The organism is Aerococcus sp. BD502, from assembly GCF_057919555.1.
This window is the reverse complement of the sequence record NZ_CP147972.1, coordinates 1-115,343: the sequence shown is the minus strand read 5'-3', so window position 1 is coordinate 115,343 and position 115,343 is coordinate 1. Positions and strand designations below refer to the sequence as shown.

Annotated in this window: 121 protein-coding genes, 3 tRNA genes and 4 pseudogenes (1 of these 128 running past the window's edge); 87 read left to right on the top strand and 41 right to left on the bottom strand. The window is 41.2% G+C overall.

Annotated features, from left to right (window positions below):
• The 5 genes from rplS to WF803_RS00620 all read left to right on the top strand — a co-directional run.
• Positions 1-220 carry the 3' portion of a 50S ribosomal protein L19 gene (gene rplS, locus WF803_RS00640; protein WP_489611213.1) on the top strand. It extends 125 nt beyond the left edge of the window, so only the last 220 of its 345 coding nucleotides appear in the window; the start codon falls outside the window, past its left edge; it ends in the stop codon at positions 218-220.
• Between the two features lie 95 nt (positions 221-315).
• Positions 316-672: a metal-sulfur cluster assembly factor gene (locus tag WF803_RS00635; RefSeq protein ID WP_489611929.1), complete on the top strand. Its 357-nt coding sequence runs from the start codon at positions 316-318 to the stop codon at positions 670-672.
• 100 nt (positions 673-772) lie between these two features.
• A complete protein-coding gene (locus WF803_RS00630; protein WP_489611212.1) occupies positions 773-2,161 on the top strand; it encodes a Y-family DNA polymerase in 1,389 nt (462 codons plus the stop codon).
• On the top strand, positions 2,124-2,513 hold the full coding sequence (locus WF803_RS00625; protein WP_489611211.1) for a hypothetical protein: 390 nt from the start codon (positions 2,124-2,126) through the stop codon (positions 2,511-2,513). Before WF803_RS00630 ends, WF803_RS00625 begins: the two co-directional genes overlap by 38 nt.
• Before the next feature lie 97 nt (positions 2,514-2,610).
• Positions 2,611-5,229, top strand: coding sequence for an ATP-dependent Clp protease ATP-binding subunit (locus tag WF803_RS00620; protein ID WP_489611210.1), 2,619 nt, complete (start codon positions 2,611-2,613; stop codon positions 5,227-5,229).
• A 40-nt stretch (positions 5,230-5,269) separates the two neighbouring features.
• Here the strand turns inward: WF803_RS00620 and WF803_RS00615 are convergent, their stop codons facing one another.
• Entirely contained in the window at positions 5,270-5,974 is a 705-nt protein-coding gene (locus WF803_RS00615) for a glucosamine-6-phosphate deaminase (RefSeq protein ID WP_489611209.1), read from the bottom strand.
• Between the two features lie 381 nt (positions 5,975-6,355).
• Here WF803_RS00615 and ptsP point away from each other — a divergent pair, with 381 nt between their 5' ends.
• The 9 genes from ptsP (at position 6,356) to WF803_RS00570 (ending at position 15,394) form a co-directional block, all read left to right on the top strand.
• The gene (ptsP, locus tag WF803_RS00610; protein WP_489611208.1) at positions 6,356-8,098 is read left to right on the top strand and encodes a phosphoenolpyruvate--protein phosphotransferase; all 1,743 of its coding nucleotides are present in this window, start codon (positions 6,356-6,358) and stop codon (positions 8,096-8,098) included.
• A gap of 101 nt (positions 8,099-8,199) precedes the next feature.
• Positions 8,200-9,339: a tRNA guanosine(34) transglycosylase Tgt gene (gene tgt / locus WF803_RS00605; RefSeq protein WP_489611207.1), complete on the top strand. Its 1,140-nt coding sequence runs from the start codon at positions 8,200-8,202 to the stop codon at positions 9,337-9,339.
• A gap of 29 nt (positions 9,340-9,368) precedes the next feature.
• Positions 9,369-9,776 carry a preprotein translocase subunit YajC gene (yajC, locus tag WF803_RS00600; RefSeq protein ID WP_489611206.1) on the top strand — a complete coding sequence of 136 codons (408 nt, stop codon included), beginning with the start codon at positions 9,369-9,371 and terminating at the stop codon, positions 9,774-9,776.
• A gap of 5 nt (positions 9,777-9,781) precedes the next feature.
• Positions 9,782-10,084 carry a post-transcriptional regulator gene (locus tag WF803_RS00595; protein ID WP_489611205.1) on the top strand — a complete coding sequence of 101 codons (303 nt, stop codon included), beginning with the start codon at positions 9,782-9,784 and terminating at the stop codon, positions 10,082-10,084.
• A 103-nt stretch (positions 10,085-10,187) separates the two neighbouring features.
• Positions 10,188-10,607 (top strand): metal-dependent transcriptional regulator, encoded by a 420-nt coding sequence (locus tag WF803_RS00590; RefSeq protein WP_489611204.1) that lies wholly within the window; start codon positions 10,188-10,190, stop codon positions 10,605-10,607.
• A gap of 1 nt (position 10,608) precedes the next feature.
• Entirely contained in the window at positions 10,609-11,730 is a 1,122-nt protein-coding gene (gene dinB / locus WF803_RS00585; protein ID WP_489611203.1) for a DNA polymerase IV, read from the top strand.
• A 13-nt stretch (positions 11,731-11,743) separates the two neighbouring features.
• Positions 11,744-13,090, top strand: coding sequence for a DRTGG domain-containing protein (locus WF803_RS00580; RefSeq protein ID WP_489611202.1), 1,347 nt, complete (start codon positions 11,744-11,746; stop codon positions 13,088-13,090).
• Positions 13,091-13,092: 2 nt separating this feature from the next.
• Positions 13,093-14,055: a DHH family phosphoesterase gene (locus WF803_RS00575; protein ID WP_489611201.1), complete on the top strand. Its 963-nt coding sequence runs from the start codon at positions 13,093-13,095 to the stop codon at positions 14,053-14,055.
• Position 14,056: 1 nt separating this feature from the next.
• Positions 14,057-15,394: a DEAD/DEAH box helicase gene (locus WF803_RS00570; protein WP_489611200.1), complete on the top strand. Its 1,338-nt coding sequence runs from the start codon at positions 14,057-14,059 to the stop codon at positions 15,392-15,394.
• A gap of 15 nt (positions 15,395-15,409) precedes the next feature.
• Here the strand turns inward: WF803_RS00570 and WF803_RS00565 are convergent, their stop codons facing one another.
• Entirely contained in the window at positions 15,410-16,306 is an 897-nt protein-coding gene (locus WF803_RS00565) for a DUF1189 family protein (RefSeq protein WP_489611199.1), read from the bottom strand.
• Between the two features lie 147 nt (positions 16,307-16,453).
• Here WF803_RS00565 and WF803_RS00560 point away from each other — a divergent pair, with 147 nt between their 5' ends.
• Complete coding sequence (locus WF803_RS00560; RefSeq protein WP_489611198.1) at positions 16,454-17,059, top strand: superoxide dismutase; 606 nt, start codon at positions 16,454-16,456, stop codon at positions 17,057-17,059.
• 59 nt (positions 17,060-17,118) lie between these two features.
• Here WF803_RS00560 and WF803_RS00555 read toward each other — a convergent pair whose 3' ends face one another.
• From WF803_RS00555 to comGA, 16 genes are all read right to left on the bottom strand, one after another.
• Complete coding sequence (locus WF803_RS00555) at positions 17,119-17,763, bottom strand: V-type ATP synthase subunit D (protein WP_489611197.1); 645 nt, start codon at positions 17,761-17,763, stop codon at positions 17,119-17,121.
• Positions 17,753-19,171 carry a V-type ATP synthase subunit B gene (locus WF803_RS00550; protein ID WP_489611196.1) on the bottom strand — a complete coding sequence of 473 codons (1,419 nt, stop codon included), beginning with the start codon at positions 19,169-19,171 and terminating at the stop codon, positions 17,753-17,755. Before WF803_RS00550 ends, WF803_RS00555 begins: the two co-directional genes overlap by 11 nt.
• A 14-nt stretch (positions 19,172-19,185) precedes the next feature.
• Positions 19,186-20,946 carry a V-type ATP synthase subunit A gene (locus WF803_RS00545; RefSeq protein WP_489611195.1) on the bottom strand — a complete coding sequence of 587 codons (1,761 nt, stop codon included), beginning with the start codon at positions 20,944-20,946 and terminating at the stop codon, positions 19,186-19,188.
• Positions 20,936-21,526 (bottom strand): V-type ATP synthase subunit E, encoded by a 591-nt coding sequence (locus WF803_RS00540; RefSeq protein ID WP_489611194.1) that lies wholly within the window; start codon positions 21,524-21,526, stop codon positions 20,936-20,938. Before WF803_RS00540 ends, WF803_RS00545 begins: the two co-directional genes overlap by 11 nt.
• 16 nt (positions 21,527-21,542) lie before the next feature.
• Positions 21,543-21,851 (bottom strand): V-type ATP synthase subunit F, encoded by a 309-nt coding sequence (locus tag WF803_RS00535; protein ID WP_489611193.1) that lies wholly within the window; start codon positions 21,849-21,851, stop codon positions 21,543-21,545.
• A gap of 33 nt (positions 21,852-21,884) precedes the next feature.
• Positions 21,885-22,328 carry an ATP synthase subunit C gene (locus WF803_RS00530; protein WP_489611192.1) on the bottom strand — a complete coding sequence of 148 codons (444 nt, stop codon included), beginning with the start codon at positions 22,326-22,328 and terminating at the stop codon, positions 21,885-21,887.
• A gap of 11 nt (positions 22,329-22,339) precedes the next feature.
• The gene (locus tag WF803_RS00525) at positions 22,340-24,301 is read right to left on the bottom strand and encodes a V-type ATP synthase subunit I (RefSeq protein ID WP_489611191.1); all 1,962 of its coding nucleotides are present in this window, start codon (positions 24,299-24,301) and stop codon (positions 22,340-22,342) included.
• Positions 24,302-24,323: 22 nt separating this feature from the next.
• Positions 24,324-25,328: a V0D/AC39 family V-type ATPase subunit gene (locus tag WF803_RS00520; protein ID WP_489611190.1), complete on the bottom strand. Its 1,005-nt coding sequence runs from the start codon at positions 25,326-25,328 to the stop codon at positions 24,324-24,326.
• The gene (locus WF803_RS00515) at positions 25,328-25,651 is read right to left on the bottom strand and encodes a hypothetical protein (protein WP_489611189.1); all 324 of its coding nucleotides are present in this window, start codon (positions 25,649-25,651) and stop codon (positions 25,328-25,330) included. Before WF803_RS00515 ends, WF803_RS00520 begins: the two co-directional genes overlap by 1 nt.
• Positions 25,652-25,831: 180 nt before the next feature.
• Positions 25,832-26,656, bottom strand: a complete 825-nt coding sequence (locus tag WF803_RS00510) for a hypothetical protein (protein WP_489611188.1) — start codon at positions 26,654-26,656, stop codon at positions 25,832-25,834.
• Positions 26,649-27,071, bottom strand: a complete 423-nt coding sequence (locus WF803_RS00505) for a ComGF family competence protein (RefSeq protein ID WP_489611187.1) — start codon at positions 27,069-27,071, stop codon at positions 26,649-26,651. The genes WF803_RS00510 and WF803_RS00505 overlap by 8 nt, the downstream gene beginning before the upstream one ends.
• A 10-nt stretch (positions 27,072-27,081) precedes the next feature.
• On the bottom strand, positions 27,082-27,387 hold the full coding sequence (locus WF803_RS00500; RefSeq protein WP_489611186.1) for a hypothetical protein: 306 nt from the start codon (positions 27,385-27,387) through the stop codon (positions 27,082-27,084).
• Positions 27,374-27,820, bottom strand: coding sequence for a prepilin-type N-terminal cleavage/methylation domain-containing protein (locus WF803_RS00495; protein ID WP_489611185.1), 447 nt, complete (start codon positions 27,818-27,820; stop codon positions 27,374-27,376). Before WF803_RS00495 ends, WF803_RS00500 begins: the two co-directional genes overlap by 14 nt.
• 21 nt (positions 27,821-27,841) lie before the next feature.
• Positions 27,842-28,147, bottom strand: coding sequence for a competence type IV pilus major pilin ComGC (gene comGC, locus WF803_RS00490; protein WP_489611184.1), 306 nt, complete (start codon positions 28,145-28,147; stop codon positions 27,842-27,844).
• Positions 28,144-29,220, bottom strand: a complete 1,077-nt coding sequence (gene comGB / locus WF803_RS00485; RefSeq protein ID WP_489611183.1) for a competence type IV pilus assembly protein ComGB — start codon at positions 29,218-29,220, stop codon at positions 28,144-28,146. The genes comGC and comGB overlap by 4 nt, the downstream gene beginning before the upstream one ends.
• The gene (comGA, locus tag WF803_RS00480; RefSeq protein ID WP_489611182.1) at positions 29,171-30,160 is read right to left on the bottom strand and encodes a competence type IV pilus ATPase ComGA; all 990 of its coding nucleotides are present in this window, start codon (positions 30,158-30,160) and stop codon (positions 29,171-29,173) included. The genes comGB and comGA overlap by 50 nt, the downstream gene beginning before the upstream one ends.
• 146 nt (positions 30,161-30,306) lie before the next feature.
• Here comGA and WF803_RS00475 point away from each other — a divergent pair, with 146 nt between their 5' ends.
• The 13 genes from WF803_RS00475 (at position 30,307) to WF803_RS00415 (ending at position 41,286) form a co-directional block, all read left to right on the top strand.
• Complete coding sequence (locus tag WF803_RS00475) at positions 30,307-31,386, top strand: M24 family metallopeptidase (protein ID WP_489611181.1); 1,080 nt, start codon at positions 30,307-30,309, stop codon at positions 31,384-31,386.
• Positions 31,387-31,426: 40 nt separating this feature from the next.
• A complete protein-coding gene (efp, locus tag WF803_RS00470; protein ID WP_489611180.1) occupies positions 31,427-31,984 on the top strand; it encodes an elongation factor P in 558 nt (185 codons plus the stop codon).
• A 47-nt stretch (positions 31,985-32,031) separates the two neighbouring features.
• On the top strand, positions 32,032-32,394 hold the full coding sequence (locus WF803_RS00465; RefSeq protein WP_489611179.1) for an Asp23/Gls24 family envelope stress response protein: 363 nt from the start codon (positions 32,032-32,034) through the stop codon (positions 32,392-32,394).
• 168 nt (positions 32,395-32,562) lie between these two features.
• Positions 32,563-32,970 (top strand): transcription antitermination protein NusB, encoded by a 408-nt coding sequence (locus WF803_RS00460; RefSeq protein WP_489611178.1) that lies wholly within the window; start codon positions 32,563-32,565, stop codon positions 32,968-32,970.
• A gap of 81 nt (positions 32,971-33,051) precedes the next feature.
• Positions 33,052-33,894: a bifunctional 5,10-methylenetetrahydrofolate dehydrogenase/5,10-methenyltetrahydrofolate cyclohydrolase gene (locus WF803_RS00455; RefSeq protein ID WP_489611177.1), complete on the top strand. Its 843-nt coding sequence runs from the start codon at positions 33,052-33,054 to the stop codon at positions 33,892-33,894.
• Positions 33,894-35,249 (top strand): exodeoxyribonuclease VII large subunit, encoded by a 1,356-nt coding sequence (xseA, locus tag WF803_RS00450; protein WP_489611176.1) that lies wholly within the window; start codon positions 33,894-33,896, stop codon positions 35,247-35,249. Before WF803_RS00455 ends, xseA begins: the two co-directional genes overlap by 1 nt.
• A gap of 9 nt (positions 35,250-35,258) precedes the next feature.
• Positions 35,259-35,495, top strand: coding sequence for an exodeoxyribonuclease VII small subunit (gene xseB, locus WF803_RS00445; RefSeq protein WP_489611175.1), 237 nt, complete (start codon positions 35,259-35,261; stop codon positions 35,493-35,495).
• Between the two features lie 4 nt (positions 35,496-35,499).
• Positions 35,500-36,375, top strand: coding sequence for a polyprenyl synthetase family protein (locus WF803_RS00440; protein ID WP_489611174.1), 876 nt, complete (start codon positions 35,500-35,502; stop codon positions 36,373-36,375).
• Between the two features lie 9 nt (positions 36,376-36,384).
• Complete coding sequence (locus WF803_RS00435) at positions 36,385-37,191, top strand: TlyA family RNA methyltransferase (RefSeq protein WP_489611173.1); 807 nt, start codon at positions 36,385-36,387, stop codon at positions 37,189-37,191.
• A 15-nt stretch (positions 37,192-37,206) separates the two neighbouring features.
• Positions 37,207-38,892 carry a DNA repair protein RecN gene (gene recN / locus WF803_RS00430; RefSeq protein ID WP_489611172.1) on the top strand — a complete coding sequence of 562 codons (1,686 nt, stop codon included), beginning with the start codon at positions 37,207-37,209 and terminating at the stop codon, positions 38,890-38,892.
• A 3-nt stretch (positions 38,893-38,895) separates the two neighbouring features.
• Complete coding sequence (gene miaA, locus WF803_RS00425) at positions 38,896-39,852, top strand: tRNA (adenosine(37)-N6)-dimethylallyltransferase MiaA (protein ID WP_489611171.1); 957 nt, start codon at positions 38,896-38,898, stop codon at positions 39,850-39,852.
• Positions 39,845-41,098, top strand: coding sequence for a GTPase HflX (gene hflX, locus WF803_RS00420; RefSeq protein ID WP_489611170.1), 1,254 nt, complete (start codon positions 39,845-39,847; stop codon positions 41,096-41,098). The genes miaA and hflX overlap by 8 nt, the downstream gene beginning before the upstream one ends.
• Positions 41,099-41,212: 114 nt before the next feature.
• A tRNA-Arg gene (locus WF803_RS00415) sits at positions 41,213-41,286 on the top strand.
• A 79-nt stretch (positions 41,287-41,365) separates the two neighbouring features.
• On the opposite strand, the gene WF803_RS00410 is transcribed toward WF803_RS00415, so the two are convergent.
• The 6 genes from WF803_RS00410 to WF803_RS00385 form a co-directional block, all read right to left on the bottom strand.
• Entirely contained in the window at positions 41,366-41,830 is a 465-nt protein-coding gene (locus WF803_RS00410; RefSeq protein ID WP_489611928.1) for a site-specific integrase, read from the bottom strand.
• Between the two features lie 23 nt (positions 41,831-41,853).
• Positions 41,854-42,093, bottom strand: a complete 240-nt coding sequence (locus WF803_RS00405) for a hypothetical protein (protein ID WP_489611169.1) — start codon at positions 42,091-42,093, stop codon at positions 41,854-41,856.
• A gap of 188 nt (positions 42,094-42,281) precedes the next feature.
• Positions 42,282-42,461: an Arm DNA-binding domain-containing protein gene (locus WF803_RS00400; protein ID WP_489611168.1), complete on the bottom strand. Its 180-nt coding sequence runs from the start codon at positions 42,459-42,461 to the stop codon at positions 42,282-42,284.
• A complete protein-coding gene (locus WF803_RS00395) occupies positions 42,461-42,796 on the bottom strand; it encodes a S24 family peptidase (protein ID WP_489611927.1) in 336 nt (111 codons plus the stop codon). The genes WF803_RS00400 and WF803_RS00395 overlap by 1 nt, the downstream gene beginning before the upstream one ends.
• A 108-nt stretch (positions 42,797-42,904) precedes the next feature.
• Positions 42,905-43,156: a helix-turn-helix domain-containing protein gene (locus tag WF803_RS00390; protein WP_489611167.1), complete on the bottom strand. Its 252-nt coding sequence runs from the start codon at positions 43,154-43,156 to the stop codon at positions 42,905-42,907.
• 605 nt (positions 43,157-43,761) lie between these two features.
• Positions 43,762-45,192, bottom strand: coding sequence for an ISLre2 family transposase (locus WF803_RS00385; protein WP_489610821.1), 1,431 nt, complete (start codon positions 45,190-45,192; stop codon positions 43,762-43,764).
• Between the two features lie 85 nt (positions 45,193-45,277).
• Between WF803_RS00385 and WF803_RS00380 the strand changes: the two genes are divergently transcribed.
• From WF803_RS00380 to WF803_RS00365, 4 genes are all read left to right on the top strand, one after another.
• Entirely contained in the window at positions 45,278-45,430 is a 153-nt protein-coding gene (locus tag WF803_RS00380) for a hypothetical protein (protein WP_489611166.1), read from the top strand.
• A gap of 29 nt (positions 45,431-45,459) precedes the next feature.
• Positions 45,460-45,600, top strand: a complete 141-nt coding sequence (locus tag WF803_RS00375) for a helix-turn-helix domain-containing protein (RefSeq protein ID WP_489611165.1) — start codon at positions 45,460-45,462, stop codon at positions 45,598-45,600.
• Positions 45,601-45,722: 122 nt separating this feature from the next.
• Positions 45,723-45,902: a hypothetical protein gene (locus tag WF803_RS00370; protein ID WP_489611164.1), complete on the top strand. Its 180-nt coding sequence runs from the start codon at positions 45,723-45,725 to the stop codon at positions 45,900-45,902.
• Positions 45,903-46,037: 135 nt separating this feature from the next.
• Positions 46,038-46,292, top strand: coding sequence for a hypothetical protein (locus WF803_RS00365; protein ID WP_489611163.1), 255 nt, complete (start codon positions 46,038-46,040; stop codon positions 46,290-46,292).
• A 164-nt stretch (positions 46,293-46,456) separates the two neighbouring features.
• Here WF803_RS00365 and WF803_RS00360 read toward each other — a convergent pair whose 3' ends face one another.
• Both WF803_RS00360 and WF803_RS00355 read right to left on the bottom strand, forming a co-directional pair.
• On the bottom strand, positions 46,457-46,846 hold the full coding sequence (locus WF803_RS00360; protein ID WP_489611162.1) for a type II toxin-antitoxin system HicB family antitoxin: 390 nt from the start codon (positions 46,844-46,846) through the stop codon (positions 46,457-46,459).
• A gap of 48 nt (positions 46,847-46,894) precedes the next feature.
• Entirely contained in the window at positions 46,895-47,011 is a 117-nt protein-coding gene (locus tag WF803_RS00355) for a type II toxin-antitoxin system HicA family toxin (RefSeq protein WP_489611926.1), read from the bottom strand.
• Between the two features lie 151 nt (positions 47,012-47,162).
• On the opposite strand from WF803_RS00355, the gene WF803_RS00350 reads away from it, so the two are divergent.
• The 29 genes and pseudogenes from WF803_RS00350 to WF803_RS00210 all read left to right on the top strand — a co-directional run bounded on the left by WF803_RS00350 (position 47,163) and on the right by WF803_RS00210 (position 67,252).
• Positions 47,163-47,606: a terminase small subunit gene (locus WF803_RS00350; protein WP_489611925.1), complete on the top strand. Its 444-nt coding sequence runs from the start codon at positions 47,163-47,165 to the stop codon at positions 47,604-47,606.
• Positions 47,584-48,852: a PBSX family phage terminase large subunit gene (locus WF803_RS00345; RefSeq protein WP_489611924.1), complete on the top strand. Its 1,269-nt coding sequence runs from the start codon at positions 47,584-47,586 to the stop codon at positions 48,850-48,852. Before WF803_RS00350 ends, WF803_RS00345 begins: the two co-directional genes overlap by 23 nt.
• Before the next feature lie 4 nt (positions 48,853-48,856).
• Positions 48,857-50,305, top strand: coding sequence for a phage portal protein (locus tag WF803_RS00340; RefSeq protein WP_489611161.1), 1,449 nt, complete (start codon positions 48,857-48,859; stop codon positions 50,303-50,305).
• Positions 50,286-51,743 (top strand): minor capsid protein, encoded by a 1,458-nt coding sequence (locus WF803_RS00335; RefSeq protein ID WP_489611160.1) that lies wholly within the window; start codon positions 50,286-50,288, stop codon positions 51,741-51,743. Before WF803_RS00340 ends, WF803_RS00335 begins: the two co-directional genes overlap by 20 nt.
• Positions 51,740-51,964, top strand: a complete 225-nt coding sequence (locus tag WF803_RS00330) for a hypothetical protein (protein ID WP_489611159.1) — start codon at positions 51,740-51,742, stop codon at positions 51,962-51,964. The genes WF803_RS00335 and WF803_RS00330 overlap by 4 nt, the downstream gene beginning before the upstream one ends.
• A gap of 167 nt (positions 51,965-52,131) precedes the next feature.
• Entirely contained in the window at positions 52,132-52,818 is a 687-nt protein-coding gene (locus tag WF803_RS00325; protein WP_489611158.1) for a hypothetical protein, read from the top strand.
• A gap of 1 nt (position 52,819) precedes the next feature.
• Positions 52,820-53,008, top strand: a complete 189-nt coding sequence (locus tag WF803_RS00320) for a hypothetical protein (RefSeq protein WP_489611157.1) — start codon at positions 52,820-52,822, stop codon at positions 53,006-53,008.
• A gap of 161 nt (positions 53,009-53,169) precedes the next feature.
• A complete protein-coding gene (locus WF803_RS00315) occupies positions 53,170-53,739 on the top strand; it encodes a DUF4355 domain-containing protein (RefSeq protein WP_489611156.1) in 570 nt (189 codons plus the stop codon).
• 10 nt (positions 53,740-53,749) lie between these two features.
• On the top strand, positions 53,750-54,658 hold the full coding sequence (locus WF803_RS00310; protein WP_489611155.1) for a phage major capsid protein: 909 nt from the start codon (positions 53,750-53,752) through the stop codon (positions 54,656-54,658).
• Positions 54,659-54,720: 62 nt separating this feature from the next.
• Entirely contained in the window at positions 54,721-54,810 is a 90-nt protein-coding gene (locus tag WF803_RS00305; RefSeq protein ID WP_489611154.1) for a HeH/LEM domain-containing protein, read from the top strand.
• A 4-nt stretch (positions 54,811-54,814) separates the two neighbouring features.
• Entirely contained in the window at positions 54,815-55,150 is a 336-nt protein-coding gene (locus WF803_RS00300; RefSeq protein WP_489611153.1) for a phage head-tail connector protein, read from the top strand.
• Positions 55,147-55,404, top strand: coding sequence for a hypothetical protein (locus WF803_RS00295; RefSeq protein ID WP_489611152.1), 258 nt, complete (start codon positions 55,147-55,149; stop codon positions 55,402-55,404). The genes WF803_RS00300 and WF803_RS00295 overlap by 4 nt, the downstream gene beginning before the upstream one ends.
• Positions 55,343-56,014 (top strand): annotated as a pseudogene (locus WF803_RS00290) (hypothetical protein); the annotation flags it as partial. The gene WF803_RS00295 and the pseudogene WF803_RS00290, both read left to right, overlap by 62 nt.
• Positions 56,007-57,119, top strand: coding sequence for a hypothetical protein (locus WF803_RS00285; protein ID WP_489611151.1), 1,113 nt, complete (start codon positions 56,007-56,009; stop codon positions 57,117-57,119). The pseudogene WF803_RS00290 and the gene WF803_RS00285, both read left to right, overlap by 8 nt.
• Positions 57,103-57,306: a hypothetical protein gene (locus tag WF803_RS00280; RefSeq protein ID WP_489611150.1), complete on the top strand. Its 204-nt coding sequence runs from the start codon at positions 57,103-57,105 to the stop codon at positions 57,304-57,306. Before WF803_RS00285 ends, WF803_RS00280 begins: the two co-directional genes overlap by 17 nt.
• A gap of 106 nt (positions 57,307-57,412) precedes the next feature.
• Entirely contained in the window at positions 57,413-57,640 is a 228-nt protein-coding gene (locus WF803_RS00275) for a hypothetical protein (RefSeq protein WP_489611149.1), read from the top strand.
• 61 nt (positions 57,641-57,701) lie between these two features.
• Positions 57,702-59,104, top strand: a pseudogene (locus tag WF803_RS00270) (terminase).
• Positions 59,105-59,245: 141 nt separating this feature from the next.
• Positions 59,246-59,716 (top strand): phage scaffolding protein, encoded by a 471-nt coding sequence (locus WF803_RS00265; RefSeq protein ID WP_489611148.1) that lies wholly within the window; start codon positions 59,246-59,248, stop codon positions 59,714-59,716.
• 4 nt (positions 59,717-59,720) lie between these two features.
• Positions 59,721-60,374 (top strand): annotated as a pseudogene (locus WF803_RS00260) (phage major capsid family protein); the annotation flags it as partial.
• Positions 60,375-60,439: 65 nt separating this feature from the next.
• Complete coding sequence (locus tag WF803_RS00255) at positions 60,440-60,835, top strand: phage holin, LLH family (RefSeq protein WP_489611147.1); 396 nt, start codon at positions 60,440-60,442, stop codon at positions 60,833-60,835.
• 144 nt (positions 60,836-60,979) lie between these two features.
• A complete protein-coding gene (locus tag WF803_RS00250) occupies positions 60,980-61,171 on the top strand; it encodes a type II toxin-antitoxin system HicA family toxin (protein ID WP_489611146.1) in 192 nt (63 codons plus the stop codon).
• A 34-nt stretch (positions 61,172-61,205) separates the two neighbouring features.
• Positions 61,206-61,598 carry a type II toxin-antitoxin system HicB family antitoxin gene (locus WF803_RS00245; RefSeq protein ID WP_489611145.1) on the top strand — a complete coding sequence of 131 codons (393 nt, stop codon included), beginning with the start codon at positions 61,206-61,208 and terminating at the stop codon, positions 61,596-61,598.
• 72 nt (positions 61,599-61,670) lie between these two features.
• A complete protein-coding gene (locus WF803_RS00240; protein WP_489611144.1) occupies positions 61,671-62,522 on the top strand; it encodes a hypothetical protein in 852 nt (283 codons plus the stop codon).
• 306 nt (positions 62,523-62,828) lie between these two features.
• Positions 62,829-62,963 (top strand): hypothetical protein, encoded by a 135-nt coding sequence (locus WF803_RS00235; RefSeq protein WP_489611143.1) that lies wholly within the window; start codon positions 62,829-62,831, stop codon positions 62,961-62,963.
• 126 nt (positions 62,964-63,089) lie between these two features.
• Positions 63,090-63,302 carry an XRE family transcriptional regulator gene (locus tag WF803_RS00230; RefSeq protein WP_489611142.1) on the top strand — a complete coding sequence of 71 codons (213 nt, stop codon included), beginning with the start codon at positions 63,090-63,092 and terminating at the stop codon, positions 63,300-63,302.
• Between the two features lie 276 nt (positions 63,303-63,578).
• Entirely contained in the window at positions 63,579-64,241 is a 663-nt protein-coding gene (locus WF803_RS00225) for a hypothetical protein (protein ID WP_489611141.1), read from the top strand.
• A 96-nt stretch (positions 64,242-64,337) separates the two neighbouring features.
• Positions 64,338-64,901 carry a hypothetical protein gene (locus WF803_RS00220; RefSeq protein WP_489611140.1) on the top strand — a complete coding sequence of 188 codons (564 nt, stop codon included), beginning with the start codon at positions 64,338-64,340 and terminating at the stop codon, positions 64,899-64,901.
• 61 nt (positions 64,902-64,962) lie between these two features.
• On the top strand, positions 64,963-65,961 hold the full coding sequence (locus WF803_RS00215) for a YihY/virulence factor BrkB family protein (RefSeq protein ID WP_489611139.1): 999 nt from the start codon (positions 64,963-64,965) through the stop codon (positions 65,959-65,961).
• Complete coding sequence (locus WF803_RS00210) at positions 65,927-67,252, top strand: FtsW/RodA/SpoVE family cell cycle protein (protein WP_489611138.1); 1,326 nt, start codon at positions 65,927-65,929, stop codon at positions 67,250-67,252. The genes WF803_RS00215 and WF803_RS00210 overlap by 35 nt, the downstream gene beginning before the upstream one ends.
• A gap of 32 nt (positions 67,253-67,284) precedes the next feature.
• On the opposite strand, the gene WF803_RS00205 is transcribed toward WF803_RS00210, so the two are convergent.
• Positions 67,285-68,022, bottom strand: coding sequence for a gamma-glutamyl-gamma-aminobutyrate hydrolase family protein (locus tag WF803_RS00205; protein WP_489611137.1), 738 nt, complete (start codon positions 68,020-68,022; stop codon positions 67,285-67,287).
• Between the two features lie 143 nt (positions 68,023-68,165).
• Between WF803_RS00205 and sufC the strand changes: the two genes are divergently transcribed.
• Genes sufC through sufB form a run of 5 tightly spaced genes read left to right on the top strand, consistent with a single transcriptional unit; the run spans position 68,166 to position 73,294 of the window.
• Complete coding sequence (gene sufC / locus WF803_RS00200; RefSeq protein ID WP_489611136.1) at positions 68,166-68,945, top strand: Fe-S cluster assembly ATPase SufC; 780 nt, start codon at positions 68,166-68,168, stop codon at positions 68,943-68,945.
• 4 nt (positions 68,946-68,949) lie between these two features.
• Positions 68,950-70,230, top strand: a complete 1,281-nt coding sequence (gene sufD / locus WF803_RS00195) for a Fe-S cluster assembly protein SufD (protein ID WP_489611135.1) — start codon at positions 68,950-68,952, stop codon at positions 70,228-70,230.
• Positions 70,220-71,443 carry a SufS family cysteine desulfurase gene (locus tag WF803_RS00190; protein WP_489611134.1) on the top strand — a complete coding sequence of 408 codons (1,224 nt, stop codon included), beginning with the start codon at positions 70,220-70,222 and terminating at the stop codon, positions 71,441-71,443. Before sufD ends, WF803_RS00190 begins: the two co-directional genes overlap by 11 nt.
• Complete coding sequence (gene sufU / locus WF803_RS00185; RefSeq protein WP_489611133.1) at positions 71,440-71,892, top strand: Fe-S cluster assembly sulfur transfer protein SufU; 453 nt, start codon at positions 71,440-71,442, stop codon at positions 71,890-71,892. The genes WF803_RS00190 and sufU overlap by 4 nt, the downstream gene beginning before the upstream one ends.
• Position 71,893: 1 nt before the next feature.
• On the top strand, positions 71,894-73,294 hold the full coding sequence (gene sufB, locus WF803_RS00180) for a Fe-S cluster assembly protein SufB (protein WP_489611132.1): 1,401 nt from the start codon (positions 71,894-71,896) through the stop codon (positions 73,292-73,294).
• Between the two features lie 64 nt (positions 73,295-73,358).
• On the opposite strand, the gene WF803_RS00175 is transcribed toward sufB, so the two are convergent.
• A complete protein-coding gene (locus WF803_RS00175; protein WP_489611131.1) occupies positions 73,359-74,213 on the bottom strand; it encodes a hydroxyethylthiazole kinase in 855 nt (284 codons plus the stop codon).
• A gap of 230 nt (positions 74,214-74,443) precedes the next feature.
• On the opposite strand from WF803_RS00175, the gene argS reads away from it, so the two are divergent.
• Positions 74,444-76,141 carry an arginine--tRNA ligase gene (argS, locus tag WF803_RS00170; RefSeq protein ID WP_489611130.1) on the top strand — a complete coding sequence of 566 codons (1,698 nt, stop codon included), beginning with the start codon at positions 74,444-74,446 and terminating at the stop codon, positions 76,139-76,141.
• A gap of 44 nt (positions 76,142-76,185) precedes the next feature.
• On the opposite strand, the gene WF803_RS00165 is transcribed toward argS, so the two are convergent.
• On the bottom strand, positions 76,186-77,418 hold the full coding sequence (locus tag WF803_RS00165; RefSeq protein ID WP_489611129.1) for an O-antigen ligase family protein: 1,233 nt from the start codon (positions 77,416-77,418) through the stop codon (positions 76,186-76,188).
• Positions 77,419-77,581: 163 nt separating this feature from the next.
• Here WF803_RS00165 and WF803_RS00160 point away from each other — a divergent pair, with 163 nt between their 5' ends.
• From WF803_RS00160 to WF803_RS00150, 3 genes are all read left to right on the top strand, one after another.
• Complete coding sequence (locus tag WF803_RS00160) at positions 77,582-78,277, top strand: dihydrolipoamide dehydrogenase (protein ID WP_489611128.1); 696 nt, start codon at positions 77,582-77,584, stop codon at positions 78,275-78,277.
• Positions 78,278-78,367: 90 nt separating this feature from the next.
• Positions 78,368-79,855, top strand: coding sequence for an ABC transporter substrate-binding protein/permease (locus tag WF803_RS00155; protein WP_489611127.1), 1,488 nt, complete (start codon positions 78,368-78,370; stop codon positions 79,853-79,855).
• 1 nt (position 79,856) lies between these two features.
• Positions 79,857-80,537 (top strand): amino acid ABC transporter ATP-binding protein, encoded by a 681-nt coding sequence (locus WF803_RS00150; RefSeq protein ID WP_489611126.1) that lies wholly within the window; start codon positions 79,857-79,859, stop codon positions 80,535-80,537.
• A gap of 51 nt (positions 80,538-80,588) precedes the next feature.
• Here the strand turns inward: WF803_RS00150 and folP are convergent, their stop codons facing one another.
• A complete protein-coding gene (folP, locus tag WF803_RS00145) occupies positions 80,589-81,557 on the bottom strand; it encodes a dihydropteroate synthase (protein ID WP_489611125.1) in 969 nt (322 codons plus the stop codon).
• Between the two features lie 131 nt (positions 81,558-81,688).
• Entirely contained in the window at positions 81,689-84,340 is a 2,652-nt protein-coding gene (locus WF803_RS00140; RefSeq protein WP_489611923.1) for a calcium-translocating P-type ATPase, PMCA-type, read from the bottom strand.
• Positions 84,341-84,516: 176 nt separating this feature from the next.
• Here WF803_RS00140 and WF803_RS00135 point away from each other — a divergent pair, with 176 nt between their 5' ends.
• The 4 genes from WF803_RS00135 to WF803_RS00120 are packed head-to-tail and all read left to right on the top strand — an operon-like array spanning position 84,517 to position 91,425.
• Positions 84,517-86,682, top strand: a complete 2,166-nt coding sequence (locus WF803_RS00135; protein ID WP_489611124.1) for a Tex-like N-terminal domain-containing protein — start codon at positions 84,517-84,519, stop codon at positions 86,680-86,682.
• Positions 86,683-86,695: 13 nt separating this feature from the next.
• Positions 86,696-88,438, top strand: coding sequence for an ABC transporter ATP-binding protein (locus tag WF803_RS00130; protein WP_489611123.1), 1,743 nt, complete (start codon positions 86,696-86,698; stop codon positions 88,436-88,438).
• The gene (locus WF803_RS00125) at positions 88,425-90,227 is read left to right on the top strand and encodes an ABC transporter ATP-binding protein (protein ID WP_489611122.1); all 1,803 of its coding nucleotides are present in this window, start codon (positions 88,425-88,427) and stop codon (positions 90,225-90,227) included. The genes WF803_RS00130 and WF803_RS00125 overlap by 14 nt, the downstream gene beginning before the upstream one ends.
• 37 nt (positions 90,228-90,264) lie before the next feature.
• A complete protein-coding gene (locus WF803_RS00120; protein ID WP_489611121.1) occupies positions 90,265-91,425 on the top strand; it encodes an AI-2E family transporter in 1,161 nt (386 codons plus the stop codon).
• Between the two features lie 11 nt (positions 91,426-91,436).
• Here WF803_RS00120 and WF803_RS00115 read toward each other — a convergent pair whose 3' ends face one another.
• Positions 91,437-92,096, bottom strand: a complete 660-nt coding sequence (locus tag WF803_RS00115) for a type 1 glutamine amidotransferase (RefSeq protein ID WP_489611120.1) — start codon at positions 92,094-92,096, stop codon at positions 91,437-91,439.
• The gene (locus WF803_RS00110) at positions 92,096-93,451 is read right to left on the bottom strand and encodes a MurT ligase domain-containing protein (protein WP_489611119.1); all 1,356 of its coding nucleotides are present in this window, start codon (positions 93,449-93,451) and stop codon (positions 92,096-92,098) included. The genes WF803_RS00115 and WF803_RS00110 overlap by 1 nt, the downstream gene beginning before the upstream one ends.
• A 235-nt stretch (positions 93,452-93,686) precedes the next feature.
• Between WF803_RS00110 and prfA the strand changes: the two genes are divergently transcribed.
• The 5 genes from prfA to upp all read left to right on the top strand — a co-directional run bounded on the left by prfA (position 93,687) and on the right by upp (position 98,678).
• On the top strand, positions 93,687-94,778 hold the full coding sequence (prfA, locus tag WF803_RS00105) for a peptide chain release factor 1 (RefSeq protein WP_489611118.1): 1,092 nt from the start codon (positions 93,687-93,689) through the stop codon (positions 94,776-94,778).
• Positions 94,771-95,637, top strand: coding sequence for a peptide chain release factor N(5)-glutamine methyltransferase (gene prmC / locus WF803_RS00100; protein WP_489611117.1), 867 nt, complete (start codon positions 94,771-94,773; stop codon positions 95,635-95,637). The genes prfA and prmC overlap by 8 nt, the downstream gene beginning before the upstream one ends.
• Before the next feature lie 12 nt (positions 95,638-95,649).
• Positions 95,650-96,666 (top strand): L-threonylcarbamoyladenylate synthase, encoded by a 1,017-nt coding sequence (locus tag WF803_RS00095; protein WP_489611116.1) that lies wholly within the window; start codon positions 95,650-95,652, stop codon positions 96,664-96,666.
• Positions 96,667-96,757: 91 nt separating this feature from the next.
• On the top strand, positions 96,758-97,978 hold the full coding sequence (gene glyA, locus WF803_RS00090; protein WP_489611115.1) for a serine hydroxymethyltransferase: 1,221 nt from the start codon (positions 96,758-96,760) through the stop codon (positions 97,976-97,978).
• Between the two features lie 64 nt (positions 97,979-98,042).
• Entirely contained in the window at positions 98,043-98,678 is a 636-nt protein-coding gene (gene upp / locus WF803_RS00085; RefSeq protein ID WP_489611114.1) for a uracil phosphoribosyltransferase, read from the top strand.
• Between the two features lie 54 nt (positions 98,679-98,732).
• Here upp and WF803_RS00080 read toward each other — a convergent pair whose 3' ends face one another.
• Complete coding sequence (locus WF803_RS00080; protein ID WP_489611113.1) at positions 98,733-99,146, bottom strand: bis(5'-nucleosyl)-tetraphosphatase; 414 nt, start codon at positions 99,144-99,146, stop codon at positions 98,733-98,735.
• Positions 99,147-99,397: 251 nt separating this feature from the next.
• Positions 99,398-99,577, bottom strand: a pseudogene (locus WF803_RS00075) (tyrosine-type recombinase/integrase); the annotation flags it as partial.
• 317 nt (positions 99,578-99,894) lie between these two features.
• Here WF803_RS00075 and WF803_RS00070 point away from each other — a divergent pair.
• A complete protein-coding gene (locus WF803_RS00070) occupies positions 99,895-100,116 on the top strand; it encodes a hypothetical protein (protein WP_489611112.1) in 222 nt (73 codons plus the stop codon).
• Between the two features lie 444 nt (positions 100,117-100,560).
• Here the strand turns inward: WF803_RS00070 and WF803_RS00065 are convergent, their stop codons facing one another.
• Positions 100,561-100,728, bottom strand: coding sequence for a hypothetical protein (locus WF803_RS00065; RefSeq protein ID WP_489611111.1), 168 nt, complete (start codon positions 100,726-100,728; stop codon positions 100,561-100,563).
• Positions 100,729-101,222: 494 nt separating this feature from the next.
• Positions 101,223-101,294 (bottom strand) — tRNA-Arg (locus WF803_RS00060).
• A gap of 161 nt (positions 101,295-101,455) precedes the next feature.
• Between WF803_RS00060 and WF803_RS00055 the strand changes: the two genes are divergently transcribed.
• The 6 genes from WF803_RS00055 to WF803_RS00030 all read left to right on the top strand — a co-directional run bounded on the left by WF803_RS00055 (position 101,456) and on the right by WF803_RS00030 (position 108,253).
• Positions 101,456-102,841: an ISNCY family transposase gene (locus WF803_RS00055; RefSeq protein ID WP_489611892.1), complete on the top strand. Its 1,386-nt coding sequence runs from the start codon at positions 101,456-101,458 to the stop codon at positions 102,839-102,841.
• A 363-nt stretch (positions 102,842-103,204) separates the two neighbouring features.
• Complete coding sequence (trkA, locus tag WF803_RS00050; RefSeq protein ID WP_489611110.1) at positions 103,205-104,569, top strand: Trk system potassium transporter TrkA; 1,365 nt, start codon at positions 103,205-103,207, stop codon at positions 104,567-104,569.
• A 7-nt stretch (positions 104,570-104,576) separates the two neighbouring features.
• On the top strand, positions 104,577-105,353 hold the full coding sequence (locus WF803_RS00045; protein ID WP_489611109.1) for a potassium transporter TrkG: 777 nt from the start codon (positions 104,577-104,579) through the stop codon (positions 105,351-105,353).
• Positions 105,350-106,027, top strand: coding sequence for a potassium transporter TrkG (locus WF803_RS00040; protein WP_489611108.1), 678 nt, complete (start codon positions 105,350-105,352; stop codon positions 106,025-106,027). The genes WF803_RS00045 and WF803_RS00040 overlap by 4 nt, the downstream gene beginning before the upstream one ends.
• A gap of 58 nt (positions 106,028-106,085) precedes the next feature.
• A complete protein-coding gene (locus WF803_RS00035) occupies positions 106,086-106,775 on the top strand; it encodes a hypothetical protein (protein ID WP_489611107.1) in 690 nt (229 codons plus the stop codon).
• Positions 106,776-106,816: 41 nt separating this feature from the next.
• Positions 106,817-108,253, top strand: a complete 1,437-nt coding sequence (locus WF803_RS00030) for a pyridoxal phosphate-dependent decarboxylase family protein (RefSeq protein ID WP_489611106.1) — start codon at positions 106,817-106,819, stop codon at positions 108,251-108,253.
• Positions 108,254-108,755: 502 nt separating this feature from the next.
• Here the strand turns inward: WF803_RS00030 and WF803_RS00025 are convergent.
• Positions 108,756-108,828, bottom strand: a tRNA-Ala gene (locus WF803_RS00025).
• A 180-nt stretch (positions 108,829-109,008) separates the two neighbouring features.
• Between WF803_RS00025 and WF803_RS00020 the strand changes: the two genes are divergently transcribed.
• Positions 109,009-109,896 carry a fructose bisphosphate aldolase gene (locus tag WF803_RS00020; RefSeq protein WP_489611105.1) on the top strand — a complete coding sequence of 296 codons (888 nt, stop codon included), beginning with the start codon at positions 109,009-109,011 and terminating at the stop codon, positions 109,894-109,896.
• 75 nt (positions 109,897-109,971) lie between these two features.
• Here the strand turns inward: WF803_RS00020 and WF803_RS00015 are convergent, their stop codons facing one another.
• Genes WF803_RS00015 through parE form a run of 3 tightly spaced genes read right to left on the bottom strand, consistent with a single transcriptional unit; the run spans position 109,972 to position 115,343 of the window.
• Entirely contained in the window at positions 109,972-110,910 is a 939-nt protein-coding gene (locus WF803_RS00015; RefSeq protein WP_489611104.1) for a manganese-dependent inorganic pyrophosphatase, read from the bottom strand.
• Between the two features lie 20 nt (positions 110,911-110,930).
• Positions 110,931-113,384: a DNA topoisomerase IV subunit A gene (parC, locus tag WF803_RS00010; protein WP_489611103.1), complete on the bottom strand. Its 2,454-nt coding sequence runs from the start codon at positions 113,382-113,384 to the stop codon at positions 110,931-110,933.
• 18 nt (positions 113,385-113,402) lie between these two features.
• Entirely contained in the window at positions 113,403-115,343 is a 1,941-nt protein-coding gene (gene parE, locus WF803_RS00005; RefSeq protein WP_489611102.1) for a DNA topoisomerase IV subunit B, read from the bottom strand.

Genomic DNA, 115,343 nt, shown 5'->3' with positions numbered 1-115,343 from the left:
TTTCGAGGGGGTCGTTGTTTCACGCCGTGGCCAAGGTTTAAGTGAATCTTATACTGTTCGTAAAATCTCTAGCGGTGTTGGTGTGGAACGTACTTTCCCACTCCACACGCCACGCGTTGCTAAAATTGAAGTCATGCGTCGTGGTCGTGTTCGTCGCGCTAAACTTTACTACTTGCGCAAACGTCACGGTAAAGCTGCTCGGATTAAAGAACGTCGTTAAAAGTCATACAATAAGCAGTCTTTTAGGGGCTGCTTTTTATTTTAATAGAAGCAAAAGCACAATATTGAATAAAAAGGGGTGAAATGATGGAAAATATGGCAGAAATTTTTGGCGATTTATCACGTTTCCATCGTTTAGAAGAAGATGAGCCAGGCTTATATGAAGAAGTGATGGAGACTCTAGAATCGGTTATTGACCCCGAATTAGGGATTGATATTGTCAATTTAGGTTTAATTTATGACCTTTTTTGGGACCGTGAAGGCCATTTACTGGTGAATATGACCTTAACCACGATGGGCTGCCCGCTCCAAGATATTATTCTTGATGAAGTGAATCGCGCTTTGGCTCCTTTAGAAGCGATCAAAGCCACGAATGTCCGTTTGGTATGGGTTCCCGCTTGGTCCACGAAACGCCTATCTCGTTATGCACGCATTGCCTTAGGGATTCGTTAGCCTTCTCATCTAAACGTGCTTACTTCAGCACGTTTATTTCTTCTTGCATTTACCGAACAAATGTTCTAGTATTAATGGTAAGAAGAGAGGAGCTTTTGGTATGTGGCCTAATAATCCTATTTTTGATTATGAACGAGAACCTAGTCGAGACATTCTATGCCTGGATTGTAAGTCATTTTATGCTTCTGTGGAAGCAGTTGACTTGGGCTTAAATCCACTGACTACTAAATTAGTTGTCATGTCTTACCCTTTTGGGCCTGGTAAAAAAAGAGGCTCGGGCCTCATCTTGGCAAGTTCTCCGGCTGCCAAAAAAGCTTATCATATTCCTAATGTTGCAAGGGCGCGGGACTTACCTTACCCTTACCCCAAGGACTTGCATATTGTGCCGCCCCGCATGCGCTATTACATGGAAAAAAACAGGGAAATCAATCGCATTTACCAAAGTTATGTGGATACAGAAAATCATTCGGTCTATAGCATCGATGAAAGTTTTCTAGATGTGACAGATTCCTTGCGCCTTTTTAAGGCGCGGACCGCTGATGAATTGGCCCAACGTATTCAAGCCGAAGTTTTAGAAAAAACAGGGATTTACATTACTGCTGGCATTGGGGATAATCCCTTACTAGCTAAATTAGCCTTGGACAATGCGGCCAAAAAAGCCCCTCATTTGCGAGCAGAGTGGCGGTATGAGGATATTCCTAACACGCTTTGGCAAATCCCTAGGCTAACGGACATGTGGGGGATAGGCCGCCGGACGGCTAGAAAGCTGCAGGGTTTAGGGATCAATACCCCTTATGACTTAGCCCATACCAATTATTTCTTGCTGAAGGATAAATTTGGCGTTAAAGGCGAACAAATGTACGCTAGCAGTCGCGGGATTGATCGTTCTTTCTTGGGGCAAAAATATCGAACACACGATCGCTCCCTGGGCCACCATCAAGTGCTTCCCTATGATTATAGTGATCCGGCTGAACTGCGCTTAGTTATTCGTGAAATGGCTGATCAGGTGGCAACTCGCTTGCGGCGGAAGCAGGTGACCGCGCAAAAGCTTTCCCTAAGTTTGGGCTATAGTCAAGGTTACCGTGATCAGCAAGGCCGGCGCTACTTATGCATAGAAACGCGCATTGAGCCTACGCAAGCAACAAAAATGCTTACGCAGGTACTATTGCAACTATTCCAAGACACTTACGACGGCCAGCTGGTTCGCCACTTGGGGGTTACTGCTAGCCAATTGACGCCCATGGTCGGTATGCAGATGAATTTATTGATCGAGCCTAAAATGCAACTACGCCAGCAGAAATTAGATACTGTTGTTGATGAAATTCGCCAGCGATATGGCTTTAAGAGTTTAATTCGCACGAGTTCCCTGCAAAAAGGCGGACGTGCGGTGGAACGTTCTCAATTGGTAGGGGGCCATGCCGGTGGCTTAGCAGGAATGGAGAATCAAGGTCATGGTAAAGCGTACAAAAAAAGAATTCAAAGACTATAATAGCTATCGCGACCAACCTTTTGGTTTAAAGTGGCGCACGGCCTATGCCATGGAGGAGTTACAGCAGAGTATTCGCCAAAATAATGCTCATGAGCATTACTCCCCTAAAGTTTATTTTCAAATGAGTCCTGATGAAATTAATCAAAAGCTAGCTAAGGCTTACCAGAAGGAGAAGCCCGTTGCTGTTCAGTTGAATCGTCGTGACTCCTGGGGGCGACTTAAACCGAGCATTGAAGGCTTTGTGTTAGGACAATTGGATCAGGAACGTTGCCTAATCGATCAGTATCCGGTTGACTATGACGATATTCGCCATGTTCAGGTCTTGGATATTGAAAAATGGTTTCAAGTTTAAAGCCGGCAACTAGGGTCTAACCGATATTGACCAATACTGACCAAAGTGCTATAATGGGCTTAACATGAAAATTAAAACATCATAAGGATGTGAAATTATGGCATTATTAAATATGACTAATGAACTGCAAAATACTTTAGGAGAAGCTCAGCAGCTTGCTATCGAACAAAAACACCAAATGATTGCTTTACCGCATATGCTGAGTGCCTTACTCCAGCCAGGAGAGTTTGCCGAACGATTTTTTAAAAATTTACAAGTTTCGGTCGCAGACTGGCGGCAAAAAGTTGATGAAGCTTTACAGAAATTGCCTGTCATTGAGGGCGATGGGATCACGCATGGCCAGCAAATGGCGCCTGCTTTGGCAGAAATTTTTCGCCACGCAGAGACTTTGGCCAAGGAAAATGGGGACGAGTATTTAGCGGTAGATACCTTCCTGTGGGCTTTAGTGCAGACGAAGAATGAACCCTTGCTCGCCCCGCTAAAAGAGCAGGTCAGTGCTCAAGAAATGGCCGACAAAATACAAGAATTAAGAGGAGGACAACCTGTGACTAGCCAAGAAGCAGAAGCAACCTATGAAGCTTTAGAAAAATATGGCCACGATCTCACTCAGCTGGCCCGTGAGGGAGGCTTAGATCCTATTATTGGCCGTAATGAAGAAATTCGTAATGTCATTCGTATTCTTTCGCGTAAGACGAAGAATAATCCTGTTTTACTGGGGGAACCAGGAGTCGGGAAAACGGCCATTATTGAAGGACTGGCCCAGCGCATTGTTCGCGGCGATGTGCCTAGCAATCTCAAGGATAAAAAACTCATTTCCCTTGATTTAGGGGCTCTCATTGCTGGGGCCAAATACCGTGGTGAATTTGAGGAGCGCTTTAAGGCTGTCTTAAATGAGGTCAAGCGTGCTGAAGGCAGTATCTTACTTTTTATCGATGAAATTCATAATATTGTCGGCGCAGGTAAATCCGAAGGGGCCATGGATGCCGGTAACTTACTAAAACCTATGTTAGCTCGGGGTGAGCTGCACTGTATTGGGGCTACGACACTTGACGAATATCGTGAATATATGGAGCAAGATAAGGCCTTAGAACGCCGTTTTCAACGTGTATTAGTGGTGGAACCCACTGTAGAAGAAACGATTAGTATTTTGCGTGGGCTCCGAGAAAGTTTTGAGAATCATCACCATGTTAAAATTCATGACCAAGCTTTAGTGGCTGCTGCAAAATTGTCTGATCGCTATGTGAATGACCGCTATTTACCGGATAAGGCGATTGATTTGGTGGATGAGGCCAGTGCTGAAATCCGGGTGGAAATGAATTCTGTACCGGTTGAAATTGATCGCAAGCGTCGTGAATTGCTGCAATTAGAAATTGAAGAAAAAGCGCTGAAAGAAGAAACTGATCCAATATCTAAGGAGCGTTTAGCGAACCTGCAGATGGAATTGGCTGACGTGCGTGAGGCTTTGAATGCTCTAATGCTAGAATGGGAAAACGAAAAATTAGAATTAAAGGATATTCAAGATAAACGCGAGGAATTGGATCGGGCTAAACGGAAGCTGGAAAAAGCGCAAAATGACTATGATTTAGAGCAGGCCGCTACCCTCCAGCATGGGGTTATTCCACAATTAGAGGCTGATTTAAAGCATTTAGAAGCTGCCTATGAACAAAAGGAAGATCAAGCCTCAGACCTTGTTCAAGAGGCCGTAACAGAGGAGCAAATTGCGCAAGTGATCTCGCGGCAAACAGGGATTCCCGTGCAAAAATTAGCGGAAAGCGACCGGCAAAAATTACTCAACCTCGCTGACCGTTTAGAAGAACGCGTCATAGGCCAAGATGAGGCTGTTGAGACGGTGACTGATGCTGTTTTACGATCCAGAGCCGGCATTCAAAATCCTAATCGTCCTTTAGGTTCTTTCTTATTCCTGGGTCCTACTGGCGTAGGGAAAACAGAATTGGCGAAAGCCTTGGCTGAACAGTTGTTTGACAGTGAGCACAATATCATTCGTATTGATATGAGTGAATATATGGAAAAAGCTAATGTTTCGCGGCTGGTAGGGGCTTCTCCAGGTTATATTGGCTATGAAGAGGGTGGCCAATTAACCGAAGCCGTCCGGCGGCAGCCTTACAGTGTCATTTTGCTTGACGAAATTGAGAAGGCTCATCCTGATGTTTTCAATCTTTTGCTGCAAATTTTAGACGATGGGCGTCTGACAGATGGTCAAGGTCGGACCATTGATTTTAAAAATACTTTAATCATTATGACCAGTAATATCGGTTCGGCCATTTTATTGGAAGCTCTCAATGAAGAAACAAAAGCCTTAGGTGAAAAGACACGCCAGGCCGTTGAGAAAGAATTACAAGCTTACTTCCGGCCCGAATTTTTAAATCGAATTGATAATACCATTCTCTTCCAGCCGCTAACACGCCAGGATATGGCTGGGATTTGTGATAAAGCCTTAAAATTATTGAATCGACGCTTAAGCCAGCAACAAATCGAACTCGTCTACGATGACGAAATTCTAACTTTTATTGCAAAAAAAGCCTATGAACCTCAATTTGGGGCTCGGCCATTAAATCGTTATATAATACGCCACATCGAAACGCCGCTAGCAAAAGAAATCCTAGCGGGTAAAATTGAAGCGGGTGATCGTGTTCAAATTATCTTGACTCAGGATCAAGGCTTTACTTTTGAAGTCCTTAAAGAACTATCAGCCTAGTTGAAAAAAGCCACAGCGTTAATTTGCTGTGGCTTTAAGTTTAAAGTAGTTGGGCAGCTGCCTCATCGAGGAGTAAGGTAGCATGAGGGTGTTCTTGTAGGATACTGGCTGGCGCTTCGCTTTGCACGGGACCTTGAATCACAGCTTGGATGGCTTTTGCTTTATGCTCACCAAAAGCTAATAGAATAATTTGTTGTGCTGACATAATAGCACCAATACTCATGCTATAAGCTTGTTTGGGAGGTTTTTCCTCTGCAGGGAAGAAACGTTGATTGGCTTGGATGGTGGAGGGCGTGAGTTCAACGAGACGAGTGCCTTGGGTTATTGCCGAGCCTGGTTCGTTAAAACCGATGTGCCCATTAACCCCAATGCCAAGCAATTGCAGGTCAATGGGGTGCTGGTTTAGAATGGTATTGTAGCGGGCAAGTTCTTCTGAAACGTTGTTTGCCATGCCATTGGGAATATAGCTTGCTTTAAAGTTTTTATATTTAAATAGATGTTCTTGCATAAAATAATGGTAGCTGCAAGGGTTCTCAGACGATAGTTGGTAATATTCATCGAGGTTAATACTCGTCGCTTGCGAGAAGTCTAGGGACGATTCACGTAGTAATTGGTAGAGTTCTTTTGGACTTGAACCGGTTGCTAAGCCAAAGACACTGTTTTTTTTCTCTTTAAGCTGCTTTTCAAATTGCGTGAAGGCATATTTTGAAGCTGCTAAACTGCTTGGAAAAATATGGTATTCCATGGATAAGCTCCTTTTAACTTAGTGATAATATTCATTTTTTACTTAAATCAGTCAATTGCTTATTTTAGGTGAAGCGATCATTGACTGAATAATTATATCTTAACTCAAACATAGCTCATGGGGCAATACAGCCCTGATAACCTTTAAGTGAGTTTAAACATTGCTGAAGCCTTGCTTCGCTTACGTATTTTTATATTGAGTCAGTTTTTCCGGCCTTCGGTCAATGGGAAAACTAGCCAGAAAGCCAGATATTTTGTATAATCGAGATAACGTTTTATGAGTAGCCAAGCCACTTCACATCATACTTATAGAAAAGGCTAGCTTACTTTAGCCTATTGGAAGTGAGCTTTTTAAAATACGATCGTGACTAGGAGGAGCATTATGTCGACACTGATCACTGGGATCCCTGTGAGTTCAGGTATTGTTATTGCTAAAGCCTATCCCTTGGTGGAACCCCCACTAACTTTTACAAAAGAAAAAATTACTGGGGTTGAGCAGGAATGTGACCGCTTTAACGAAGCGAGAAAAAAAGCTTACCAGGATGTTGAGGGGATTTATGCAAATGCTAAGAGGAGATTAGCTTCGAGTGATGCGGAAATTTTTCAAGCTCATTTGCAGATGCTAGACGATCCTGAATTCAATGGTGAAATTACAGCCCTTATTAAAAATGAACAGGTTAATGCGGAGTATGCCTTGGACACCGTGGCTAAAAAATTTATCACTCTATTTGAAGCAATGACGGATAATGCCTATATGCAGGAGCGGGCGAGTGATATTCGAGATATCAGTAAAAGGTTAATGTCCCATCTCTTAGGGGTCATGCTTCCAGACTTACGGGAAATTTCTGAAGAAGTGATTTTAGTTGCTGATGATTTGACCCCATCTGATACTGCTCAATTGAATAAAGCTTACATTCAAGGTTTTGTCACCAATGCGGGCGGACGCACCTCACACTCAGCTATTATGGCTCGTTCCCTTGAAATTCCGGCTATTGTGGGGACGGATCACATTACGAAACATGTTCAAGCCGCTGATCTTCTCGTCATTGATGCCTTAGAGGGTGAAGTGATCATCAATCCCAGTTCAGGTGAACTCGAAAAATACCAGCTTAAAAAAGAAGCCCATCAAAAGCGGCAAGAGCAATGGAAACATTTGATCCAAGAGCCAGCACGTTCAAAGGATGGGGTTGAAGTCACTTTAGCAGCCAATATTGGCAGTCCCAAAGACTTACTTAACTTAGAAGAAAATGGGGCGGAAGCAGTCGGCTTGTATCGGACAGAATTTCTCTATATGGATAGCCAGCATATGCCCAGTGAAGAAGAGCAATTTAAAGCCTACAAGGAAGTAATCCAAGCTTTACAAGGGCAATCTGTGGTTATTCGGACACTCGATATTGGTGGCGATAAAAAATTGCCTTACTTAGATTTACCGCGTGAAATGAACCCCTTCTTAGGCTATCGGGCTATTCGCTTATGCTTGGGGAATCGGGAATTATTTATGACGCAGTTGCGTGCCTTGGCTAGGGCATCTGCTTATGGGCCTTTAAATGTGATGTTCCCCATGATTGCGAGTGTGGAAGAATTTAGAGAGGCGAAGGCTTTAATGCAGGAAGCAAAAAACGCGGTTCAAGAAGAAGGCCATGACGTTGGTAAGCTTGCTTTGGGAATCATGGTTGAAATCCCAGCAACGGCTATTTTAGCCGAGCAATTTGCTAAGGAAGTTGATTTCTTCTCTATCGGGACGAATGATTTGATTCAATATACCATGGCTTGTGACCGGATGAATCAGCAAGTTTCCTATTTGTACCAACCTTACCATCCAGCCCTTTTAAAACTGATTCGCCATATTGTAAAGGCCAGTCATCAAGAAGGTAAGTGGACCGGGATGTGTGGGGAGATGGCGAGCGATCCGCTAGCCATACCGTTGCTTTTAGGCATGGGCTTGGATGAGTTTTCCATGAGTGCCACTAGCTTGCCGCAGGCTCGGGCCATTATTCGCGCCTTAGATACGCGGGAAATGGCTGCTTTGGTCGATAAGATTATTGACGAAGCGCAAACGGCGGACGAAGTGCTTCACTATATCCATGACGAGATCCCTGAATTACAGGAAATTCTTGGGCTTTAAGTCTCAAACATTCCCGCAAAGTCCAGATGAGCTGCTTGCTGCTAGGGCTTAGCTTTGTTACAATAATAGCGTATATCGTTATGAAGACAAGGGTGAAGAGAATGCCAGCTTTGGAATTTACATTGAAGAAAAAAGATAAGCGCTCCATGGCGCGTTTAGGGGAACTGAAAACGCGCCATGGTGTGGTGCACACCCCGATTTTTATGCCAGTAGGAACGCAAGCTACGGTGAAAAGTTTAGCCCCTGAAGAGCTGGAAAAAATGGGCGCAGAAATTATTTTAAGTAATACTTATCATCTGTGGCTCAGACCGGGGGATGAATTGATCCAAGAAGCTGGTGGCTTGCACGCCTTCATGAATTGGAAGCACCCGATATTGACGGACTCAGGTGGTTTTCAGGTCTTTTCCTTGAGTGATCGCCGAAAATTGACCGAAGAAGGTGTCCATTTTCGTAGTCATTTGGATGGCCAGAAGCTATTTTTGAGTCCGGAAAAGGCTGTTCATATTGAGAATAATCTAGGCGCCGATATTATTATGAGTCTCGATGAATGCCCTCATTTTGGTCATTCTTATGACTATATTCGTGAAAGTATTGCCCGAACGACGCGCTGGGCCGAAAGAGGCTTGCGGGCACACCGGCGCCCAGAAGACCAGGCTCTTTTTGGAATTTTACAGGGAGCAGGTTACAAGGACTTAAGGCTCAATCATGTGCGTGATATGGTCAGTTTGGATTTTCCTGGATATAGTATTGGTGGCCTTTCGGTAGGGGAAACGAAGGAAGAGATGTATGAGGTCTTAGATTATTTGACGCCGGAAATGCCGGAAAACAAACCTCGTTACCTGATGGGCGTTGGGAGCCCTGATGCTTTGTTTGAAGGGGTTCTTAGAGGAGTAGACATGTTTGATTGTGTCTTGCCTACCCGCATTGCCCGTAACGGGACTTGCATGACGAGCCAAGGCCGGCTGGTGGTTAAAAACGCAACCTTTAAACGTGATTTTCGTCCGATTGATGAAGCTTGTGATTGCTACGCTTGTAGAAATTATAGTCGGGCTTATATCCGACATCTGTTTAAGGCTGATGAAACGTTTGGTTTACGACTGACAAGTATCCACAATCTGCATTTCCTCTGTCAGACCATGGCTAGGATTCGTCAAGCGATCGCAGAGGGAAACTTACTGGAATATAAAGAAGCATTCTTTGAGTCTTACGGCTTGAATGAAAGGAAACCTAAGAATTTTTAAGGTATGAATTTGGACAAAGGGAGGAAAATATGTTTGCAAATTTAATTCTAACAGGTGGAAGTAGCCTGATGTCGATTGTTCTCTATGTATTAGTTGTTGGGGGGGTTATGTATTTCTTTCTGATTCGTCCGCAGAAGAAGCGCCAGCAACAACACCAAGAAATGTTAGAAGAAATGCAACCTGGTAGTGAAGCCATTACGATTGGGGGCTTACACGGGGTGATTTCTGAAATTGATGATACGAAAAAAACAGTGACCTTAGATTGTGAAGGGGTTTACCTTGAATTTGACCGCCATGCGATTGCTCGGGTACAAAATGTTCAAGGAACGCCAGCAGCAGTGGGGTCAGAAGAAACGTCTCATGAAGCGCACAAGCAAGAGGAAATTGACCAGCCTGAGCAAGTCGAAAATTCGACCTCCGAAGATACGGATGAATAGTGCTTATGGCTATTCAGCACGATATTCAAGTTAAAGAATCAGCCTTTAGCCGCTTTTTCATTCGTCGTGCCCTAAAGAAAAAAGTCCAAGAATTTCATCAAGAAGGCTATCAAACGATTAGCGTAGAAGAACTCAGCCGTTTTTTCTATCAATATGAATGGCAGGAAGAGGCTCCTAAATCTTTACGACAAAAATTAGCGGCTATTAAAGCCTTACATGTGAACCGGTATTTTGATTTTATTAAATTAGAGGCAACTTCTCTTCATGTTCCTGAACTTCAGGAGATTGACCTTTCAAAATTACTTTAGTTTCAAGGTGAGACGTTGGCGTCTCATCTTTTTATTTGCGGTGCTGCCTGCAATTTAGGAAAATATTCGGTATAATAAAAGAAATAAAAAGGAGATGACAGCCATGACACGGAGTCGCGAAGATTATATGAAAGCGATCCTCTATCTGAGTCGTGATGATAAATATGTGAGTAATAAGCAGTTGGCAGAAAGATTGAAAGTTAACGCTGCTTCCGTCACTGACATGATCTTAAAACTAGATCAAGATAATTACGTAGACTATACCCCTTATTACGGGGTAAAATTGACTCCTACCGGCCGAGCTTATGCCACGAGAGTCTTAAGAAACCACCGGATTTGGGAGGTTTTCCTTTGCGATAAACTAGGCTATACTCCTTCCGAAGTGCATGAAAAAGCAGAAATTTTAGAACATTATGTGAGTGATGAATTTGTCAACCGCTTAGACGCCTATTTAAATCATCCCAGCTTGTGTCCTCATGGCAATACTATCCCCAGGCAAAATGAAGAGCTGACCGAGGAATAATATGCGGCGAATTGGCATGCTAGACTTTCCCGAGCCTGTGATTTCCGGAAAACGGAAAATTTTACATGTCGACATGGATGCTTTCTACGCTTCTATTGAACAACGGGACAATCCCGCTTATCGCCATCGCCCGATCATTATTGCTAAACATCCCCAATTGACGGGGGGCAAGGGCGTGGTAGCGACTGCTAGCTATGAGGCTAGGCAATACGGTGTTCATAGTGCCATGAGCGCTAAGGAGGCTTATGAACGCTGTCCTCAGGGAATTTTTGTTCCTGCTCGCCATCCTTATTACAAAAAAGTCTCCCAAGAAGTGCGCCAAGTTTTTCGAGAATTGACCCCGATCATTGAACCTGTTTCCATTGATGAAGCCTATTTAGATGTAACGCATAACAAATTAGGCTTAGCTTCAGCCTATCAAATTGCCCAGCTTCTCCAATTTAATATCTATGAAAAGGTGCAATTAACAGCAAGTATCGGTGTCTCCTATAATAAATTTCTAGCCAAGTGTGCTTCTGATCTCAATAAGCCAGCGGGGATTGCCTGTATTCCACCCGAGGAAGCTGTGGCTTTTTTAAGTCAGCTTCCCGTTCAAGATATTTATGGTATCGGCCGAGAAACCGTTAAACATTTACATGAGCGGAATATTTATACGGGGAAAGATTTACAAGCCCTCAGCCAGGAGGAATGTTTAAAACTGTTTGGAAAAGCTGGTTTGGGCATTTATGAGCGGCTGCGCGGGGTGGATAATCGTCCCGTACAAGTCAGTCGCGCCGTGAAATCAGTAAGCCGGGAGCGCACGTTCTTTCCTTTTTTAACGGATGAACAGGACATTGTTTTAATGCTTGGTCGCCTCGCCAAAGGAGTTCGTGAAAGAGCTCAAGCTAAACAAGTCGATGGCTATGGGCTAGCCTTAAAATTGCGCTATGCCGACTTTACGACGCTAACAAGGCAAGTTCAAAGCCCTGTTGCCCTGACATCTTGGGAAAAGATTTATGAATTAGCTTGGGAATTATGGGAGTTAGTCGGAGAGAGGGAGCGAGGGGTGCGCTTACTAGGCCTAGCCTTACTAGACTTAAATCCGACCTATTTGGAAAATATGCGTTTAAATTTTGATACTTAAAGTCTTTGAGAGGATGAGACTTATCAGAACAAAACATGAACAAATTATAAATTATATTACTGATTTACCGATTGATAGCAAGCTTTCTGTCCGTCGCATTTCTAGGGATTTAAATGTCTCCAATGGAACAGCCTACCGGGCCATCAAGGAAGCAGAGAATCGCCAACTCGTTAAAACCATTGATCGAGTGGGGACTATTCGTGTCGAATCGTATCCTTCCAAAGACCTTAAGCAACTGACCATCCGCCATGTTGTCCAACTGGCTAATTGTAAAATTTGGGGCGGACGGCAAGGGCTGGACCGGCAAGTACGGAAATTTATTATTGCTGCGATGCAAGAAGAGGCGGTGCTAACATATCTGGCTCCCGAAACCGTGATGCTGGTCGGGGACCGGGAAGATATTCAAGAAATTGCCCTACAGCATAATTGCGCCGTTATTATTACTGGCGGTTTCGAGCCAACCCCGGCTATTATTGCCTTGGCTAATGAACGCAATATTCCGGTTATGACGGTAAATTTTGATACTTTTTCAACGGCTACTATTATTAATAAAGCCATGATTGAGCGTTCCATCCAGCAAGATATTGTTTTGGTTGAGGACATTTTTATACCTATTGAAGAGACGATCTACCTCAATGACCAACAGACGGTGCGAGATTACCGCCGTCTCACGAAGGAGTATCCCCACACTCGCTTTCCCGTCGTGGATCAGGAGGGTTGCTTAGTGGGGATTGTTACCGCTAAAGACCTCCTGGGCTTAGCCAATGAAACCCTCATTAGTGTTGGCATGACGACAAAGCCTTTAGTGGCGCGCACGTCGATGAGTGTTGTCAGTGTCACTCATATGATGGTTTGGGATGGTTTGGAATTATTGCCTGTTGTTGATGATCGGGGCAAGTTGCTTGGTATTGTCACCCGTCGTGATGTGCTTAAAACGCTTGAGTATGCCCGCCACAGTTTAGCCTTGGAAGATCGCTTTGAAAGTCTCTTGGATGAAAAAATATCTTTAGTGCCAACCCAAGCGGAGCAAGTTCGCTATCGTTTTAAAAGCGATGCGACTATGGTCAATGAAGTGGGTTCTTTGTCGACCAGTCTTTTAGCTATGGTCATTCAACTGGTAGTTGAGCGCTTCTGGGCCGATCACTATCATAAAACGGCTATTATTGAAACAGTTAATTTTTTAAGTCTACATTTAGTTCAACTGAATAGTACCTTAGATATTGAACCGCGTTTACTGATGCAAGGTCGTCATAAAGGTCATACCGAGGTGGCCGTTTACCACGGAAAAAATCTAATGGCCAAGGCTTTCGTCAGTGTGCAGTTACCACTCGACAGTTCGAAAACATCTGGGAGGGATTAGCAATGCTTGCACAAATTCTAGAAGAAATTAAAAAAGCAGAAACTATTATTATTCATCGGCATATTCGCCCCGATCCGGATGCTATTGGCTCTCAATTGGGCTTAAAGGAAGTATTAAAAGCAACTTACCCTGAGAAAAGTATTTATGCGGTTGGGAAAAATGAGCCGAGTTTAGCTTTTATGGGGACTATGGATCAGATTTCTGATGAGGTCTATCAGGATGCCTTGGTTATTGTTAATGATACGGCTAATCTAGCGCGAATTGATGATGATCGGTATGCCTTAGGACGAAGCTTAGCCAAGTGTGATCACCATCCGAATACTGAGCCTTACGGTGATTGGCAGTGGATTCACGAAGAGGCAAGTTCAGTTTCGGAATTATGGGCAGGGGCTGTTTTGCAGGCGGCTAGTGGTCTGTCAATGACTTCAGCTAGCGCCCGCTTGTTTTACTTAGGGATGGTAGGGGATACCGGACGCTTTCTTTTTGATAATACCAGTTCGCATACCCTGGCCATTGCCTCCCAATTACTTGAGTATACCTCTTTTCCAGCCGATGATTTAAATCATATGGAAGAATTAAGTCCAACGCAAATGGAATTACTGGGAGAAGCTCTATGTCATTTAGAACGAACCCCTAGTGGTTGGGTCGCCTCCCTAACGGTTCACCAAGCTTGGTTACAAGAACATCAGCTTCCTGAGGCGCGGACACATTTTTTAGTGGGCTATCCTGGTCGCTTGGAAGGGGTCTTGGCGTGGGTGGTTTTTGTCGAGCAAGAAGATGGGAGTATTCGCTGTCGGCTTCGCTCTCAAGGGCCCGCGATTAATGGTTTAGCTCAAGCTTATCGAGGCGGAGGCCATCCTAAGGCCAGTGGCGCCACCGTTTATACACCAGAGGAAATGAGGCAGATGCTTCAAGAAATGGATCATTTATGTGAATTATTTATTGCTGGTGAGAAGGAGGGGTAAAATGCAATTTAAAGACTATCATTTCAAAGCTTTTATTGAGCAGGCCTTAGAGCAGGAAAATTTTGACCAGCCCACCGAAGTTCAAGAAGAAGTGATTCCACTTCTTCGCGATGGGGAAAGTTTGGTGGTCCAAAGTCAGACAGGCTCTGGAAAAACATTAGCTTTTTTGCTGCCTTTATTTGAAAAATTAGAAAATAAAGCTGAGACGCAAGCTGTTATTATAGCGCCTAGTCGTGAGTTAGCTGGTCAGCTTTATGAAGTGGCACAAAAGATCAATCAACAACGCCCGTCGCCGTTTTTGATAGAACGCGCCTTTGGGGGCACGGATACAGACCGGCAAGCTGAACGCTTAGAGGGGCAAACTCCCGCTCTCGTTATCGGCACACCTGGACGCTTATTAGACCTTGTTAAGCAACAACTATTGAATGTTCATCGAGTCAGGCTGCTTATTATCGATGAAGCTGATATGACTTTAGATATGGGCTTTTTAGATGTGGTAGATCAATTTGCTAGTCGCATGCCGGAAGATTTGCAAATGGCTGTTTTTTCAGCGACCATTCCTGATGCTATTCAGCCTTTCTTGGAGAAGTATTTAAATCGTCCCCAGTGGTTATTGCTAGACGAAAAACATGTCTTGCCTAAAAATATTAAAAATGCTTTGCTGCTCGTGAAAAGTCAGAGTAAACTGGCTGTATTGGAAGAGGTCTTAACCTTAGGAGAGCCTTACTTAGCCTTAATTTTTGCTAATACGATAAAAAGGGTTGAAGAATTGCATCATGAATTAAAAAATCGTGGCTTAAATGTTTGCTGCCTGCATGGCGACTTGCCCAGTCGAAAACGACGTCAGATCATCCGTCGCATCAATAATCTCGATTTTCAATATGTCGTGGCTACGGATTTAGCTGCGCGGGGAATTGATATCGAAGGTGTCTCCCACGTCGTTAATTATGAGATTCCTGAAGATTTATCCTTCTTAATCCATCGACTCGGGCGAACGGGACGTTTAGGTCGACAAGGTTTTGCCCTAACCTTATTGACTCCGGATGAAGAAAGTAAACTTCAATATTTAGAGGAAAAAGGCTTGCATTTCGAAGCCATGAGCCTTGAAAATGGCCGTCTGGTGCCGACTGAGTATTCTTTCCATCTGGAAGTAGAAAAAAATGTGGATCATCAGATTCGGGGGATGGTCAAACGAGCCCAGAAAAAACCAGTTAAGCCGGGTTATAAGAAGAAGTTAAGTCGGCATATCAAGCAATATAAACATCAAAAAAGCAAAGAAAAAAGGCGCCAGCAAGAAAGGCAACGTCGTAAAGGGCGACGTGACAGTCAACGCTGGTAGCCTTAAGGAAGCAAGTTACTGATCTTTATGATCGGTATCTTGCTTATGTTTATGCTCTTTTTCCTCGTCATCACGGCGATAGTGATACCGATGCGTCATTTGCTTGAAAATTTCATCGATATTATCCTCATTTAACTTCAAAATTTTAGTAAAGCGAGTGAGTTGCCAAATAATAAAAAGGGCAAAAATGACCAATAATTCTGTTTGAAAGGGAATCGCAAAACCAAATAATAATAAAACAGAAAAGAAGGTCACAGGACGAGTGAGGCCCATAACGCCTAAGGATAAGCATTGGCCATAAGTGAGGTGGGCTTCTTTGGAGAAACGGAAGAAGGTTAATATTAAACCGATAACACACGTCAAGATAAACAAATGCAGACTTGACCATAAGAATATTAAGCCAGCGGTAATGAATAAAAAGGACCACTGGGGAGAAACAAACTGCTGTAGCAATTTTTTAAAGGCCTTTTGATCAAAATTCTGGCGATCAGAACTGAGCTCTGTATAAGGCAAACTGAGGGGCTGATCGAAAAGCTTAACGCTAAGCGCCTCTTCGCCAAGTTCGATAGCAATGGGCTGGTTGCCGCTCTCAGAGCGAATATCGGCATCTTCCAATTGTTTATTGGGATTAAAAGTGAAGATTAAGTAATTCGTTTTGACCATAAAAGCTTCATCTTCAGTGGTCTGTAGTTGGCCTTTTTCCACATGGAAATCAGGAACTTTTTGCATAATACTTTGCCCATTATCCCTAAGCACATCCAGCTCCTGATAAGCGAGTCGGTAAAGGGGCAGGGAGAAGATGAAGGCAAGTAAAAATAAATACTTCAACCGTTTCCCAAGGGAAAAATCAATGACTTGTAGGGCCTGTTTACTTTTTACGATCGCCTGGCGAAATAGGGTTAATACTGACAAAACAAAACTCCTTTAACTTCCATAAATTAACTTAAGTATAGCAAAGATTTGGGATTAGTAGCAAAATATCTTTCTTGTTTTCCGTAAGCATATTAATTGCAATTCCCATTTTCAGGCCGCTATAATGACAATAAGGAGGAGATATTAATGAGCTTTGAACTACCTGAATTACCCTATGCTTATGATGCCCTTGAACCTCATTTTGATGAAGAAACGATGAAACTTCATCACGACAAGCACCACCAAACCTATGTGAACAATGCCAATAAAGCTTTAGAAGGGACGGATTGGGCTGACAAGAAGCCTGAAGAGATTTTGAAGGCTTTTGCTGATCTACCTGAAGAGCTTAAAACTCCTGTCCGCAATAATGTTGGTGGTCATGCTAACCACTCTCTTTTCTGGACTGTTTTAAGTCCTAATGGTGGCGGGGAGCCTGAAGGAAAATTAGCAGAAGCCATTAAGGATGCTTTTGGCAGCTTTGAAGCTTTCCAAGAGAAATTTACAGCAGCAGCCAAAGGGCGTTTTGGTTCTGGCTGGGCTTGGCTCGTTGTCGATGATGGTAAATTGAAGATTATGGACACGCCCAATCAAGATACGCCTTTAATGGAAGGTCTAACCCCTATCTTAGGTTTAGACGTTTGGGAACATGCTTATTACCTCAAATATAAAAATGTTCGTCCCGATTATATTGCTGCTTTCTTTAAGATTGTTAATTGGGAGGAAGTCGCCCGTCGTTTTGAAGAAGCAATCTAAATTTTAAGGGAACATAAAAAGCAGTTGGTGGTTCTGCCAACTGCTTTTTTATTGAAAATTTACAGAGATTCCCTCATGGCTTCGCGTTTATTATTTAGAATTCGCTTAACGACCTTCAAGCGAGTAAACTCTTCCCGTTCTTTTTCTTCCAAAGCTTGAGTAATATGAGAATGAACCACTTGCAATTGTGGAATGGTAATATTTTGCAAAGCATTCACCCGCTTTTGGGTTTTAAGAATATTTCTGGCTAAACGGTAAGCTGAATTCTCAATAACGGCCAGTTCGACTTGTAGCTGGTTGACCTTAGCAAAGGCTAAGCGTGCTAAGTCGACCGTCACACTGGTATCATATAAGGAATATGCCGGTGCTATCTTTTTATGGCGGCTTTGGGTTTCCGGAATGGCCGTGCCCATGACACTGCGAATTTTAAGTCGCAAGTCAGAATCAATGGGAACCGCGGTAGCGGCATGGTAAATCGTGGGTAGACTAATGTCTTTAGCCGCTTTATCTAATAGACGATAAGCTTCTTGGTAAGCTTCGTCCAGTTCTTCTTGAACTTGACGGGCTTTTTTTGTTAAACGGTGAATCTCATTCACAAGAATCATCCGTTTTTTATCCATGAGATGGTAGCCACTTTGACTTAGCGTCAAAGTTTTTTCAATCTGCATGAGATTCCCTTTCGTTGGGGTATCGTTAACGTCCATGGTCCTCACCTTGCCCTTGGTCTAAGCGTTCTTGATCGGCATCATAATACTTATCCAAGAGTTTTGAATCGATGCGGTTAAGTTCGTCTTTAGGGAATTGGCGGAGAAGGGACCAGCCGAGATCAAGAGTTTCTTCAATCATCCGTTCTTCGTCAGGCTTTTGCGCAACAAATTGCTCTTCAAAAGCCTTCCCAAAATTGAGGTAACGCTTATCCATGTCAGATAATTCTTCTTCCCCAATGACCGAAGCTAAGCTACGGGCTTCGTGGGCATTAGCATAGGCTTGGAATAATTGGTTACTGATATCATCATGGTCTTCCCGCGTATAGCCAGCACCAATCCCATCCTTCATGAGTCGAGAGAGGGAAGGGAGCACAGCAATCGGCGGGAAGATCCCTTTACCGTGAAGTTCGCGATCCAAAACAACTTGGCCCTCGGTAATATAACCAGTTAAGTCCGGAATAGGGTGGGTGATATCATCGTTAGGCATGGTTAGAATAGGAATTTGAGTAACCGAACCTGAACGCCCTTCGACAATTCCAGCACGCTCATAAATGGTTGCTAGTTCGGAATAGAGATAACCTGGGTAACCTTTACGTGAAGGGATTTCTTGTTTGGCATTAGAAATTTCCCGCAAAGCTTCACAGAAAGAGGTCATATCAGTAAGAATGACAAGGACTTGCTTACCTTGTTCATAAGCGAGATATTCCGCAGTTGTGAGCGCCATGCGGGGCGCGATTAAACGTTCCATTACCGGATCATCAGCTGTATTGACAAACATGGTGACATGTTCAATGGCGCCACTTTCTTCAAAGGTACGCTCGAAGTAATTAGCAATATCATGCTTAACGCCCATAGCAGCAAACACAATCGCAAATTCTTCATTTTGTTCAGAGCCTAGTTTGGCTTGCTTAACAATTTGAGCGGCTAATTCGTTATGAGGCATCCCTTCACCAGAAAAGATGGGTAGCTTTTGGCCACGAATTAATGTGGTCAAACCATCAATGGCAGAAAAGCCGGTTTCAATATAGTTACGTGGATATAAACGAGAAACCGGATTAAGGGGAGCTCCGTTAATATCGCGATGGATCCCACCTTGAATAGGGCCTAAACCATCGATTGGCCGCCCAATCCCATCAAAAATTCGGCCTAAAATGGCAGGAGAGAGACTAATTTCCATCCCACGACCGGTAAAAATGGTGTGAGTATTATCCAAAGACATGGCTGTTGTGGCATCGAACACTTGGATAATGGCTCGTTCCCCTTCCATGGTGATAATTTGCCCAATTTTTTCTTCCTGATGGTTAACAGTAAATTGAACAATATCACCGTAGGCAGCGCCACGAACACCATCGATCGCCACGAGGGGGCCATCAATTGAACTGAGTCCTAGATACTCGATTGGCATTCTTTATCTCCTCCTTATCCATTTTCTGCCATGGCGGTGTCGTAGAAGTCGTCAATATGTTCATAATAAGCATTGAAGGCTTCAGGTTTATCGTTAGGAACGTTGTAACGCATATTAATCAATTCATTAAAGATTTGGGCTTGGTTGAGATAATCCATTGGCATACCCCAGTTTAATAATTGTTCGCAACGTGATTTCAGATATAAGATGACATGCAACATGGCCGCTTGTTTTTTCAGCGGTACATTTCCATCAATCTCATGGAAAGTATTTTGCTGCAAGAAACCTAAACGAAAAACACGGGCAATTTGCAGGGTTAATTTTTGCTCATCAGGTAGAATATCGCTCCCAATCAATTTTACAATTTCATTCAGACGATCTTCTTCTAGCAAAATGGCCATCATATCTTGGCGGTCTTGAACAAAGTGTTCACTGACAAATTTTTGATACCAAGGGTTAAGGTCAGTGACATATTGACTGTAACTGTTCATCCAGTTAATGGCTGGATAGTGGCGGGCGTGGGCCAGATTAGCGTCCAAGCCCCAGAAACAGCGGACAAACCGCTTCGTATTTTGCGTGACCGGCTCCGAGAAGTCCCCTCCTTGAGGAGAAACAGCCCCAATAATTGAGACGGAACCCCGTTGGTGATTCAACGTTTCCATATCACCAGCGCGTTCGTAGAAGGTTGCAATGCGACTAGCCAAGTAGGCAGGGTAGCCTTCTTCAGCAGGCATTTCCTCTAAACGTCCAGATAATTCCCGTAAGGCTTCTGCCCACCGTGAGGTAGAGTCCGCCATGATCGCAACGTCATAGCCCATATCACGGTAGTATTCAGCGATCGTAAGCCCTGTATAAATCGAAGCTTCCCGGGCGGCTACCGGCATGTTTGAAGTGTTCGCAATAAGAACAGTGCGTTCCATGAGTGGGGCATTCGTTCTAGGGTCAATCAATTTACTAAAGTCTTCCAATACCTCAGTCATTTCATTTCCCCGTTCGCCACAACCAATGTAAACAATGACATCGGCATCTGCATACTTAGCGATTTGGTGTTGCATGGTCGTTTTTCCGGTCCCAAAACCACCAGGAATTGCTGCGGTTCCTCCTTTCGTAATCGGGAAAACCGTATCGATAATTCTTTGGCCAGTCAGCAAGGGGATAGAACCCTCTTTTCTTTGCCGAACGGGCCGGGGATTACGAATCGGCCATTCTTGGCAACTGGTAATGGTAATGGTCTTGTTGTCAAAGGTCTCCAATTTCACTAAGGCTTCTTCGACGCTATAGTGGCCTGATTCTGCTACCCAGATGATTTTCCCCATGACATGGGGGGGAACAAGGACTTTATGCGTCATTGCAGGGGTTTCTTCAATTTCTGCAATAATATCGCCTTCAGTGATTTGCTGGCCTTCGGATACCAGCATTTTAACTGGCCATTTTTTCTCCGTATCTAAAGCTTTAGCGTTAATGCCGCGGCGAATGTAATAGCCACTTTCTTCTTCGATAGCACGAAGGGGACGTTCAATCCCGTCATAGATGTTGTTTAACAGGCCAGGCCCTAAGGTGACACGCATGGGTAAATTGGTACCAATGACGGGTTCGCCAGGGCGGATCCCTGCTGTTTCCTCATACACCTGAATCGTTGTTTGATACTCATCAATCCGAATCACTTCACCAATTAATTGTTCTTTACCGACATGAACCATTTCTTGCATGGTCAGGTCAGTTTGGCCTTTAATGGTAACGATTGGACCGTTAATGCTGTAAACACTATTGGTCAAGTTCCTTCACCTCCTTAATTTCAAAGTCATCAGCTTCACGTTCTAGCAGTGTTTGAAAGGAGTAATCAATTAGAATATTTCTCTTTCGCAATACCCCACGCATCCCACCGAGAAATGGGCGGTCCGACAGTTTAATGTCATGCTGGCAAACTTCCTTGAGTTGGCCTTGTAAGTTTTGATCGGTGTGATCGATATACAAGTCACAAGTTTCTCCATTGGCATAGTCCAGAATTGTTTCCGCCATACGTTCTAACTGCTTCGCATAAGCCGCTTCTGTTTTATAACTTTCAATGGCTTGGCGAAATTCCTTAAAAATTTTTTCCTTGATTTCTTGCTTGCTCAGATAGACATCACGTTGCTGGTGAATTTGACTTTCTGATAATTCCTTATTGAACTCTTGGATGAGGTTTTTTTGCTGATCAAGAAAGCGATTATGATATTTTTCTTCAATTTGTTTTTGATAAGTTTCAAAGTCTGCTTTTAAATTATTTTCATATTGTTTCAAACGTTCATCCGTTTCTGTTTTAGCTTCTTTTTGAATGGTACGCTCAAAGTAGGCTAACTTCTCTTGTTCGTCCAACAGTATCCCCCCTTAATTAGATGGACATACCAATCGCATGTTGAATGGTTTTAGCGAGGGCATCATCAATTTTTCCACAATCTTCCTGCCTTTTTAATGTTGAGATGAGAGGCTTGTCCTGGGAAAAACGCACATTGTTGATCTCATCTTGGTATTTCTGACTTAAGTTTTCAGCGATATAGAGAATAGCAAGATCATCTTCTTGAATGAGTCGCCTAAATTCAGGTAGAAAAGGGTGCTCTTCATTGATAAAAGTCCCATCAACGCCTATTAAGCGCATGCCTGTTAGAGCGGCGTAATCATCGGCAAGCACATATTGCTTCATCACTATAACCTCCCTTACGACAGGGTTTATCTTTTATAATTGCCCTAAAATCATGAAGGAAATGATCAAGCCGTACAGGGCTACCCCTTCGGCTAAACCAACGAAGATAAGGGAACGACCAAAGATCGAGCCATCTTCACTAATAGCGCCAAGAGCTGCACTGGCTGCACTAGCCACCGCAATCCCCCCACCAACGCAGGAAAGGCCTGTCGATAGGGCTGCAGCAATATAGCCTAGACCTGTTGCGAGACCAGCTTGGGCAGCGGCACTTGTTTCAGAAGCTAGGGCTACTTGAGGTTGGTAGGCTAAGATCAAGCTCAGCAAAATGCCAGCAGCAATGATCACCACATTGCTGGCTAGTGTTTTCTTGTAACGTTTTTTATTGCGCTCTCCTTTGAAGAAGTAAATAGCTGGGAAAATAAAGCCCAGCACAAAGGTAAGGGCGATCGTTAATTTGATAAGCATACTGATTGTCATGGATATTCCTCCTATTTATTATTGACTAATTGCCAAATACTTTTAAATTCAATGCCATCTCCTTGGTAGAAGTGGCTAAAGATTTCATAAAATTCGAGACGAAGTACTTGAATAAAGACAATCAAGCCTTCGAAGCCGACCACGAATAGATTTCCGAGGATAAAGACAAGCCAATTGATATTAGCTAAGCTGTTTCCTTCGGCGTGTGCAAACATCAATACAACACTCATCATCGCTCCGTGCGAAACAGCAAAGGCGCCCACCCGGACGAAGGAGATCGTATTGGAGAAGTAAGTCAAAATGGTTTCAAAGGTTTCAAAGAAAGTTGCTAGCAAGGTGATGGCCAGGCCATCTTGGTTTTCCTTGCCAGACTTTTTATCAATGAGATGCGTCATAATTTGTTCTTTAAAGGCGATGCAGAGAAGCAATAAGCCTAAGATCGTGCCGATAATTCCTAAGAAAGGAATCGTGTGCCCGGTCATATAAAGAATAATTAAGACGACAAGCAGGCCATAGAATAAGAAGCCAGCCAGCCCGTTACGGTCTAAAATCATGGACCAAGTTTCTCCTTGCTTCAGGCGAAGTCCAATATTCATCAGCATCGTTACTAGAATGATAAACATCCCAAACACCACGGTGGTCAGGAAAATGGTGTTTAACTGTCCGAAGAAAGGAACGGTACTTAGCGCTGTTGTTGGATTCAACCACAGTGGTTCTAAAACATCTTCAAAGCCGAAGATCGCCCCGTATAGGAAGCCAAAAATGGTCGATGAAATGCCGATAGGCACGAAGAGTTTCAGTAAGTTCCATTTTTTCTTAACGAAGCCTAAGCAGCCAATTAAGAATAAAAAGATTCCGTGACCAACATCACCAAACATTGCCCCAAACAATAATGAATAAGTGAGTGCCACTAACCCTGTTGGATCAAGCTCGTGGTAATTGGGGATACCATACATTCGAGTAATTAATTCAAAGGGTTTGACGAAAAAATTGTTTTTCATTTTCGTGGGCGGGTTCATATCACTACTATCAGTTTCATCTTCAATAAACATGGCGATCGTCCGCTCTTGCTTCAATTCTTCGGCCAAGGCTTTGGCTTGGTCTTGAGGCATCCAGGCCAGTAAGAGGTAACGTGTTTCTTTTTGGGCAAACTCATCGCGAGTAATGGCCGCATATTTTCTGACTTCATAGGCTTCAGACAAAGCCTCGAACCGCAAGCGGGCTTGCAGTAGTTTTTCCTGGTAGGGTGCGATCAATTTCTCGAGATTTGTTTGTGTTTCTTCAATTTCGTATTTACTTTCTTTATAGGCTGCTAGATAGGTTTGGGTAATGTCCTTGAAAGTCCCATGATTTTCAGGCAAGCGAAGCCGTTCAAAAGCAAGGGAATAATAAAGGGCATCGACACGTTGCCTTGCTTCATGAGTTGTGAAATACATCCCATAAACATAATCTTCAGTTTCCTTCGATTTGATAAAGAAAGAAGGAACCATTTCATTAATATATTTCACAAATTTCCGATAGTTATTGGGGGTGAAACGTCCAAAACGAATTTTTAAATGAGCCATGCCCAGCAGATCTTCCATAGGGTGGTTAATGCTGGCAAAAGGTTCATAAAGTTGGTAATTCGCGTAGGCATCGTTACGTTTTTGACGTAGGTTTTTGAGTTCTCCGCGCTCCGGAGCAAAATCGCGCTCAATTTTTTCAATGAGCTCTTGGGCCTCTTTCAATTCAATGTCGTCAGAAACCTCTTGTTGATCCATTTCCTCAGGAGCAAATTCCAATAATTCGTTAACTCGTTCTAACCAAGGCTCATAAGGATTAGGACTTGTATATTGTTTTAATGTTTTAATCTCTGCTAATTCTTTACTAGCATTGATCAAATGAACATCGTAATGACGTAAGTATTGGTCAGCCATACGGTCAATATCATCACGTGGACCGGTGATATTGACAAGGTGCATTTTTGTTATCATTAGAACTCCTTTCTAATCTGTGTCAATGTTGTTTGGGCTTCACTAAGGTCTGTTCAATGAGATGGATAAAATGTCTAACTTCCAATTCTTTTTGGTTAAAAAAAGCAAAAATATTAAGCACGCTATTAGGAAATTGCTTGGCAAAGCGTCGTAGTTGCTTGGCAATGAATTGTTCTTGCTGGTAGACGCTAAAGGATTCCTTGGCATAATTAAGAACTGATTCGTAACCTAATTCTTCCACCTTACGTTGGTAAGTTTCCGGACTTGTGCTGGCAAGCAGGTTTAAACGAACCTCCGGAGTTAATTTTCGGCCCGGCTTAAAGAGGTGGGCTTCGATTTCTTCATTCGTCACCTTGAACAAGAATTTTAATCGATAAATGGTATTTAGATTAATTAAATCATACTTCATTCCATAATAACGATTGAGGTCTTTTGCTAAATCAAGAGGAAGTAAATTTTTAACTTCTTGAACAGTCAATTCGGCTCGGAATTTATCCAGATCCGATTCAATAATGAACTGCTCATAGGAATCCTCAGAGAAATATTTTTCATGCTGGCTAAAAAACTTCGCAAATGGTGTATCTCTTAAAGCTTCAATAAAAGCATTAAAATTAGTCGCCAGAATGATTTCATTCAAATGGTAATGGCGACTTGTTTCTAAGTAATTTGCAAGTGGACCCACAGTAACATCAGTTTGACCTTTTTGTTCAATAGCCTTGAGGGCATGTTTAATGAATCGAATCTCAAATTGGAGACCGTAGATGGCAATGACTGGACGTAATTTAATATCCGCAAAATAATAGATTTTCAAAAAATCATCGATGACGCTATTCAGTAGGACTTTTTCAAGTTCTTTGGCTGAAGTCTTGGCTTGATTTTTTGGCCAATTAAGATTTGGCTTTAGCCGCTTAATTTCACGCTCAATATCTAGCCCCGACATATTTTCTAAATTCATAATTTGCTCTGGAGATAATAATTCTCCAGTCATCGCTTTAATTTTGGCATTGAGTGCCGGTGAGATTGACATTACAACTCACTTCCTAGTTTTTTTACTTTTTCCATGAAGTTTTGAACATAGTGGGGTTTTTGTTCGTTGACGAAAGCTTCAAGTTGCTGCCTTTTTTCGGCGTATTGCTTTCTTGCTTCCGACTGATCATGAGTTAATTTTTCTTCAAGTTGATTTTGATACTCTGTCAAGTCAGCTTCAAGTTTCGCTCGACTTTTTGCTTCTGTTTTTTTCTTCATTTCATCGTAACGCTTTTTAAGCTGTTTTTTCTTTTTAGGGAAATTTTCTGCATGCTTTTGCGCTTGACGATCTAATGTAAGAAGTTGTGCAATGACATCAGCCATCATATCGCCTCCTATCTAACCCTTGTTCATTCATTATAGGAAATGCTTCTGGGTAAGCGAAGATGATATGCAAGATATTCATGCAAAAATAGTCAAAATTTTCATTAAAACTTTTAAATAACGATATTTGCATAAAAATCCTCAGGCGAATATAACTTCGCTCTGAGGATTTTGTCCTGATTAAAATTTAAATGGGGAGGGGAAAAAATAGAATTGATACTGATAACCATCGCTTTTTAGGGTGATTTGACAATGGCGCTCATTTTCTTCATCTGACTCTAAAAGCACTATTCCTTGATTAAACTGGTAATTTCGTGGGGGATATTGGGGGGGTTGCTCACGCAATAATTTGCGCTTTTTTTCATCATGCTTCAATTGACGCTTAATGGCTTCGACGTCTTCTAAATGGGTTTCGATTTCCTCTTCTTGGTCTTGGAGCTTCTGCTTTAAATCTTCTATCATTTCTTCTTTTTCCGCTTCTTCTTCCTTTTTTTCTTCGAGGGAAATTTCGTAGTCTTTGATGGCTGCTTCGATAGTAGCCAAAGCTTCTAAAATTTCAATTTGCCCGCTCGAAGCTTCTATTAACTCTTCTTTAGCTGACTGGTATTCCTTTTTTGCCTGTTCAAGTTCTTCCTCAATCTCACGGCAGGCTGTCTGGTTTTTTTCAAGGTCTGCTTCTTGCTCTTTAATGGCATTGTCAAGTTCTTCTTTTTCTTTTTGGAGCTCTTCAATTCTTTGCTCTGAAGCTGATACTTCCTTTTCTTTCTTTTGATAATCATTATCTAACGCCTTTATTTTGTCTCGATGCTCCCGATATAGCATTTGCTGGCGGTACTGATCGTCTTTAATGGCGATATCGGCTAGGGCTTGGGCGAGGTAGGCTCTTTCTGTATTTTTTAGACTGTGTTGATTATAGTAACTATGTTCTAAATTGAAGTAAATAAGGAGGGTGCTAACCATTAGGCAGAGAATCGTCGTGAAAAGAATATGCCCCTTTTTATTCATGCTTAACCTCCTGATAAATGAGATAAAGTTGATGCTTTTCGCCATTATTTAACAGGGCTTTTAATTTCACGGTATGTGGATTAATTCGGAGCAACTGCCAATGTTTCACATGCATGAGCATGGGTTGATGCCCTTGACCATGAACTTTTTTACGAATCATCTGACTATCTTTATTTTCATAGTATTCATAAGTTAAGCGTCGTCCCTCGTGATCTTCAATAATAAGGTCTTGAGTTTCACAACTGATGAGCTTGGCTGATTGGGCCTCCCTAGCGAGCGAAATAGCAAAGCTTCCCCAATCATCTAAATATTCCTGGTTGAGTTGATTGCCATAGTTAATTTGACCGCGAACAAGTAAGAGTAAAAGTAGTTGCAGTAAAACGAATAGAAATAAAGCGCAAGTCGTCTCCCACAATGTAAAACCCTTAGTACTCGTCCATATTTTCCAATTGGATAGCAATAGTTTCACCTGTTTCTTCATTGTAATAGGTAAATTTTTCATCCAGTAAAGGCTTAGCTCTTAGAGAAGCTAATTTTTCATTTACGGTATAATACATGTTCTCGTAAGTTTGGACCTGTTTTTGCGCATTTTGATATTTTTTGATTTGCTGGCTTTGTTGGCCGATGGTTAATAAGGTAAAGCTGGTAATTAGTCCTAAAGATAAGACAGCTTCAAGTAAGAGATGGCCGCTCTTTTTACCTTGAGCGCTTTGTCTTTTAGCGGATAACATATTCTCCTCCTCCTAGTTGGAAAACAATCGATAACCGTTCCTTACCGGAGTAAAAAGTAAGCTTTGTTGGTTGCTCTAAGCCGTAATTACGCCGTAAAAATAGCGTTCGGGCTTGTAAAACTTGGATATCTTTGGGTAGGGTGATCGTTTCAGTGGAATTTGCTTGTGTTAAGGACTGGAAAATAACGCGGTTATTAAAAGCTTGTATGGTAATATTTTCACCATTCAATTGCGCCCGCTGCTGATATTGTTCGTAGTTTAAGGCAACACTTTGGACGGTTTTAGTGAGTAATAATTTTCTTTCTTGCCAATGTAAATGACTAACCGTGGCTAAAAGCACCAGCGCCGTAATGGCTAACACAATGACCGTTTCAAATAGGGTGAAGCCATGCGTATGATGGCTTACCTTCCTAAATTGACTCAACCTATTCACATGACTTCACCAAGCTTTCTTCTATTTATTCTTGTGGTAACGCTCTAATTGTTCTGAGGTGAGGTATTGTTTATCGATTAATTCCTGATCGGTGGGTGCCTGATCATATTCCAGTTCGTACAGTGCTTTTTGTGTCTCAACTGTTTTAATGATCGCCGCATCCGCTTTTTCTTCGGCAACCTCCTTTTGCTTGGACATATTAGGGATGATGATCAAAAGGAGCAAAGCGATAATAAACAGCACAATGACCATTTCAACTAAGGTAAAGGCTTTTTTATTGCATAATTGAGTTTTTAATTGGTTAAGGTAGGAAACAAATTTTTTCATGCTCGTAAACCTCCTAGCATGGATAACATGGGTAACATCAAAATCAGATAGACCGAGATAATGAGAGTAGCAATCGCTAAAAAGATAATATTTTTCAGGTAATTGGTTTGCCTAGCTAAAGTTTTAAACAAAGCTTTTTGGCAGCGTTGGCTATAAAGGTGAAGTTTTATCCCTAAGGCGCTAATTTGCTCTCCGTGGGCTACGATAGCCTGGCATTCGGGAGAAAAAATACGAGCTTCTTGCAATTTACTTTGAAAGGGGACGCCATGGATGTACCCTTGGTTAAAAAATTCGCCAAGCTCTTGTAAGAGTGGGGAAATATTTTGCTGCCTAAAAGTGGCCACTATTTCCTTGAAACTGTAGCCAAGTTTCAATAGCTGGCTAAATTCGTAAGCAAAAAAGTAGGTATAGTAATACAGAAATAGGCTGCCCAGAAAAGGGATTTTGACAAAAGTTTGCGCGCGTTTCAGTGCTTTCGTTCTTCGACACCATCTGTAAAACAAAGTGAGCAGAACCCCAAGGCCAGCCAAAGTAAGGACCAGGGCTTGGGGAAAATGTTCTAGGCTCATGAGTAACCAATCAGTAGTCAAGTCTTGGCCGGGCTGAATAAAGGTTTTTAAGTGGGGCAACATCAGAAATCGCAAGGCCAAGAGCAGGCCGATAACCATCGCAATTAAAAGCAGAGGATAGGCCAGCGCTTGTCGTAATTTCTTTTCGTATCGGTCTTGCTCGTCCAGGTAACTGGCGATCTGCAGCAACCCTTCGCCCAAATTACCTTTTGTTTCTGCAATATAAATTTGATAGCGAATATTGGCATTGAGATTAAGGTGGTGAGCTTGTTCATAAAATAACCTTCCTTGACTCATTGTCTCTTGCATTTTCATAAATTCTTCTTGGTAATGAGGCTCAAGGATTTTCAGAAAGGGAAGGATTTCCGCTAACATAAAACCCTCGGTATATAATTCACCAATATAGCGAAGAATATCAGCCTGCTGCCGACGCTTGATACGTCTTCGCTGGCATTTAGCCTTCCAAGCAGTAAGCTTCATAGGTGTTTTGACTAATTTTTCCATGCTTAAGCAACTCCTCTAATTCATCGTTTAGTGTTCGGTAATTTTCAAATTTTTGGTTCTTGATGAGTGGCTGAATCTGTTTTTCCATCACGGCTTCAATCACTAATTGACGGTGGCCCTCTACCGTTGGAACTAATCTTTGGGAGGTGATTAAGCCGAGGGTTTGCAGCAATTGTTCTGGCGTAATGTCAAGTTCTTTTAAGCGGTTTAAAACTCCCTTACAATTTTTGGCGTGGATCGTAGCGATAACGAGGTGCCCGGTCAGAGCAGCCCGAATAGCCATGCGAGCTGTAAGTTCGTCACGGATTTCACCGATAACTAAAATATCGGGATGGTGCCTGAGACTGGCTTTAATTAAGGCGCCATAGTCGACCCCTGCCTTCATATTCACCTGAGTTTGCAGGAAGCGTTCATCCTTAATTTCAACTGGATCTTCCATTGTAATAACAGAACAAGGGGAGGTCTCATAACGCTTGCCTAAAAGATCATAAATTAAAGTTGTTTTCCCAGAACTGACCGGACCTGAAAAGAGAAGTAAGCCACTTTTCTTACGCAGGAAATAAGAGAACTTGGCCTGTAGAGGGTGAGTGAATAGGGCCTCCTTTTGCTCTTTATTTTGATGGAGAAGACGAAGGACCAGTGATTCTTGCAATAAGTAGTTAGCTATCGTTGATAACCGTAGTTCGACAAAATTTTTGCCGTCATTATAGTAGTAGGCCCCATCTTGAGGCAGTCGTCTTTCACCGACATCCATATGTGCCTGATATTTAAAATAACGAATCAATCGACTCCCTTCTTCTAGGCTAAGTTGTTCTAGAAGGGTTAACTTTTCGCCTAGACGTAAACTCACCTGATATTTATCTTTTTTGGGACTAATATAAATATCTTCACACTGTTGATGGCTTGCTTCGCTTAATAATTTTTTGACATAATTTTCCATAAATTCCTCCTTAGCTACTCATTTAAGATATACAGCGAGGGAAACAGATATTCACTTTTTATTTTTTAAATTCCTTTGAGAATTAAGAAAAGAACTTATGTTATAATTATTAGAGTAGCTTTTTGAGGAATAAAGAGGTGTTATTGATGGAAGCAAGAGTTCAAAAGTTGCAAGAGGTTTTACGCCAAGAAGCCTTGGATGCGTATTATGTAACCAATCTATACAACATACGGTATCTCAGTGGCTTTACGGGGACGACAGCGACTGTTCTGATTACGCAAGAGGACGCTTATTTTTTCACCGATTTTCGTTACGAAGAGCAAGCTCACGAGCAATGCGCAGGCTTTAAGGTTATCATTGCTGGGGGTTCGGCAGCTATTTCCGATCCGTTAGCTTATATGGCCGATTTAATTCAAAAATTGCCCCAACACCGCGTTGGCTTTGAAGCTGATGACCTAACGGTTAAAGCTTTTAAGCAGGTATCACAAAAGGTCGCGTGTGAGTGGATAGAAAAACCGGGCCTTGTCCAAAAGCTTCGCGAAGTGAAGGACCAAGAAGAAATTAAGACCATTAAAACGGCTTGTGATATTGCCGTTGAAGCTTTTTCTTACATTGTAGATTTCATTGAGCCCGGGCAAACGGAAATTGAAATTGCTAATGCTTTGGACTTTAAAATGAGGGAAATGGGTGCCTCGGGGGTCTCTTTCACGACAATTATTGCTTCCGGCTTACGGTCCGCCATGCCACACGGGGTCGCCAGTGAAAAAGTTGTCGAAAAAGGTGATTTAATCACATTAGATTATGGTTGCTACTATCATGGCTATGCTTCCGATATGACACGGACGGTCGCTATTGGTGAACCTAAGGCTGAACTTCGTAAAATTTATGATATTGTTTACGAAGCCAATCGGCGGGTAAACGAAGCTGCTCGTCCTGGCCTTACCGGTAAGGAGCTTGACGCCGTTGCTCGTGATTACATCAAAGAATGCGGTTATGGTGAGCAATTTGGCCATTCAACCGGACATTCGGTTGGCCTTGAAGTGCATGAAGCGCCTATGGTCAGCTTCCGCAGTGAAGAGGTCTTTGTGCCAGGGAATGTGATTACGAATGAACCGGGCATCTACGTCGAAGGCTTAGGAGGCGTTCGGATTGAAGATGATATTTTAATCACTGAAGAGGGCGGCGAAATTTTGACCCCATCCCCGCGTGAGTTATTAATCATTTAAGAGAGTTACAATTTACATGGATATACTGGAGGCTTAGAGTATGATTACAACGAATGATTTTAAAACTGGCTTAACAATAAAAAATGGCGATAGTTTATATCGTGTAGTCGAATTCCAACATGTTAAGCCCGGTAAAGGAGGCGCTTTTGTCCGTTCAAAATTAAAAAATTTACGGACGGGTGCTCTACTGGATAAAACTTGGCGTGCGGGCGAGAAAGTAGAAACGGCTCATATTGATAAACGCGATATGCAATATCTTTATGCCAATGGAACGCAACATGTCTTCATGGACACCAGTAATTTTGAGCAAATTGAAATTCCAGCCGAGCAAATTAAAGATGAACTCAACTATCTCCTAGAAAACATGGATGTTGATGTCATTATGTATGACTCTGAAGTTTTGGGGGTTGAACTTCCTAATACGGTAGAATTAACTGTTGAAAAGACGGCACCTAACATTAAAGGGAATACAGCTTCAGGCGGTTCTAAACCAGCAACTATGGAAACTGGCGTGGTTGTTAATGTTCCATTTTTTGTGAATGCCGGCGACAAGCTCGTCATCAATACTCAAGATGGCAGCTATGTATCGAGAGCTTAATATTGACAAGGTAAATGTTCCTTTGAATTTTGATAAGGAGGAGTTCGATGGTTGTGGCTAACTCTGAAGCAGCTGAATACTCTACACATTGTGCGGGGGATTATGTCATTTCCCAGCAAGTGATTGAAGATATTGCTAAGCATGTCGCTCGTCAAGAAGCAGGGGTTGTTTTGCATTCCAATGCTCGTTTACAAATGAAAGATTGGTTTCAACGTGATCATACGGCCATGCTCCTTGAAGACGAAACAGGCCAGTTCCTGCTGCAGCTGACAGTCGGCTTGGCCTATGGGGCTAACATTCCCCAGAAAGCAACTCAGTTACAAAAAAAGATCCATGATGCAGTTTATGAAATGACGGAAATTAGTTTGGATATTATTAATATTGACGTCATTGGACTCTTCATGGCCTAGTACATGCGAGGTAATATGAAAGTCTTTTCCGCTAGACAAATTCGTGAGTTAGCGTTTCTAACGCTATATCTAAAAGCTTTTAATCCTGATTATCCCCTAAAAGAGTGCTTCGCCTTCTTATGGGATAATCGGCAAGAACTTAGGCCCAGTTTAGAGAAACATCAAGTTTTGATAGACGAATGGCAGGAAATAGCCCAGCAAGGCCAGCCTGAACCGGCCAGTGACCTTTCTTTTGTGGCGTCTTATGGGGAATGGCCCACCGAAAATCTCGATCGGCCTGAAATTCCTAGCGCCTACGAGGAGTTAGTCGTAGGTGTCTTGGCGAAAGAACAACGGCTCAATGAAGAGTTGGCCCCTTGTATCGAAGGGCGTTGGTCGATTGATCGGCTTGAAGATATCAACCGTTTGCTTCTCCATTTGGCTGCTTATGAAATGATTTTTGTAAGTGATGAACAAGTTCCTGGTGTTGTGGCCCTTAATGAAGCTTTAGAGCTAGCCAAGCGCTATACGGATGAGCAAGCTAAGAAATTTATTAACGGAGTTTTAGCCAAGCTTTTAGAGACACAGAAGGAATAGTCGCTATTTCTTTAAAATTTTGTTACTATGACAGTGTGGCATTGCCATAATAGTATAAGTGAGAAGAAAGGTAGGAGAAATATGTTTGAAATTTACTCCAAGGATTATGTTAAAGAGGCTAAGGCTAGCATGTCTGAGCGTGTCGAAGCCTTAAAAGCAAAAGGCATCGAACCAAGCATGACGACTTTCTTAGTGGAAGGCCGCAGTGCTAATGCCGCTTACGCCAAAGTTAAGGGCAAGTTCGCTGATTCTGTCGGTGTGAAGTATAATCTTGTCGAGCTCCCCGCTGAAACCACGACAGAAGATCTCATCAAAGAAATTCAAAAATGCAATGAAGATGAGAACACTCACGGTATTATGGTAGAAATGCCTTTACCTGAACATATTAACGAAGCGGATGTTCGTTTAGCGTTAGACCCTAAAAAAGACGTCGACGCCCTGCATCCTATTCACCTTGGGAACCTCTTGCACCAACGTCCTTCGACCATTCCTAATACGCCTTTAGCGGCCATGAAGATGCTTGAACTGGCAGATACGGAATTAAAAGGAACGGATTGCGTAGTCATTGGTAACAGTGCGGTTGTTGGCCGTCCATTGGCAGAACTTCTACAACAAAAAGATGCTACGGTTACGATTTGCCATATTTTCACCAAGGATACCGCTAAATTCACTCGCGAAGCAGATGTGGTTTGCTCGGCAACGGGTGTGCCTGGTCTTGTGACGGAAGATATGATCAAAGAGGGCGCAACTGTTATTGATATTGGGACAACCTATGTTGATGGCAAATTACATGGTGACGTGGACTACGAAAATGTAGCGCCAAAATGCCGTGCCATTACTCCTGTACCGGGTGGGGTTGGTCCTGTAACCCAAGTCATGCTCTTTGACCAAATGATCACCCGCTTGGAAAAAGAGGCTAAGTAATGACGGAAGCGAAATACCTGACGGTTAGTCAACTTACCGCTTATATTAAAGCTAAATTTGACCGAGATCCCTATATGAATCAAGTTTATGTGACGGGAGAAATTTCAGGTTTTCGCGATCGTGGTAAAAATAATAATCAATATTTTCGTATAAAAGATGAGCAAGCGTTGATTTCGGCTGTGATGTTTCGCAGCCGCTATCAACGTTTAAATTTTAATCTTGAAGAGGGAATGAAAGTTTTCATCAAGGGCCGAATTGGCGTTTATGAAAGAACTGGGAGTTATCAATTATATGTTGATTCCATTCAACCGGATGGCCTGGGAGCCTTATTCATTGCTTTTGAACAACTGAAAGAGAAATTAAAAAATGAGGGCTTGTTTGCCTTTACTCCCCAAGCTATTCCTCGGTATCCCAAAAAAATTGCTGTGTTAACTTCACCTTCCGGCTCAGTTATTCAAGATATCATTACCACGATCAAAAGGCGTTACCCCATCGTGCAACTTATTCTCTACCCCACGGTCGTTCAAGGGTCTGCAGCCAAAAATAGTATTACAAAAAATTTGCAGCGTATTAGACAAGACGGCCCTTATGATACGGTTATTTTAGCGCGGGGTGGGGGCTCTGTCGAAGATTTATGGTGTTTTAATGAAGAGCAGGTTGTGCGTGAACTCCATGCTTGTCCTTATCCTGTCATTTCTTCAATTGGCCATGAGACGGATACCACCTTGTGTGATTTAGTGGCTGATCAACGGGCAGCAACGCCTACCGCGGCAGCAGAATTAGCGACTCCTGTGTTAAGTGAAGAAATCTATCGTATCCAAACATGGCGGCAATCTTTATATCAAGTTCAGCAAAACCGGTTAACTTATTTTTCAGAATACTTACGACAATTACGGGAGAATTATGTTTTTCAATCTCCTCAGCGTTTATTCGATCATTACAATATGCGTTTGGGAAATTTAGAGAGAGAAATGCAGGGCCTAATTCAGCAGTGCTTTTACAAGCAAGAGCGACGCCAGCAAATTCTTTTACGGAAGTTGGCTGATTTCAATCCCGAAGTGCATATTGTGAAAGCTCAGCATCAATTAGAACAAAAGCAGCTGTTACTCGATGCGACGATGAACAATAAATTGCATCATTTGAAGCAAAATTTACAAACTCATCTGCAGCAATTAGATGCCTATTCGCCCCTCAAACGTTTGAGCCAAGGCTATACTTTTGTGAGTGAAGATGAAAAACCGATTAGTAGTGTTCATGAAATTGGCGTCGGGGATGTTTTAACCCTTACTTTCCATGACGGAGAGGCCGAGGTACGAGTGGAAGAAATTCAAACGCAAGACCATACAATCAGTTAGGAGGTTCCTATGGAAGAGCAAACGGAAGCTTTGAACTTTGAAGAGGCGATGCAAAAATTAGAACATATTGTTAACGCCTTACAAAAAGAGAATTTACCCCTGCAGCAAGCAATGGCTTATTTTAAAGAAGGCATCTCCTTAAGCCAGTACTGCAGTAAAACACTAGAGGAAGCCGAGGAAACCATGACAAAGTTGATGAATGAAGAGGGCGAGCTCGAAGACTTCGAACCCCAAACTAAGGAGTAACGCGATGCGTTTAAAAGATCTACAACAAGCCTATGACAAGAAGCTGACTGAGCAGCTGCTTGCTCCTTTTCAAGGGCATACCCGCCTAGAAGCGAGTATTCGCTATTCTCTAGAAAATGCAGGCAAGCACTTGCGGGTTTATTTTATCCTGGCGCTGATGAAAGCTTTTGGCGTTGATGAAGCGAAATGCCTGCCGGCAGGCATTGCTGTTGAATATATTCATACGTATAGTTTAATTCACGATGATTTACCAGCTATGGATGACGATGATTACCGGCGTGGTGTATTGAGCAACCATAAAGCATTTGATGAGGCGACTGCTATCTTGGCGGGCGATGCTTTATTGACGGCAGCTTTTGAATATTTAAGTGCCACTGACCTTTATAGCGATGGAACTAAAATTAAATTAATGACTCTGTTAAGTCAAGCAGCGGGCTACCAAGGGATGGTAAGCGGGCAAAGTCTTGATTTAGAAGCAGAAGGTACTGATATTTCCCTAGAAGCGGTGGAAGTGATGTACCAACGTAAAACCGGCGCTTTGTTAAGTTATTCTATCAAGGCAGGCGCTTTGCTTAGTGCTGTCGAATCTGAGGGGCAGAAATTATTGAATAACTTTGCAAAGCACTATGGTTTAGCTTACCAAATCCATAATGACTTGCAGGAAGAAGTCTGGACAGATAAAAAACGGGGTAAAATTTCTCATAGCGATAAGCTCTTGCAAAAAAATACTTTTCCTGCTCATTTGGGGATTCCTGGAGCAAAAAGTTATCTCGAAAAATGCGTCCAAGCAGCAAAGGAAAACTTAGCGAGCTTGGAGGGGATCTATGAGACTCGAAACTTTGAGCTTTTGTATGATTTTTTACACTATTTAAGGATTTAGAGGTGGAGGATGAAAAAGGAAAGAGTGGATGTCCTACTGGTTCAACAAGGTCTAGCGCCATCACGGGAGCGCGCTAAAAGATTGGTTATGGCTGGTAGTATTTTTGACGAGAAACATCAACGCTATGATAAACCCGGCGAAAAAGTTGCCATGACGACAGAATTTTATTGCAAAGGGCCAACCTTGCCCTATGTCTCTCGGGGTGGTTTAAAGTTAAAAAAGGCTCTGGAAGTCTTTCCGGTTTCCTTAAAAGGGGCGAATGTATTAGATATTGGTTCCTCAACCGGAGGCTTCACTGATGTTTCCCTTAAAGCCGGCGCAAGTCATGTCTATGCTTTAGATGTCGGAACGAATCAACTGGTTTGGTCTCTACGGCAGGATCCGCGTGTTACCGTGATGGAACAAACTAATTTCCGCTATGCCAAGCCCGAGGACTTTAATGAGGGCCAACCTCATGTGGCGACGATCGATGTCTCCTTTATTTCACTAAGATTGATCCTCCAACCCTTGCATGCTATTCTAGCGGATGAGGGGCATGTTGTTGCTCTCATTAAACCGCAATTTGAAGCGGGTCGTGATAAAGTAGGTAAGCATGGCTTAGTACTCGATCCAAAGGTTCATCGTGAAGTCATTGAAGAAGTTATCGCCCAGGCTAAGCAGCTTGCTTATGTTCCGCTCGGCTTGACCTATTCTCCCATAACGGGCGGTAAGGGGAATATTGAATTCTTACTTTACCTTAAAAAGACAGCACAAGCGCAAGCCATTGAAGACTTAAATATTCAAGCCGTCGTCAAAGAGGCTCATCAGCATTTGTAGTGTTCGGAGGTTATTATGCTGCAGCACTTAGAAGTCAATAACTTTGCTATTATTGAACATTTAACGATTGATTTTAAGGAAGGCATGACAGTTCTCACTGGAGAAACGGGTGCTGGTAAATCTATAATCATCGATGCTGTTGGTCTTTTGGTCGGCGGGCGAAGTTCGACAGACTTTATTCGCTATGGCTGTCATTCTTACCGTTTAAGAGGCATTTTCTACCAGCCTCACCTCTCTTTACAGGCCCAGGAATTATTAGCCGACCTAGAGATTCCTTTTGATGACCATCAGCTTCTTATTAGCCGCGAAGTCAGTCAGTCTGGTAAAAATACAATTAAGATTAATGGAGTATCTCTAACAGTCGCTCTCTTAAAACAAGTTGGCCAATATTTAGTTGATATTCATGGGCAAAATGAGCATCAAGTTCTAATGGATCCGAAACGCCATCGCTTATTTTTAGATCGTTTTGGTGGGGAAGCCTTGTATGAAAAGTTAAAAGCCTATCAGGAAACTTTTGCAAAATATCAGGTCGCTAAAGATAGATTAGATAAGCAAAATGTTAGCCAGCAAGAGAGAGCCCAACGGATTGATTTATTACAATTTCAAATCAATGATATTGAAAGCTGCCAGCTTCATCCCGATGAGGAAAGTGACCTGGAGAAGCAGCGTGAGCAATTGATGAATTATCAAACCATCGCAGAAGCCTTGCAGTTCTCACACGAAGCCTTGACCCGTGAAGAATGGAATATTACTGATCAATTAGGCCAGGTGGTTCAAGCCTTAGAGGGCATTGCCACTTTGAAGCCAACATATCAGCACTATTTTGAGCAGGCTAATAATGCTTATTATGTACTACAAGAATTAAGTATTGATATTCATAGTAGTATCGATGACTTAACTTATGATGAAGAAGTTTTAAATCAAGTTGAAGAACGGCTAAGTGTGATTCATCAGCTGAAACGAAAATATGGGGATTCAATTCCCGAAATTTTGACTTACGCGGATGAAGCTAAAAAAGAGCTGGAGCAATTAGAAAATTATGAAGGGCATTTGGCTCAGCTGGAAAAGGACGTTCAAAAATTAGAAGAGCAATTATTGGCTTTGGGGCAAAAATTGCATCAGGAACGCATTAAAGCTGGCCAACAACTTGAAAAAGCTATTAATCATGAGATGGCCTCCTTATACATGGAAAAAGCGCAATTTTTTGTTCAATGTGTAGAGCAGAAAAATTTTCGACCGCATGGTTTAGATCAAATTGAGTTCTTGATTTCAACTAATTTGGGTGAACCAGCCAAGCCACTCGTTCGTATTGCGAGTGGTGGGGAACTTTCGCGAATCATGCTAGCTATGAAAACAATTTTTCAAACTTCAGAAGATGTCACGAGCATTATTTTTGATGAGGTTGATACGGGGGTTAGTGGTCGGGTAGCCCAAGCGATTGCAGACAAAATGGGGACTATTGCCCATCATGCCCAAGTACTATGTATTTCACATTTACCGCAAGTCGCAGCGCGGGCGGATCACCAGTTACATATCGTGAAAAAAGTAACCGACGAACGCACTTCTACCCAAGTTAAGTTGCTTAATGAGCAGGAACGGATACATGTGATTGCACAAATGAGCGCCGGTGAGAACCTGACCGAGGCCGCTCTGGCTGCCGCCAAGGAAATGAGACGGAATGCTAAACAAGAAATGAAATAGAAGGTGAGAATTATTTCCCAAAAAGTTATTGTCATTTGTGGGCCAACCGCTGTTGGAAAAACCGATATTAGTTTAGAACTTGCTGAGCAATTTAATGGGGAAATTGTAAATGCTGATTCCATGCAAATTTACCGCCACTTAGATATTGGCACAGCTAAACCTACATCGGAAGAACGGCAGAAGGTTCCTCATCATCTTTTTGATATGGTAGAGCCAAGAGAGCCTTTCACGGTGGCGACTTATAAAAGTCTGGCTAAAAACTGTTTAAATCATCTATTTCAGAACTCCCGCCTTCCTTTTATTGTTGGGGGAACAGGTTTGTATTTAGAAGCCTTACTCTATGATTTGCCCCTAGGAGGTCGTGTAAAACCTCACCCTGAATTTCGTTTGGAGATGGAAAAATATGCTGAGAACATGGGAGTCAAAGCCTTGCACCAAAAATTGCAGGTGATTGACTTAGCAGCGGCAGAAAAAATCCATCCTCATAATATTAAAAGAGTGATTCGAGCGCTTGAAGTTTGCCATTTTTCAGATCAAAAGTTCTCTGAACAACGAACAATGCCAAAAAGTAGTCCTTATGAGCTATTTATTTTAGGGCTAACCACGGAACGGTCAATTCTATATGATCGTATTAATCACCGTGTTGATATGATGATGCAGGCTGGTTTACTGGAAGAAGCCCAATGGCTCTACCAGCAAAGCTTACCTCAAGATAGTCAATGCTTACAGGCGATTGGTTACAAGGAATTTTTCCCTTATTTCTCTAAGCAAATAAGTAAAAGTGAAGCAGTGTCGACCTTGAAAAGAAATTCTCGGCGTTATGCTAAGAGACAATTAACTTGGTTAAGAAATCGGCTTAATGGCATTCATTGGTATGATCTGATAACGGAGCCGCGTCAGCAAGAAAAAATAGTGGATGAAATCAATAAATTTCTACAAAAGGAGGTCAAGTATGGCTGATCGTGTTCTTCTCGCTGCTGTAAAACGTGTTGAAACGGCAGAGAATCTATTCTCCATGAAAATGCAAGAATTCCGATCGTTAATTCAAACAGCCGGAGGTCAAGTTCTTCATGAAGCTGTTCAAACACGGGTAAATCCCGATCCTAGATATTATATGGGCGAAGGTAAATTGCAAGAAATCAAACAAATGCTTAATCATTCAGCTATTGACTTGGTTATTTTTTATGATGAACTTTCTCCCAGCCAACTTAGAAATATTGAAGGTCAATTGAATTGTGCTGTTATTGACCGCATTCAATTAATTTTGGATATTTTCTCATTACGAGCACAGAGTAAAGAAGCTAAACTCCAAGTGCAATTAGCCCAAAAAGAATACTTGCTGCCTCGACTCATGGGACAAGGCTTGGCTTTGTCTCGTCTAGGCGGGGGGATTGGAACACGAGGCCCTGGGGAAACAAAGTTAGAACAAGATCGCCGCGTCTTACGTGATGAAATATCTAAAATTAAGCAAGAGTTGATTAAAGTAGAAAAACATCGGCATATTAGTCGCCAGCGACGCCTCAAAAACCCCGTGTTTAAAGTGGGCTTAGTGGGTTATACGAATGCAGGAAAATCTACTATTTTAAACCATTTGACCTCCGCAGACACCTATGAAGAAGATCAACTTTTCGCTACTTTAAGTCCTTTAACGCGAACGGTAGAATATGATAATCAATTTCAAATGACTTTGACCGATACGGTAGGTTTTATCCAAGATCTCCCGCCTCAGGTGATCGATGCCTTTCATTCAACCTTAGAAGAATCACGTTATATGGATTTACTCTTAGTCATCGTAGATGCCTCAAGCCCCTATCGAGAGCGCGAACTAGAAGAGGTTTTACATTTACTGAAGGAACTTAGCTTGGACCACATTCCTCGTCTGCACGTTTACAATAAAATTGACTTAGTTTCACAGCCACAAAATCTCATAATGCATGATCCACATTTGCAAACTTCTGCCATTCAGCCAAAAAGTACGAAACATTTGATGACTGGCATGGCAGAAATGATGAAAAAACAATACAACTATTTTAAAGTAGCGGTGGCGCCGGCGGATTTTGGGGATTGGCAAGGCAGTCGGCATATTATTTACTTTGAAGAAGAGGAGTTCTCTGAAAGTAAAAATATGTATATTTTATCTGGCTACAAGGATAGCCATACTACCTTTCCCACGGCAATCCAGGAGAATTTGACCCTTAAAACCTAATTTTTGCTTTTAAATCGCTTGTTTCACAATTTTTGCTTAATAAGCATATTTTTGCTTTGACCACCATTGAAGAGTCATGATAAATTTGCTATAATTAATTTTGTTGTGATATTTCTAGGGGTAGCTCAGTTGGATAGAGCACCGGTCTTCTAAACCGTAGGTCGCGGGTTCGAATCCCGCTCTCTAGATACCGCCATTATAGGGTTTCTGAGGGTTTTAAGAAAGAGATAAAAGTCATTCGTGACAACTTTATGACAACTTTTATTTTCAAAAGTTTTTCATGCGACGGATAATATCGTCATTTTCCCGCTGAACTTCGCTAATGACATGTGTATATGTGTTCAGCGTGGTAGTGACATCAGCATGACCTAATCTTTCCGAAACATACTGTACAGGAATCCCTTTGGCAATAAGTAAGGAAGCGTGGGTGTGTCTAAGCTCATGTATCCTTACTTTTTTTATGCCTAATTTCTGGCATAAGCCTGCCAGGTGAGTGCGAATATTTTTGTAGGTGGGACGGATAAGCATTTTGTTAACGAAAAGTGTATCTTCTTCTGGTCTAAGACTTAACTTTAATTTTATGTTAGTATTTTTTCTAATATATTTTTGATAAAGCATTAAAACACTAGAATTAACAGCAATCTCTCGTGTAGATTTTTCTGTTTTGGTCGGCTTGGTTCGCCCAGTGTGGTAATCAAAACTTTTAGTAATAAAAAGTTTTTGCTTTTTCATATCCACGTCTTGCTTGGTCAGAGTTAGGATTTCACCCATTTTCTCGCTCCGGTATGTAAGCACATATAAAGGATCGCTTCTGCGGGGTGCGCCCAATTTAAAGCTTTAGAAAGCTTTTCTGCTTCTTTTCGTGATAACGTTTGCCGACCAGCCGGAGCCGAACCTGTAATTTTTATTTTGTAGTTGGGATTTATGATAATGAGCCCTTGGTGTTGAGCATAAGCGAACAGTTGATTTAGTACGCTAGTTAATTTTTTGACCATGGAGCGACTTCTCGTGGCGCCAAAATTATTAACTAATGCCTGGTAGTCATTTGTGGTGACTTTTTTAATTTTCTTCCTTGGTCACTCTTTTTTCAAAAGGTTAATTACGCCTTCATACTGTCTTTGGCTCGCAGGGGATAAGTGCGGTTGTTTGTGGACTTCAAACCAATCTGATAAATATTCCACCACTAACGGTCTCTCGCTAAGTCCACACCTTGGGCGATTTTTTCTTCCATTCTGGCCGCTGCTAACTGAGCTTCTTTCTTTGTCCGAAAACCGCTCTTGGATTTTACTTTTCTTTTCCCTTCGTCTTTATAAAAAACTCTATACCGCCAATTTCCGCTTGGCAGTCTATCAAAGGATGCCACTACAAAATCACTACTCCCCAAATTTCTACATCGCTACTCGCATGGAAATAGATATCTTGATAACTGCTGTTCAAGCTGATCAAGCGATCTTCTGCTAGCTTTTTCACATAAGCTTCCCCATCAATACTAGCAATCACCACTTGCCCTATACGAGGGCTTTTTTCTTTTTCAACAAAAATAATTTCCTGGTCTTGAAAGAGTGGTTCCATCGATCGGCCATTGACCTTGACCGCAAAGTCATGATGGGGTGGCTTACTGGTAATCGTGACTTCTTCTTGCTGTTGATCTTGGAGGTATTCCCCATCACCAGCGGAGACCGCACCGCTGAGGACGATGGTGTAATAGGAAGGGGATTCTTCTACAGTGGCGTTTTGCTCGTCTAGCTGATCTGAGGCGAAGGTGTAGACCTTGTGTTGGCGAGGAGGAGTGAGTTGGGTGTAGATTTAAAAAATGTCAGTTTTTTCTTCGGAGGTGGATGTAGCGTCATCTATCCCTAAAACTAATTCATTGATGGTAATACCATAATAGTTTGCTATTGCTTCAATTTCATCTACTTTAGGATAACGTTCACCACTAATCCATCTAGAAATTGTAGATTTATTTTTATTAAATTTGTTGCCGAATTCTTCTAGACTTAAACCATCTTTTCTTCTTAAAAAGTCGATCATATAACCAAACTTTATTTTTGATTTCATTTTACACCATCCTTTTTATTACCTATACTATAGAAACACAAACGAAAAACGTAAAGAAATAGTTGACAAAAATTCAACATAATTATGTAATAGGTTTAGAAAGTTAAAAAAGGATGAAATGAAGTGGTAAAACTAAAAAAGAAGAAGCCTTTTAAAAGCTTCTTCCTGAAGTTCAAACTCAAGATCGCACTATTATCTTTTGAGTTTGAACTTAAAGTAAATCGTTAAGTCACTAGGGGCGAAAGCCCCTCCCTGAAAAGGGGTGACTTAAGGTAAGTTTACCATTTCAAAGTACTCCTTTCAAGAAAAACTATCAAAGGGTTAGTGTCAAGCAATGCTCGGTCAATCATAAAGAACTCTATCTCGTATCTAATTATTCAAAAGTCACTTCGTTTTTGTGCTAAAGGACGCTGCGTTGAAAAGCAGTGGCACCGGCTTACGCTTCATAGAAGCTTACGCCTGACCGTCCTATTCTGGCTCTATGTCGTTGGATAGGCCTCGCTACGCTCACCCTATCGGCACTCCGAGAGCCAGATATACGGACGGCCTGCTAACACTGCTAACGCAGGTCTTTAGCACGCACTCCGTGTCTTTTGGCGAAGCAGCTAACAAAATGTATGGTATAATTTCCCGACCATACTGCTTGACACTTCACTTGGAATCGTGCCCTGATGGGCACCACAAGAACTTTGTTGCGGCCTGTGACATAGTATTGCCCTAACAATCCCTGGATATTCGGGTATAAATGGGCTTGTATTAGCTTCAATATCTGATCGAACAGCTTCTTCAAAACAATGATTAGATTGAGCGGTGATAATGGCAGCCATTGCTGCTGCGCCTTGACGGGTCCAATTTCGTCCTTGCTTTTTCATGCGATAAGTATAAAGCCGATGGCCTGCTTCACAAACGCCACCGGAAAAATGGTTTGGTAAGCCTCGCTGCTCTGCTGGTTTAATGAGTAACCAATTCCTTTGAAGATAAGCTCTTAGAGCTTCAATTTCAGCCAAAAACTCCTGATGATGGTGCCAGCGACTTTCACAGGTCTCCAAAGTAACTTGAACTCCTTCGAAATCATAAGCCTTCACTTTTTTAATGACCAATTGACGTATTTTATGATCAAAAAATAGGCGCGTTCTGATTTTTTGAATGACATGAAATTTATCGCAGAAATGTTCATGCCGAAGGCATACCCCAATCATCTCGTTAAAATCTTCCTCCGTATAACCACTGCCACCATCCGAATTAGAAATCACAATCGTTTGATGTAAATCATAGTAGGATTTAAGAAATCGGCTAACTTTTTCTCGAAGGGCTGCACTAGATTGAACAGAAGAAAAATAATGAGCTTGAATAAGTTGATGCCGCGAAGTGGATCGATCGACGCCTTCATAGAGGGTCACACGGTGTAGTTGAAGATGTTTTGTCCTTTTCCCTTTTTTCTTCTTCTTAGTGATCAGCACACCATCCCCTTCAATGTACAGAAAAGGAACGGATCGTTTTTGAGAGTAAGCCAGTTCCTTCTCTTCTGCTTTTTTATTCTCAAAGCTTAAAATTTTTTGCCCAATTTCTTGAACAATATGATGTGCGGTCTGATGCGAAATACTAAAAGGCATTAAAGCATTGAAGGCTTCTGCAGTCGCACGAAAAGTTTGCTTCGTACAAAGCTGGGCAATTTTTTCTTTGACCTGAGAAGAAAGATGACTTCTTGCTTCTAGTCCTAAACACAAATCTAGGGGAAGAAAGCTAGAGTGACCTTCTTTTTTCATCCGACAGCGTCTAAAAGTGACGGCACCAAACATAAAACATAGTGTGCGTGGTTCATAGCGAGCAATTTTCCAGCCTTCGGCTTGGTATCTTTGAATTAATTGCTGATCAAGTTGAGTGAAAACCGCTGCAAGACATTCACAGCAAAAATTGCTTAATATCGGATAAACAATATCTTCAAAGTCACCTAAAGATGAGCAATTTTCCGTCTTTTTTAGAATATCTGTGATAATATCATTCATGAGGACATCTTCTTTCTTTTTTTTGATCAACTTAAAGATAGATGTCCTTTTTTTATTTTTCAAGTCTTACCGAGCATAATTTTACACTAAGTATCAAAGGAATGGGGTAAAAGTTATGAAAAAGAAAAATAGGTTAGGAAATTTTGTTTACGAGAATGAACTCAAAAATGGTGAAAAACAGATCAATATAAAAATTGAGTTTAATCCAATTATAGGAGGGATAGTATTATTGATGATAGCCAGCTTAGTATATTGGGTGATTAAATAGAAAATAAAAAAAAGAGAGGAGGTGAGCACATGGAGCAGCAAATGACTTTAAAGCAGCTACGAGATGGATACGGCCTGACTCAAAAAGAGCTAGCAAGGCTTTTTAAAGTTAGTGATCGCACAATTTACAATATAGAAAAAATTCTGCTGATATCAAAGATAGTCTACTGAAGAAGTATATGCACGCTTTTAATGTGACATATGATCAAATTTTTTAGGCAACGAGTACGAAAATAACGTATTTGGAAATAAAACTAAAGAATCGTTAATTAAAAGATGGGGAGCTCAAAGTGATGTGTGACTGCCTTTATGGGACGTATACAGTCAAAACTGGCGACCACATTGCCCAGTTGGAGCTGGTCAAAATTCCTGAGGCGGAAGTGGTTGAAGTCAAGGAACTCAGGGAGCCGGAGCGAAGCGGCCTAGGGTTCGGAAGTTCGGGGATCTCGCATGACGCCGAAGGATTATTTTAAGCAAGCGATTAAAATTGATGAAGAGATCACCGCCTTACAAGAATCGTACGAACCTCTAAAAGCGAGCCTCTTAGGCATCCAACAGCTATCGGATCTCCTCGGATCGTGCCCCACGGTAACCCCACAGAAGATAAAATGATCCAACTGGCAGAATTGAATAATCAAATCAATTTTCGGATTGATTGCCTAGTCAATTATAAGTCTAAACTTATCGAAGAGGTGATGGGTCTGGAGAATCGAAACCACCGCCTCCTGCTGATCTATCGCTATATTGATGGTCTAAAATGGGAAGAGGTGGCTGAGAGGATGAACTATGACGTGAGTACGGTCTATAAACTTCATGGTGAGGCCTTAGATTGCTTTCACCACCAATTCGCCAGTAAATTCTAGTGTTTCCGAGTTGGTCGGTATGCTATGGTTATAGTAGGGAAGATGAAGGAGCATTCGACTACCTCTAATTTTTGTCATTTCCCAACTATCTTCTCTAAAGAGCGGTTACACCCCCGCTCTTTTTTTGTATGTTTAAGATTTACAGTAAAAAGGAGCCTAGCAGGCTAGACTCCTAATTTTTCTTTTAGAGCTTCGGTAAGCGTTTGGGAGAAGTTGATGTTTGCTTTATTACCTAGCTCATTGAGATATTGAGGGATCGTTAAGGTTTTTTTGACGGTATAATTCATTTGTTTTTTGCGTGCAATATCTAGATCAACTTCAATAGGGATAATTAAGCTATCTTTATTATCTGGTTTTATATCGTGAGGGAGAGAGGGAGCTGGTAAAGGGTCGCCATCTTTTTCGGTGACAAGCAGCCAGCCTTCTAATAGATCTTTTGCCATATGAAGGGCATCATGCATATCTTCTCCAAAAGTAAAGGCACCTTCTAAATCTGGAAAGGATACATTATAGCGCTCGCCTTCGGGCTCAAAAACAGCATAGTAAATCGTCATTATAATCACCTTTCTCTTGTAGGAGTTAAAGATGGATCCAAAGCAAGGCTATTTTAGCCCTGCTTGTTTCCATATGGCATTGAGTGTACCTATGGGTAGATCTTTCTTAGGGTGTGGTACAGTGATTTTTCCTTTAAGGGTAGGGTGCTTGAAATAGTGGTGAATGCCGCGCGTATCGTGGTGATACTAACCATTTTTCTTCAGGATTTTTATGACTTGTTTTGAGTCCATGCTTTAACGCCTTTTACTTATATTACAGCACGTACCCTAACACGTGTACAGTTTTTTGTTATTTTTAGAAAGTTGGTGATGGAAAATTAGGCGATTAACGGTAAAGCAAAAGCGATTTGCGGATGAGTACATCATCAGCGGAAATGCCACGCAGTCTTATATTGATGCGGGATATTCTGCCACCAAGCGCTCGGTTGCAGAAGCTAATGCCAGAAAGGTACTCGCAAAGCACTCGGTAAAAGCTTACATTGACAAAAAAATGAAAGAATTAGACGAAAAAGCGATAGCGAGCCAGAAAGAAATCCTGCGATACTTGACCTCTCTTCTCAGAGGTGAGGAAAAAGAAGTGGAGTTTATTGGTGTGGGGGACGGTTTGCAGGAAAAAATTGAGGTGCCGGTGAAGCATCAACAGCGCTTGCGGGCGGCGGAATTATTAGGCCGGCGTTATGCGATGTGGACGGATCGTGTGGAGCAAACCAGTAAAAATATTGAAATTACGCTGGGTGATGATGACTTTGGGGACGATTAAGATCAAGATTCCCAAGCCATCACAAGTCTTTAATCGCAGTATTTATGAGCATTTATACGACTATGATACGTTTACCGAGGTGCACTATGGCGGGGCTTCGAGCGGGAAATCTCATGGAGTGGTCCAGAAGGTCATTTTAAAAGTGCTGCGGGCGTGGCGAGTGCCTCGAAAAGTGCTCTTCTTGCGCAAGGTGGCTTCTACCGTACGGGATTCTATTTTTGCAGACGTGATTTCGGGCTTGGGCACTTTTGGGCTTTTACCCTATTGCAAAATTAATCGATCAAGCTTTCAAATTGAGTTGCCGAACGGCGCTCTTTTTTTATTCAAAGGTTTAGATGACGCCGAGAAAATTAAGTCAATCAAGGGGCTTTCGGATGTTGTGATGGAAGAGGCCTCAGAATTTATTTTAGACGACTACACGCAGTTGACTTTGCGTTTGCGAGAGCGGAAGCATAAGCAGCGGCAAATTTTTCTCATGTTTAACCCGGTTTCTAAAGCGAATTGGGTTTATCAGACTTTTTTTATTAAGCGACCGCAAAACACGGTGGTATACCAAACAACCTATAAAGATAATCGCTTTTTGGATCAACAAACGGTGGCGACGATTGAAGATTTGGCGAATACGAATGAAGCTTATTATAAAATTTATGCTTTGGGTGAGTTTGCCACTTTGGATAAGTTGGTTTTTCCGAAGTATGAAAAAGCGCTTTTAAATGAGGAGGAGCTTAGGGAATTGCCATCTTACTTTGGTTTGGACTTTGGTTATGTGAATGATCCATCGGCTTTTATGCATGTGAAGGTCAACGAGAGTAAAAAGGAACTGTATATCGTTCAGGAGTACGTTAAACGGGGGTTAACAAATGACAAATTAGCTCAGGTGATTAAGCGATTGGGGTTTTCTAAGGAGCGGATTATTGCTGATTCGGCGGAGCAAAAATCGGTGGCAGAGCTTCGGCAGCACGGTATTGCTCGTGTTGTAGCGGCTAGAAAGCCTCCGGGGAGTATTTTGCAGGGGCTTCAGTTTATTCAGCAGCACCAAATAATTGTGGACGAGCGTTGTGTGAAGACGATTGAGGAGCTGGAAAATTACACTTGGCAAAAAGATAAGCAGACGAATGAGTATATCAACCGGCCTTGTGATTGTTACAACCACTGTATCGATGCCATTCGGTACAGCTTGCAGAACTATGTTTTCCAATCTGAGCGAACGGCTGACAAGTTAGCTATTTTAAGAAAGTTGAGGTGATTGAGTGAAGAAAGTCAATGAATTTGAACGGGGATATGGATTTTTAGAGACTGAGGACGCTAATCATATTTACCGCCTGCCTGCTGTCCCTCAGAATTGGCAGGTATTTTTAGACTTGGTGAAAGATCACCAAATGAATCAGGTTCCGCGTTTAAAGCGTCTGCACCGATATTACTTAGGAAAGAATGACGGGGTCATTTCACGTTCAGAACCGAAAGGGGATAATAGAGCGGATTACCGAACCCCGCATAGTTTTGCAGAATATATTACGATGTTTCGGACGTCCTACATCTTAGGAAAGCCGGTTAAGACTGATTACTTAGAGGACGGGCAAGACGAGCAGCAAGAGTGGCTAGAGGCTTGGAACACGAACCAAGATATTGATGCCCATAATTTTGATTTAGGCCTTGACTTGTCAAAGTTTGGACGAGCCTATGAGCTACTTTACCGTGGTTTTGATGATGTGACGCACATTGCCACAAGTCACCCTTATTGGTCCTTTGTGGTTTATGACGAAACGGTCAGCCAAAAGCCACTTTTTGCGGTTCGCTACCCGAGTGTGCGGCGTGGGGACGAAGAGTTATATCAAATTGAGGTTTATCTTGAAGACCGGACACTCGTTTTTCCTCCGACGACACTCTATGGGGCGCGTTTGGGGGAGCCGGTGGTTAAGCGACACTATTTTGGTGAGGTGCCTGTTATTGAATACCAAGCTAATCGTGATCGCATGGGCGATTATGAGCGGGCGATACCCTTGATGGATCTCTATGATTATGCGCAAGCAGACACGGGGAATTATCTCACGAACACCAACGAGGCGATGTTAGTGATTACGGGGGATTTCAATCCTGATGATGTGACATATGATAAACACGCTAACATGTTGCTCCTTCCGACGGGGACGGATGCCCAGGGGAAGCAAACCTCCTTGCAGGCCGAGTATATTAACCCTGTTTATGATGTGCAAGGGACGGAAGCCTATAAATCACGTTTGCGGCAAGATATCTTCCTCTTCTCTTATACACCGGATGTGAGTGATGAGAACTTTGCCGGCAATCGGTCAGGCGAGGCGATGAAATACAAGCTCATTGGTTTGGAACAGGATTGCGTGGTGAAGGAACGTCTGCTTAGGCAAGGACTTATCAGGCGTTACCAACTACTTGCCAATATTTCGCATACGGTTAGGGAGCTTCAAGGGGAGTTTAAGCCTCAATATTTAAAAGTGACCTTTACCCCTAATTTGCCCGTTAATCTCTCGCAAGAATTAAGTAGCTTAGTAAGTGCGGGGGCCAAGTTTAGTCAAGCGACTTTGTTATCACAAGCCTCCTTTGTGGATAATGTCCAAACGGAGCTGGATCAATTAGCCAAGGAGCGAGAAGCTAACGCATACGGCATGCAGCAATTCATGAGAGGGTCGGATAGCGAGGATCAGGATGACGGCGTACTGGCATGAGCGATTAAAAGAAGAAATAACGGCTGTTTTAGCCCGTGACGTGGACGTTGGTAAAGTTTACGAAGCTTTGTATGCACGAACTCAGCAACACATTGCTGACCTGCTGACGGTTTATTATGAGCGTTTTGTAGTTGGGGAAGAAAGCCCTTATCAGATCGCTAAAGAGTTTGATGTGCAAGCTTTTATGGATCAAGCCAGAATTTATGTTGAGAGTAAAGATTTTAGCCCGAAAGCGAATCGTGAGTTAAAGCTTTATAATTTTGCTATGCGAGTCAATCAACTCGAACTCTTAGAAGGGCGTTTACGGCTGGCGATGGCTACTCTTCGGGAAGAAGAATTAGCAGCTACGAAACAGCTGTTGTTGGATGAGGGCTTGAAAGTCTATGAGCAACAGGCGGGGATCTTAAAACTTGCAGTTCCCAGCGCAGAGGTCATGCAGCAGATGATTAAAACGCTCTCTCAGACAAGTTTCCATGGCGTCGTCTGGTCGGAACGGGTTTGGCGGCGGCAAGTCGGTCTGGGTCGACTGGTCCAAGAGGTCGTGGAAGGCGTGACGCTACGAGGCCGTAGCCCTTTAGAATTTGTGCCAGAATTGCGCGAGCAGTTTAGCGTCGGGGCTTATGAAGCGAAACGGCTAGCGATTACGGAGTCGGCTAGGCTTCAAAGTGAAGTACAAAAAGAGAATTATCGTTTTAATCACGTGGAAAAATATGAGTATATGGCGGAGCCTACGGCTTGCGCCCTTTGTGCTGCCTTAGATGGCAAGACGTTTAAAGTGTCTGAGATGGAGCCGGGGAGTAATGCTTGTCCCATGCATCCCTTTTGCCGGTGCTCAACGGGCCCTGTGCCTGATGAGCAGGGGTTGGAGGGGATGTTTCGGGAAAGGGAGGCAGAAAAGCGTGCGGATAGCTTGTTAGCAAAAGCAAGTGATGTTGAGACGAAAATTACAGAAGATCTCAAAGAAATTGTAAAACAAGTGGGTTGTGATCTTGTTGGGCTTGAATATCGAATTAAAACAAAAAAATCGTTAACACGAAAGATCTTGTTGAAACCTAGTGCAAAAATGCGTGATGTCATTAGATATACCTCAGTATCTGATCCGGAACAATTAGTTCATGACTATTTTGAAATTGTTGATCAGTTAAAAGAAAAAGGCTATACTGTAAGTGAAGTGAAGAACACATGGACAAACCCCTATTCCCCATATAAAGGTATTAATACAAATGTATTAACTCCGAGTGGATATGAGTTTGAAATACAATATCATACTCCCGAAAGTTTCGAATTAAAGAATGGCAAGTTGCATGACTTGTATGAAGAACAACGTAAGATTAAAGATACAAAATCAAAACGATATATTGAACTGCAAGATGAGATGGTATCTTTATCATCAAATTTAATAGTTCCCTTTAAAATAAATGAGGTGAAAAGTGAATGATTACATATTTCGAATTAATTGACCAAGAAAATAGAGGGATTATCGTTAAATATAATGGTTCTAAGGGATATACGTATGATAAAAATCACAAAAAATGGGTTCGAGATGGAATTATGATGGATTACTTCATGGCAGATGTTTACGATGAAAGTCCTAAGTCTTCAGACGACTATCGGGAAATATCAGAAGATGAAGCGTTAGAAAAATTAGGGTTAAATTAAGAAGCACCCAAAAAAATGACGAGGGTGCTTTTCTTATGCTTAAAATTAATGAAAAAGAGTTCAAAGTGTAGTTAATTTATCTGTCAACAATGTTGAATGCTTGTCCCATGCATCCCTTTTGCCGGTGCTCAACGGGCCCTGTGCCTGATGAACAGGGGTTGAAGGGGATGTTTCGACAAGCAGAAGAGGGGCCCAGCCTACATTATCGAAGGAACACTCGGGTAGGGTTGAGTCAGGAGAGTGAGACGATAGTTCGTCAATCTTTGCCCACTTTAAAAACTCGACAAATTCTTGGCCGTTTCTATGATGACTTGCATGTGTCAGACGGCTTCCGTTTAAACAAAGCTTCTCCCATTAAGTATAAAACTGCTGTCCGTTATTATGGTCAACAACTTAGAGAAGTTTTAGAGCATTTACATGTTTCGATTAAAGGCTTCATTGAACCGAAGGTTGTGATTGTGGATCAAAGTGAATTGCCCAGAGATGTTATTGCTAGTTTTTTGCCAAAAAAGAATGCAATTTTCCTTAAAGGGAATGTGGCGGACGATACTTTAATTTGCCAGCAACAACAAGGAGTTGCCTATCCGAATGAGCCTATGAGTAGCTTAGTTCATGAGCTAGCTCACTGGTACCAATTCCAAAAGGTCAAGCACCAGCAGAAAAATATGACACCTTTGGAGATTCGGCAAGCAATTCGGCATGAAAGCGAGTTATTGGTTGATAAACTGGAGAAGTTAGGCTACGATATAGAAAAGGATATTAGCTTGTATGCTTACCGCTCTTTATTAAAAAACAGTCCCGAAGAGGTGTATGCAGAAAATTTTGTGAAAAACTTTGTAAGGAGGAAAAGGTAGCATGTGGGAACATCATAATGAAGAAATGGCAAGATTAGAAAGTATTATTAGTCCGTATACTACTTTTGACTTTCAAAGATCAAGAGACAAGCACTATTACCTACGTGACGATGCACCGGAAAATGTCCGAGAGGCTTTTGAAAAATATGAGAAATTAATGGAGAATAACGAACTTATTTTTATCCGCTAATACGAGCACCCCTAGGGTGCTTTTCTTGTCCTCAACACGACGTTAAACTGTTGGAATAAAATACGATGACTGAAGGGGTCAATGACGTGCCACTGACTGGGCTTAGGACTGGTTGGGGGCTTTTTGGCGTTGTTTGAACCGTTTGGGCTGGAGGAATACGGATGGAAAAAGAAAACATGACGCAAGCTGAGGAAAGAACAAAAGCACAAGACGAGGTTAAGCAACAAGACGATCAACCGGCGTTGCCAGAGACGCAAGCGGAGTTAGACCGTCAGATCAGTAAAGCGGTTGAGACGGCGTTAGCGAATCGGCAAGTGAAGTTTGACCAAGAGTTGGAAGCCGCTGTTCAAGAAGCGGTGAAGGAGGAACGGTCTTACGCGAAGATGTCACAGGCTGAAAAGCAAGAAGCTGATTGGAATAAGCGAGAAAAGGACTTAGCAGCCCGTGAGGCGGCTTTGAAGCACAAAGAACTGCTGGCTGAAGTTAAAGCTGACTTGCATGAGAAGGGCTTACCTTTAGAGTTGGCGGACCTGTTAGCCCATGGGGACGATAAAGACACCATTTTAGCGAGTGTGAATGTGGTGCGCTCGCTGGTAGATGAGGCGGTTCAAAACGGGGTGAAGGCTGCCTTGAGGCAAGAAAGCCCGAGTGTTTCCAATCGTGGCGTGCAAACAACGGATCCCGAATTATCCCTTGCGGCATTTGCGGCGAAGAACCGGATGATTAAATAGGAGGAATGAAATGTTAAAACGACAAAACTTTAATCCCGACCATGTGACGATGGCCACGGAGAAAGATGGGACGATCCCCAAGCAATATAATGATTTGATTTTACAAGAGGTTATTGAGAATTCTAAAGTGATGCAATTGGGGAGATACGAACCGATGGAACACTTAGAAAAAGAATTCCAATATTTCGCAGAAGGACCGGGCGCTTACTGGGTGGGCGAAGGTCAAAAAATTAAGACGAGTAAGCCCAAATGGTTAACCGCTAAGATGGTGGCACATAAGCTAGGGGTGATTATTCCGGTTTCACGGGAGTACTTAACCTATACCATGGCGAATTTCTTTGAGGTATTAAAGCCACGAATTGCGGAGGCCTTCTATAAGAAATTTGATGAGGCGGCCATTTTGAATGTGGATAACCCTTACGCTCAATCTATTGAGGGGGCGGTGCAGGCGGCCCAGACGGTGGTGTCCGGGGAGATTAATTATGATAATATCCTGAAGCTGGAAGATGTGTTATTGGAAAATGATTATGAAGCCAATGCCTTTATTTCGAAGGCGCAAAATAAAACGGCCTTGCGGAATGCGACGAAGAAAGAGGCGGGCATTTTAGAGACGCTCTATGACCGTCAAAACGAGACTTTAGATGGTTTACCGGTGGTCAACTTGAAAAGCAAAGAGATGGCACGCGGGACCCTGTATGCAGGCGATTTCGATTATCTCTACTATGGGATTCCTTATGGCATGGCTTACCAATTATCTGAAGACGCTCAGTTGTCGACGCTACAGAATGAAGACGGCACGCCAGTGAATTTGTTTGAACAAGAACTCTTGGCCTTGCGGGTGACGATGGATGTGGGCTTGATGCTGGTGAAGGATGAGGCCTTTGCGAAGTTAGAGGCTGGTGGTGCGTCGGGGGAGTAAGCGGAGGGGCAACAGCCTCCAACGCCAGTGAGATGGAAACTGAAGCATCGAGGTACCGAACGGTGGCCGAATTAAAGGGGCTCTTAGCTGAGCGGGGCATTGCTTATCCCGCGGATGCCCGCAAAGCAGATCTACTGGCCCTGCTGGAGTGATTTTATGTCAGATCAATTAGTCCGACGTGCCCAGTTATTAATTGGCCTAGCTCCCGATGAGCAGGTGGAACTCCTCACCGAAATTAAAGAGAATACGGAGGCGCTGTTTCGGATAATTACCGGAGCGGTGATCGTTGAATCTCGTTATTCCTTCATGCTTGTGGAAGTAATGGTCAAGCGCTACAACCGTATTGGCGCCGAGGGAATGAGTCAGGAGCGTCAAGTGGATTTGTTACATGTTTTTCAACAAGATGATTTTGAGCCTTATATGGAGCTTTTGAACCGTGAATTTGGCCTCCTTGAAGATCAGCGTCAAAAGGGTGGGGTGGTCTTTCGATGAGGTATACGGAGAAGATTGAGCTGCTGCCAGCAGGCGGGACCGAATGGAAATATAACCCGATTGTGGGACGGAAGGAGCCGGTAAAAAAGAAAGGGCTCTTTTTTTATGCTTACATTCTTCCGATATCTATTGAGCGGCAAATGGCGGTGTTTGGTCAGCTCAAAACGCAGGCCGTGACCTGTCGGCTTAAAAATCCACTGTCCCGATGCAGAGAAACCGTTTGGGCGCTCACGTATCACGCCTGCCGCTATTGACTACCAGCGTTCAGCGAAACGAACCTTGGAGCGTGCTGATATTACGGCAGAATTTTATTCCTTCCCACAAAAGTATGTTGTCGGGATGTCGGACAGTGCGGAACAGATGGACCAATGGCGGGCTACCGTTTCCAGCTTCTTAGTGTTCACGAAAGACAACGAAGGTGAATCCCCTAAATTAGGCCAATTTAGCGTCCCAAGCATGTCGCCCTTCACGGAGCAACTGCGCACCATTGCCTCACTATTTGCGGGGGAAACGGGGTTAACCTTAGATGATTTAGGATTTGTCACAGAGAATCCCGCCAGTGCAGAGGCTATTAAAGCGAGCCACGAAACCTTAAGAATTCAAACCGAAAAAGCCCAGCGTGACTTTAGTGCAGGCTTCCTCAATGTCGGCTATCTGGCCGCCGCACTGCGTGATAGTTATCCTTACCTCAGGCAGCAAATTTATTTAACGGAGGCCAAATGGCAGCCAATTTTCAAACCCGATGCTGCCACATTAAGCCTGATTGGCGATGGGGCTATTAAGCTTCAACAAAGCCACCCCGGCTACATGAGTGACGAAGCGCTAACGGATTTAACCGGAATAAAAGGGGAAAGCCATGGTTAAAGATGTTACGCCAGAGCTGCTTAAGAAAATTAAAACAACATTTGTTCAAAACATTGAAAAGAACCGAAAAATTAAAAGCATTAAAAAGAAAATTGATCTGAAAACGGCTACGCATATTGATTCGCATGAGTTTGGCATTGAGGTTGGAAAATGCCTGTCACGGGCGTTTAAAAAAGAATTGTCTTCTGACGTGCTGCCCGACGGGCGGATGTATTATAATATAGCTAAGCGCATTATGAATGAAACCTTCCAACGGAATTATCAGTTGGTGCAGGAGAATGCGAAAGAGGTTCATCAGATTTTGAATGAGCAAGCCCATAATCACCTACTGGTAGAGACTCCGATTAACCAAGACCGTTTGAACGGCATTATTGAGCGCCTCGCTGGGGAAGAAAATTACGACAAGGTCTCTTGGCTCCTCGATGAACCGGTGGTCAATTTCAGCCAAAGCGTGGTGGATGATTTCATTCAGAAAAATGCGGAGTTTCAGTACCAGGCCGGGCAAACGCCCAAAATTACACGAATAGCCACTGGGCACAAGCCTTGTGATTGGTGTCAGGCTTTAGCTGGAACCTACCGCTACCCTGGTGTGGATAAAAAAGTCTTTCAACGCCATGCCAATTGCCGCTGCATCGTGGATTATCATCCGGGCGATGGACGAGTGCAGAATGTGCATAGTAAGCAATTCCTGTCAAACAATATAGATAAAGGTCTTAATGATTTCAGAGCTAAATCACTTGATAATATAGTGAATAGAGAAAAAGGAAAATATCAAGAAAAGGTAGACAAGACCCGAAGGAAATTGAAAAATCATTTGCTGGGGCAAAACGTAAATGGTGTTAAAATTAAAAATATTTCTGAACATACTGCAGAGAGAGTTATACTACGAGATTTAAATATTGATGAAATTTTGGATGCTATCAATAATCCAATAAAAATTGAAAATATAAAATATGATGCACAAAATAGGCCTTCTTTTAAAGTGATAGGTGAAAAAACGACAGTTTATATAAACCCTAAGAACGGTGCTATAACTACAATGCATAAAACAAGCTCAAAATTAGTAAGAAAAATGAAGGGAGAACAAAATGAAAATAGATCTTAATAGTTCTGACAAACTTTTTTTAAAAAACAATCATTTTATTATTGATTATGAAAAAAATTATACAGATGAAGAATTTTTAAATCTCTTAGATGATCTTTATTTTCAAGAAATCTCATATGTCGAAGTTGATGATGAAAAAGCTAGAAGATTTGCTGACATTGCTGATATTGTTGCAAAATTAGGTTAGAGCATGACTATATGTATAAAAAAGGGATGAGCTATAAAGAAGCACATGAGATGACTTCAAGAAGATATTTTTATGATCCGCCAAAAAAAGGAAAGAGGGACTAAGAGTGTTAACTTTTAAATTAATCAGTTTTAAAGATGGCTTTTATCATTATGAAATTTATCCTGAGGGGGATGAAAGTAAAAAAGGATGGATTATTTTTAATCCAGAGACTGGAGATGTTAAGGAATTGAAAGAGCCGAACAGCTCTTTTGATTGTATTAGTCATTTTTTTCAAGGGTTGGATGATAGAAATGGCAAGATGAAAAAAAGCGGCATGGTAGCTTGGTTTTAAGGCACACTAACCCAATAAAGTTAGTCGTGCTTTTTATATTTGGTGAAGGGGTGGCAAGGGCTTGTCAACGAAACGAATTGGCAACCAACAGCCTACCCGATCGATTATTTTACCCTACGACCGAACAGACGCAGGCGAAGCCATTAAGTTTTATGAAAAATCAGGGCGGACAGCCTATGAATGGCAGAAAAACCTCTTGGAAGCTATTTTAGCCCGCAACAGCGATGGTCTGTGGACGCACATGAAATTTGGCTATGCGGTGCCACGGCAAAACGGAAAGAACGAAATCGTGGCGATGCGTGAGTTGTATGGGCTCTATCAGGGTGAGAAAATGCTTCATACCGCTCACCGCACCTCCACGAGTGCGGCAGCGTTTAACCGCTTGTTGGATCTTTTGGACGAAATGGGGCTCGAAGAGAGAAAAGACTATACCAAGATTAAGGCGATTGGCCGTGAGTATATTCAATTCACTGATGGGGGAGAGATTGATTTCAGAACCCGCAGCGCCACTGGCGGTTTAGGGGAAAGCTTTGACTTGATGGTAGTGGACGAAGCGCAAGAGTACACGACGAACCAAGAGTCGGCCTTGTTGTATACGACAGCCGCTAGCCAAAACCCCCAAACGATTTTCACCGGGACACCCCCCACACCGGTTTCTAGTGGGACGGTCTTTACCAGTTTGAGGAATAACGTGTTAGAGGGCGGTCTGGAAGATACGGGTTGGGCGGAATGGTCAGTCGATGAACAGTCTAATATGCGAGACGTTGACTTGTGGTATCAAACCAACCCTAGTTTAGGCTTGCGCTTATCGGAGCGGAATATTCGAGCAGAAGTCCGGGACGATGAGATCGACTTTAACGTCCAGCGCTTGGGCTTTGGCTCCGCTACAACCAAAAATCAGTGATTTCTGAGGACGAGTGGGAGAACTTACAAGTTTCTCGCTTGCCTAAACTAAAAGGCAAATTATATTTAGGGATTAAATTTGGACATGACGGCACCCATGTGGCCATGAGCGTGGCAGCAAAAACGGCAAGTGGTAAGGTTTTTGTTGAAGTGCTAGATTGCCAATCCATTCGCAATGGGAATTCTTGGATACTGAACTTCTTAAAGCAAGCCGACTGGAAACAAGTCGTGGTCGATGGCGCCAATGGCCAGCAACTATTAGCGAATGAAATGTCAGAGTTACGCTTGCATAAACCGATCTTGCCGACAGTGAAAGAAATCATTTTAGCCAATGCCACGTTTGAGCAAGCACTATATGGTGAAACACTTGTCCATGCCGGCCAACCATCCCTCGCCCAAGTGGTGACCAACTGTGAAAAGCGCAACATTGGCACGAGTGGGGGCTTTGGCTATCGTGCACAAATTGAAGAGCATGAGATTGCACTAATGGACAGTATGATATTAGCGCATTGGGCGTGTAGTCATGCGAAGCCAGCACAAAAGCAACAAGTTTATTATTAATAAAAAGTCAGCACGTTAATGCGTGGTGGCTATTTTTATTGTCCTGGATAAGACGCTAAAAGGTCTATTCGTCTGCCCGACGTTATGGGGCAAACCTCTCGTGGGCGTGGCCACGTAAAATAATCGAAAGGGAGAAATTAGATGGATAGAAAGTTTTTAGAGTCGTTAGGTTTAGAAAAAGAAGCAATCGATAAGGTTATGGCAGAACATGGGAAAGCCCTGACGGATAAGGACAGTCGATTGAAAGACTTAGCTGATAATAAGCAAGTTTTGGAAAAGCAAGTGAACGATTTGAACCAAGCGCTTTCTTCAACGAGCAAAAAATATGAAGGCTATGATGAAAAGCTTAAGACGTTGGAGAAAGAGGCGAATGATTTCAAATTAGAAAATTTGAAATTTAAGATTGCGCATCAAAATGGTTTGCCTTTGGAGCTCGCCAATCGTTTGGCTGGCGGAGATGAGGAAGCATTACAAAAGGATGCCATCGTGCTGGCGGAATTTGTGAAAAGTAAAGCATCTCTCCCCTTGGCGTCTACAGAACCGCAACAGGTCGATCGTGAACAAGAGGCTTATCAAAAAATGCTTGATGGCTTAAAAGGAGAAGGAGAATAAAAGAATGGTATTAGAACGAGGAAAATTATTTGAACCGCACTTAGTTTCTGATTTAATGAGTAAAGTTCAAGGCAAGTCAAGTGTGGCTAAATTATCACGGCAAACCCCTATCCCTTTCAACGGGCAAAAGGAATTCACTTTCACCATGGATTCCGAAATTGATGTGGTGGCGGAGTCGGGTAAGAAGACGCATGGGGGCATTGGTTTAGAACCTGTGACCATTAATCCGATTAAAATCGAATATGGAGCACGTGTTTCTGACGAGTTCATGTATGCTTCTAGCGAAGAACAGATCAATATCCTGCGAGCTTTCAATGATGGCTTTTCTAAAAAGCTGGCTCGAGGTTTGGACTTAATGGCTTTCCATGGGGTGAACCCACGTTCAGGGAAAGCGTCCAACGTGATTGGGGATAACCACTTTGATGCCAAAGTCAGCCAAACGGTTCAGTTGCCAGCGGACGCTACTGACGCTAACGCTGCGGTGGAAGCGGCGATTGCGCAAGTTGTAGGTGCCGCCGGCGAAGTCACTAGGATGGCCCTCTCCCCTGAATTCCGGGCTTTATTAGCGAAGCAAAAGGATGGGCAAGGGCTGGCTATGTTCCCCGACTTAGCATGGGGGAATGCGCCTGAACTCATCAATGGCCTCCAAGCTGACTTGGAAGAACCGAAGCAGAAAATTAAAGAGTTAGAGGGCGTCATACGCCACTTGGAAGGGGAGAAAAAATGTTAAAAGAAGTAATGATTAATTCCGTTGTCAGCATTTTAGTTGTCCTTATCGGCTTGGCTTTTGCGGGCGTGCGGCAGTACTTAGCCGCCAAAGGGAAAGAGCTAAAAGTGGGAATGACTGCCGAGCAGTATGCCACGGCTAGCAAAGTCGCTAAAACTATCGTGGATGCCGTGGAGCAGGTGTATCAAGATGTTCAAGGCGACGAGCGCTTGAAGAACGCCTTAACAGAGCTAGATGCCGCTTTACGAGAACAGGGAATCACGCTCACACCAGAGCAAAAACGCCAGCTCATCGAAGCAGGCGTGTACGAGATGAATCGAACCAAGGAGGCGATCGTGTCGACACTACCCTCACAACGACGCCAAAAAGGCGATACAGGAGACCATGGCTAAAGGGGACACCAGCGACACGAAGTGGGGGTGCCCCGCTAGAAAATTCCTCAAGGACTGGCTAGAAGCTGATATAGTGCACTAAAAAATAAATTCTTGACATACGTAAAAATAATACGTATAACTGAGATGTAAGGTGAGGAAGATATGACGAAGACAAAGCCTTACAGGAAGGTAGTCAAAAAGCTTCGAAAAAACGGCTGGGAGCTTGATCACACTACCGGATCGCACGAAATTTATGTGAAAGATGGGTATACCTGCCCGGTCAAGTGTACGAAAAAAGATATCCCTGCTGGAACTTTGACCAAGATTGAGCGGATTACGGGGCTAACATTTTAGCCCTCCGCTTGTCGCCTCACAAGGAGGGAGAAAAATGGAAAAATGGCTGTATCCTTGTATTATCACGGAAGAAGACGGGGTTTTTTACACTCAAGTTGTCGGTGTGGAAGAAGCTTTTACCGACGGCGAGACGATCACTGAAGCGATGCAAAACACTAAGGATATGCTGGCGGGTCTTTTCACTTCATATGCGAAGCATGACCGTGAGATTCCTCGGCCGGCTAATCCTGATATATCTCTAAAGCCTGGTGAAAAACTGGTGCTGATTGATTTATGGATGACGCCGATTATCGATAAAGCCAGGCAACAGGCGGTTAAAAAAACCTTGTCGGTACCCAAGTGGCTCAATGATGCTGCCGAAAAAGAAGGCGTTAATTTTTCAGGAGTACTCCAAGCCGCTTTGAAAGAAAAGCTAGGAATTTTATAGCCCGAAAACTAACGGGGAAAAGAGCACTCATGGAGAGCTCTTTTTTTATGCTTTCAAACTGAAGGAGGAACCATGCAAAAAACAATCAAGCAAACTTTTAAAATCAGCCCCCACGGTGGAGGTTTGACACTGGAAAATTTAGGAGTCATCAAGACCCGAGATATCAAAACTGTACGCTTCGACCTGGACTTTATCGAGGAAGATGGCCATAAGCTGAGCTTAGACGATAAGCGAGTGTATGCCTATGTCACGCTTGGCGAGCAGCAGTACGTGCTAGAAAGTATGGAGCGCCCTGGGCTTTTCCTTTTTGATACAACGGTCATCCAACGTCCTTGCAAGGTGCGAGTGGATGTGTATATCGAGCAAGGTGAGGAGTCGGTGGATGCGGGGGCTTTTGTCTTCCAAGCGGATATCTCCACAATTGATAAGGACATTGATCGCATTCTGACCACGGAAATGCCAAGCTTGGGTGGCTTGCTTCAAGCTAGCAGCAGTGGTGTTAGTGAAAGGATCGAGACTGAGCATGGCTGGTATTATAAGTTAGGAAAGGACTTAGTACTGATGTACCAAAGCTTTGAAATAAAGGAAGAAAAGGATCAATATACCTTTAAATTTGATCCTGATTTGCCGATTGAGGAAGCGGTGTGGCTAAAATATAAGACCACCCCACAACTTGTCGCTCGTGTGCTGGAAATCAAAGGCAAATTCACTTCTTTTGAGGAGGTGGCTGAAAAATATGCGGCAATGGCGTCGATAAGCTTCGAATACGCACTAGAAATAGTTGAAAGCTATATACTGGATATCGCGGGCATTGATATACTGACGCATTTTTCAAACGGTAAAATACTCGCACAAAAAAGCGGCCATGCTATCCCTGAATCCTACTATCTCTTAGGAGTGATAAACCATGAAAAGAATATATAAGAATATTCTGAATACGAAGCGCATGTCCCCTATAAAAGGCAAAGTTACAAAAATAAATAAATAGCTTAAAGTGTACGTTTTTTATAGTGTACGTGCCTTAGTCAACCCTTCCGAACTTAGTGCTTGGAGGGGGCTTTTTTATTTGTCTTATCGTTTTTCTATTCCTAATCCTCTTTGTGATAAAAAAAAGGAGGGATTTTTATAAAAAACTCAAGAAAAATCTTACAAATAAACATATTACTATGTATATTAGATATAGAAAGTTGAGAGGAGGAAATAATAAAGGAATAGAAAGGGGAGTGAAAAATGGTCACAGAAACGATAAGAGCCATCGGAACGTTGTTAGCTGGAATTGGTACACTGCTCACAGGAGTAGCTAAATTGATAAAAAAAAGTAAAGAACAAAAAAACGACTCACAACCCCCAAGCAAGGAAAAGTAAGTCGTTAAGGGATACAGGGGAGATACCTCCCCTTCCATCCTTATCTTAACACAAGAAAGGAAGAAAGCAATGGAAAATCATATTTATTTTATTGTGCTTTATATTTATTTTACTAGTAGATAAAAAATGAATAGAGGTAAAAATATGTATGCAGATAGCGAAAAGATCAAATGGTTGCTAGAAAATCAATCCCAATACCGAATTGCTAAGGAAACTGGAGTGGCACAGCAAAACTTGTCTAAATTAGTGAACAACAAAATTTCTTTAGAAGGTATTACCTTTGAAACCGCCAGTAAACTTACAAAATATGCGGACGAACTTAGAAAAACTAATCATTGATGTTTTTTATATTCTGAGACTGAGTTTTTTCCAGCCCCTTTTAAATAAAGTTAAAAGCAGTCAATATTGATAAATTTTCCTGACTAAGAGACATTAATTACGATATGAGCTATCTGAAAGGAAACCTAAGAAATAATATTAAATCCGATGTAATACAGATGACAATAGTTTTTCAATTGCCTTAAAAATGAAGATAAATGGCGTCAAGCTTTTTTTACTTGCTATAATGAAAATGAAGACTTTAGCAAGTATAAGATTTAAAGTGGGGCGATAGTATTGAAAAAGAATAAAGCCTATCCTAAATATTCCAGCAAAATATTGACTTTTCTAATGCTTTTTCTATTGACTTTTATTAGTTTTGAGCAAAAAACTTTCAGTGCTGAAGAGGAAGACCTAAAAGTATCTGATGAGATTACATCGGAAGTCCCCACGGGTTCTACTGATGGGGATAATGAACCGGAAAATTCAGAATCGAAGGCTCCTCTTGTGCCGGAAGCAGAAGAGGGCAATGAAATATGGCCAGACTTACCGACGCCAAAGGATCAGCCAGAAGATAATAATAAAAAAGATAAGGAAGAAACAAGGCCTAGCCAGGAAAAGCCAAAAAATGATCATGAATTTATTTTTCAATCGGATTTAAAAAAGAAAGCCTCAAAGGATAAGTCACAAAGAGGGACAGATAAAAAGCCGAAGCATTCTTCAAGCTCTAAGCCAGTAAAAAAAACTGATTCAATTAAGCTCAAGAAAGAAGATCAACCAGTTAAAAAGCTTAAAAGGTCTGAAAAAGAGCACCAAAAAGCCCCTTCCCAACAAAAAAAAGAATTGCCAGCTACTGGTACGTTTTCTTTTTTTGCTGGAGAAAGTTTCTGCTTAATCTGCTTGGGGACAATATTATTTATACTGCCGCTTAAGAAAAATTCTAGGGATTTGAGTAAATAATAAAATAAGCCTTAAAGATTTCCCCCCCAAAAATGTCTATGGGTATGTTAAAATAGCAGTAAGTAAGGATTACTGTTTTTAAGAGGTGGACATTTAATGAAGAATAAGTTTCACTTACCCATTATTTTATCGTTAGGGGCTTTCTTGTTGGTGGCTTGTGAAGAAAAAATACAGCAATCAGATGCTGAGCAACGAACCAACACCGAACAAACGACTGCCATTTCTAACTCAGAATCTAATTCAGAGATATCAGCAGTTAGTGAATCTTCATCGGATGAAGAAACCACGATCCCAGCCCATAGTGAAGGCAACGATGAGCAAAAGCCAGAAGAAGATTTAACGTCCTCTGTAAAAGCTAAATCAGCTTCTTCAGCTCAGTACATTATTCGCGAGAAGAAACAACTTGATGACAAAATGATCCAAGAAGCGATCGAAAAGATTCATGAAGCGACGGATAATAAGTATCATGGGGAGGATTTTTATTTCTTGCCCACCCAAATTGATGAGAATACCCTTCAAGTTGACCTTTATCGGCAATCTCCTGAAGGCCAAGATCATCAAAACTTAATAGCCATTTATGAATTCCACAAAGATACTCAGAAACTCTTCCAGCAAGATCCAACTTCAGGTACAATGGAAGAAGTGACACCTAAGAAATAGAACATGAAGTTCCCAAAAGTCTAGGGTGACCTAGGCTTTTTAAGCATTTTAGAGGGATATAATGATTAAGCGATTTAAAACTAAATACTTACCGATTTTATTGGCTTCTTTTAAGCAATCGGATATTTTTGGGAATGCAGCCCAATTATCCTATTACTTGCTTTTAGCTTTGGTACCAACTTTAATCCTACTAGCTAATATGATTCCTTTATTACCTATGGGGAGTGAGCAGGTACTTGGACTGGCGACGCAAATCTTACCTGAGCCTGTATCAGGATTATTACTGCCCACGTTAAGGCAATATTTAAACTCTGTCAATCTCAGTGTGATTTCAGTTTCAACCCTTGCTTTAATTTGGTCAGGCTCTACTGGTTTTACGAGCTTGCAGCGTATTTTAAAAAAAGTTTATGGCCAGGAGACGCAGGCGAATTTTTTGGTCATTAGAATTTTATCGTTTTTATTTGCAACGGCCTTAGTCCTAGCGGTAGGCTTTTTGAGCTTTTTTTATATTTTTGGAGAAAGCTTATTTGTATTATTGAAGCAAAATATCAATATTCCAGTGGCCATAAATGAACTTGTGGAATGGCTTATTAACTTCCAATGGCTTTGGTTATTACTAGGAATCTTTGCTTTTAATTTATTTATTAATCAAGTGGTCCCCCTGCACGGCCGACCGTTGAAATACCAATGGGGTGGGGCTCTCATTAGTAGCTTAGCATTGTTTATTATTAATGATTTGTTCAATGTGTACGTGCGGTATTTTGTGGGTAGCTCCTTGACACAAAGTACGATTGGTATTTTTATCGTCATGATGATTTGGCTGTATTTATCCTGTGCTGCTGTTTTAGCGGGAGCAGCAGTTAATGAAATGTTATACCGAGTCTTGCACCGTGAGCTTCGTTTTAATCCTCATTCCGCTTCTCTTTCAACTATTTTTAGTTTCTTTTCTACCGGAAAAATTTCATATGAATTAGCTAGTCGACCTGAATTAGTTAGCGATCCGCCTGCTGTTAAAATCCGTACCAATGCCACCTTTAACTGGAGTGATAACCATGAGTAAACGGTCTAATTACGCTAGAAGCCATAATGCTATACAATCCCGCTTTGACTGGCCTCTCATCACCACCTTTATTTTGTTAATGATTTTTAGCTTGCTGACAGTTTTATCAACAACTTACTTACAATTTGAACAGGGCTCACTAAGACCTTTTGTGATGCAAAATATTTGGTATGGTGTGGGGATTATTTCTGCCATTATTCTTGCTCAAATTAATTATGAAACGCTTTTCAAGTTGGCTCCCTTAGGCTATTGCTTCGGTTTACTTCTTTTAGTGGCCGTGCTTATTTTCTATGACCGCGATATCTATGTCGCTTGGGGGGCAAAAAGCTGGTTATCTTTTGCAGGTTTGACGTTTCAGCCTTCAGAGTTAATGAAATTCTTCTATATTTTGATGCTAGCTCGCTTAGTAAGAGATTATACGGTACTGTGTAACTCCTCGCATTACGAGCAACTGCCTGTCCGCCAGCAGCTCAATATGGATTGGAAGTTTTTATTCCGGCTTGTTTTATGGAGCCTACCACCTTTTGTTTTAGTCTTTGCCCAAAATGATTTTGGTACCATGCTGGTCTTTATGGTCATTTTAATTGGAGTCATTTTTGTATCGGGAATCAGTTGGCGAATCATTATTCCGAGTTTACTGATTTTAGGAGCCGTTTTTTCCTTACTTTTGTTTCTGGTCTTGTATGATCGTGATTTATTATTAAAAATTGGTTTCCAAAACTACCAGTTCTCACGAATTGATTCTTGGCTAGAACCCTTTGGAAGTACAGCAGGAGAGAGTTATCAACTTAGTCAAAGTTTAAAGGCCATTGGATCTGGTCAAATTATTGGTAAAGGTCTTGGCGCTTTTGAAGTTTATGTGCCGGTTCGTGAATCTGATATGATTTTTGCTACTATTGGGGAAAACTTCGGTTTTTTAGGCAGTAGTTTTCTTATACTCTTGTTTTTTATCCTTATCTATATTATTATAGCCCGTTCATTTAGTACCGGACGGAGTTTTTACGCAACCTTTGCAGCGGGAACCGTATCGATGTTAGCCTTCCATATCATGGAAAATATCGGTATGAATATCGGTTTGCTTCCTTTGACGGGTATTCCTTTACCCTTTATTTCTCAAGGGGGGTCCTCTCTAGTGACTTGCTGCATGTGCCTAGGGGTGGTCGCTTCGATTCGCTATCAGGATCATACCACTAAAAAAACGACTCATCGGCTTAATCATTTGCTCTTGGTTTTGGTTGAAAAACTTAAAGTTGAGCATTGGCCCATTATTCGAAACTTACCGACGTTCTAAAAAAGCCTGGACTCCATGGAGTCCAGGTCTTTTTAAATGACGTGATTAAACCAAGAAAATATATTTTCCATTTCTTTAGACGCCATGGCCATGACTTCAGGATGCCACTGAATTCCTAAAATTGGCGCTAATTCCAAGCTACCCTGGCGTTCATAAGCTTCAACGATACCATCCTTGGCCCAAGCAATTTTCTTTAGGTCATTACCGAGAGTCTTGACAGCCTGATGGTGGTAAGAATTGATAAAAATCGTATCTTGCTCTGGAAAAATTTGCCCTAAAAAGCTATGTGGGTCAATTTCAGCACTGTGTTGCGGGTATATATAACGGCTGCCATTTTTAATATGTTGAACGATTGGCGATTGATCAATTTCACTTAAGTCCTGATACAGCTTTCCCCCTAATAAAACATTGATTAATTGCATTCCCCGGCAAATCGCCAACATTGGCTTTTTATTATTTTCACAAGCTTCAAAGAGTCGTTTTTCCCATTGATCTCTTTCCCATTTGGTTTGATGGAGCTTCATGCTGGGTTCTTCATTATACAGAAGAGGATTAATATCACTTCCTCCGGTAAATATAACCCCATCGAGGTGTGCCATATAGGCTTCCGCTTCTTCGCTTGTCGTTCCCGTCGGAATGATAAATGGCAGGCAAGCCTTAGCTCTTAGGCAAGCGCTAAACTGCCGCGGCGTTTGGTCATTAGCAAATTCCAGCCAGTCATCAACATCCAGACCAATGCTACTAGTTATCCCAATGCGATATTTTGTCATTCGTATCACTTCCATCTTCGTGTTAAGCTCATTATACTGGAATTGTATAAAAAGCGAAAGTTAAGGTGTTTGGCTCACAATTGAAAATAAATTTCATTTATCTTAAAATGAATTAGAAAAGAATATTTTAATAGGAGGCAGCTATGGCAACGCTTAAAATAAAAAATTTACATGTGCAAATTGAAGAACAAGAAATTTTAAAAGGAGTTAACCTAGAAATCCATCCTGATGAGGTTCACGCGATCATGGGCCCTAACGGAACCGGTAAATCGACTTTAGCGGAAGCCATTATGGGGAATCCCGCTTATGAAATTACAGAAGGAGATATTCTCCTTGATGACCAGTCAATTGTTGGCATGGCGACTGACGAACGCGCTCGTCTGGGCTTATTTTTAGCGATGCAATATCCCGCTGAAATTCCTGGGATAACGAATGCTGAATTTATGCGTGCAGCAATTAATGCTCAACGACCAGAAGGGGAGCCCATTTCCGTTATGGATTTTATCAAGAAATTAGATAAAAAAATGGCCTTGCTGGAAATGGACGAAGCGATGGCTGAACGCTATTTAAATGAGGGCTTCTCAGGTGGGGAGAAAAAACGTAATGAAATTTTACAATTGCTGATGATTGAACCCGCTATCGCTATTTTAGATGAAATTGACTCGGGTCTTGATATCGATGCCTTGCAAGTAGTGGCCAAGGGCGTCAATAGTATGCGCGGGGAAAACTTTGGTGGTTTAATTATTACCCATTACCAACGCTTGCTTAACTATATCCAGCCTGATCGCGTCCATATTATGGTTGATGGCCGCATCGCTAAATCTGGTGATGCTGAATTGGCCAAACGCCTAGAGAAGGAAGGCTACAAAGGTTTACTTGAAGAAGTTGAAGACGAGACCAAGTACGAAGAACAGGAGGGTTAAATTTATGCGGCGCCAAGCTTTAGATAATTTTACCCCGATCGCCGAATATATTAGTCAAAAGGCTGAGCCTGAAAGCTTGCAGACCATTAGGAAAGATGCTTTTGAGGCTTATCAAAAAACATTACTCACGCCAATCACTAAAGTGTCCTATGATCGTTGGGCGCTTTTTGACCCTATTATTCCAGAAAGTAAGACCGTTCCTGAAACATTAACAGCTATAAATATGGATAATTCCATCACTTTATATGGCCAAAAAATGGTTTCTTACCGTATTGCTGATTCCTGGAAAAAACAGGGCGTTATTCTCGAAGATATTGAAACAGCGATAAAAAAGCATTCAGATCTTTTTTTCAAATACTTTAAAAATATTATCGATCATTATGATTTGGATAAAGTGACTGGCTATCACCTCGCAGCCTTAACGAATGGGATATTTTTCTATGTTCCTAAAGGAGCGCAGCTCGAAGGAGCTCTAACAGTTAACTTAGTTAAAAATGATCAAGAAGAGAGTGCCTTTAATCCGCATCTGCTCTATGTCCTTGAAGACGAAACCACCTGTGAGATTATTGAAAAAACCTCAAGTTATGGGGCAGAGGCAAACAGTTTGAACATGCATGTCGAATTGTTTATGGGTAATAGCGCTACTCTTTCTTATCACCCGGTTGATACTTTAAATTCGAACCAAGCAGGCTTTGTTAATCGCTGGGCCCAGCTCTACAATGATGCGAAATTAAATGTCACGAATGGGCTATTTAATCATGGCCAGGTCATTACTAATTACCTCGTCGACTTACGAGGTGAGGGGGCAATGGCTGATGTTCATGCTGTATCTATAACAGAAGATCGCCATCAACAGATTGCCAATGTCACGGTTAATAATTATGGCCGCCATACCAATGGTAATATTTTACAAAAAGGGGTAGTTTTAGATCATTCTCGCCTAAGTTTTAATGGGATTGGTCATATTTTTAGAGGGGCTAATGGCTCAGAATCCGAGCAAGAAGAACGTCTACTGATGTTTTCTGATGCGGCCCGCGGTGATGCTAATCCGATTTTACTGATCGATGAAAATGATGTGAAAGCAGGTCATGCTGCTTCGGTAGGCCGAGTTGCCGAAGAAGAGCTGTATTACTTAATGAGTCGGGGGCTTTCAACGAATGAGGCCAGACGCTTAGTCATTAAAGCTTTTCTTGGCCAAGTTTTAGCTCAAATCCATGACAAAGATCTGCGGCAAGAATTCCTCGATTTGATTGATGAGAAGTTACGTGATCACGATGAACTGTAAGGATGATTTTCCAATTTTAGGGCAAAAAGTCAATGAACATCCGCTTGTTTATTTGGACAATGCTGCTACAACTCAAAAGCCACGGCCAGTGATAGACGCACTGCGTACCTATTATGAACAAAATAATGCTAATCCTCATCGAGGCGTCCATACTTTAGCTGGACGAGCGACAGCGGCTTATGAAGAAGCCCGTGATGTTGTCAAAGACTTTATTGCTGCCCAAAATCGGGAAGAAATTATCTTTACCAGAGGAACAACACAAGGCTTGAACTGGCTAGCTTATCTCTTAGCTGAGCAGGTCTTAGAGCCTGGTGATGAAATTTTAATTTCACCTGCTGAACATCACGCTAACCTTATTCCTTGGCAACAAATGGCCAAAAAGCATCGTTTAAAATTGCGGTACCTTCCTTTTAAAGAAAACGAAGCTTATAAAAAAGCTGATCTTTCTGAATGTTTAACAGAACGAACCAAACTCCTAGCCCTTCATCATGTTTCGAATGTGCTAGGAATTGAACAACCGATTAAAGACTTGGCGCAAGTCATGCATCAAAATGACGGCATGATTGTAGTTGATGGTGCGCAAGCTGTCCCCCACTTGCCGGTGGATGTTCAAGATCTCGATATTGATTTTTACTGCTTTAGCGGCCATAAAATGTATGGTCCCACGGGTACCGGTGTAATGTATGGGAAGAAACAATGGCTGGATCGCCTACAGCCGATTGAATGGGGCGGTGAAATGATTACCAAAGTTAGCCCTTATGAGAGTCAATGGGCCGAGCCACCTTTCCGTTTTGAGGGAGGCACCCAAAATATTGCTGGGGCTGTCGGCTTAGCGGCCGCCATTCGCTGGTTAAAATCTATTGGGGGCATGGAAAATCTGCTTAAGCATGAGGAACATCTAACTCAAATGGCTTTGCAGCAAATGCAGGATATTTCTGACCTACAAATTTATGGCCCCGAAAACTTCAATGGGTCCTATCGACATGGTGTGATCAGTTTTAACCTTGAAGGGGTTCATCCTCATGATTTGGCAACTGGCTTGGATCAGTGTGGCGTGGCTATTAGGGCAGGGCATCACTGCGCACAAGTGTTGATGCAAGCGTTGGATGTACCGGCCACCGCCCGCATTAGTTTTGCTGCCTATAATACCGAAAAAGATTTAGAAGCTTTTATCACAGCGATCCGAGAAGTTAAGGAGTTCTTTACCTTATGAGTTTAAGTCATTTAAATTCCCTGTATAAAGCGGTCATTTTGGATCATTACCAAAAACCGCGCCATCGCCATAAGCTTACTGATCCAACGAGTAAAGTGGATATTTATAACCCCAGCTGTGGTGATGTTTTACATATTGAATTAAAAACAGAGGATCAAAAAATTAAAGAAATTGGCTTTACTGGCGAAGGTTGCGCAATTTCTATGGCAAGCGCCAGTATGATGTGTGAAAAAGTTAAAGGTTTTAATTTTTCGGAAGCGATGGACCTCCATGATGTTTTTCAAAAGATGTTAATCGCTGAAGAGGAGCCTGAGCAAAGTGATTTAGAAGAAAAATTGGGTGAAGCTAGTTTACTTGTCGGGGTGCGTCAATTCCCTGCTCGCGTGAAATGTGCCACCCTGGCCTGGCAGGCTTTGGCGCAAGCACTAACGAAAGAAGGAGAGAGCTAATATGTCTAAAACTCCATTGATTAATGATTATCAATATGGCTTTCATGACGATGTAGCCTCAATTAAGGAAATTGGTTCCCACACAGGAGTCAATGAACAAGTGATTCGCGATATCTCAAAGGAAAAAAATGAGCCGGAATGGATGCGTGATTTTCGGCTACGTAGTCTAAAGCAATATGAAAAAAGTCATATTCCTACTTGGGCGCCCGATTTATCCGACTTAGATTTACGCGATTTTAGTCTCTATAAGAGGAAGAGCAATAAAGCCGCCCGTTCATGGGATGATGTACCAGAACAAATTAAAGAGACCTTTGAACGCATCGGGATTCCAGAAGCCGAGCGAAAGCAATTAGCAGGTGTCGTGGCTCAATATGAGTCCGAAGCTGTTTACCATAACACAAAGGAAATTTATGAAGATCAAGGAGTTATCTTCTTAGACACGGATACCGGCTTAAAAGAGCATCCTGAAATATTTAAAAAGTATTTTGGCAAACTGGTGCCGCCATCCGATAACTTCCAAGCGGCCTTAAATTCTTGTGTATGGTCAGGGGGCACTTTTATCTATGTTCCTAAAGGCGTTAAAGTAGAAATCCCCCTGCAAACATACTTCCGAATGAATGACCGAGCCATGGGGCAATTTGAACGGACATTAATTGTTGTGGATGAAGGCGCAAGTGTGGAATATATCGAAGGCTGCACAGCGCCCACTTACTCAGAAGCTAGTCTTCATGCGGCTATTGTAGAAATTTTCGTCGAAGAAAACGCGTATTGCCGCTACTCAACCATTCAGAATTGGTCTTCCAATGTTTATAATTTGGTGACTAAACGAGCTAAAGTGGGTAAAAATGCGACCATGGAATGGGTAGATGGTAACCTAGGAGCGCAACTCTCGATGAAATATCCTTCCTGTTACCTGGACGGTGAAGGCGCACGCGGAACGATGCTGTCAATTGCTTTTGCCAATACCGGACAGCACCAACATACGGGTGCAAAAATGTATCACCATGCCCCTCATACCTCCAGTTCAATCGTTTCGAAATCCATTGCTAAAGGGGAAGGGATTACGGACTACCTGGGTGATGTCCGTTTTAATAAACAGGCGAAAAACAGTCAGTCGCATATTGAATGTGATACAATTTTAATCGATAAAGATTCTAAATCAGATACCATTCCGACCAATGAAATCCATAATTCTGATGTCTCGCTCGAACATGAAGCCAAGGTTTCAAAAATCTCTGAAGAGCAACTCTATTATTTGATGAGTCGTGGCTTAAGTGAAGAAGAGGCCACCGAAATGATTATTATGGGCTTTGTGGAGCCGTTTAGTAAGGAGTTACCTTTGGAATATGCTGTCGAATTGAATCGTTTGATTAGCTATGAAATGGAAGGCTCAGTTGGTTAATTGACCATTGCAGAAAAAATAGCAGAGGAGCATATCACATCGGCTTCTCTGCTATTTTATTATCTTATTGCTGGCTAATAATATGCCCCTTAATGGCAGTAGGCCAGTCAGGATGATCCCTAATAATGGAGAGTTGGTCAAGCGTGTGGAGTCGAAAGATTAAATAACCTTCATCTTCCTTTAAATTCGCACGAGCAATCTCGCCACATCGATTGAAAAAACTAATCGCCAACAAGGCTGCTTGCAAGGGCTTTAAACCTTCTGCCATTAAAGCGCTGATGATAGCACCGACTGCTGAGCCACCGCCGGCAAAATTCTTAAGCCAGTCACTGCCGTTTTCTAAGGCGATCGCATAGTGGGCATCGACAACAATATCAATTTCCCCTGTGACTACAAAAGTGGTATGGGGGGAAGCTTTGGCCTTTTTGGTTAAAGCTTTCACGAGGAGATCCTGTTTTTCTCGGGTTTGATCGGCACGTGGCGAATGAAAGCCGCGTAAGTGTTCGGCTAACTCGCAATATTTAAGCATTTCACTGTAATTGCCTTTAATAATAGAAGGGGTATTAAAAGATAATTGTGACGCGAAGTTTTGCCGTGAAGCTAGGGTTGCAACGCCAACTAAATCAACCACAATCGGAGTATGGGATCGATTAGCTAGAGCAACGACTTCTTCATGAAGATGTTCGCTACCCGGTGTATGATGTCCTAAATTAAGGTAAACGCCTTTGGTAATAGGAAGAGCTTCCTCAAAAGCGTATTTCTGCTCACATAATAAAGGATTAGCTTTTACCGAAATGAGCGTATTATAGATTAATTCCGCCGTGGCGTGATCTGAAAAGCATTGAATAAGTGGATGGGATTGAATAGGCCAAGGGTACACAAAAATACGACTGAAAAGTCGGGCAAAGGATTTAGACATTGTTTTCTCCTTAAAAGAACAATATAATGATAATACTTTATAATCATGAATAGATATTTTCTTTCATTATAGCATATTTGTAAAGGATTTCAACCAATGAGGATAGGGCAAATTATTAAGATAACTTGTATTTTTGTTTGGCTTTCATAAGTGCTGTATTTTAATTGCTCTCTCTCTATGCTAAGATAATGATGATTAAGTAAAATGACTAAGGAAAGAAGGCATATTCGATGGATATCAAGCAATACGTTGCCGAACTATTGCAACCCGCTATTGATAGTGATATAGCGCTCTCTACAATTAAAAATACATTAGAAGAACCTAAACATGACGATCACGGCGATTTAGCTTTTCCTTGCTTTATTTTAGCAGCTAAACTTCGGCAAGCCCCTGCCAAAATTGCCCAAGACCTGGCTGCTAAACTAAAAGATCCCATGATCGACGAGGTTGAAGTTGTTGGGCCCTATATCAATTTTTTCTTCAACCGCGGTAAAATGAGTAGTGAAGTTCTTAAGTATATTCTAACGGCTAAAACAAACTATGGTAGACAAGACCTTGGCCAAGGTCGACAAGTGCCTATCGACATGTCCAGCCCTAATATTGCTAAGCCCATGTCAATGGGACACCTTCGCTCTACGGTTATTGGTAATGCTATTGGAAATATTTTAGAAGCTGTCGGCTTTGAACCGGTACGGATCAATCACCTGGGTGACTGGGGAACCCAGTTTGGGAAGCTTATTGTGGCTTACCGACTATGGGGAACTGAAGATAAAATTAAAGCAGAACCCATTCAGGAACTATTACGACTCTATGTGAAGTTTCATCAGGAAGCTGAACACGACCCTAAATTAGAGGATACAGGGCGAGAAGCCTTTAAAGCTTTAGAAGACGGAGCCCCAGAAGAGACGCGACTTTGGAAATGGTTCCGTGAAGAATCCCTCGAAGAATTTAATAAAACCTATAAGAAGTTAGGGATTGAATTTGATTCTTACGCGGGGGAATCCTTCTACAATGATAAAATGGAGGCCATTGTTCAAGAGCTTAAGGATAAAAATTTACTGAAAAGAGATCAAGGCGCGGAGATTGTTGACTTGTCTCAATATGATTTAAATCCTGCTTTAATTAAAAAATCCGATGGCGCCACTTTGTATATGACCCGTGACTTGGCTGCTGCCGAATATCGGAAAAAAACTTATAATTTCTACGAATCACTCTATGTCGTGGGTTCTGAACAAGCTAACCACTTTAAGCAATTAAAGGCAGTCTTGAAGGAAATGGGGCATGAGTGGTCTGAGGATATTCATCATATTGCTTTTGGCTTAGTGACGAAGGATGGGGAAAAATTATCAACCCGAAAAGGGAAAGTTGTCTTACTTGAAGAAGTGTTAAATGAAGCGATTTCCCTTTCCAAAAAGCAAATTGAAGAGAAAAATCCCGAATTAGAAAATAAGGAAGAAGTGGCTCGTGCCGTAGGAACAGGAGCAGTCATTTTCTTTGATTTGAGGAATGATCGCCGCAACTCCTATGACTTTAACCTTCAAGAAATTACCCATTTTGAAGGTGAAACAGGACCTTACGTGCAATATGCTAATGTCCGCTGCCATTCCATTCTCAGTAAAGCAGAACAGAATGGTCAACAAGCTGAAGTTGCGGCAATGTCTAAAATGAGCGATGAGGCTTTTGCTATTGTCAAAACTTTGCATAATTACCCTGATACCATTTTAAGAGCTTACCGTGAATTTGAACCCAGTGTCATTTCTAAATACTTGCTGGCTTTGGCCCAAAATTTTAATCGTTATTATGCCCATACACGCATTTTATCGGATGATCAAGGGCTACATCATCGTCTCGCTCTTGTAAAAGCGGTCTCCCTCGTTTTGACTTCAGGTCTAAAGATTCTTGGGATCCAAGCGCCAGAAAAAATGTAAGCTTTACGAAAAAACCCTATCGCCATCTGGCGATAGGATTTTTGCTATTGGCTATAGAAAGGATGATGAACTTTAGAACTTTTCTCTTGTTCATACTCTGAAACCATATTTCGAATCGGTAAAATAACCACAGCAAATAAGAATAAGGTTTGAATCCACATGATTGTGACATCGGTTAGCCCATGAATAAGGACAGTTGCCCAAAAACTCATGACTAAGGCTAGTCGAGGGCGCAAGCGGGGGAAATATCTCATACGATTTAAAAGCTTAATATAGCCAAGCAGAGGATAAGCCATAATACTTAAACCCACGAGACCAAAATCGAGCCACATATTTAAAAAGAGATTGTGAGCGTGGTAAACCGTTCCTTTTGCTTCTGGATACTGGAGACGAATATGGAGATAGGTCATGGGGCCTTGGCCAAACCATAAATTATCTTTTAGCATACTGAGCGTTCCCTGCCAGATATACCAGCGGTCACCAATCGCAAAATTTAAATCATCCATTCTGGGCAATATGTCCGTGGGGATTAATAATAAGAGTCCCACGAGCATCGTGATAAAAGAAAGTACAGCTTGTTTTTTATAACCTAAGACATAGAAATAAACCAAGATGGAGAATATTAAAACGCCATAGCTGGTTCGATTTCCGGTATAAATAATAGCAAGCAAATTGCACGCTGAGATCAGGCCATAGGTTATCTTTTTTCGAATTTTTTTACTATGATTAAGCTTATAGATGCCAATGAGGAAGAAAAATTCCAGCATCATGGCATAGTAGTTAGGATTAAAAAAAGTAGCCTCAACTCGATTTGGATGAGTTTTACTCATGGCTTTCGATATGAAGGTATAATCCCATTCGGGGATAAATTTAAAATTCTCTAGAAGAGCGAAGATGAAAAGGATCATACTGGCCAAAAGGCAGATATTCATCAAATCTTCAAAAAAATAAGGACGTATGGCTCGCTCGTAATAAGCAAAGATTAGAAAGGCAAATAAGAAACCAAAACTAATTAAAAGGCCAATCCAATTTTGGAAAATAGTACTAATGCTCATGGTGTAGAAAATAAAGATCCAGGTCATCACTTGCTCGGCCTGTAAATTAATAAAACTTGGCTTAAAGCAATTGGTCATCCCTAAAATAATAAATACAACCGCAAAGACTGCTAAGGCGATGTAGAAGGGGAAAAAATTACCTAGTAAAAGGATGGTGATTAAAAGAGCTTCCAGTGACCAGGGAAGGCCATCTGATAATTGATAAGTCATATCTTCACCCATTTCTATGATATAGAATATCATAGCATGTTTCCTTATGGAACGCATGTCTCTTTATGCTTATAATAGTCTTAAGGCTGAAAGCTAAAAGCTTCTAACTTAACACCAAAGGCTACTATGTTAGAATCAAGCAAAGAATGATAGATTAGTGAAAGGAAGTCAAGCCATGACGCACTGGGTAGGTTTTGAGGAAGAACGATTCGAAAAGTATAAGGATTGGATTAATACAAGCTCGCCAGGTATTTGCGGCACTTATTGTGCAGCTGTTTTAGTGCATGATCGTGTTTTATACGATAAAGGCATTTCCCTCGATAAAAGGCAACTACTGGCGGGCTTAAAGCAAGCTGTCGATGATCATCATTTACATCCCGGTACTTTTGCTTGGAATATTCATGCAGGAGTGGATGGTATTTTAGAACATACACCTTATGTTGCCAAGGTCGGCTGGCTTGTTGAAAAACATCTTCCCCAATTATTTGCGGCAGGCTATGGTCCTTTTATTGTCGGCACGATGGATATTTTGCGTTCATCTTATAAAAACCATTGGCTAGTCGTTTATGCCTACCGCTATGATGAGCAGGGTCGACTCTGGCTAAAAGCTTATGATAACCACGGCAGCTATCGTTCAGAGGTGCTAGCCACTGAAACTTTTCCCTTTGTGTATCTTATTCGTGAGCCAGAAGGTCAAAAGAATGGATCTCAAGTCAAAAGAATACAAGCCCAAGCGCATCTTGCTCACAAAGGACTCAGGATAACGACAAATACTGCCCGTCAAGAATATCTTGAGCGTAAGGAAAAAGAAGAGGATAAGAAAATAATGTTTGGTATGACAGCGAAAGATATTCTTAATCTCTTCATTTAAATTAGAATGAGGTAAAGATTGAAAAAGTTACTTTATTGTTTAAGCTTGTTATTTTCATTTTTAACGATATTATTTGGGACCGATTCAGTAATGGCCAAAACGCAGGTCATTAACATTGGCACGTCCGGTCAAACCAAGCCATTAAATTATGTTGAAAATGGTAAACTTACGGGTTTGGAGATTGACATGCTAAATGAGGTAGACCGCAGGCTACCTCATCTTTCTTTTCAGTATGGTCTGACGGAATTCAGTTCCTTGTTTGCTGGTTTGGATGCTGGTGACTACGATATTTTAGTTAATAACCTGGGTGAGAGCCCAGAGCGAAAGGAAAAATATCTATTTTCGAAACGGCCCTATCTCATTACTCATAACGTGTTAATTACCGCTGATCCTAAGGCAGCTGATTTAACCATCAATGATTTAGCTGGCCAAGATATTGCCGTCGTCCCCGCTTCCCCTCAAGCTCTATATTTAGAAAACTGGAACAAAGAAAATCCTAACGAGCAAATTGACATAAAATATGTGGAGTCGGATCCTACCACCTTGATTCGAGGGGTAGCTACCGGGCAATTTGCGGCGACAATTTACAATACGACCTATTTAACTGATGTCGAAAATACTTACGGACTCAGCTTAAAAGCTAGTCCGATTGAAAATGAAGAAGCTATCCGGCCGCCAGGATCTTACCTGCTGTTTCGTCCCGAGCAAAAAGCTTTAAGAGATGATATTGACCAAGTATTGGCTGACATGGAAAAGGATGGCTCTTTACAAGCCATTCGCGAGCAATATTTGAGTAAAAGAAGTCATACCTCAAAGCAGAAAGCCTCAGCAACAGATGACCAGTCTGTAGAAAAAAAGGAAGCAACGCAAGCCCAGTGGATCAATTTTTCTTTAATTCCTAAAATTTTTCTCCAATTACTAAAAAGACTCCCCATGACTTTGTTTATTGCTATTGTTGCTGCCGTAATAGGTTTACTCTTAGGTTTATTGCTAGCCTTAATTCAAGTCTATCAAATACCGGTACTCAGGCCCTTAGCTCGCTTGTATATTTCTTTCATGCGGGGGACACCCAAATTAGTGCAACTGTTTTTAGCTTACTATGGTATTCCTATTTTAATGCAAGCTATGAACCAATGGTGGCAGCTAAATTTAGCTTACAAGCAGGTTTCTGCTGTTTATGTCGTTTTACTGGCTTTTGCATTGAATGAGGCAGCCTATGCTTCAGAAATCTTTCGCTCTGCGATTCATGGGGTTAATTACCAAGAAATTGAGGCAGCTCGTTCGCTCGGCTTGACGGAATTTCAAATCTTGCGGCGCATTATTTTACCCAACGCAATCGTTCAAGCCATCCCAAACATCGGGAATAGTTTATTAATGCTACTTAAGGGCACCTCGCTGGCCTTTTCCGTAACTATTGTTGATATTATGGGAGAAGCACGAATTTTAGCAGGTGCGAACCTCCGTTATTTTGAAGCATATATGGCCGTCGCCTTGCTGTACTGGTTATTGTGTTTAGTTATTGAAGCGGCTTTGAAAAGCTTGGAACATAAATTTGATATTGAAGGGCGGCATTTGTAGGATGTTACAATTAGAAGATTGGACGAAGGTTTACGAGCAGCAAACCGTTTTAAATGGCCTCAATCTAAAGTTAGAGGTGGGGCAAGTGGGGGTTATCGTTGGACCCAGTGGTTCTGGGAAATCGACGTTATTGAGGAGTATTAATTTTTTATCTCCCGCTGATTCTGGTCGGCTGCAATTTGGAAATTTCCAGAAAACGGTGTCTCAATTTACACAAGGCGATATTCTCTGGCTACGCCGGCAAACAGCCATGGTATTTCAATCTTATGCTTTATTTTCTAAAAAAACAGCCCTAGAGAATGTGATGGAGCATTTACTCCTTGTGAAGCACCTTGACTTTAAAACAGCAAAAAATAAAGCTCTCGAGCACCTTGAGCGGGTAGGCCTTGCCCACTACGGTGAGGCTTATCCCCACCAATTGTCCGGTGGCCAGCAGCAACGTGTCGGCTTGGCTAGAGCGATAGCCGCAGAGCCGAAGCTACTACTCTTAGATGAGCCCACTTCAGCCTTAGATCCGACTAATGTCCAAGAAGTGTTAGATCTCATACTTCAAATTCCTATGATGAATCGATCGATGTTGCTGGTAACCCATGAGCTTGATTTTGCTCAACAGATTGCTGATATTGTTATGAAGATGAAAGATGGGCAGATCATTGCTGTGGGTCCGCCGAATAAAATCTAACCGAAAAAATAAAAGTACCCTAGCGATCCTCATACTTCGCTAGGGTAGTTTTTATTTATAGGCTGCAAAATTAATGTCATCTTCCTTATCAGAATAGTGAACATGACTGGCGACCGCTAAAGCTAGCCGGTGTTCCTTAATACTATGTGTGCGAACAACCTGCACATCCTGCATTTGTGCGATAGCTGATAAATAAGAAGAGGCTAGGTCTCGATTTGAAAACCCCTCTTGTGTTTCTGGATCATTTTCATAGCCAAGATCTCCAATGATATGTTGGATGAATCTTTTACGAGAAACACCGAGGTAAGCAGAGTAACCCAAGTCATGAATCACATCAATATGCTGAATAAGCTGAAGATTCTCTTTCATTGTTAAGCCAAAGCCGATACCTGGATCAAGAATAAGTCTTTCTGCTGGAAGACCGACTGCTTGGGCACGTTGAATGCCTTTTTTAAAGTATCTAACCATTAGTTCAGTAATAGGCAGCTCAAGATTCTCAGATAATTCCTGCTCGGTAAAAGCACTTCCCTCGCCGAAATGGGGAAAAATTTTTGATCCAGGGTGGTTAGGACGCGCAATGACAGGGTTAAACATGAGAATGGCTCCCACATCGCTTTGGCTGACAACCTGAGCCATCTCGCTGTCCCCAAGAAACCCCGTGATGTCATTAATCATATCGATTCCAGCATCAATTGCTGCTTCAGCTACTGGGGCTTTCCAGGTATCAATCGAGAGTGGGATATCTGTTTTTTCTTTGAGACTCTTGATGACAGGGATAACTCGATCAATTTCCTCTTGAATTTGAACATAAGTTGAACCTGGCCGAGTTGATTCGCCACCAATATCGAGCATATCAGCTCCCTGGTCAATTAATTCCAGCGCATGTTTAACGGCTGCTTCTTTTCCAAACCAATGTCCTCCATCAGAAAAAGAGTCAGGAGTAACATTAACAATCCCGGCAATTTGGGTGGGCTCATTAAAAGAGATCGTCTGCGCACGAAATTTAAAGCATGGTTTCATAAACCTTGTCCCAACTTTCTAAAAAAATACATGACAATTAACTTTGCTATCCAAAATGAATATAGCAGAGCGGTTTACTTCTGTCAATGTAGGCCGGGCTTTCCTTCTAGTCATCCCGGTTGATATTTAAGTTACTCACTTAATTTACTTTTTCTCATCCACCATTTTACTAGTTCCACATAGGGGATAATAGAGAGTGAAGCCAAAATAATAACGGTCCACATTTTTAAAGCCATCGGGTCACCAACTAAGTGATGCGTACCAAAAATTTCATTCAAGCCAGGGAGGAACACAGTAATCAGTAGTAAAATTGTAGAGAGCAGGTTCCCAATATTGAGATATTTGTTTGTCCATAAGCCGATATGAGCTAAGGATTGATGGATGGATCGGCAATTGTAGGAATGAACCAATTGAATAAAGGATAGAGTTAAAAAGGCCATGGCTTCCGCATCAGCTTGGCTCACTTGCATTTGATGAAGGGCATACCAATAAACAAACAGGCTGATGCCTCCTTCAAAAATTCCCTGATAGATGATGCTTGGTAGAACCCCACCCGATAATAAATTGGTTTGCCGACCCCTCGGCTTTTGCGCCATAAGACCATCATCAGCTTCTTCTACCCCCAGGGCAATGGCTGGAAAAGTATCAGTAACTAGATTGATCCATAAAATATGAACCGGTTCTAAAATGGTCCAACCTAACAAGGTGGCAATAAATAGGGTAAGAACCTCACCAAGATTTGCTGCAAGCAAGTATTGCACAGATTTTTGGATATTAGAAAAGACTTTCCGGCCTTCTTCAACAGCTTTAACAATAGTTGAAAAATTATCGTCAGCTAAAACCATGTCGGCAGCTTCTTTGGAAACCTCGGTGCCGGTAATACCCATACCAATGCCAATATCCGCTTGTTTCAGGGAAGGAGCGTCGTTCACGCCATCCCCTGTCATCGCCACCACTTTATTGTGCTTTTTCGCTTGCCAAGCTTTGACAATACGAACTTTGTGAATAGGGGCAACGCGGGCATAAACGACATATTGATCCACTTCATTTTCAAGGGTCTCATCGTCAATTTGATCTAAATATTCCCCCGTTGTGACATGTTTCTCGTTATGATCGGCTGTCAGAATACCTAATCTTTTGGCAATAGCGGCTGCTGTTGTTTGATGGTCCCCTGTGATCATAATAATATCAATACCGGCTGCTTGGGCTTTAGCGATAGCATCTTTAGCTTCTGGACGCTCGGGATCAATCTCGCCGACTAAACCAGCAAAAACCAAATGATTCTCTAGCGTTTCTTCTTCGGTTTCGTATTCACCGTTTTCGATATAGCGATAAGCTAAAGCTAGTACTCGCAAAGCCTGACTAGCCATTTTGTCATTAGCAACTAAAATATCCTGCCGATCTTTTGCTGTCATCGGCTTAACACCCTCGGGAGTCGCTAGCTTTGAACAATGCTTCAATAGGACATCAGGGGCACCTTTTGTATAAATCACATGAGACGCAGTAATGTTAGCATCAGTATTTTTATGAATACTACTAGCCATTTTTCGTTCAGAAGCAAAAGGGATATCTTTTATTTGTGGCTGTTTCATTAAATAATCATTAACTGGAAACTTTTGTTTCCCAGCAAATTGCAAGAGGGCAATTTCAGTAGGGTCACCGAGAAAACCATCTTTCTCAGTTTGTTTCGCATCATTAGCAAAACTCATAATTTTAAGTAAAATTTCAGGAGTTTTTTCATCTGCTGAGTGGAGCTGGCCATAGTAATAGAGTTGTTCCACCGTCATTTGATTTTGGGTCAGAGTCCCAGTTTTATCTGAGCATATAATTTCTGTGCCACCTAAAGTTTCCACAGCTGGGAGCTTACGAATAAGAGCACTTCTTTTAGCCATTTTTTGTGTTCCTAGGGCTAAAATAATAGTAGCTATCGCAGGGAGGCCTTCCGGTAGAGCGGCGACCGCCACTGAAATAGCTGTTAATAACATACTGATCCATGGCTTGCTTTGGAAAAAGCCACCAATAATAAAAATAATAACTGCAATGGCAATAATAGCAATGGTTAAAAAATGAGTTAGCTGGTCTTGGTTTTCCTGAAGAGGTGTCTTTTTTTGCTCTGTTTTATCCAACATAGAAGCAATTTTACCAATTTCCGTCGCCATTCCTGTAGCTGTCACAACACCTAAGGCCCGTCCATAGGTCACATGAGTGGAAGAAAAAGCCATATTGCTTTGGTCTCCTAGTACAGCATCTGCTTGGATCACATCGGTTGTTTTATTAGCGGGAAGAGACTCGCCAGTGAGGGCAGCTTCTTCGATTTGTAAATCACTGGTTTCAAATAAACGGATATCTGCTGGCACCACGTCACCAGCGTTTAAACGGACAATGTCACCAGGGACAAGTTGCGCCGCTTCCACTTCCTGATCTTGTCCATTTCTGATGACCATAGCATGTGGAGCGGATAATTTCTTCAAGGATTCAATTGCTTCTTCAGCCTTATTTTCTTGAACCACCCCAAGGATAGCGTTAATTAAAACAACAGCCAAGATAACGACGGCGTCCCAGAACCCACTGGCTCCTTCGAGCACAATCGATAGAATGGCTGCTAGTAAAAGAATAATAATCATGGCATCTTTAAATTGGTTTATAAATTTTTGCCAGAGACTTTGCCTTTCTTTTTTATTGATTTCGTTCAAACCATATTGTTCTAAACGGTTTTGGATGGCATCTTCCTGGAGGCCAGTCGGTTTACTATCAATTAGTTCAAAAACGTTGTTGATATCCATTGAATAATAAGACTTCTTAGCGGTTTCTCTGCTCACAAATTTCACTCCTGACTCATAATATAATTTCATTTAATTACGTCAAGTATAGAAGACCCCTAGGAGAAAAGCAATGTTAAAAGCTACTGAGATCATGATACAATATAGGTAGTCAGTTTATATCATTAAAGGAGGGTCGTATGCAAAACAAACAATTATCTACCGCAGTAGCCAAACAGCTACCTCAATATCAAATTTCGCAAGTCCAAGCTGCTTTAGATTTGCTGTCGGAAGGAAATACGATTCCTTTTATTGCTCGTTACCGAAAAGAAGTCACTCAAAATTTGGATGAAGTCGACCTGAGAAATATTGAGTTGGTTGTTTCTAAAACCAAGGAACTTGAAGAAAGAAAATTGAGTATCTTATCTTCATTAAAAGAGCAAAATATCGGCGGGCAAGCCTTATTCACAAAAATTAAAAAAGCAGATGATCGCCAGGAACTTGAAGATTTATATGCACCGTATCGTCCTAAACGAAAAACACGAGCCACAACGGCAAAAGAAGCGGGCTTAGAACCTCTCGCCCAGTGGTTATGGGATCGTCCTTATCAGGAAAAACCTGAAGAAAAAGCCAAAGCATATCTTAATCAAAAAATTAAAACTCCCCAAGCTGCTCTTCAAGGGGCCATGGATATTTTGTGTGAAAAATTAAGTGAGAGCGCTAAAATAAAAAGGACAGTTCGAAAAGTTCTCTATGAACGTGGGGAGTTACGAACAGGGAAGGGAGAAAAAGCAGCCGCGGATACCAAGGGAGTCTATGACAATTACCTTGATTTTTCGTCTCCTATCGCAGCTTTAAAAGGCTATCAATTTCTTGCGATAGAACGTGCAGAAAAGCAAAAAATAGTACGGATGACTCTGCATCTTCCTAAGGAAATATCCTTTACATCCTTAGGTTTTCCCATACACAAGGATAATTCATCGGTCGATTATCTTTTAAAAGAAGTTTATCAAGATGCCTACAGCCGACTTATTTTTCCACAGACTCGCCGCCAAATTATCAGTCGGTTAAAGGATCAAGCCGAAGCCGAAGCGATTAAAACTTTTGGTCAAAATTTATACCATTTACTGATGCAGCCTCCTCTAAAAGAAAAACGAATTCTAGGAATTGATCCCGCTTATCGGACAGGATGTAAATTAGCCGCAATTGATGAAACTGGACACTTTTTAACCGAAGAAGTGATTTATCCCCATGCCCCCCAAAATTATTGGTGTCAGGCCCAAGATGTCTGTGCCCGTTTGATTAGGGAAAATCAGATCGCTTGTGTGGCAATTGGAAACGGAACGGCCAGCCAAGAAACTGAGAAATTAATTAGTGAGTGCTTGGCAAAGTATCAGCTCAACATTCCCTATGCCATTGTGGATGAGAGCGGCGCTTCTGTCTATTCTGCTAGTGCATTGGCCCGGAAAGAATTTCCCAACCTACCTGTGGAAAAACGCTCAGCCATTAGTATTGCCAGGCGGCTTCAGGATCCCTTAGCAGAATTAGTTAAAATTGATCCCCAAGCTATAGGGGTGGGGCAGTATCAGCATGACGTTGATCCTAAAAAGTTGAAGGATGAGTTGGATTTTATTGTCAAGACGGTTGTGAATCAAGTCGGAGTGGATTTAAATACAGCTAGTGCTTCCTTGTTTCAACACATTTCAGGCTTATCGAAGCGGCAAGTTGAAGAAATACTGAAATTTAAGAAAAAGCATGGGGCTTTTATCAAAAGAGAAACACTCCTAGAAGTGCCCCAAGTCGGCCCTAAAACGTATGAGCAAGCAGCTGGCTTTCTAAGAATTTTAAACGGTGTGAATCCCCTTGATGCGACTCCAGTGCACCCAGAAGATTATCATTTGGCCCAAAAACTATTTGAAATAACCGCTCTCAATTTAGAGGAATTAAATACTAGCCACACCCGAGCAGAGATTGGGGAATGGCCGGTTGGCGAATTAGCGAATAAGTCTTCTTGTTCCCAAGAAAAAATTAAAAATATTCAAGCAGCCTTGCTAAGTGCCCGGCGAGATCCGCGATCCTTATATGATGGTCCACTTTTACGGAAAAGAACATTGAAACTTGAGGACATGCAAGTTGGCGGTCAATACCAAGGGGTCGTGCGGAACGTGGTTGATTTTGGGGCTTTTGTAGACCTGGGTGCCGGACTGGATGGGTTAATTCATATTTCCAAAATGAGTCCTACATTTGTCAATCATCCCAATGAAGTGGTCCAAGTTGGCGATATTGTTGATATTTGGTGTCTATCCGTTGATGTCGAACGTGAGCGAATTAGCTTAAGCTTATTACCACCGAGTGATGTCTTGTAGAAGAGGTGAAAGAATGTCTTTTATTTGGCAGTATTTAAAGTTATATAAAAAGGAATTACTTATTTTCTTCATTAGTATGCTTTCTTTTAGTGTGGTGATGATTGGTCAGCCTACCTTAGTTGCTTATATTATTGACCATGTTCTCGCCCCCAGAAATTTAAATGCTTTGCTATGGCCTATTATACTAATGATTGGCCTGGCTTTATTGAGTTTAACGGGCCAGGTCATTGGAAGTTATTATCTCAGCAAAATAGTCAATGACATTACGATGGTTATTCGCAATGATGTTTATACGAAAATGCAGCATCTCTCTCACCATGAGTTTCAGATGTTAGGCGTCCCGTCGTTGACAACGCGTATAACGACTGATGCTTTTATTGTTTTACAATTTTTACAAGTGATGCTCCGAATTCTCTCCGTGGCTCCTTTTATGATTGTAGGGAGCATTGTCATGATTTCCCGAATCTCTCCTGCCTTAGGGGCTTATGTTCTTCCTGTGGCTCCCTTTGTCGTTTTACTGGTTATTTTGATTGCAAAAGTGACACTGCCAATTTCTGAAAAACAGCAAACGACGTTAGATGCCATTAACCGAGTCTTACGTGAAAACATTGTGGGGAATCGGGTTGTCCGTGCTTTTAATCGTGAAGAATTTATGGCAGAACGCTTTGAAGCAGTGAGTGGTTTATATCGTGATTATTCTAAGAAGCTTTTTAAAATCATGGCATTAATGCCTTCTCTGTTTTCCTTTGCAATCAATATTGCCATTATTATGCTTGTTTGGGTAGGCTCTACATTTGTTTATGATGGCCGAATTCAAGTGGGGGATCTCTATGCTTTTGTGGAATACGTATTTCAAATTTTATTTAGCCTCATGATTTTTGGCAATATCTTTATGATGTATCCCAAAGCAACGGTGTCAGCTAATCGTTTGAAAGAAGTGATGGACACTCCGATATCAGTTAAAAATGCGAGTGACCCTATTATGGAAACAGACGGGCGCGGTCACTTGACTTTTGAGCATGTCGATTTTATTTACCCCGATGCCCATGAACCCGTTTTAAAAAATATTAATTTCTCCTCTAAGGCCGGAGAAACAGTTGCGTTTATTGGTTCAACAGGATCAGGAAAGTCCACCGTTATTAAATTAATTCCGCGTTTTTATGATGTGAGTAAGGGCCGGATTTTGCTTGATCGTGTTGATATTCGTGATTTAGACATTGATGTTTTACGTTCTAAAATTGGTTTTACACCCCAAAAAACTAATTTATTTACGGGAGATATTGCATGGAATTTGCGCTACGGCAACGAAAAGGCAGAAGAACCAGAAATGGAGCATGCTACGGATGTGAGTCAAGCCAAAGAATTTATTGACCGCTTAGAAAGCAAATTTAAAACTCATCTCGCAGAAGGAGGTAGTAATCTCTCCGGCGGCCAAAAGCAACGCTTATCCATTGCACGTTCCATCATTGGTGATCGTGAAATTTATGTTTTCGATGATTCTTTTTCAGCCCTGGATTATAAAACGGATATCGAAGTGCGGCGAGCACTAAAAGAAGAGACCAAAAATGCGACCACTATTATTGTTGCCCAGCGGGTAGGAACGATCATGCATGCAGATCAAATTTTAGTCCTTGAAAAAGGAGAAATTGTCGCTCAAGGTAAGCATGAAGAACTGCTTAAAAATTCTCCTTTATATTATGATATTGCTACCTCACAACTAAGTAGGAAGGAGCTGGGTTTAGATGAAGAAGAGTAATGCATTACTACGCTTATGGCACTATATTCGGCCTTATCGCTGGCAATTTTTCCTTGCTTTATTTGGTACGGTATTGATGACTTTTGCGAGTGTTATTGAACCATATATATTTGGTCTAGCGTTGACAGAAGTGGCCCATAATGCGGTGGCATTAGTGCAAGGAAAGCCCATGGCTGACCTCAATGTTCAATACTTATTGCTTATACTCCTGTTATATTATGTCCGAGGAATTTTCTACCGGTGGGGCATGTATGCCGGCCAATTTTACCTAACCAATGTCACGCAGCAAGCGATTTATGATCTCCGCCAAGATATTTCGAAGCAGGTCAATGCTTTACCGATTGCCTTTTTTGATGCCCAGCAAATTGGTGATATTGTGAGCCGAATGACTAATGATGTCGAGGCCTTACAAAATGCTATGCAGCAATCGATTTTACAAATTTTTATTGGTGCTTTGCAAATTATGATGACTGCTATCATGATGCTGGTGCTTGATTGGCGAATGGCTTGCCTCATTTTACTGCTATTACCGATTAATTATTTCTTAGGATACTGGGTCATCCGTTATTCACAACCGATATTTAAAAAACAAGCTGATGCCTTAGGCCATCTTTTTGGTTTTACGCAAGAACAGTTATCAGGCTTTACAGAGATTAAGGTTTATGGCCAACAAGAAACATCGATTGCAGAATTCAAAAAAAGAAATAAGAATTTAAGAGATATTGGTTTTAAATCAAGTTTCTTATCGACCGTCCTACAACCTTTAATGGGGGGAGTGACCGACTTCTTTTACGTATTAGTTGCCTTGGCTGGGACCTATTTGACCTTGGCGGGTGAATTAACCATTGGGAACTTCCAGGCCTTTGTCATGTATGTCAGTCAAATTTATCAACCGATTAATACCATCTCTCAATTACTCGGTGTCCTACAAAGCGCTTTTGCCGCTACCGGCCGTATTTTTACTTTTTTAGATGAAGATCATGAAAAAAAGCCCCAACATTTGAAGCATTTACCCCAACCTATTCGAGGCGAAGTGCGTTTTGAACATGTACAATTTGGCTATGAGGCTGATCGTATATTAATGAAGGATGTTAACTTCACGGCTCAGCCTGGAGAAACGATTGCTGTTGTGGGGCCGACTGGGGCTGGTAAAACCACTCTCATCAACTTGCTGATGCGCTTCTATGATGTTACTGGTGGGGCAATTAAAATAGATGGTGTTGATATTAAGGATTTAACTCGGCAGGAATTGAGGGCTCAATTTGGCATGGTTCTCCAAGATGCATGGCTCTATCACGATACCATTATGGAAAATATTCGTTTTGGGGCTTTAGAGGCTGAGGATTATGAGGTTGTGGAAGCTTGCAAAGTCGCTAATGTCGACCATTTCATTCAAACTTTACCGGGTGGCTACGAGATGGAAATTAACGAAGAGGCCAGTAATATTTCATTAGGTCAAAAGCAATTAATGACGATTGCAAGGGCAGTTTTATCTAATCCCAATATTTTAATTCTTGATGAAGCAACTTCAAGCGTTGATACCCGCCTAGAACGATTGATTCAAGAAGCTATGGAAAATGTAATGGAAGGACGCACAAGTTTCGTTATTGCGCATCGCTTAAGTACAATAAAAAATGCAGATAAAATCTTAGTTATGGTGCAAGGTGACATTGTCGAACATGGCACCCATGAGGAATTAATGGCGCAGGGGGGTTTTTACTACGACTTGTATAATAGCCAGTTTAACCATGAGAAGGAGGAAACGCCAGATTTTGATATGTCCTACTAATGAAATGCTGAATGAATGATAAGGGGAATAACATCTTATGGCAGACAATAAACAGACTAATAAAAATTCAAAACCGACCTCTCCCTGGTTTTATCGTTTTCGTGACTTTTTAAATAATCGCTGGCTGCAAATTTTGGTTATTTTAATTTTACTTGTGCTGTTCATTTACCTGTGCAGCAAAATAACCTATCTGCTATTACCGATTGGCCACTTCATTGGGACGATGGTGATGCCCGTCGTTATTGCGGGAACTTTATACTATATGACTGTTCCTTTGGTTAATTTCTTAGAGAAGAAATTCCATTGGCGTCGCATGTGGGGGGCCTGGCTAGTATTAATTTTGCTCGCTTTGTTTATCGTGCTCCTAGCTACTTTATTACCCATCCTCTTTACCCAATCGCAAGCGCTTATTGAGAATTGGCGGGACATTTGGGCTAAAGTTTATGATGAAATGCTAGCTTTAAATGATTCCAATTGGCTTGCTAGTATTTTGGCTTGGTCGGAAAATTGGTTAAAAAATTGGCTGCAAACTAGCTCTTCTCATTTAGGAACACTTTGGAGTTCAGCAGTCTCTGGACTGGGGTCGATTTTTGATGCTGTAACTAATGTCTTACTCGCTTTATTTACGGCCCCGATTCTTTTGTTTTATCTACTCAAGGATAGTCCTAAATTTGAAGGCTACTTCAAACGTTTTATACCAATAAAGATGCGTCACGCGACAGTACAATTGGTTAAAGAAATGAATTTACAAATCAGTGCCTATATTCGCGGGCAGGTTATGATTGGAATTGCCGTAGCTATTATGTTTATGATCGGCTACAATATCATCGGCCTTCAGTATAGCTTTTTAATCAGTTTTTTCGCTGGAATTTTAAACTTAATTCCTTATCTAGGATCTTTTCTGGCTATGATTCCAGCTTTTATCATTGGAGCTATTCAAGGCCCTTGGATGGTTGTGCAAGTATTAATCGTATTTTTAGTGGAGCAAACTATTGAATCTAGAATTATTTCACCACAAATTCTTGGTAATAATTTGGATATTCACCCAGTCACCATCATGTTACTGCTCATTGCTGGTGGGAAAAGTTTCGGTCTTTTCGGGATTATCTTTATTATTCCTCTATATGCCATTTTGAAGTTAGCCATAAAATATATTTTTGTATGGTATCGTGATGTCTCAGGCCTATATGAGGAATAGAAAAAGGAGGGCTAAGCCTCCTTTTTATTTTGCATAATATGATCGATGAGTAGTGCTGTAAATTGCGGATTACGAACTAAAAAGGGACCATGAAGATAGGTGCCGTAGACATTCTTGTAATGGCAACCCTCTACTCCTTCCGTCTCGGTATTACCAAAACCTTTAATTACTTTGCCTAAAGGCTTCGTTTCTGGTCCTAAAAAAGTCCTTCCCGCATGATTCTCATAACCGCAAAGCTTCAGGGAAAACTCTTCTTGGTAAATCTCAATATCACCAATGAGACGGGGTCTTGTATCAGTTTGGGGTTGGGTAGTATAACAATCCACTAAGCCGCTGCCAGCTAATTTCTCTCCTTGAACGGTCTCATAATAATGGCCGAGCAATTGAAAGCCGCCACAAATAGCTAATAAATGGCCACCATGCTCAATATAATTCGCTAAAGCGGATCTTTTTTGACGAATATCTCGAGCAACTAGTCTTTGCTCATAGTCTTGGCCACCCCCAATAAACACAAAGTCAAAGTCATCAGGATTAAAAGGCTCTTTTAAGGACACGAGCGTAGTAGCTGTCTTAATCCCTCGCTGACGGGCTTCATATTGAAGCATGAGAAGATTTCCATTATCGCCGTAAGTATTTAACATGTTTCCATATAAATGACATATTCTAAGCATCATGCTTGCATGCGCTCCTTAATAATTCCAGCTTTGGCCAGTTGCTCGCGGATTTCTAGCAAAGCGGTATAAGTCGTTAAGATATAAATCGTCTGTTCTTGATTATTATGAATAGCGTCTACCACTTCAGCATCTAGAGTCTGCAAATTTTTGTTTGCTAAGCCAGCAACCTCTAGCCGTTTTTTCATATCTTCTTGCCGCTCGCCGCCTACTGTAATCTGCTGGCAACTCGAAATAGCTTGGATAGCTTCGAAATCTGCATCCCAAATCCAACTAATGTCACGGCCATCAGCGGGCTGGCTATTGAGAAAAACCAACAATGAAAAGGGGCGCTGTTCGAGTTTTAGGAGTTCAATAATTTGATTACAGCCGACGGGATTTTTGATCAAGTTAAGATGAACTTCTTTCCCTTGCGTTTGAATAACTTCCTGGCGTCCAAAAACACGCTTCGTGGCAGCGAGACCTTGGCGAATCGTTTGCGGATCCATCGAAAATTCTAGGGCCACGGCATAGGCGGCTAACGCATTATAGATATTATAAAGACCGGCAACGGGCAGATAGAATTCTTCACCAGCAATCGTAAACGTTGAACTATCTGGTGTTAAGTCATTAATGCCGTCGACCTGATACGTTAATGGTGGCCGGCTAAAGCCACAATGAGCACAGTGGTAATCTCCTAGATTACTGTATGTAAGCATATAATAAGACAGGATTTGCTCGCATTGGGGACAAATAATACCATCAGTATTATGAGGGGCATCTTTTAGAGTGGTTTTTTGCTGATTAGCGAAGCCATAATAAATTTGTGGATTTTTAGTCTCTTCACTATGCAGCAGGGGAAGGTCCCCATTAAGGATTAATTTTGCCTCAGGAGCTTGCCTAGCTCCTTCAAGAATATATTGATAGGTCGTATAAATTTCGCCATAACGATCTAATTGATCACGGAAAATATTAGTCACTAAGATCAGTTCAGGCTTAATAAATTTTGTGATGCGGCGGAGGCTAGCCTCATCAACCTCTAGAATAGCCAGGTTCTGATCTGAATGTTTAGTGCCTACTTTTGCATTGACGAAGGTCGATACAATCCCTTGGAGCATATTCGAACCTGTTGAATTGGTAATGGTATTGGCAAATTTCTGATTTAAAATCTGAGTGATCAAAGCTGTCGTGACCGTTTTTCCATTGGTTCCGGTGATTATTACGACGCGATAATTCTTGGCCAATTCAGATAAAATATTGGGATCTAATTTCATTGCTACTTTTCCGGGAAAACTGGAGCCACCGTCAGTGAAGGTTTTCAAAATCCAGTAAGAAAATTTAGCAATAGTTTTAGCAAACATGGCACGAAGTTTCATGGTCAAATCCTTTCATGGCGGACATTCATTGAATTAAATGACTTCAAAAATTTATTTTACCTTATTTATCCGAGATGTGCGACTATCCTTTCTCTATTTTACAATAACTTAAAAGCATGAGAAAATATAGTTTGAAGCTAACGTGAGGCACCGCTATAATAAAGAAGAGATCTTGAATATCTTATACGGTCATCAAGTGATATGATGACTATTTTAAATATTTGTTAAAGAAAGAGTGGGTAAAGTGCTGAGAGAGCAAATTGCAACATTTATCAATCGCTATCGTGAAATTGCTGAACAGATGAGCGACCCTGATGTTATTAATGACAACAAGCGATTTCGGTCCCTATCAAAAGAAGAGGCCGATCTACGTCCTAAAGTAGAAGCAATGGAAAAGTATGAGAAAATTTGCCATGATATTGATGGGGCCAAGGAGCTGCTTAAAGAAGAGTCAGACGCCGAGCTGATTGAACTTGCTAAAGCTGAATTACAAGAGTTAGAAATTGAGGCCGAAGAGTTAGAGGATAAGATCCGCTTATTAATGCTCCCTACCGATCCTAATGATGATAAAAATATTATTTTGGAAATTCGGGGAGCAGCAGGGGGCGATGAAGCCCAAATTTTTGCTGGCGATTTATTCGAAATGTATTCTCGCTATGCTGAAAGTCAAGGCTGGAAAATTGAGGTCGTCGATGCTCATCCCAATGATGTCGGCGGCTACAAAGAAATTATTGCGCAAATTAGTGGAACCAAAGTTTACAGTAAATTGAAATATGAGTCGGGTGCCCATCGTGTACAACGCGTTCCAAAAACTGAATCGCAAGGGCGGGTGCACACGTCTACAGCTACTGTTGGAGTTATGCCCGAATTAGAAGATTTAGATTTCGAACTTGATGACAATGACATTCGTGTTGATATTTACCGGTCTTCAGGAGCTGGAGGCCAGCATGTTAATAAAACAGAGTCAGCTGTCCGAATGACCCACGAACCGACCGGAATTGTTGTGGCGATGCAAGATCAACGTTCCCAGCAGCAAAATAGAGAAAAAGCGATGATGATTTTGCGGTCAAGAGTTTATGAACATATGCAAAACGAACAACGGGCTGAATATGATAGTCAGCGAAAAGATGCGGTGGGGACTGGGGATCGCTCAGAGAGAATTCGAACCTACAATTATCCCCAAAATCGAGTCACTGATCATCGTATTGGTTTAACTATTCAAAAATTGGACCGTATTATGTCAGGAGAATTGGATGAAATTATTGAAGCTTTGATTTTAGCTGATCAAGCAAAGAAAATAGAAGCGTTGAATGATCAAAATGTTTAAAGAAAAGCCAACATATCTTGAAGCCCTTCGTTGGGCTTCTTCTTTGTTAGAAGATCACAAGCAAGAAACAGCTATTGCCTACCATGTCTTACTGGATATGCATCATTGGTCCGCGACCGATTGGTTTAAAGCCCAGAGAAAAATAATGGACCGACAAACTTGGAAAAAATACCAGACAATTATTCAGGAAACCGTCTTAAACGATTATCCTTTTCAGTATGCCTTGGGTTATGCATTTTTCTACGATCGTTATTTTAAAGTAACTGAAGATACTTTAATTCCACGTGCCGATACTGAAATTTTAGTGCAAGAGTTAATGAACTATTTGGCTTCACTTTCTGCAAAAAAACGAGAAGCTTTGAAAGTCATTGACATTGGAACCGGGACGGGTATCCTACCCATTATTCTAAAAGATAAGTTCCCAGAACTCAATATTACAGCGACCGACATTTCTGAAGCAGCGCTTGAAGTCGCCGAAGAAAATGCTAGTAAATATCAAGTGGATATTCGCTTCTTAACAGGAGATCTCTTTGCGCCAGTAGATCAGGATAAATTTGATCTTATTATCAGCAATCCACCCTATGTTTCAGAACACGAGACAAGCATTATGGACAGTAGTGTTATTAAATATGAACCTTATGTCGCTATTTTTTCAAAAGATGAGGGCTATCGTCTTCTTAAACGTCTATTAGCTGCTATACCTTCTTACATCTCATCAAAAGGGCGAGTCTTTCTGGAGATTGGCTTTAGGCAAACCCCACTATTACTACAATATATTGACCAATTAGGAATAAATTGTCAGACCAAAATTTACCAGGATGATTTGAAGTGCGATCGAGTGCTTGAGTTAAAATTTTAGGGAGGGTTATTTATGGCAAAAATATTTGATAAAGATCATTTGGATGAGGCAGCTAAATTACTACAAGCAGGAGAGCTCGTTGCTTTTCCGACAGAGACGGTCTTTGGCTTAGGGGCCATTGCTAATCAGGAGAGGGCGGTGGAAAAAGTATTCGCTCTAAAAGGTCGTCCCCAAGATAACCCACTCATTGTGCATGTTTATGTCGCACAACAATGTTTTTCACTAACAACGCTCAATGCTCAACAAAAAGAAATTTTTCTCCGCCTGACTGAAAAATTTTGGCCTGGCCCACTAACACTCGTGGTTCCTATCAAAGAAGGTGTGCTAGCTCCAGCAGCTACGGGAGGCCTAGCAACTGTGGGCTTTAGAATGCCTGCACATCCTTTGACCCTGGCTTTAATAGAAAAAGTAGGCTTCCCCTTGGTTGGTCCTTCAGCCAATATCTCCGGGAAACCTAGTCCTACTTCAGTTGACCATGTCTTGCACGATTTCCCTAGTGGGTTGGGAGGGATTATAGACTCAAAGCCTACGGAAATCGGAGTAGAGTCAACGGTTTTATCTTTATGTGAAGAGCCCTATCCTATTCTACGCCCTGGTGCCATAACCTATTCCGATTTAGTGAATACCTGCCCTGAGACAAACTTTGCCAATTTTAAAAAACGTGTATTAGGAGAAAAAGAAATTCCTATGGCGCCAGGGATGAAATATCGACATTATAGTCCAGAAAAACCGGTTATTGCTGTTGCCGCTCAAAAAATAGCCTCTGTTCTTGATCGTTACAGTGAACAAAAAATGTTTTGCGCGGCTAAAAAGAATACCCTAGAAAATTTAACGATGGAGCCTAAAGCCTATATGTTTAATTTAGGTGATACCGATGAAGAGGCTACCCATAACCTTTTTAAAGCGCTAAGGGAAGCGGATTCTTATTCTGAGATTGATTTAATAGTCGTGGAAATGCTTCCGAATAAAGAACATAATTTGGCTTATCGTAATCGACTTGAAAAAGCAAGTGTCCAAATAATCGAGTAATTATTTAAGAAATAGTTGAGATTAAGAACTTTATATGCTATTGTGTAAGCAGTTTAATAGTTGTGTTTAATATAATTTGGAGGTTGTATTAATGGCAAAAGATAAAATTTTTGATCTTATCGCAAAAGAACGCGAACGTCAAGAACACGGTATTGAATTAATCGCTAGTGAAAACTGGGTTTCAAAAGAAGTTTGTGAAGCCCAAGGTAGTATCCTAACGAATAAATATGCTGAAGGTTATCCTGGTCGTCGCTATTACGGTGGTTGCGAATTTGTAGATGAAATTGAACAATTAACCATCGATCGTGCGAAAGAACTTTTTGACGCAAAGTTTGCAAACGTTCAACCCCACTCTGGTGCTCAAGCTAATATGGCTGCCTACTACACCGTTTTAAAACCAGGGGACAAGGTTTTAGGCATGAATTTAACAGATGGCGGCCACTTAACACACGGCTCCCCAGTTAACTTCTCGGGCAAGCTTTACGATTTTATTGCTTATGGCGTGGACAAAGAAACAGAGCAAATTGACTATGATGAGTTGGAGAAAACAGCTATCGAAGAAAAACCAAAATTAATTGTAGCCGGGGCTTCTGCTTATCCACGTAAAATTGACTTTAAACGTTTGAGAGAAATTGCTGATAAAGCAGAAGCTTATCTGATGGTCGATATGGCTCATATTGCAGGTCTGGTTGCTGCTGGCGAGCATATGAACCCAGTTCCTTATGCAGACATTGTTACAACTACTACCCATAAAACTTTAAGAGGCCCTCGTGGTGGTATGATCTTAAGTAATAATGAAGATCTCTTCAAAAAAATCAACAGTGCTGTTTTCCCAGGTCTTCAAGGAGGACCATTAGAGCATGTCATTGCAGCTAAAGGCGTTTCCTTTGGTGAAGCTTTGAGCGATGACTTTAAAGCCTACCAACATCAAATTATTCTTAATGCGAAAGCTATGGCTGAAACCTTTGAAGAGAATAAAATCGGTATGGTTAGCGGTGGCACGGATAACCATCTTATTCTCTTAAAAGTTTACGAACAAGGTCATACAGGTCAAGAAATTGAAAAAGCTCTTGACGAAGTTGGGATCACGGCCAATAAAAACACGATTCCATTTGAAACGCTTAGCCCAGTAAAAACTTCTGGCTTACGTCTCGGGACACCAGCTATTACCAGCCGTGGATTCAAAGAAGAAGATGCTAAGAAAGTTGCAGAGTGCATCTCTAAAGTTATCTTAAACTTTGGTGACGAAGCTACCTACGATGAGGTTCGTCAAACGGTCAAAGAACTTACAGAGAAACATCCTTTGCATTAAGATGGTTTCATGGTAAAGTGAAAGAAAGAATTTAATCTTAATTCATTTTACGGAGGCGTTCACTATGTCAAAATTACATGTTATTGATCATCCTTTATTAAAACATAAGGTTGCTTTATTACGTGACAAAAATCTTGGTGCTAAGGGTTTTAGAGATCTCGTTAACGAAATTACGGTTTTTCTAGGTTATGAGGTTACACGTAATTTACCTTTAGAAACTGTAGAAATTGAAACGCCGCTCGGCAAGGCCAAGCAAGAAATGATTGCAGGTAAGAAACTAGCTATTGCACCAATTTTAAGAGCTGGTTTAGGCATGGTGGATGGGATGCTTACTTTAATTCCTGCAGCCAAAGTTGGCCATATTGGGATGTTTAGAAACGAAGAAACTTGGGAGCCCGAAGAATACTTCTTCAAAATGCCTAATGACATTGAGGAACGACAAGTCATTGTCGTCGATCCTATGCTAGCAACGGGTGGCTCTGCCATTATGGCTATTGATTCTCTTGTGAAACATGGTGTCTCTCCAGAGAACGTTGATTTTGTTTGCTTAGTCGCTGCACCTGAAGGGGTAAAAGCCCTACAAGAGCGTTACGATAATGTTGACATTTACACCGCTGCCTTGGACGAAAGATTAAACGAAAATAAATATATCGTTCCCGGACTAGGTGATGCTGGTGACCGTCTCTTTGGAACTCTATAATAAATGTTTAAAACAGCCCTCAACGCTAACTAAATTAGTGTTGAGGGCTGTTTTTTAATAGGTTAAAGCTTGGTGGGCTAACTTTAAAACTTGTCGATCATTATCGTAAGTGAGTTGTTGACAAGCTTCATTATAAGGTAAAAATAAATGATCTAGTATTTCTTCTATCTGAAGTTTGACGTGATTTGCTTTTTCTTTATCAATTTCGGTAAGAAAATAGGTCACATATTTTTGCTTACCGTTGGGGAGGTTATAGCTAGTAACTTGACGAAAAGAAGGGTTAAAATTTTGAATTTCTAAACCTGTTTCTTCGAAAATTTCTCTTTTAGCTGTTTCTTCCTCTGTTTCCTTTTTTTCAATATGACCTTTAGCAAAAGACCAATGGCCGCCATTTCGATTTTGGACCAATAGGTAATATTCCTTATTTTGCTCACGATAATAAACTAGGGCACCACAAGATCTTTCCATCATAACGATTAAACTCCTTCCAGAAGTCATTGAAGCATGTAAAAAAGCCCATAATACAATGGGCGATTGGCACATTATTTACGCGCACAAAGTTCGTTACGCACACTATAGAGCGTGTACGAGGATGTAGGAATGCTGATTTGGCGTTATTTGTCTCTATAGCCTGTAACAGGTATTTGGATAAAATTAGGACGATAATAAATCTTCCATAGTCGCCATCACAACGGCATTCCCCGCGTTTCCAATTCATCTTAAATGTGACTATAAATATCCAGCGTAATGCTGGTTGTCGCATGTCCCAACCGCTTAGAAATATAATTAATAGCTACACCTTTGTACAGCAAGATTGAGGCATGGGTATGCCGCAAATGGTGAAAGGTGATTGGCTTTATTTTAGCCTTAATACATAGTTTTTTCAAGCATTTGTTAACGGCATTGTTAGAGGTTAAGGTTCAGCAGGGTCCCACGCTGGATTTGCTGGGTTGCAAAAAGTCATCTCAAAGGATTACTCTTACAAAGAACTCTCTGCTCATGGTTCAGATAAAATGTTAGATAGGCAGTAACAGGTGATTAAATAAATGACGCTATAAAAATCCATTAATTATTAAGGAAGATAAAAAATGAATTTGGTAGTTTATTTAGAAAATATGTTGGAAATGATGTCACCGTGGTAATTAATCTAACTACAGGTAATGGAATTACAACTTATAGACTGCTAGTCAAATTTGAAGAAAGTATAGGGGATAGCATGCAATTAATAGATATTTTAACTATTGAAGAATTAGAAATAGTAAAAAACGAACTCCCAAGAATTGACATTTCAAAATCTATGCATGATGATGATTGGCTTACAATGATTGAAGAGTTACAAGATTGCGCTGTTCTATCAGGAGTAGATCAATTCCAAGAAATAAATAATTACGGTTATAGTATAGAAAAAATAGTTGATAAAATAACAGATTTATCCTGAGCACCAACTGTAACAGGTTAGGTGCTTTTATTATGCCTAGAAAGGGGGCCATATGTTAGTGGGTATTAGAAACATCAAAATAAGTATGGGACAAAGGACAAGAGAAGACAGCTGTCTATCTTGGCGGGCGGGAGGTTTGGAAGAAACAAAATCATCTGTTGATTTTAGAATTATTTGCTAAAACGATATATTCAGATTAAACATAAACGTATTTATAAAATTAAAGCCATAATAGAGGTAATTGGTTGGGAAGAAACAGATGGTTCGAGGAAAATTTAGAAACTCAAGAAATAGCGAATATGATCAAAGTGTATATGTTGAATCAATAGATTATTCTGAAGAAAAAGATGGACTTTGGAAGTCTGTCTTTATCTACTACAAGCGAAATCACAAACACTAAAGGCTTTATAAGTTTAAGTATAAGGTTGTCAATTCATCGTTATCCTAAGTAATTGTGATTGTGGTATAAGCCTCTAATATTTTTAGAGCCAGATCTAAGGTAATGTTTTCGATGGGGCGTTCTCTGGCTTGCAGTCGGTTAATTTGCTGCGGACGAATGCCAATTTTCTTCGTGATGGCATAACCGGTATGATCTTCTAATATTTTTTTCAATGATTTCAATGATGTTTTTTCTCATTTCGATGATCCCTCCACATTAAGTCAAAAGTTAAACTCAGCGCAAAGATACAAGCAATAATAAACAAAACCAGTAAAATGATATTAACTTTATTCATTTCTATTTCCTCCTAACTTATGGTATTGTAAGGGTAGAGGGGAGTGTGCTCCCCCCTGCCTAAGAAGTCTCTTATTTTTTCTGTCGGAGGCTTCTTTTTCTTTTAGCTTTTTCTCTAACTCAAGGAGTTCAGTTTCAGCTAAAATTCGTTTGGTTTCGGCTCGTGCTCTTGGTGAGTACCCTTTCACTAGGGTGTGAACGATGGTCAACACCCCGCTGAAGAAGCCGATACTGATCAGAAACTCTTTGATATTGTCAAGTTAATAGAGGCAGATTTCTAAATGATTTGGACAAAATTTGAACAAAGGTCAAAAAAAACCGCTAGAAGCATTGATTTAACGATGTTTCTAGCGGTTTTTAAAGCATTAGAAAACGCGCTCGGAGGGAATCGAACCCCCATTATAAGAACCGGAATCTTATGTGATATCCATTACACTACGAGCGCAATCCACTACTTATTATACACCATTATCGGATTTTGACAAGGGTTAATTTTCTTTATGCACGATTCATGTCATTCACAAATGATATTGTCTACTTAATTAACAAATGAAAATGTCCATAAACTGGTAAAATAATAATTATTAGTTTATGGAGGATCAAGATATGAAGGAGTATTTAACCGTGAATGAACAGTATCGCTACGACGTGATTAAAGATCTAGTGAATGACCGTATTTCAAAAGCTCGAGCTTGTGCCAAATTAAACCTCAGCGCGAGACAAGTTCAGCGGCTGGTGTGTCGTTATCAGACCCAAGGTCGCCGAGGTTTCCGCCATGGCAATGCAGGTCGACAACCGACGACAACCATTGCCGCATCAGTGAAAGAACGTATCATCGAACTCTATCAAACTAAATATGAGGGGTTTAATCTGACGCATTTTCGTGAAAAGTTACTCGCCTTTGAAGGGATTGGGGTCTCTTACACGACCTTACGGACACTATTTCGCGACCATCTCATCATGACGCCCAGAACCAGCCGAAAAGTGAAGCGTCAAATTCAAAAAGAACGCGAAAAACAAAAAAAGACGCCCTTATCAACGTCTTCCCGTGCAGAAGATACCTGCAATTCTATTCCTCTTATTCCAGCCGAACGTGCTCATCCCACCCGTGAACGAAAAAAATATTTTGGCGAGCTTTTCCAAATGGATGCTTCCGAACACCGCTGGTTTGGTGATCAGAAATATCACCTTCATGCGGCTATTGATGACGCCACAGGTCAAGTTGTGGGGGCTTATTTCGATCGACAAGAAACCTTACGAGGCTACTATCAAGTCACGGAACAATTTATTCAACAATATGGCATTCCCGTCCGCATTTTAACCGATAATCGAACGATCTTCGCTTATAAAAAAAGCCAAGACCCCAATCTTGACGGTGGAGTCCTGACTCAATATGGTTATGCTTGTCAAACGCTGGGCATTGCGCTGGATACGACCAGTATTCCTCAAGCCAAAGGCCGTATTGAACGTCTGTTTAATACCTTCCAAGATCGATTAATTAACGAAATGCGCCTGGAAAATATTACGTGCGTTGAACAAGCCAATGCTTTCCTAATGGCATACCTTCCAACGTATAATCATCAGTTCGCATTGTCCATTAAGGATAGCATAAACGCGTGCGTAGATCTAGATTCTAGTCAAAATCTCGATTATATTCTAGCTATTTTTAATGAGCGAGTCATCGATCACGGTCACGCCATTAAATACAAAAATAAAACGTATCGCTTACTTGATCAAAACGGCCAACAGGCCTATCTTCCCCATCGCACTCGAGTTCAAATTATTGAAACTTACCAACAAGAATTATTCGCTAATCATGCGAATCAATTATATCGATTAGAGGCTATCCCACCACATGAACGCTACTCCAAGGAGCTGGATCAAGTTCCTGAAAGGAAACAGCGAAAACCTTATATTCCACCCCTCACTCATCCTTGGCGCATTCAAAATTATTATCTCTTTCGTAAAAAACAAACCGTTCTGAGAGAATAATGTATAAAACGCTCAGAAATGGAATGAACGACCCGCTTGAGTGTGAAAAAAATCTACCTCAGGTTTAATTGGGTAAAAAAATTGAATTGATCTTTTCGTGGAGTTCGTTCCATTTCTGAGTGTAAAGCAAGCGAAGCGCGCTAGCTTTTTCACCCAAAAAAGTGTAAGCAAAATTGCGTATTTTTCGGACAAAGTCATTTGCGATTGACAGGGTTAATTTTCTTTATGCACGATTCATCGTACTTTTCATAGCTACGCCTCGTAAATAAGTTCTTAGAAAGCTCATTAATACAAGTTGAGTGTGTTATACTGAAGTTATTAATTTGCATAGCAATAAATTATAATTATTTAGGGTGTTAGTAAATGAAGATATCTATTGTTGGCGCTGGATCGGTTGGCCAAGAATTATGTGAAGATTTGTCAATGAAATTATATGATGTCACTCTGATCGAGATTAATGAAGAAAAACTATCTATTCTTCTCGGTAATTATGACATTAATGGAGTTGTTGGCAATGGGGCGACGATTGAAACTCTTCGAGAAGCACAAATTGAAGAGTGCGACATCTTTATCGCTGTGACTGATCATGATGAAATTAACCTTTTGTCAACGATGATTGCTAAAGAATTAGGAGCAAAATATACAGTAGCTCGTGTAAGCGATCCGCAGTATGAAGATTACATTGGCTTTGCCGATGGGAAATTTGGAATTGATTATATTATTAGTCCGGAAATCGAAGCTGCTAATGAGCTTTTAGTTAATATGCGCTATCCTCACGCCACCTCGGTTGAATCTTTCTTCGATGAAAAGATTCAACTGGTAGGGATTCCTGTCCAAGAAGAAAGTTCTACTGTTGGTTTAGCGCTTGAAAATATTCATCATGAGTTCGATGCTATCGATGATATTTTAATTTGCTTTGTTGAAAGAGAGCATGAAATTTTCATTCCCAGCGGTTCATTTATTATTCAAGCTGGCGATATCATTCATCTTATTGGAGAAAAGCAGGCTTTAAAATCTTTCAATCGATTAACAGGACATGATGATACTAAAATAAAATCAGTACTGATAATTGGTGCAGCAAACATTGCCTTCTATTTAGTTCCTAAATTAATTTGCCATAATGTCGCGGTAAAAGTTATTGAGCAGCAAAATAGAAAAGCCTTAGCGCTGTCAGCCTTAAATCCAAAAGCAACAGTAATTGTGGCAGATGGCTCACACCCTGACGTTTTGAATGAAGCTCATCTCGATCAATTTGATGCTTTTGTTCCCCTAACAGGCATTGATGAGGAAAATATTGTCATTGGAATATTGGCTAGAAGACGTGGGGTTAAAAAAGTTTTAACTCGGGTAGAGCGCATTGCTTTGGCCGATGAAACAGGACTGGTAGGCAACCAGGCTATTATCACCCCACATCGTTTGTTTGCTGACAAAGTTTTACAAATTATAAGATCACTTCAAACCTCGGCGGGTTCTAGCATTGAAAAGTTTTACCGTCTTGCCAATTATAATGTGGAATTAACTGAATTTGTTGTTGAAGAAAATCATCGTCATTTAATTAATCAAGAACTTCGCCAACTTAATCTAAAGAATAATATCCTCATTGCTGCAATTTACCGCGATCATGAGTTACTTATCCCGAGTGGCAATGATCGATTATTAGTTGGTGATCGTACGGTTATTGTATCCTATCAGCAAAGTATTAGTGAATTGGAGGAAATTATTAAATAAGACAGAAATGAATATCCGAAATGTTATCTATATCTTAGGACGCTTAGCTACTGTTATTTTTTGTTTAATGTTTTTACCAATTCTGGTTAGTTACTTTTACCATGAACCTGGCCTACTCAGATTATCTTTCGCGCTTCCAATGGTGATTCTGTTAATATTTAGTTATTTAGCCTCACGATTGAAGGTTGACGATGTCAATATTTCCTTAAAAGAAGGGATGGCCATTGTTGCTTTTAGTTGGGTAGGCTTAAGTTTAATTGGCGCTTTGCCTTTCGTTATTGCTGGTGAAATCCCTACCTATATTGATGCTTTTTTTGAAACGGTCAGCGGCTTGACAACAACAGGCTCAAGTATTATAACCAATGTAGAAGAAATTTCTAATTCCCTTCTTTTCTGGCGTTCCTTTACGCACTTCATTGGAGGCATGGGAATCCTGGTTTTTGCATTAGCCGTTATTCCGCGCAGTAACCGACAAGCCTCCCGAATTGCAAGTGCTGAGGTTCCGGGTCCAAAATTCGGAAAACTAGTGCCTAAATTATCTTATACAGCTCGCATATTGTATGCCATTTATTTTGCGTTATTTATTATACTAACGCTCGCTCTGATTGGGGCTGGTATGCCTATCTTTGATGCGATCTTACATGGTATGGGGACAGCAGGAACCGGTGGCTTTGGAATTAAGGCGGCCAGTGTAGGCTACTATAATTCAAAACTTATTCATTGGATAATTACCATCGGAATGTTTGCGTTTGGGGTAACTTTAATCTCTATTTTCTCTTATTGACAAAAAAGAAACTGCGAACCTTTTTAAATGAGGAATTTATTTTGTATGCTGGTGTCGTGCTAGGAGCCATTGCTATGATATGGTTAAACACCTCTTTGGTTCAAGGTGGAACGAATCCTTCTCTAACAGATATTAGCTTTTCGGTTTCCTCGGTTATTTCAACAACCGGCTTTTCAGTAGTTGACTTTGACCAGTGGCCTAATGCCAGTAAAATCATTCTTTTGCTGTTAATGTTCACTGGGGCCTCCACAGGCTCAACAGCAGGGGGCTTAAAAATGGAGCGAATTCTTATTTTAGGCAAGGATGCATTAAACAGTTTAAAAAGAATGGTCAATCCACGCCAAGCCATTGCTTTTTCTATGAATAAAAAACGTTTAGAAGCACGAGAAGTGCATAGCATCAAAACTTATTTTGTTCTCTATGCTTTTTTATTTGTACTGTTTACCTTGTTAGTTTCCCCTGCATTTTCTTCGTTTGAAACCACAATTTCAGCAGTAGCAACATGTTTCAATAATATTGGTCCTGGCTTTCAAGAAATAGGTCCAGCAGGAAATTTCTTCGCCTTGCCACAATTCACTAAAGTTGTTTTATCTGTTGCCATGTTGTTTGGCCGTCTAGAATTATATCCAATGCTTCTGCTTTTCTCACCTGTTTTATGGGAAAGAACCCAATAATCATTAATTTCCTCAAAAATGACTATACACACATCAGATTAGAGGTGAAGTATTACTAATGACTGATCATAAAAAAGACGGTATTGATACCATAATTTACAAGGAATACTATGCAAAACTTAAAGATCTAACAGGTGATGAGTTACTGGATAAGTTCGATGATTTCTCTAATGAACTTAATCAATTAGTTCAAAGTGAAGAAACACGGGCTAATAATCGTCGGAAGCAAGAGTTGTCAATTGGTTTAGATGTTATTGATGATATTATGAACGAAGCTGGCGACGAAATGAGTGGTCACACCATGACCTTAGAGTTAAAGAAAGATACCTTTGAGCAAGAGCTCATGGATATTTATGATACTCAAGCCACCCAGAAAGCAGACTATCAATCTAAAAATAGAAAAACCCATCCTGCTTATCGATTAGGTCAGCATTTACGTTACCTTCGTGATGGTTTTAATGCTGGTGGTAAGCAAACTCAAAAAAGAAAAATAAATAGACAACCACGCACAGAAAGCATGCCGCCGGGAAATTATAAAACATTTAAACCCAAACAAAATCGACAAGGTTTGCTCCCAAAAGGGTGCTTAAATTTATTATTATTTCTATTTATCATCATTATCATTATTTGGCTATTGCCAAACACAATATATATTCCCAGTTTCAATATTCCTGGGACAGAAATCCAAATCGATGGTAATATATTAACTAGAGCCCTTTATATGATTAAAAACTTAAATCCTTTTTAATCAGGGACTCTAATAATGAATTTAGGAAAGGGAGACAAACTATGGCAAAACAACGCCTGATATCTAATTATGAAGTAGAAGAATCGATTAAAGAATTTGTAGAGCATTTTGTCACTGAAAAGCGCGAATTAAAAGCTCATCAAATTGCTTACCAAATTGATCCTGAGCAGTTGAATGAAGTCGAAGAGATTTTTAAAATTGGCCAGGAAGCGAAACCGATCGATATCGTTGTTAAAAAAATGATGCAAAGTGTCTTTAAGAATAACACCCACTTGTCTCACCCACGTTTTTTTGGCTTCGTGCCAAGTAATGCATCAACCTTGTCATGGTTAGGAGACATTATGACGACGGCCTATAATCTACATATGGGTAGTCAGGCAACGTCGCCAATGGCTTATGAAGTTGAGGAGCAAATTTTATCTTGGCTTTGTGATAAAGTAGGCTTTGAAGGTCCACATTGCGGTGGTTTATTTGTGAGTGGGGGATCTATGGCCAATATGACGGGGCTTATTGCGGCTCGGGACAAGTACTTAAATCCCAAAGATTTTAATCGTGGAGTCGCTTATGTCTCAGATCAAACTCACAGTTCAGTTGCTAAAGCCCTTCGCTTAATTGGCATTAATCCGGAAAACGTTCGTTCCATTGCTACTGATGACGAATTTAAAATGGATATCGCTCTTTTAAAAGAAAATATTGAAAACGATCTTAAAAATGATTTAAAACCATTTTGTATCATTGGTTCAACCGGGACCACAAATACAGGAAGTATTGATCCTTTAAATGAGATTGCAGACTTGTGTGAAAAATACGAACTGTGGTTTCACATTGATGGAGCTTACGGGGCTTCAGCTATTTTATCAGAAAAACATAAGCATTTATTAGCAGGCATTAATCGCTGTGACAGCCTTAGCTGGGATGCTCATAAATGGCTATTCCAAACCTATGGCTGCGCTATGTGTCTCGTGCAAAATACGAATGATTTAATTAAAAGCTTCCATACGCATCCAGAGTATTTAGATGATATTGAAGCACCGTTAGGCCAAATTAATCAGTGGGATTTAGGCATGGAAATGACGCGCCCAGCACGTGGCATCAAACTTTGGTTAACGTTACAAGTGCTAGGCGAAAAATTCTTCGTTGAAGCAGTGGAACACGGTTTCCAATTATCGGCATGGGCTTATGATGAATTACTGAAGAAAAAACATTGGGAAATTGTTTCAAAACCCAGCTTAGCGATCTTAAATTTCCGCTTTGCACCTGAAGATTTATCAGCTTCAGAATGTGATCAACTAAATCAAAAGGTCTCACAAAAAATGATTAAGAATGGTTTTGCCGGTGTATTTACTACAATTCTGAAAGGCAAAAAAGTTCTCCGGATTTGCTCAATCAATCCAGAAACATCAGAAGCCGATATTCGTAATACAATTAAAATCTTAAATGATTATGCTAATGAAATTTATTCTGAAATGAAAGCATAGAACTTGTCGAACTTATCCTGTGGTGTTCAAGTGAGCATCACAGGATATTATTTTAAAACTGCTTTGTATAATGCATATTATGTAAACTAAACTATAACAATCAAAAATTATACTATTCACCAACCCTCATATCCGCCTCCCCCACTATTCTTTCTACCCAAGATAAGCGAATTTTATTTATTAAAGTTTATTCGAGGTTGCCATCTAAGACGTTACATAGTTTTTATATTCTATGTGATCTTTTCTTCTCAGAACGGCTTCTCTAAACAGTTATAAGTAATATGAGCTAAGGTATTTATAATTAGTCAATAATTGATGAATCAGAGACACGAACTCTTTATAAGGACGCAAAATGACAAGTTAAATTTCTTGATGCTATGCTGCCTTCACCTTCAAGGGAGCTTTACATAATTTACTTTTTATCTTAGCAAAATAAAAAAGTCCCATCTCAGAAGAATAAATTCTGAGATGGGCTTCTGTGTTGCGATGAAGTTTTTACCTATGGAGATGATCGGGATCGAACCGACGACCTCTACACTGCCAGTGTAGCGCTCTCCCAACTGAGCTACACCCCCGTAACACAATTACTATTATAGCAAAGTAAATATAAATTACAAGCCTATTTCGAAAGTATTTTATTTTTTCCTTGTATGATTTGTAAATAATCGATGTTCAATCATTATTTGGCTTCTAAAGCAAGTTTGGTATAATGATGATGGAAGTATTTCCAAATATACTAAAAGGAGCTTGTCATTATGAATAATGATCAACTGAATCAGGCAAAAAATGGTGCTGGTTTTATTGCTGCACTTGATCAATCTGGAGGTTCAACTCCTAAAGCCTTACGAGCTTATGGAGTTAGCGATGATCAATACAAAAATGAAGATGAGATGTTCTCTCTTATCCATGATATGCGAACTCGTATCATGACGAATCCCGCTTTCACCTCTGAGAAGATCATGGGGGCTATCCTTTTTGAGCAAACCATGAGAAAAGAAGTGGATGGGACACCAACAGCTAAGTACCTGCTTGATAAAGGTATCCTCCCCTTCCTAAAAATTGATAAAGGCCTAGAAGCCGAAAAAAATGGGGTTCAACTGATGAAGCCTATTCCTGGCTTAGAAGAAACCCTAAAAGAAGCTAAAGATTATGGAATCTTTGGTACAAAAGAACGTTCAAATATTAATTCTTTTGATGAACAAGGGATTAAAGAAAACGTCGATCAACAATTTGAACTGGCTAAAAAGGTTTGTGCAGCAGGCTTGATTCCTATTGTTGAGCCTGAAGTTAATATTAATGCCGTAGATAAGGAAAAAATTGAAGATGAATTGCATAAGCAACTACTGGCTCATGTAGAAGAATTAAGCGAAGATGAAAATATCATGCTTAAACTGACTCTCCCTACCAAGGCTAATCTCTATAAAGATTTAGTTGATCACCCACGCGTTATTCGTGTCGTTGCCCTTTCAGGGGGTTACAGCCTTGAACAAGCTAATGAATTGCTTGCTCAAAATGAAGGCGTTGTAGCGAGCTTCTCAAGAGCTTTAACTGGTAATTTAAGTATTAACCAATCAGAAGATGAATTTACAGAAGCTCTATCCCATGCCATTTCTACAATTTTTGATGCTTCAATGGCTAAATAATCGCCTATAAATATATAAAGGGCTGGTATCACGTTGAGATACTAGCCCTTTTCTATTTGAGTAAATTTCCTAAATTTATTTAATTGCCTCAGTTAACGGTGGTACGATTTGTTTTTTACGCGAGACCACCCCTGGTAAATCTAATTCATGATCCGCAATTTTACCATCAAAAGCTGTTTCGATATCTTGATACAAACTTTCATTTTTTGCTAAGATTAAGCCTGTTGAATCACTGCTTAAAATATTCGTAATCGCTAGGATGAAAGCATCATAACCATCTTTTTTATTTAGTTCTTCCATCTTCTTCAAGAGCTCTTCTTTACGATCTAAAGCATCATTAACATCAACCACATTAACTTGTCCGATTCGCAAAGTGGCATCGGAACGCAGCGGGAAGGTTTTAGCATCACCATCTACAATTTCTTCTGCAGTTAGGGGGCTAATATCTGTTCCTGAACGCAAAAGATTTAAGCCGTACTCTTCAAGGTCGACATCTGCAAGTTTAGCCAACTCTTTAGCAATTTTCTTATCCTCGTCAGTACAGGTTGGGGACTTCAGTAATAAAGTATCAGATAGCAAGCCAGACAGCATGAGACCGGCTAAATCTGGAGTAATCGTAACATGATGTTCTTGGTACAGGCCGTAAATAACAGATTGAGTACAACCAATGGGTTTAGCTAGATAATATAGGGGACCTGAAGTTTTAAAATTAGAAATTCGGTGATGGTCGACCACAGAGAAGATAGTTAGCTCTTCGATATCTGCAACTGATTGTTGAAATTCATTATGGTCGACTAAAACTACGGTATTTGTTTCTGGTTTCGCTTTTTCAATCACACGTAAGGGCTGCTGATTGAATGCTTTTAAGGCATATTGGGTTTCTTCACTGGCCTCCCCTAAGGCAACAGGCTCCGTATCATAGCCTAACTCATTCAAGAGATGACTATAAGTGATTGCTGATGTGATGGCATCAGTGTCCGGATTTTGGTGACCGAAAACTAGCATTTTTTCCATTTTAAGACTCCTTTATGCTTTTACTTATATTTTAAAGCAATTTCTTCCAAAGGTAAAATTTTCAGGATTTTTTTAATCGGTGGGTCGATTTTTGCAGCTTTAAGGTGATGGCCATTCGAATACCGATCAAAGATTGGAATATCTCCAGCTCTTACAATAGCCTTTGTATGATGAGATGAAAGCAATTCAAATTGATCATCGGTGTCATAAAGGCTAAAGGCTGCAATAAGATAATGTGGGTTTGATTTAACTTCTCTAAGCGCAACTAGGCCTCTCCGTGCACGCCCTAATAAATTAACTTCTGTCCATTTTAATCGTTTCATATACTTCCGTTGAGTCCCCAATAAAATCTCTTGCTGGCCAAGATCTTGGTGATAAGGTATGATCGCATTAACGACATAATCATTAGCTTTTAAGTCTATGGCCTTAACACCTTTTGCTCGCGGCCCCACTAGGCTGATTTCCTCTAGGGGATACCGCAAAGCAAAACCTAAATGACTGAGGACCATAACTTCCTCTTGATGGGTGAGTAATTCAGCAGTTAGAAGGAGATCCTCCTCTTCTAGATTCATCGCTAAACCAGTCCGCTTTTTATACCCTCTAAACTCTGTAAATTTTTCAAGCAAGGTTCTTTTAATAAAGCCACCTTTTGTTGCTAGAAGAACTTCCGCTTCAGAAGCCTCATCATAAGGGAGAACATTAATAATCTCTTCATCAGGTTCGAAAGGAATCCGCTGTGACAAATGTTCTCCTAGACTATTCCATTTAATATCTTGCAGTTCATGAATGGGTTGGTAAATATAGTGCCCTTTAGATGTAAAGAATAGCAAATGGTCTAGCAAGGAATGCTTTGCCAAGTAAACTACGCGATCCCCTTCTCGCATGCCGAGATCAGAAGCTTGTGAAGCCTGAAAGGAGCGCTCACTCGTTCTTTTCACATAGCCTTCACGAGTAATAATCGTCATAACATCTTCATCAGAAATCAGATCTTCCTTATTGATGACAATTTTATCAATGGAAGATTCAATTTCAGAATAGCGCGGAGTGCCATACGTCTTTTTAATGGCCTTGAGTTCTGTTTTAATCTCATTGTTTAAGAGATTTTTATTTTGAAGAATGCCTTCAAAATGCTTGATTTTTTTCTCAAGCGTTTTCTGCTCCTCTTCAAGCGATAAAATATCAGTATTAGATAATCGGTATAATTGTAAGGAAATAATAGCTTCAGCTTGCTCGTATGAAAATTGAAATTTTGCCATAATATTTTCACGGGCATTACTTTTATTTTTACTTTGGCGGATTACCTGAATAATATCATCAAGAATCGATACAGCTTTAATTAAACCCGCGACGATATGGTTCCTTTTTTTTGCCTGAAGCAGATCAAACTCTGTACGACGGGTAACCACTTCAAAACGATGATCTAGGTAAGCTTTTAGGATATCCAGCAAGCCGACTTGCTTAGGTTTCTTTTGACTAATAGCGACCATGTTAAAGTTAAAATTAACTTGCAGAGGTGTCTTTTTGTAGAGGTAATTTAAAACAAATTGTGCATCGGCTCCCTTTTTGAGATAAATTGAAATTTGAATCCCCTGCCGGTCACTTTCATCACGAACTTCAGTGATATCCTCTAGAGTTTTATTTAAACGGATGTCATCAATTTTTTGAACAAGATCCGCTTTGTTGACATCATAAGGCAGCTCTTTGATTACGATAGTTTGCTTACCGCTCTTTTTCTTCGTAATATCACATTTTGCTCGTAAGACTATTTTCCCTTTACCGGTTTGATAAGCTTCTTTAAGTCCTTTTTTGCCTTGGATGATTGCACCAGTTGGAAAATCAGGACCAGGTAAATAGTTCATGACCGCTTCTAATTTAGCTTCTGGATGATCTAAAACATAGAGAAGAGCGTCAATCACCTCTGCTAAATTATGGGTGGGAATATTAGTAGCATAACCCGCAGAGATTCCGGTCGCTCCATTAACTAATAGATTTGGAAAAGCAGCCGGCAGAACTAAAGGCTCATATTCAGTATCGTCGAAATTTAAAATAGTCTCGACGGTGTCCTTTTCCAAATCAGTAAGTAGCTCATTAGCAATTTTGGTTAGACGCGATTCCGTATACCGCATGGCTGCCGCTGGGTCGCCGTCCATTGAGCCATTATTACCATGCATTTCAATTAAATTATGGCGATTTTTCCACCACTGGCTCATTCTTACCATTGCTTTGTAAACTGAAGAGTCCCCATGCGGGTGGTAGTTACCAATAACATTTCCTACTGTTTTTGCTGATTTACGAAAGGCTCGATCATATGTATTTCCATCGCGATACATGGCATAAAGAATCCGTCGTTGTACTGGTTTTAGGCCATCACGAATATCAGGCAGAGCCCGATCTTGAATGATATATTTCGAGTACCGACTAAAACGATCCCCCATGATATCTTCTAAAGAGAGTTCTTGAATATCTTTTGTCATCCTATCCCTCTTTCAATTTTAACCATTATTTTCCAATAAACTTTCATCTATTTCCAAGGAGAATTTCACATTATCCTCGATCCAATGGCGCCTTGGAGCTACTTTATTTCCCATAAGGATAGAGACTTCTTTTTCAGCTTGTGATAAATTATCCAGCGTGACACGAATTAGCGTTCTCTGAGTAGGATCCATGGTCGTTTCCCATAATTGATCCGCATTCATCTCTCCCAAACCTTTATATCTTTGAATTGTATATTTATGTTTTAAATTTTTGACGAAAGCATCCAAATCTTCATCTGTCCATAAATACCGAACCGTATTAGTTTTCTTTACTTCTACCTTGTAAAGTGGTGGCATGGCAATATATACTTTGCCGGCTTCGACGAGAGGACGCAAATAACGGTAAAAGAAAGTTAGCAGTAAAACTTGAATATGCGCCCCATCGGTATCCGCGTCCGTCATAATAATGATTTTGTCGTAATTGCACTCCTCAACAGCACAATCCGCCCCGATCCCAGTCCCCAGGGTATAGATAATCGTACTTAATTCTTCATTTTTTAGGATATCGTCTAGAGAAGCACGCTCCGTATTTAAAACTTTCCCTCGTAAGGGAAGGATAGCTTGGTATTTTCTTTCTCTACCTTGCTTGGCTGAGCCACCGGCAGAATCTCCTTCGACTATAAATAATTCGTTTTTCTTGGCGTTTTTATTCTGAGCGGGAGTTAGCTTACCTGACAGCAGTCGTTCTCGTCGCCGTCCTTTTTTGCCCTTTCGAGTGGCTTCCCGAGCCTTTCGAGCAGCTTTTCTAGCCTCTTGCGCCTTACTGGCTTTTTCCACCAGATTTTTGGCCAGCTGTCCATTTTCGAGAAGGTAGATAGAAAAGAAATCATAAACGAATTTTTCAACATAAATTCGTGCTTCTGGCGTACCTAATTTGCTTTTAGTTTGACCATCAAATTGCAGTAAATTTTCAGGAACATAGATGGATAAAATAGCAGTAAAGCCTTCACGAATATCGGAACCGTCTAAATTCTTTTGCTTCTCTTTTAGTAAGCCATTTTTTCGAGCATAATCGTTAAAAGCTTTGGTCATTCCGGTCTTTAAACCCGAAACATGAGTTCCGCCATCAATTGTTTTCACGTTATTAACGAAGGAAATAATGGTTTCAGAGTAACCCGTATGATACTGAAACGCACAGGCCATCTCCATATTGACTGCTTCATTTCTTTTATCAAAAAGAACAGGCTGGTGTAAAGCCTCTTTATTTTCATTAATATAGGATACAAAATCCTGAATACCATGACTATAGTGGAAAACATCTGTTACTTCGGTATTTTCATCAGAAAATGTAATCGTCAGATTTTTTAATAAAAAAGCAGATTCTCGTAAGTGCTCACGAATGGTGTCCGCATTAAACTTAGCATTTTTAAAAATCTTAACATCGGGAAGAAAAGATATTTCCGTCCCTGTCTGCTTAGATTTAATATCCTTAATAAGCGGTTTTTCAGGCTGCCCTCCATGCTTGAAATTTTGCTGGTATTCCTTTTTATCACGTTGTACCTTAACTGTTAGGCTCTCGCTTAAAGCATTAACAACACTTGAACCTACCCCATGTAAGCCTCCCGCAGACTGATAGTTTTGGTTATCAAATTTCCCACCTGCATGAAGAATCGTTAGGATAACTTCCACAGTATGACGCCCAGATTGATGCATCCCAATTGGCATTCCGCGTCCATTATCACGAACGGTAAGCCAACCATTTTTATGCAGAATGACTTCAATTTCATCACAATAGCCTGCTAGAGCCTCGTCTACTGAATTGTCAACAATTTCATAAACCATATGGTGCAAGCCACGGCTATCGGTCGAACCAATATACATTCCAGGTCGCTTTCGAACGGCATCTAGACCTTCGAGGATTTGAATTGACTCATCACTATAAGAAGTCTTTTTACTCAT

Coding starts and splice junctions, on each gene's coding strand:
- WF803_RS00175 (WP_489611131.1), bottom strand. CDS start 74,213: ATGTCTAAATCCTTTGCCCGACTTTTCAGTCGTATTTTTGTGTACCCT.
- WF803_RS00165 (WP_489611129.1), bottom strand. CDS start 77,418: ATGGGTGAAGATATGACTTATCAATTATCAGATGGCCTTCCCTGGTCA.
- xseA (WP_489611176.1), top strand. CDS start 33,894: ATGACGGAAGCGAAATACCTGACGGTTAGTCAACTTACCGCTTATATT.
- WF803_RS00555 (WP_489611197.1), bottom strand. CDS start 17,763: ATGGACGTTAACGATACCCCAACGAAAGGGAATCTCATGCAGATTGAA.
- WF803_RS00500 (WP_489611186.1), bottom strand. CDS start 27,387: ATGTTATCCGCTAAAAGACAAAGCGCTCAAGGTAAAAAGAGCGGCCAT.
- prmC (WP_489611117.1), top strand. CDS start 94,771: ATGTTTAAAGAAAAGCCAACATATCTTGAAGCCCTTCGTTGGGCTTCT.
- WF803_RS00370 (WP_489611164.1), top strand. CDS start 45,723: ATGTGTGACTGCCTTTATGGGACGTATACAGTCAAAACTGGCGACCAC.
- WF803_RS00380 (WP_489611166.1), top strand. CDS start 45,278: ATGAAAAAGAAAAATAGGTTAGGAAATTTTGTTTACGAGAATGAACTC.
- WF803_RS00255 (WP_489611147.1), top strand. CDS start 60,440: ATGTTAAAAGAAGTAATGATTAATTCCGTTGTCAGCATTTTAGTTGTC.
- upp (WP_489611114.1), top strand. CDS start 98,043: ATGTCAAAATTACATGTTATTGATCATCCTTTATTAAAACATAAGGTT.
- WF803_RS00285 (WP_489611151.1), top strand. CDS start 56,007: ATGGTTAAAGATGTTACGCCAGAGCTGCTTAAGAAAATTAAAACAACA.
- WF803_RS00530 (WP_489611192.1), bottom strand. CDS start 22,328: ATGACAATCAGTATGCTTATCAAATTAACGATCGCCCTTACCTTTGTG.
- argS (WP_489611130.1), top strand. CDS start 74,444: ATGGATATCAAGCAATACGTTGCCGAACTATTGCAACCCGCTATTGAT.
- WF803_RS00240 (WP_489611144.1), top strand. CDS start 61,671: ATGCAAAAAACAATCAAGCAAACTTTTAAAATCAGCCCCCACGGTGGA.
- WF803_RS00190 (WP_489611134.1), top strand. CDS start 70,220: ATGAACTGTAAGGATGATTTTCCAATTTTAGGGCAAAAAGTCAATGAA.
- comGC (WP_489611184.1), bottom strand. CDS start 28,147: ATGAAAAAATTTGTTTCCTACCTTAACCAATTAAAAACTCAATTATGC.
- WF803_RS00335 (WP_489611160.1), top strand. CDS start 50,286: ATGACGGCGTACTGGCATGAGCGATTAAAAGAAGAAATAACGGCTGTT.
- WF803_RS00125 (WP_489611122.1), top strand. CDS start 88,425: ATGAAGAAGAGTAATGCATTACTACGCTTATGGCACTATATTCGGCCT.
- WF803_RS00330 (WP_489611159.1), top strand. CDS start 51,740: ATGATTACATATTTCGAATTAATTGACCAAGAAAATAGAGGGATTATC.
- dinB (WP_489611203.1), top strand. CDS start 10,609: ATGCGGCGAATTGGCATGCTAGACTTTCCCGAGCCTGTGATTTCCGGA.
- xseB (WP_489611175.1), top strand. CDS start 35,259: ATGGAAGAGCAAACGGAAGCTTTGAACTTTGAAGAGGCGATGCAAAAA.
- WF803_RS00215 (WP_489611139.1), top strand. CDS start 64,963: ATGATTAAGCGATTTAAAACTAAATACTTACCGATTTTATTGGCTTCT.
- WF803_RS00635 (WP_489611929.1), top strand. CDS start 316: ATGGCAGAAATTTTTGGCGATTTATCACGTTTCCATCGTTTAGAAGAA.
- WF803_RS00300 (WP_489611153.1), top strand. CDS start 54,815: ATGTCAGATCAATTAGTCCGACGTGCCCAGTTATTAATTGGCCTAGCT.
- WF803_RS00150 (WP_489611126.1), top strand. CDS start 79,857: ATGTTACAATTAGAAGATTGGACGAAGGTTTACGAGCAGCAAACCGTT.
- WF803_RS00375 (WP_489611165.1), top strand. CDS start 45,460: ATGGAGCAGCAAATGACTTTAAAGCAGCTACGAGATGGATACGGCCTG.
- sufD (WP_489611135.1), top strand. CDS start 68,950: ATGCGGCGCCAAGCTTTAGATAATTTTACCCCGATCGCCGAATATATT.
- WF803_RS00440 (WP_489611174.1), top strand. CDS start 35,500: ATGCGTTTAAAAGATCTACAACAAGCCTATGACAAGAAGCTGACTGAG.
- WF803_RS00110 (WP_489611119.1), bottom strand. CDS start 93,451: ATGAAACTTCGTGCCATGTTTGCTAAAACTATTGCTAAATTTTCTTAC.
- WF803_RS00575 (WP_489611201.1), top strand. CDS start 13,093: ATGCTTGCACAAATTCTAGAAGAAATTAAAAAAGCAGAAACTATTATT.
- WF803_RS00595 (WP_489611205.1), top strand. CDS start 9,782: ATGGCTATTCAGCACGATATTCAAGTTAAAGAATCAGCCTTTAGCCGC.
- WF803_RS00080 (WP_489611113.1), bottom strand. CDS start 99,146: ATGGAAAGATCTTGTGGTGCCCTAGTTTATTATCGTGAGCAAAATAAG.
- WF803_RS00560 (WP_489611198.1), top strand. CDS start 16,454: ATGAGCTTTGAACTACCTGAATTACCCTATGCTTATGATGCCCTTGAA.
- WF803_RS00525 (WP_489611191.1), bottom strand. CDS start 24,301: ATGATAACAAAAATGCACCTTGTCAATATCACCGGTCCACGTGATGAT.
- WF803_RS00120 (WP_489611121.1), top strand. CDS start 90,265: ATGGCAGACAATAAACAGACTAATAAAAATTCAAAACCGACCTCTCCC.
- WF803_RS00345 (WP_489611924.1), top strand. CDS start 47,584: ATGATGACTTTGGGGACGATTAAGATCAAGATTCCCAAGCCATCACAA.
- WF803_RS00550 (WP_489611196.1), bottom strand. CDS start 19,171: ATGCCAATCGAGTATCTAGGACTCAGTTCAATTGATGGCCCCCTCGTG.
- WF803_RS00455 (WP_489611177.1), top strand. CDS start 33,052: ATGTTTGAAATTTACTCCAAGGATTATGTTAAAGAGGCTAAGGCTAGC.
- WF803_RS00280 (WP_489611150.1), top strand. CDS start 57,103: ATGAAAATAGATCTTAATAGTTCTGACAAACTTTTTTTAAAAAACAAT.
- parE (WP_489611102.1), bottom strand. CDS start 115,343: ATGAGTAAAAAGACTTCTTATAGTGATGAGTCAATTCAAATCCTCGAA.
- WF803_RS00250 (WP_489611146.1), top strand. CDS start 60,980: ATGACGAAGACAAAGCCTTACAGGAAGGTAGTCAAAAAGCTTCGAAAA.
- WF803_RS00035 (WP_489611107.1), top strand. CDS start 106,086: ATGACTGATCATAAAAAAGACGGTATTGATACCATAATTTACAAGGAA.
- WF803_RS00405 (WP_489611169.1), bottom strand. CDS start 42,093: ATGGTCAAAAAATTAACTAGCGTACTAAATCAACTGTTCGCTTATGCT.
- WF803_RS00520 (WP_489611190.1), bottom strand. CDS start 25,328: ATGTCAATCTCACCGGCACTCAATGCCAAAATTAAAGCGATGACTGGA.
- WF803_RS00615 (WP_489611209.1), bottom strand. CDS start 5,974: ATGGAATACCATATTTTTCCAAGCAGTTTAGCAGCTTCAAAATATGCC.
- WF803_RS00315 (WP_489611156.1), top strand. CDS start 53,170: ATGGAAAAAGAAAACATGACGCAAGCTGAGGAAAGAACAAAAGCACAA.
- WF803_RS00360 (WP_489611162.1), bottom strand. CDS start 46,846: ATGACGATTTACTATGCTGTTTTTGAGCCCGAAGGCGAGCGCTATAAT.
- ptsP (WP_489611208.1), top strand. CDS start 6,356: ATGTCGACACTGATCACTGGGATCCCTGTGAGTTCAGGTATTGTTATT.
- WF803_RS00390 (WP_489611167.1), bottom strand. CDS start 43,156: ATGAAATCAAAAATAAAGTTTGGTTATATGATCGACTTTTTAAGAAGA.
- WF803_RS00115 (WP_489611120.1), bottom strand. CDS start 92,096: ATGCTTAGAATATGTCATTTATATGGAAACATGTTAAATACTTACGGC.
- WF803_RS00045 (WP_489611109.1), top strand. CDS start 104,577: ATGAATATCCGAAATGTTATCTATATCTTAGGACGCTTAGCTACTGTT.
- recN (WP_489611172.1), top strand. CDS start 37,207: ATGCTGCAGCACTTAGAAGTCAATAACTTTGCTATTATTGAACATTTA.
- WF803_RS00160 (WP_489611128.1), top strand. CDS start 77,582: ATGACGCACTGGGTAGGTTTTGAGGAAGAACGATTCGAAAAGTATAAG.
- WF803_RS00235 (WP_489611143.1), top strand. CDS start 62,829: ATGGTCACAGAAACGATAAGAGCCATCGGAACGTTGTTAGCTGGAATT.
- WF803_RS00435 (WP_489611173.1), top strand. CDS start 36,385: ATGAAAAAGGAAAGAGTGGATGTCCTACTGGTTCAACAAGGTCTAGCG.
- WF803_RS00475 (WP_489611181.1), top strand. CDS start 30,307: ATGGAAGCAAGAGTTCAAAAGTTGCAAGAGGTTTTACGCCAAGAAGCC.
- WF803_RS00570 (WP_489611200.1), top strand. CDS start 14,057: ATGCAATTTAAAGACTATCATTTCAAAGCTTTTATTGAGCAGGCCTTA.
- comGA (WP_489611182.1), bottom strand. CDS start 30,160: ATGGAAAATTATGTCAAAAAATTATTAAGCGAAGCAAGCCATCAACAG.
- sufC (WP_489611136.1), top strand. CDS start 68,166: ATGGCAACGCTTAAAATAAAAAATTTACATGTGCAAATTGAAGAACAA.
- yajC (WP_489611206.1), top strand. CDS start 9,369: ATGTTTGCAAATTTAATTCTAACAGGTGGAAGTAGCCTGATGTCGATT.
- WF803_RS00295 (WP_489611152.1), top strand. CDS start 55,147: ATGAGGTATACGGAGAAGATTGAGCTGCTGCCAGCAGGCGGGACCGAA.
- WF803_RS00015 (WP_489611104.1), bottom strand. CDS start 110,910: ATGGAAAAAATGCTAGTTTTCGGTCACCAAAATCCGGACACTGATGCC.
- WF803_RS00155 (WP_489611127.1), top strand. CDS start 78,368: ATGGCCAAAACGCAGGTCATTAACATTGGCACGTCCGGTCAAACCAAG.
- WF803_RS00220 (WP_489611140.1), top strand. CDS start 64,338: ATGAAGAATAAGTTTCACTTACCCATTATTTTATCGTTAGGGGCTTTC.
- WF803_RS00055 (WP_489611892.1), top strand. CDS start 101,456: ATGAAGGAGTATTTAACCGTGAATGAACAGTATCGCTACGACGTGATT.
- folP (WP_489611125.1), bottom strand. CDS start 81,557: ATGAAACCATGCTTTAAATTTCGTGCGCAGACGATCTCTTTTAATGAG.
- WF803_RS00310 (WP_489611155.1), top strand. CDS start 53,750: ATGTTAAAACGACAAAACTTTAATCCCGACCATGTGACGATGGCCACG.
- WF803_RS00620 (WP_489611210.1), top strand. CDS start 2,611: ATGGCATTATTAAATATGACTAATGAACTGCAAAATACTTTAGGAGAA.
- WF803_RS00465 (WP_489611179.1), top strand. CDS start 32,032: ATGGTTGTGGCTAACTCTGAAGCAGCTGAATACTCTACACATTGTGCG.
- comGB (WP_489611183.1), bottom strand. CDS start 29,220: ATGGAAAAATTAGTCAAAACACCTATGAAGCTTACTGCTTGGAAGGCT.
- WF803_RS00205 (WP_489611137.1), bottom strand. CDS start 68,022: ATGACAAAATATCGCATTGGGATAACTAGTAGCATTGGTCTGGATGTT.
- WF803_RS00320 (WP_489611157.1), top strand. CDS start 52,820: ATGTGGGAACATCATAATGAAGAAATGGCAAGATTAGAAAGTATTATT.
- efp (WP_489611180.1), top strand. CDS start 31,427: ATGATTACAACGAATGATTTTAAAACTGGCTTAACAATAAAAAATGGC.
- WF803_RS00095 (WP_489611116.1), top strand. CDS start 95,650: ATGGCAAAAATATTTGATAAAGATCATTTGGATGAGGCAGCTAAATTA.
- sufU (WP_489611133.1), top strand. CDS start 71,440: ATGAGTTTAAGTCATTTAAATTCCCTGTATAAAGCGGTCATTTTGGAT.
- WF803_RS00245 (WP_489611145.1), top strand. CDS start 61,206: ATGGAAAAATGGCTGTATCCTTGTATTATCACGGAAGAAGACGGGGTT.
- tgt (WP_489611207.1), top strand. CDS start 8,200: ATGCCAGCTTTGGAATTTACATTGAAGAAAAAAGATAAGCGCTCCATG.
- WF803_RS00070 (WP_489611112.1), top strand. CDS start 99,895: ATGCAATTAATAGATATTTTAACTATTGAAGAATTAGAAATAGTAAAA.
- WF803_RS00265 (WP_489611148.1), top strand. CDS start 59,246: ATGGATAGAAAGTTTTTAGAGTCGTTAGGTTTAGAAAAAGAAGCAATC.
- WF803_RS00510 (WP_489611188.1), bottom strand. CDS start 26,656: ATGAATAAAAAGGGGCATATTCTTTTCACGACGATTCTCTGCCTAATG.
- WF803_RS00580 (WP_489611202.1), top strand. CDS start 11,744: ATGAGACTTATCAGAACAAAACATGAACAAATTATAAATTATATTACT.
- parC (WP_489611103.1), bottom strand. CDS start 113,384: ATGACAAAAGATATTCAAGAACTCTCTTTAGAAGATATCATGGGGGAT.
- WF803_RS00515 (WP_489611189.1), bottom strand. CDS start 25,651: ATGGCTGATGTCATTGCACAACTTCTTACATTAGATCGTCAAGCGCAA.
- WF803_RS00230 (WP_489611142.1), top strand. CDS start 63,090: ATGAATAGAGGTAAAAATATGTATGCAGATAGCGAAAAGATCAAATGG.
- WF803_RS00630 (WP_489611212.1), top strand. CDS start 773: ATGTGGCCTAATAATCCTATTTTTGATTATGAACGAGAACCTAGTCGA.
- WF803_RS00590 (WP_489611204.1), top strand. CDS start 10,188: ATGACACGGAGTCGCGAAGATTATATGAAAGCGATCCTCTATCTGAGT.
- WF803_RS00210 (WP_489611138.1), top strand. CDS start 65,927: ATGCCACCTTTAACTGGAGTGATAACCATGAGTAAACGGTCTAATTAC.
- sufB (WP_489611132.1), top strand. CDS start 71,894: ATGTCTAAAACTCCATTGATTAATGATTATCAATATGGCTTTCATGAC.
- WF803_RS00365 (WP_489611163.1), top strand. CDS start 46,038: ATGATCCAACTGGCAGAATTGAATAATCAAATCAATTTTCGGATTGAT.
- WF803_RS00130 (WP_489611123.1), top strand. CDS start 86,696: ATGTCTTTTATTTGGCAGTATTTAAAGTTATATAAAAAGGAATTACTT.
- WF803_RS00535 (WP_489611193.1), bottom strand. CDS start 21,851: ATGAAGCAATATGTGCTTGCCGATGATTACGCCGCTCTAACAGGCATG.
- glyA (WP_489611115.1), top strand. CDS start 96,758: ATGGCAAAAGATAAAATTTTTGATCTTATCGCAAAAGAACGCGAACGT.
- WF803_RS00030 (WP_489611106.1), top strand. CDS start 106,817: ATGGCAAAACAACGCCTGATATCTAATTATGAAGTAGAAGAATCGATT.
- WF803_RS00020 (WP_489611105.1), top strand. CDS start 109,009: ATGAATAATGATCAACTGAATCAGGCAAAAAATGGTGCTGGTTTTATT.
- WF803_RS00140 (WP_489611923.1), bottom strand. CDS start 84,340: ATGGATATCAACAACGTTTTTGAACTAATTGATAGTAAACCGACTGGC.
- hflX (WP_489611170.1), top strand. CDS start 39,845: ATGGCTGATCGTGTTCTTCTCGCTGCTGTAAAACGTGTTGAAACGGCA.
- WF803_RS00135 (WP_489611124.1), top strand. CDS start 84,517: ATGCAAAACAAACAATTATCTACCGCAGTAGCCAAACAGCTACCTCAA.
- WF803_RS00625 (WP_489611211.1), top strand. CDS start 2,124: ATGGTAAAGCGTACAAAAAAAGAATTCAAAGACTATAATAGCTATCGC.
- WF803_RS00410 (WP_489611928.1), bottom strand. CDS start 41,830: ATGAAAAAGCAAAAACTTTTTATTACTAAAAGTTTTGATTACCACACT.
- trkA (WP_489611110.1), top strand. CDS start 103,205: ATGAAGATATCTATTGTTGGCGCTGGATCGGTTGGCCAAGAATTATGT.
- WF803_RS00325 (WP_489611158.1), top strand. CDS start 52,132: ATGTTTCGACAAGCAGAAGAGGGGCCCAGCCTACATTATCGAAGGAAC.